The 115,343-nt window shown below is 36.4% G+C and carries 93 protein-coding genes and 1 pseudogene (2 of these 94 running past the window's edge); 37 read left to right on the top strand and 57 right to left on the bottom strand.

What is annotated here, in order from left to right; genetic code table 11:
- Both C1631_RS14160 and C1631_RS14155 read left to right on the top strand, forming a co-directional pair.
- Window positions 1-693 carry the 3' portion of a protein-glutamine glutaminase gene (locus tag C1631_RS14160; RefSeq protein ID WP_123966687.1) on the top strand. The gene continues 270 nt to the left of window position 1, outside the view, so the window shows 693 of its 963 coding nt (coding positions 271-963); the start codon falls outside the window, past its left edge; its stop codon occupies window positions 691-693.
- A 68-nt stretch (window positions 694-761) separates the two neighbouring features.
- On the top strand, window positions 762-1,073 hold the full coding sequence (locus C1631_RS14155) for a hypothetical protein (RefSeq protein WP_103249135.1): 312 nt from the start codon (window positions 762-764) through the stop codon (window positions 1,071-1,073).
- A gap of 3 nt (window positions 1,074-1,076) precedes the next feature.
- Here the strand turns inward: C1631_RS14155 and C1631_RS14150 are convergent, their stop codons facing one another.
- Window positions 1,077-1,829: an SDR family oxidoreductase gene (locus tag C1631_RS14150; protein ID WP_103249136.1), complete on the bottom strand. Its 753-nt coding sequence runs from the start codon at window positions 1,827-1,829 to the stop codon at window positions 1,077-1,079.
- 265 nt (window positions 1,830-2,094) lie between these two features.
- On the opposite strand from C1631_RS14150, the gene C1631_RS14145 reads away from it, so the two are divergent.
- The 4 genes from C1631_RS14145 to C1631_RS14130 all read left to right on the top strand — a co-directional run bounded on the left by C1631_RS14145 (window position 2,095) and on the right by C1631_RS14130 (window position 4,248).
- Window positions 2,095-2,727, top strand: coding sequence for an NAD(P)H-dependent oxidoreductase (locus C1631_RS14145; protein ID WP_109712871.1), 633 nt, complete (start codon window positions 2,095-2,097; stop codon window positions 2,725-2,727).
- Between the two features lie 30 nt (window positions 2,728-2,757).
- Window positions 2,758-3,192 (top strand): MarR family winged helix-turn-helix transcriptional regulator, encoded by a 435-nt coding sequence (locus C1631_RS14140; RefSeq protein ID WP_109712869.1) that lies wholly within the window; start codon window positions 2,758-2,760, stop codon window positions 3,190-3,192.
- A complete protein-coding gene (locus C1631_RS14135; RefSeq protein ID WP_103249139.1) occupies window positions 3,192-3,617 on the top strand; it encodes an organic hydroperoxide resistance protein in 426 nt (141 codons plus the stop codon). The genes C1631_RS14140 and C1631_RS14135 overlap by 1 nt, the downstream gene beginning before the upstream one ends.
- Before the next feature lie 169 nt (window positions 3,618-3,786).
- Entirely contained in the window at window positions 3,787-4,248 is a 462-nt protein-coding gene (locus C1631_RS14130; RefSeq protein WP_109712867.1) for a hypothetical protein, read from the top strand.
- A 14-nt stretch (window positions 4,249-4,262) separates the two neighbouring features.
- Here the strand turns inward: C1631_RS14130 and C1631_RS14125 are convergent, their stop codons facing one another.
- From C1631_RS14125 to C1631_RS14085, 9 genes are all read right to left on the bottom strand, one after another.
- Window positions 4,263-4,898, bottom strand: coding sequence for a peptide deformylase (locus C1631_RS14125; protein WP_109712865.1), 636 nt, complete (start codon window positions 4,896-4,898; stop codon window positions 4,263-4,265).
- Window positions 4,899-5,058: 160 nt separating this feature from the next.
- On the bottom strand, window positions 5,059-5,931 hold the full coding sequence (locus C1631_RS14120) for a ChaN family lipoprotein (RefSeq protein ID WP_109712863.1): 873 nt from the start codon (window positions 5,929-5,931) through the stop codon (window positions 5,059-5,061).
- 118 nt (window positions 5,932-6,049) lie between these two features.
- Window positions 6,050-7,078, bottom strand: a complete 1,029-nt coding sequence (locus C1631_RS14115) for a hemin-degrading factor (RefSeq protein ID WP_103248852.1) — start codon at window positions 7,076-7,078, stop codon at window positions 6,050-6,052.
- 3 nt (window positions 7,079-7,081) lie between these two features.
- A complete protein-coding gene (locus C1631_RS14110; RefSeq protein WP_103248851.1) occupies window positions 7,082-7,732 on the bottom strand; it encodes a class I SAM-dependent methyltransferase in 651 nt (216 codons plus the stop codon).
- Between the two features lie 2 nt (window positions 7,733-7,734).
- Window positions 7,735-8,508: a heme ABC transporter ATP-binding protein gene (locus C1631_RS14105; protein WP_103248850.1), complete on the bottom strand. Its 774-nt coding sequence runs from the start codon at window positions 8,506-8,508 to the stop codon at window positions 7,735-7,737.
- On the bottom strand, window positions 8,508-9,548 hold the full coding sequence (locus C1631_RS14100) for a FecCD family ABC transporter permease (RefSeq protein WP_109712862.1): 1,041 nt from the start codon (window positions 9,546-9,548) through the stop codon (window positions 8,508-8,510). The genes C1631_RS14105 and C1631_RS14100 overlap by 1 nt, the downstream gene beginning before the upstream one ends.
- Window positions 9,532-10,410, bottom strand: coding sequence for a heme/hemin ABC transporter substrate-binding protein (locus C1631_RS14095; protein WP_109712860.1), 879 nt, complete (start codon window positions 10,408-10,410; stop codon window positions 9,532-9,534). The genes C1631_RS14100 and C1631_RS14095 overlap by 17 nt, the downstream gene beginning before the upstream one ends.
- Before the next feature lie 27 nt (window positions 10,411-10,437).
- Window positions 10,438-11,559, bottom strand: a complete 1,122-nt coding sequence (locus C1631_RS14090) for an HmuY family protein (RefSeq protein ID WP_103249241.1) — start codon at window positions 11,557-11,559, stop codon at window positions 10,438-10,440.
- Between the two features lie 15 nt (window positions 11,560-11,574).
- Entirely contained in the window at window positions 11,575-13,677 is a 2,103-nt protein-coding gene (locus C1631_RS14085) for a TonB-dependent receptor plug domain-containing protein (protein WP_109712858.1), read from the bottom strand.
- 95 nt (window positions 13,678-13,772) lie between these two features.
- Here C1631_RS14085 and C1631_RS14080 point away from each other — a divergent pair, with 95 nt between their 5' ends.
- The 5 genes from C1631_RS14080 (at window position 13,773) to C1631_RS14060 (ending at window position 23,864) form a co-directional block, all read left to right on the top strand.
- The gene (locus tag C1631_RS14080) at window positions 13,773-14,585 is read left to right on the top strand and encodes a T9SS-dependent choice-of-anchor J family protein (RefSeq protein WP_103249243.1); all 813 of its coding nucleotides are present in this window, start codon (window positions 13,773-13,775) and stop codon (window positions 14,583-14,585) included.
- Window positions 14,586-14,771: 186 nt separating this feature from the next.
- Window positions 14,772-15,239 (top strand): T9SS type A sorting domain-containing protein, encoded by a 468-nt coding sequence (locus tag C1631_RS14075; RefSeq protein ID WP_109712856.1) that lies wholly within the window; start codon window positions 14,772-14,774, stop codon window positions 15,237-15,239.
- A gap of 88 nt (window positions 15,240-15,327) precedes the next feature.
- Window positions 15,328-22,002 (top strand): RHS repeat-associated core domain-containing protein, encoded by a 6,675-nt coding sequence (locus tag C1631_RS14070; RefSeq protein WP_109712854.1) that lies wholly within the window; start codon window positions 15,328-15,330, stop codon window positions 22,000-22,002.
- Window positions 22,003-22,020: 18 nt separating this feature from the next.
- Window positions 22,021-22,365, top strand: a complete 345-nt coding sequence (locus C1631_RS14065; protein ID WP_109712852.1) for a hypothetical protein — start codon at window positions 22,021-22,023, stop codon at window positions 22,363-22,365.
- Window positions 22,366-22,565: 200 nt separating this feature from the next.
- The gene (locus C1631_RS14060) at window positions 22,566-23,864 is read left to right on the top strand and encodes a T9SS type A sorting domain-containing protein (RefSeq protein WP_109712850.1); all 1,299 of its coding nucleotides are present in this window, start codon (window positions 22,566-22,568) and stop codon (window positions 23,862-23,864) included.
- Between the two features lie 81 nt (window positions 23,865-23,945).
- Here C1631_RS14060 and C1631_RS14055 read toward each other — a convergent pair whose 3' ends face one another.
- From C1631_RS14055 to C1631_RS14045, 3 genes are all read right to left on the bottom strand, one after another.
- Window positions 23,946-24,236: a putative quinol monooxygenase gene (locus C1631_RS14055; RefSeq protein ID WP_027373116.1), complete on the bottom strand. Its 291-nt coding sequence runs from the start codon at window positions 24,234-24,236 to the stop codon at window positions 23,946-23,948.
- Between the two features lie 89 nt (window positions 24,237-24,325).
- The gene (locus C1631_RS14050; RefSeq protein ID WP_103248650.1) at window positions 24,326-25,213 is read right to left on the bottom strand and encodes a sulfite exporter TauE/SafE family protein; all 888 of its coding nucleotides are present in this window, start codon (window positions 25,211-25,213) and stop codon (window positions 24,326-24,328) included.
- Window positions 25,214-25,318: 105 nt separating this feature from the next.
- Window positions 25,319-25,726: an RrF2 family transcriptional regulator gene (locus tag C1631_RS14045; protein WP_109712849.1), complete on the bottom strand. Its 408-nt coding sequence runs from the start codon at window positions 25,724-25,726 to the stop codon at window positions 25,319-25,321.
- 205 nt (window positions 25,727-25,931) lie between these two features.
- Between C1631_RS14045 and C1631_RS14040 the strand changes: the two genes are divergently transcribed.
- From C1631_RS14040 to C1631_RS14020, 5 genes are all read left to right on the top strand, one after another.
- The gene (locus tag C1631_RS14040; protein WP_103248645.1) at window positions 25,932-26,360 is read left to right on the top strand and encodes a DUF4268 domain-containing protein; all 429 of its coding nucleotides are present in this window, start codon (window positions 25,932-25,934) and stop codon (window positions 26,358-26,360) included.
- Window positions 26,361-26,470: 110 nt separating this feature from the next.
- On the top strand, window positions 26,471-27,109 hold the full coding sequence (locus tag C1631_RS14035; protein ID WP_109712847.1) for a hypothetical protein: 639 nt from the start codon (window positions 26,471-26,473) through the stop codon (window positions 27,107-27,109).
- Between the two features lie 35 nt (window positions 27,110-27,144).
- Complete coding sequence (locus tag C1631_RS14030; RefSeq protein ID WP_103248647.1) at window positions 27,145-27,963, top strand: DUF2314 domain-containing protein; 819 nt, start codon at window positions 27,145-27,147, stop codon at window positions 27,961-27,963.
- 197 nt (window positions 27,964-28,160) lie between these two features.
- Complete coding sequence (locus C1631_RS14025) at window positions 28,161-28,526, top strand: helix-turn-helix domain-containing protein (RefSeq protein ID WP_103248648.1); 366 nt, start codon at window positions 28,161-28,163, stop codon at window positions 28,524-28,526.
- 94 nt (window positions 28,527-28,620) lie between these two features.
- Window positions 28,621-30,009, top strand: a complete 1,389-nt coding sequence (locus tag C1631_RS14020; protein WP_109712845.1) for an RNA-binding domain-containing protein — start codon at window positions 28,621-28,623, stop codon at window positions 30,007-30,009.
- Window positions 30,010-30,175: 166 nt separating this feature from the next.
- On the opposite strand, the gene gldG is transcribed toward C1631_RS14020, so the two are convergent.
- The 4 genes from gldG to kbl all read right to left on the bottom strand — a co-directional run bounded on the left by gldG (window position 30,176) and on the right by kbl (window position 34,555).
- Window positions 30,176-31,846, bottom strand: coding sequence for a gliding motility-associated ABC transporter substrate-binding protein GldG (gene gldG, locus C1631_RS14015; protein WP_109712843.1), 1,671 nt, complete (start codon window positions 31,844-31,846; stop codon window positions 30,176-30,178).
- Window positions 31,847-31,850: 4 nt separating this feature from the next.
- A complete protein-coding gene (locus tag C1631_RS14010; protein WP_109712841.1) occupies window positions 31,851-32,579 on the bottom strand; it encodes an ABC transporter permease in 729 nt (242 codons plus the stop codon).
- 57 nt (window positions 32,580-32,636) lie between these two features.
- A complete protein-coding gene (locus C1631_RS14005; protein WP_103248305.1) occupies window positions 32,637-33,188 on the bottom strand; it encodes a CopD family protein in 552 nt (183 codons plus the stop codon).
- 170 nt (window positions 33,189-33,358) lie between these two features.
- Window positions 33,359-34,555, bottom strand: coding sequence for a glycine C-acetyltransferase (gene kbl, locus C1631_RS14000; RefSeq protein WP_109712839.1), 1,197 nt, complete (start codon window positions 34,553-34,555; stop codon window positions 33,359-33,361).
- A gap of 158 nt (window positions 34,556-34,713) precedes the next feature.
- Between kbl and C1631_RS13995 the strand changes: the two genes are divergently transcribed.
- Window positions 34,714-35,592 (top strand): cupin-like domain-containing protein, encoded by an 879-nt coding sequence (locus C1631_RS13995; protein ID WP_109712837.1) that lies wholly within the window; start codon window positions 34,714-34,716, stop codon window positions 35,590-35,592.
- 21 nt (window positions 35,593-35,613) lie between these two features.
- Here C1631_RS13995 and C1631_RS13990 read toward each other — a convergent pair whose 3' ends face one another.
- The 3 genes from C1631_RS13990 to priA form a co-directional block, all read right to left on the bottom strand.
- Complete coding sequence (locus tag C1631_RS13990) at window positions 35,614-37,539, bottom strand: M1 family metallopeptidase (RefSeq protein ID WP_109712835.1); 1,926 nt, start codon at window positions 37,537-37,539, stop codon at window positions 35,614-35,616.
- 84 nt (window positions 37,540-37,623) lie between these two features.
- Window positions 37,624-39,093, bottom strand: a complete 1,470-nt coding sequence (gene dacB / locus C1631_RS13985) for a D-alanyl-D-alanine carboxypeptidase/D-alanyl-D-alanine endopeptidase (RefSeq protein WP_109712833.1) — start codon at window positions 39,091-39,093, stop codon at window positions 37,624-37,626.
- Between the two features lie 159 nt (window positions 39,094-39,252).
- The gene (priA, locus tag C1631_RS13980) at window positions 39,253-41,700 is read right to left on the bottom strand and encodes a replication restart helicase PriA (RefSeq protein ID WP_109712831.1); all 2,448 of its coding nucleotides are present in this window, start codon (window positions 41,698-41,700) and stop codon (window positions 39,253-39,255) included.
- A 102-nt stretch (window positions 41,701-41,802) separates the two neighbouring features.
- On the opposite strand from priA, the gene C1631_RS13975 reads away from it, so the two are divergent.
- Window positions 41,803-42,552: a sulfite exporter TauE/SafE family protein gene (locus C1631_RS13975; protein ID WP_109712829.1), complete on the top strand. Its 750-nt coding sequence runs from the start codon at window positions 41,803-41,805 to the stop codon at window positions 42,550-42,552.
- An 11-nt stretch (window positions 42,553-42,563) separates the two neighbouring features.
- Here C1631_RS13975 and C1631_RS13970 read toward each other — a convergent pair whose 3' ends face one another.
- On the bottom strand, window positions 42,564-43,472 hold the full coding sequence (locus tag C1631_RS13970) for an AEC family transporter (RefSeq protein WP_109712827.1): 909 nt from the start codon (window positions 43,470-43,472) through the stop codon (window positions 42,564-42,566).
- A 352-nt stretch (window positions 43,473-43,824) separates the two neighbouring features.
- On the opposite strand from C1631_RS13970, the gene C1631_RS13965 reads away from it, so the two are divergent.
- Both C1631_RS13965 and C1631_RS13960 read left to right on the top strand, forming a co-directional pair.
- Window positions 43,825-44,934 (top strand): alkene reductase, encoded by a 1,110-nt coding sequence (locus tag C1631_RS13965; RefSeq protein WP_103249783.1) that lies wholly within the window; start codon window positions 43,825-43,827, stop codon window positions 44,932-44,934.
- A gap of 155 nt (window positions 44,935-45,089) precedes the next feature.
- A pseudogene (locus tag C1631_RS13960) lies at window positions 45,090-45,263 on the top strand (DJ-1/PfpI family protein); the annotation flags it as partial.
- 85 nt (window positions 45,264-45,348) lie between these two features.
- On the opposite strand, the gene C1631_RS13955 reads toward C1631_RS13960, so the two are convergent.
- The 4 genes from C1631_RS13955 to C1631_RS13940 form a co-directional block, all read right to left on the bottom strand.
- Window positions 45,349-47,820 (bottom strand): beta-mannosidase, encoded by a 2,472-nt coding sequence (locus C1631_RS13955; RefSeq protein WP_109712825.1) that lies wholly within the window; start codon window positions 47,818-47,820, stop codon window positions 45,349-45,351.
- A gap of 324 nt (window positions 47,821-48,144) precedes the next feature.
- Entirely contained in the window at window positions 48,145-48,807 is a 663-nt protein-coding gene (locus tag C1631_RS13950) for a copper homeostasis protein CutC (protein ID WP_109712823.1), read from the bottom strand.
- A gap of 16 nt (window positions 48,808-48,823) precedes the next feature.
- Window positions 48,824-49,387, bottom strand: coding sequence for a hypothetical protein (locus C1631_RS13945; protein ID WP_103249632.1), 564 nt, complete (start codon window positions 49,385-49,387; stop codon window positions 48,824-48,826).
- Between the two features lie 103 nt (window positions 49,388-49,490).
- Window positions 49,491-50,486, bottom strand: a complete 996-nt coding sequence (locus C1631_RS13940; RefSeq protein WP_103249633.1) for an isoaspartyl peptidase/L-asparaginase family protein — start codon at window positions 50,484-50,486, stop codon at window positions 49,491-49,493.
- Between the two features lie 107 nt (window positions 50,487-50,593).
- Between C1631_RS13940 and C1631_RS13935 the strand changes: the two genes are divergently transcribed.
- The 4 genes from C1631_RS13935 to C1631_RS13920 all read left to right on the top strand — a co-directional run bounded on the left by C1631_RS13935 (window position 50,594) and on the right by C1631_RS13920 (window position 54,334).
- Window positions 50,594-51,199, top strand: coding sequence for a Crp/Fnr family transcriptional regulator (locus C1631_RS13935; protein WP_185144670.1), 606 nt, complete (start codon window positions 50,594-50,596; stop codon window positions 51,197-51,199).
- A gap of 294 nt (window positions 51,200-51,493) precedes the next feature.
- The gene (locus C1631_RS13930) at window positions 51,494-51,769 is read left to right on the top strand and encodes a DUF3302 domain-containing protein (RefSeq protein ID WP_228441240.1); all 276 of its coding nucleotides are present in this window, start codon (window positions 51,494-51,496) and stop codon (window positions 51,767-51,769) included.
- Between the two features lie 5 nt (window positions 51,770-51,774).
- Window positions 51,775-52,932 (top strand): HlyD family secretion protein, encoded by a 1,158-nt coding sequence (locus tag C1631_RS13925; protein WP_109712819.1) that lies wholly within the window; start codon window positions 51,775-51,777, stop codon window positions 52,930-52,932.
- Between the two features lies 1 nt (window position 52,933).
- A complete protein-coding gene (locus C1631_RS13920) occupies window positions 52,934-54,334 on the top strand; it encodes a TolC family protein (protein WP_109712817.1) in 1,401 nt (466 codons plus the stop codon).
- Window positions 54,335-54,391: 57 nt separating this feature from the next.
- Here C1631_RS13920 and C1631_RS13915 read toward each other — a convergent pair whose 3' ends face one another.
- Both C1631_RS13915 and C1631_RS13910 read right to left on the bottom strand, forming a co-directional pair.
- Entirely contained in the window at window positions 54,392-54,880 is a 489-nt protein-coding gene (locus tag C1631_RS13915; protein WP_103249768.1) for a DUF6691 family protein, read from the bottom strand.
- A 25-nt stretch (window positions 54,881-54,905) separates the two neighbouring features.
- Window positions 54,906-55,469: a YeeE/YedE family protein gene (locus C1631_RS13910; RefSeq protein ID WP_109712815.1), complete on the bottom strand. Its 564-nt coding sequence runs from the start codon at window positions 55,467-55,469 to the stop codon at window positions 54,906-54,908.
- A 325-nt stretch (window positions 55,470-55,794) separates the two neighbouring features.
- Here C1631_RS13910 and C1631_RS13905 point away from each other — a divergent pair, with 325 nt between their 5' ends.
- Window positions 55,795-56,817, top strand: a complete 1,023-nt coding sequence (locus tag C1631_RS13905; RefSeq protein WP_103248689.1) for a serine hydrolase domain-containing protein — start codon at window positions 55,795-55,797, stop codon at window positions 56,815-56,817.
- A gap of 86 nt (window positions 56,818-56,903) precedes the next feature.
- On the opposite strand, the gene C1631_RS13900 is transcribed toward C1631_RS13905, so the two are convergent.
- Together C1631_RS13900 and C1631_RS13895 are read right to left on the bottom strand one after the other, a co-directional pair.
- Window positions 56,904-57,545, bottom strand: coding sequence for a Crp/Fnr family transcriptional regulator (locus C1631_RS13900; RefSeq protein WP_109712814.1), 642 nt, complete (start codon window positions 57,543-57,545; stop codon window positions 56,904-56,906).
- Between the two features lie 17 nt (window positions 57,546-57,562).
- Window positions 57,563-59,812 (bottom strand): glycoside hydrolase family 20 protein, encoded by a 2,250-nt coding sequence (locus C1631_RS13895; RefSeq protein WP_103248687.1) that lies wholly within the window; start codon window positions 59,810-59,812, stop codon window positions 57,563-57,565.
- A 179-nt stretch (window positions 59,813-59,991) separates the two neighbouring features.
- Here C1631_RS13895 and C1631_RS13890 point away from each other — a divergent pair, with 179 nt between their 5' ends.
- A complete protein-coding gene (locus C1631_RS13890; RefSeq protein ID WP_109712812.1) occupies window positions 59,992-60,819 on the top strand; it encodes a DUF4197 domain-containing protein in 828 nt (275 codons plus the stop codon).
- Window positions 60,820-60,981: 162 nt separating this feature from the next.
- Here the strand turns inward: C1631_RS13890 and C1631_RS13885 are convergent, their stop codons facing one another.
- Complete coding sequence (locus C1631_RS13885; RefSeq protein WP_109712810.1) at window positions 60,982-61,635, bottom strand: CoA transferase subunit B; 654 nt, start codon at window positions 61,633-61,635, stop codon at window positions 60,982-60,984.
- Between the two features lie 121 nt (window positions 61,636-61,756).
- Between C1631_RS13885 and C1631_RS13880 the strand changes: the two genes are divergently transcribed.
- A complete protein-coding gene (locus tag C1631_RS13880) occupies window positions 61,757-63,559 on the top strand; it encodes an ABC transporter ATP-binding protein (protein ID WP_109712808.1) in 1,803 nt (600 codons plus the stop codon).
- A 59-nt stretch (window positions 63,560-63,618) separates the two neighbouring features.
- Here C1631_RS13880 and C1631_RS13875 read toward each other — a convergent pair whose 3' ends face one another.
- The gene (locus C1631_RS13875) at window positions 63,619-64,320 is read right to left on the bottom strand and encodes a CoA transferase subunit A (RefSeq protein ID WP_109712807.1); all 702 of its coding nucleotides are present in this window, start codon (window positions 64,318-64,320) and stop codon (window positions 63,619-63,621) included.
- 379 nt (window positions 64,321-64,699) lie between these two features.
- Here C1631_RS13875 and C1631_RS13870 point away from each other — a divergent pair, with 379 nt between their 5' ends.
- Window positions 64,700-66,232, top strand: a complete 1,533-nt coding sequence (locus C1631_RS13870) for a toxin-antitoxin system YwqK family antitoxin (RefSeq protein ID WP_109712805.1) — start codon at window positions 64,700-64,702, stop codon at window positions 66,230-66,232.
- A 184-nt stretch (window positions 66,233-66,416) separates the two neighbouring features.
- Here C1631_RS13870 and C1631_RS13865 read toward each other — a convergent pair whose 3' ends face one another.
- Window positions 66,417-69,155 (bottom strand): fibronectin type III domain-containing protein, encoded by a 2,739-nt coding sequence (locus C1631_RS13865; protein WP_109712803.1) that lies wholly within the window; start codon window positions 69,153-69,155, stop codon window positions 66,417-66,419.
- A 298-nt stretch (window positions 69,156-69,453) separates the two neighbouring features.
- Here C1631_RS13865 and rplS point away from each other — a divergent pair, with 298 nt between their 5' ends.
- Window positions 69,454-69,810, top strand: coding sequence for a 50S ribosomal protein L19 (gene rplS / locus C1631_RS13860; RefSeq protein WP_068942389.1), 357 nt, complete (start codon window positions 69,454-69,456; stop codon window positions 69,808-69,810).
- Window positions 69,811-70,126: 316 nt separating this feature from the next.
- Here the strand turns inward: rplS and C1631_RS13855 are convergent, their stop codons facing one another.
- Both C1631_RS13855 and C1631_RS13850 read right to left on the bottom strand, forming a co-directional pair.
- Complete coding sequence (locus C1631_RS13855; RefSeq protein WP_103249659.1) at window positions 70,127-70,570, bottom strand: SRPBCC family protein; 444 nt, start codon at window positions 70,568-70,570, stop codon at window positions 70,127-70,129.
- 191 nt (window positions 70,571-70,761) lie between these two features.
- Complete coding sequence (locus C1631_RS13850) at window positions 70,762-71,544, bottom strand: AraC family transcriptional regulator (RefSeq protein ID WP_109712801.1); 783 nt, start codon at window positions 71,542-71,544, stop codon at window positions 70,762-70,764.
- Window positions 71,545-71,620: 76 nt separating this feature from the next.
- Here C1631_RS13850 and C1631_RS13845 point away from each other — a divergent pair, with 76 nt between their 5' ends.
- Complete coding sequence (locus C1631_RS13845; protein WP_103247796.1) at window positions 71,621-72,760, top strand: MFS transporter; 1,140 nt, start codon at window positions 71,621-71,623, stop codon at window positions 72,758-72,760.
- A gap of 64 nt (window positions 72,761-72,824) precedes the next feature.
- On the opposite strand, the gene C1631_RS13840 is transcribed toward C1631_RS13845, so the two are convergent.
- From C1631_RS13840 to rpsA, 5 genes are all read right to left on the bottom strand, one after another.
- Window positions 72,825-73,820: an alpha/beta fold hydrolase gene (locus tag C1631_RS13840; protein ID WP_109713319.1), complete on the bottom strand. Its 996-nt coding sequence runs from the start codon at window positions 73,818-73,820 to the stop codon at window positions 72,825-72,827.
- A gap of 89 nt (window positions 73,821-73,909) precedes the next feature.
- A complete protein-coding gene (locus C1631_RS13835) occupies window positions 73,910-74,896 on the bottom strand; it encodes an EamA family transporter (protein ID WP_103247797.1) in 987 nt (328 codons plus the stop codon).
- Window positions 74,897-75,018: 122 nt separating this feature from the next.
- Entirely contained in the window at window positions 75,019-77,652 is a 2,634-nt protein-coding gene (locus C1631_RS13830) for a T9SS-dependent M36 family metallopeptidase (protein WP_228441238.1), read from the bottom strand.
- Between the two features lie 259 nt (window positions 77,653-77,911).
- Window positions 77,912-79,342, bottom strand: coding sequence for a T9SS type A sorting domain-containing protein (locus C1631_RS13825; protein ID WP_165828305.1), 1,431 nt, complete (start codon window positions 79,340-79,342; stop codon window positions 77,912-77,914).
- Window positions 79,343-79,502: 160 nt separating this feature from the next.
- Window positions 79,503-81,293, bottom strand: coding sequence for a 30S ribosomal protein S1 (rpsA, locus tag C1631_RS13820; protein ID WP_103247799.1), 1,791 nt, complete (start codon window positions 81,291-81,293; stop codon window positions 79,503-79,505).
- A 561-nt stretch (window positions 81,294-81,854) separates the two neighbouring features.
- On the opposite strand from rpsA, the gene C1631_RS13815 reads away from it, so the two are divergent.
- Window positions 81,855-83,162: a DEAD/DEAH box helicase gene (locus C1631_RS13815; RefSeq protein ID WP_103247800.1), complete on the top strand. Its 1,308-nt coding sequence runs from the start codon at window positions 81,855-81,857 to the stop codon at window positions 83,160-83,162.
- 124 nt (window positions 83,163-83,286) lie between these two features.
- Here the strand turns inward: C1631_RS13815 and C1631_RS13810 are convergent, their stop codons facing one another.
- Entirely contained in the window at window positions 83,287-84,180 is an 894-nt protein-coding gene (locus tag C1631_RS13810) for an SMP-30/gluconolactonase/LRE family protein (protein WP_103247801.1), read from the bottom strand.
- A 280-nt stretch (window positions 84,181-84,460) separates the two neighbouring features.
- Between C1631_RS13810 and ccoG the strand changes: the two genes are divergently transcribed.
- On the top strand, window positions 84,461-85,882 hold the full coding sequence (ccoG, locus tag C1631_RS13805) for a cytochrome c oxidase accessory protein CcoG (protein WP_228441236.1): 1,422 nt from the start codon (window positions 84,461-84,463) through the stop codon (window positions 85,880-85,882).
- Window positions 85,883-85,951: 69 nt separating this feature from the next.
- Here the strand turns inward: ccoG and C1631_RS13800 are convergent, their stop codons facing one another.
- From C1631_RS13800 to C1631_RS13790, 3 genes are all read right to left on the bottom strand, one after another.
- On the bottom strand, window positions 85,952-86,833 hold the full coding sequence (locus C1631_RS13800) for an AraC family transcriptional regulator (protein ID WP_109712797.1): 882 nt from the start codon (window positions 86,831-86,833) through the stop codon (window positions 85,952-85,954).
- A 128-nt stretch (window positions 86,834-86,961) separates the two neighbouring features.
- Window positions 86,962-89,634, bottom strand: a complete 2,673-nt coding sequence (locus C1631_RS13795) for a reprolysin-like metallopeptidase (protein ID WP_109712795.1) — start codon at window positions 89,632-89,634, stop codon at window positions 86,962-86,964.
- A gap of 308 nt (window positions 89,635-89,942) precedes the next feature.
- Window positions 89,943-92,615, bottom strand: a complete 2,673-nt coding sequence (locus C1631_RS13790) for a zinc-dependent metalloprotease (protein ID WP_165828304.1) — start codon at window positions 92,613-92,615, stop codon at window positions 89,943-89,945.
- Between the two features lie 182 nt (window positions 92,616-92,797).
- Here C1631_RS13790 and C1631_RS13785 point away from each other — a divergent pair, with 182 nt between their 5' ends.
- Together C1631_RS13785 and C1631_RS13780 are read left to right on the top strand one after the other, a co-directional pair.
- On the top strand, window positions 92,798-93,142 hold the full coding sequence (locus C1631_RS13785) for a MerR family transcriptional regulator (protein ID WP_103250026.1): 345 nt from the start codon (window positions 92,798-92,800) through the stop codon (window positions 93,140-93,142).
- A gap of 175 nt (window positions 93,143-93,317) precedes the next feature.
- The gene (locus C1631_RS13780; RefSeq protein WP_109712791.1) at window positions 93,318-94,604 is read left to right on the top strand and encodes a ComEA family DNA-binding protein; all 1,287 of its coding nucleotides are present in this window, start codon (window positions 93,318-93,320) and stop codon (window positions 94,602-94,604) included.
- Between the two features lie 157 nt (window positions 94,605-94,761).
- Here the strand turns inward: C1631_RS13780 and C1631_RS13775 are convergent, their stop codons facing one another.
- The 6 genes from C1631_RS13775 to C1631_RS13750 all read right to left on the bottom strand — a co-directional run bounded on the left by C1631_RS13775 (window position 94,762) and on the right by C1631_RS13750 (window position 99,773).
- On the bottom strand, window positions 94,762-95,985 hold the full coding sequence (locus tag C1631_RS13775) for a YncE family protein (protein ID WP_109712789.1): 1,224 nt from the start codon (window positions 95,983-95,985) through the stop codon (window positions 94,762-94,764).
- A 204-nt stretch (window positions 95,986-96,189) separates the two neighbouring features.
- Window positions 96,190-96,912 carry a 23S rRNA pseudouridine(2604) synthase RluF gene (gene rluF / locus C1631_RS13770; protein WP_109712787.1) on the bottom strand — a complete coding sequence of 241 codons (723 nt, stop codon included), beginning with the start codon at window positions 96,910-96,912 and terminating at the stop codon, window positions 96,190-96,192.
- Window positions 96,913-96,939: 27 nt separating this feature from the next.
- Window positions 96,940-97,638 (bottom strand): tRNA pseudouridine(55) synthase TruB, encoded by a 699-nt coding sequence (gene truB / locus C1631_RS13765; RefSeq protein ID WP_109712785.1) that lies wholly within the window; start codon window positions 97,636-97,638, stop codon window positions 96,940-96,942.
- A gap of 24 nt (window positions 97,639-97,662) precedes the next feature.
- Entirely contained in the window at window positions 97,663-98,481 is an 819-nt protein-coding gene (locus tag C1631_RS13760) for an undecaprenyl-diphosphate phosphatase (protein ID WP_109712783.1), read from the bottom strand.
- A 93-nt stretch (window positions 98,482-98,574) separates the two neighbouring features.
- Complete coding sequence (locus C1631_RS13755; protein WP_109712781.1) at window positions 98,575-98,871, bottom strand: DUF3098 domain-containing protein; 297 nt, start codon at window positions 98,869-98,871, stop codon at window positions 98,575-98,577.
- A gap of 2 nt (window positions 98,872-98,873) precedes the next feature.
- Window positions 98,874-99,773 carry a cell division protein FtsX gene (locus tag C1631_RS13750; protein ID WP_109712779.1) on the bottom strand — a complete coding sequence of 300 codons (900 nt, stop codon included), beginning with the start codon at window positions 99,771-99,773 and terminating at the stop codon, window positions 98,874-98,876.
- Window positions 99,774-99,864: 91 nt separating this feature from the next.
- Between C1631_RS13750 and rsmA the strand changes: the two genes are divergently transcribed.
- Window positions 99,865-100,635 (top strand): 16S rRNA (adenine(1518)-N(6)/adenine(1519)-N(6))-dimethyltransferase RsmA, encoded by a 771-nt coding sequence (gene rsmA / locus C1631_RS13745; RefSeq protein ID WP_103249285.1) that lies wholly within the window; start codon window positions 99,865-99,867, stop codon window positions 100,633-100,635.
- A 90-nt stretch (window positions 100,636-100,725) separates the two neighbouring features.
- On the opposite strand, the gene C1631_RS13740 is transcribed toward rsmA, so the two are convergent.
- The 8 genes from C1631_RS13740 to C1631_RS13705 form a co-directional block, all read right to left on the bottom strand.
- Complete coding sequence (locus C1631_RS13740) at window positions 100,726-103,086, bottom strand: choice-of-anchor L domain-containing protein (protein WP_109712777.1); 2,361 nt, start codon at window positions 103,084-103,086, stop codon at window positions 100,726-100,728.
- An 816-nt stretch (window positions 103,087-103,902) separates the two neighbouring features.
- On the bottom strand, window positions 103,903-107,493 hold the full coding sequence (locus C1631_RS13735) for a choice-of-anchor L domain-containing protein (RefSeq protein WP_109712774.1): 3,591 nt from the start codon (window positions 107,491-107,493) through the stop codon (window positions 103,903-103,905).
- Between the two features lie 169 nt (window positions 107,494-107,662).
- A complete protein-coding gene (locus C1631_RS13730) occupies window positions 107,663-110,026 on the bottom strand; it encodes a choice-of-anchor L domain-containing protein (RefSeq protein WP_109712773.1) in 2,364 nt (787 codons plus the stop codon).
- Between the two features lie 217 nt (window positions 110,027-110,243).
- Window positions 110,244-110,801 (bottom strand): DUF1003 domain-containing protein, encoded by a 558-nt coding sequence (locus C1631_RS13725; protein ID WP_109712771.1) that lies wholly within the window; start codon window positions 110,799-110,801, stop codon window positions 110,244-110,246.
- A gap of 12 nt (window positions 110,802-110,813) precedes the next feature.
- Complete coding sequence (locus C1631_RS13720; RefSeq protein WP_438502075.1) at window positions 110,814-111,584, bottom strand: TIGR02757 family protein; 771 nt, start codon at window positions 111,582-111,584, stop codon at window positions 110,814-110,816.
- Between the two features lie 5 nt (window positions 111,585-111,589).
- On the bottom strand, window positions 111,590-112,504 hold the full coding sequence (locus C1631_RS13715) for a ribonuclease Z (protein WP_109712769.1): 915 nt from the start codon (window positions 112,502-112,504) through the stop codon (window positions 111,590-111,592).
- Between the two features lie 122 nt (window positions 112,505-112,626).
- Entirely contained in the window at window positions 112,627-113,214 is a 588-nt protein-coding gene (gene rdgB / locus C1631_RS13710; RefSeq protein ID WP_438502074.1) for an RdgB/HAM1 family non-canonical purine NTP pyrophosphatase, read from the bottom strand.
- 31 nt (window positions 113,215-113,245) lie between these two features.
- Complete coding sequence (locus C1631_RS13705; protein WP_103248509.1) at window positions 113,246-114,076, bottom strand: CPBP family intramembrane glutamic endopeptidase; 831 nt, start codon at window positions 114,074-114,076, stop codon at window positions 113,246-113,248.
- A 94-nt stretch (window positions 114,077-114,170) separates the two neighbouring features.
- On the opposite strand from C1631_RS13705, the gene C1631_RS13700 reads away from it, so the two are divergent.
- Both C1631_RS13700 and C1631_RS13695 read left to right on the top strand, forming a co-directional pair.
- A complete protein-coding gene (locus tag C1631_RS13700) occupies window positions 114,171-114,875 on the top strand; it encodes a hypothetical protein (protein ID WP_103248507.1) in 705 nt (234 codons plus the stop codon).
- 12 nt (window positions 114,876-114,887) lie between these two features.
- Window positions 114,888-115,343: the 5' portion of a hypothetical protein gene (locus tag C1631_RS13695; protein ID WP_103248506.1), read on the top strand. The gene runs 246 nt beyond the window's last position; 456 of the gene's 702 nt are visible here — the first part of the coding sequence; it begins with the start codon at window positions 114,888-114,890; its stop codon lies beyond the right edge, outside the window.

Below are 115,343 nucleotides of genomic sequence, written 5' to 3'. Positions count from 1 at the left end.
AATGAATCCCCCATTCATGTTTTCACTAAAGCTAACACCAACGAAATTGCCAAAGTAGAGAAAGCAACTGAAGAAGATGCTCGTTATTTTAAATCTGTTTTAACAAAAGAAGTAAAATCGGACGCAACAGCGGCCAGATTAGCTAGTGTCATTCCTAACCTGGCTACTTTAAACAGTTTATTTGCTCAAATTAAAAGCCAATCTTGCGGAACTTCTACTGCTTCTTCTCCTTGTATCACGTTCAGATATCCTGTAGACGGATGCTATGCAAGAGCTCACAAAATGAGACAAATTCTAAACAATGCCGGATATGAATGTGAAAAGCAATTCGTATATGGTAACCTTAGAGCCTCTACCGGTACATGTTGTGTATCATGGGTATATCACGTTGCTGTTCTTGTAAGCTTCAAAAATGCTTCTGGAGTAGTTGAAAAAAGAATCATAGATCCATCTCTAAACTCAACAGGTCCTATCACGGATACTGCATGGAGAGCTGCATGTACAAATTCTACCTGCGGATCAACTTCTGTATCTTCTTTTGCCAATACTGCAGGAAATGTGTATTACAGAAGCCCTTCAGGATCTTTACTGTATGATAACAATCTGGTAAATACCAATTGTACATTAACAGCATTCTCTGCTCTTTCCGGCTGTACAACTCCAACACCGAGTACAGCACATTGCGGATTCTAACTAACTTTTTATATAGCTCCTGCATAGATTGAAATATTGCAGGAGCTTTTACTCAATAATTTACTATTATGAAAGCCTGGACTTATTTATTATTAGCATTTGCCATGATTACCTCCTGTTCTTCTAATTCCGAATCCCAGAAATTAACCTGGTATAATAATGCTACCATCAACAATATCCTTGAAGACCCGGATAAACCTGAAGAAGTTGTACGTGTGGCCATTGGAATAAGTGCACAGGTCTTTTACCTCTCAAAGAAATCTTCCGATTATAAAACATTGATGGAAAAAGTTAATCTGAGTTTTAAAAAAGGTAAAACCTACAATATAGGGGTTGAAAGCAAAACCAATATGATCAAACAGATCAATGAGGTGAAGTAATCGTTATCTTATCACAGAAATCCCCGCATCTACTCTTATTTCTGTACCATGAATATATGAGGCTTCTTCTGAGGCAAGAAACAGAACTACATTCGCAATTTCTTCCGGCTCTCCTTGTCTTTTAAAAGGTATAGTAGGAATAATATCCTGAACAGCACTCTCTATCTGTTCTGTAGTCAAACCTGTATTATTAAAAATATTGGTTTTGATATGTCCGGGACTGATTCCATTAACCCTTATTCCACGTCCGGTAAGTTCCACAGCAAATGTTTTAATAAATGATTGTGTAGCAGACTTTGCTGCTGAATAGATTGAAAAATTATGCATGGAAATTTCAGTAGCCACAGAAGTATTAAAAATAACGGAACTCCCTCTTTTCATCAATGGCAGTATTTGCTGCACCGTGAAAAAAGTTCCTTTTACCAGTACATTGAATAACTCATCAAAATGGTTTTCATCTACATATTCTATCGGAGCAAATTTTCCATATCCTGCATTGGGAAAAAGCAAATCGATCTGATTGGTATATTTTTTAACTTCATTCTGTAAAGTCATCAGATCTTCCATTTTTCCCGCATCGGATACTATTCCGAAGGCGTTCTCCCCCAGCTTTTCCAAAGCTTTATCAACAGTGTCTTTACTTCTTCCGGTAATAATCACAGTTCCTCCTTCTTCAATAAATTTCTGAGCGGTAGCCAATCCCATTCCGTTGGTACCTCCGGTAATTAATGCGGTTTTGTTTTTAAATTTTTGCATTGTTTTAAGTTTAAAATTCTATTGCAAAGATTGAAATAGCTGTAATAATAAAAAATCCGAATCATGTGGAAAATTGTGAAACGATCAGACTATTTGCAAATCTATCTTCACTTTACTTTTATAAATAATTGTCATCAATAAAATTTATCAAAATTAAATTGCACACAATTTAATTGGTTGTATATTTGCATAGTTATTTCATCACCGATTAAAATCCGGGAGTAAATAATCATCAAGTAGTTTAATTAAAAAAAACAAAAAGAAAATGTCATTAATAGAAGATCTTAACTGGAGACACGCCGTAAAAGCATATGATCCGACTAAAAAGGTTTCGGAAAAAGACTTACATACCATCTTAGAATCAACAAGACTGGCACCTACTTCATCAGGATTACAACCTTTCCGCATTATCGTCGTAGAAAACCAGGAACTGAAAGAACAGATGGTAGCAGGAGCTTTAAACCCTGAAGTCATGAGAGATTCTTCTCATGTGTTAGTTTTTGCAGCATGGGACAGTTATTCTAATGAGAAAATTGACAAAGTATATGACTACCATACGGATGTAAGAGATCTTCCGAAAGGTCGTTTTGGAAGTTATACCGATAAAATTAAAGAAATGTACGGAGCTCAAACTCCTGAACAACATTTTGCCCATACTGCCCGTCAGACGTATATTGCCTTAGGAATTGCCCTTGCGCAGGCAGCAGAGCTTAAAATAGACAGCACCCCGGCAGAAGGATTCAGTAATGAGGTTGTAGATGAAGTACTGGGGCTTAGAGAATTAGGATTAAAAAGTGTAAGTCTATTATACCTTGGATATCGTGACGAAGCCAATGACTGGCTATCCAGCATGAAAAAAGTCCGTATTCCAATGGATGAATTTATCATAAAAAAGTAATACCTTCATCGAATCTTTCGTACCTAAATTATGGAAACTCCGAAAACACTTAAATTAGAAAACCAGATCTGCTTTCCTTTATATGTGATTGCCAAAGAGATTACCGGACTTTACCGTCCTTTTCTTGATGAACTTGATATCACCTATCCTCAATATCTTGTCATGATGATATTATGGGAAAGTGATGGTCTTACAGTAAGCCATATCGGAGAAAAATTATTCCTGGACAGTGGTACCTTAACTCCCCTCCTCAAAAGGCTGGAAGCTAAAGGATTTATCAGTAGAAAAAGAAAAAAAGAAGACGAAAGAGTAGTTGAAGTATTTTTAGCAGAATCCGGAAGGCAATTGCAAAAAAAAGCGTGTGAAATCCCGGGAAAAATCCAGGAGAAACTCGATATACAGCCGGAGGAATTGCTGCACCTTAAAGACACAGTCTTAAAAATATTAAACAAAATAGAAAAATAATGAAAACTTTATATACCACAAAAGTAACCGCAACAGGCGGCAGAAACGGTCATGTAAAAAGTGAAAATGGTGTTCTTGATTTAGAAGTAAAAATGCCTAAAGCTCTTGGTGGAGCTAATGACAACTTTGCCAATCCCGAAATGCTTTTCGCAGCTGGATACTCAGCTTGTTTTGATAGTGCCTTGAACCGCGTTATCAGCTTATCAAAAATAAAAACAGGTGAAACTACCGTTACAGCACAGATCAGCATTGGTCAAATTGAAAACGGAGGTTTTGGATTGGCTGCAGAACTGGATGTTAATATTCCCGGAGTTTCTATTGAGGAAGCGCAATCATTAACTGAAAAAGCACACCAGATCTGCCCATATTCTAATGCCACAAGAAACAATATGGAGGTGAAACTTTCAGTAACCAACAACGATTAATCCAATTTTTTTAAGCATAGTTATAACGAAAGGAGCTATTTTCATGATGAAAACAGCTCCTTTTTATTTTTTATTTTCCCACAGATCTCACAGATGGGTACAGATGATTCGTTTATTTTAAAAGACTGATTCGGATATTACTCTCTTAAAAATAGAGTAATTTTGTATCATGGACATTATTGTAGATATTATTTGTCAGGTATATGCAGGACAAAAGTCAGTAAAGACAATCGATTTGGTATTGAATACATTTCTTTCCGGCTACGACAAATTAAATCTGGATTATGCCCATCCAGGACACGACAAAAATTATATTTTCAAAACAGAAGATGAAATGATCCGTTATTTCATTGAAACGCCGTCCATTACACAGACTTTTTACTGGAATAAATACTATGGTAATCCTGAAAAAATCATGGTAGGTGCAAACATTACTGATGATGGCAAACTTATCATGAGCTTGACCCTAAACGGCGATAAAGAAACTGAAAAAAGGTATTTCGATCAGCTCAAAAGTATTTTACAATCAGATATTGGAGTGGTTACATACGTTGAACCGGTAGATTATGAAGATGGAGAGGATTTTATTGTAAGATATGGGATAAACAAGAATTATAACACACTGCTATAATTTATAGCTCATTATTACCTTCTGTCTTTCATTAAATCACTCTTCTGGTAAGCATCTACTTTTTTATAAGAATCATTTTTCTCTTTTTCTTTTTTATCGGAGATGAGTATTCCGAAAAGATGGTCGATTTCATGCTGAAAGATAACTGCTGTAAAACCTTCTACAATTTCTGAATATTTCTGACCTTTTAAGTCTACATATTCAAGCTGAATCACTTTACTTCGGTAAAACTGATCTCTGAACTCAGGAATTGAGAGATCTCCTTCAGGACCCAGATTCTGTACATCAGATTTCCATACAATCACTGGATTAATGAAATATTCTAATGGGGTTCCCTCTTTGTCAAATCGTTGTACCCAGATTATTTTTCTGTTGATGCCTACCTGCGGAGCTGCAATACCTACTCCCCCATCTGTTGACAGCAATGATTCCTTCATTCTTTTAACCAAAACAACAGTATTTGCATCAATAGGATTGATTTCTGAAGAAAAACTCAGAAGGGTTTTATGCTGGTTGGCATCCGTTGTCTGGTAAATAGGTAACGCTGAATTTATATCTCCCTCATTGATAATGGAAAGTTCTTTGGGAGTGAGGTTTTGGGCATTGAGCAGCCCCATACAAAAGATCAATAGAAGAGATATTTTTTTCATATTTTTTGAATGTTATACAAAGATAAATAATGGTCAGAATGTTTTGGATAAAGCCATCGGATTTTTTTACCATAAAAAAACGGGCTAAAGCCCGTTTCTATTCAATCAGAGCAATTGATTGTAATCCTCTGCTCAATCAACATAATTTGCGAGAGTATCATTAAAAAGTTTTGGTCATATCATTCGGAATAATCAGATTAAAGTCCGTTGGGATATAATCTTTTGCAGGAACTTTCAACTCAGGATCTTCAGATTCAAAAACCGAGATTACAGCCATTTTTAAGTCAGGATTTTTCTGTTTAATATACCAGTAAATTCCTCCAAATTCTTTACTGTGATAGTTTCCGTTATAATGAATAAAGGTTTTACCTGCCTGCCAGTTTTTGAGGATAGATTCTGCCATGGTAGCATCTTTTGTGGCCTGTGCAGAAATAAAGTTCATCACTTTTGTTCCTTCCGCATGATCTCCCATCATCGCTTTCATTTCAGGATAACCTGGTGTATCCAGAGTCACCTTAATAGGCAACTGAGCAATATAAGTTTTCTCTTTATCACTTAGTTTGTTCAATGATTCCAGGCCTTCTTTAGCTGTTTGCGAAGCATATTTTCTTGGAATATTGGTAGCGATAAAGTTGATTTTCTTATTTTTAGCAAAGTCAACCAAAGGTTTATAGTCTGTTGCGTAATTATTCCATAAACGGGCTGAATCTTTCAATGTTTTGGCATTAAACTTTCCGCTTAAGTATTGATTCAGCTGAGACTGGTTATCTCTTTCAAACATTTCTGCACCCAGGATAAGCTGTCCGTTTTTCTTTTCAAATAAAGCTTCCGTAATTTTCAACTGGAGCCAATGATTGACCGAACTGTTGTGATTTTCACCAAAGAAAACAACGTCATAATCGGCCAATTCTTTAACGATTTTATCCGTGTTGATCTCCTTCCCTTTTTTATCATAAAACTGATAGGCTTTAAAATTCTGCGCATTGATTAAGCAAAAACCCGCCAGCAAAATCGCTATGAGAATATTCTTCATTTTATTTACTATTTAAATTAACCACAAATTACACAAATATATTTGGCTTGCTTTTCAGAATAAAAAAGACCGCTTTGAATTTTATAAACAAAACGGTCTTATTCAAATCATCTAATTATTATTTTTCCAGAGTTGCTACAAGATCCTTCCACTCCTGAAGTTCTGGAATTCCAGGTTTTCTCTTTCCAAAGAACTGAACGATAAAGTCTCCTTCTTTATTGAATACTTCAATTGCCGTTACCTCTCCGTCTTCAGTAGGCTTTTTAACGATCCAGGCTTCTGCAATCTTCGTTACATCCAAATGCAGGTTAAAATCAGGATCCATTACATTGAACCATTGCTGGTGCCAAAGTGTTTTCTTCACGTTTCCTGTATGGATCTGAATAATCCCTCTGTTTCCTACGAACGCCATGATAGGGGTATTTTTTTCAGAAGCTTCTTCCAAAACATTGACCACTTTAGCATTATCGATTTTCTGAGTAAACCCTTCAGGAGCTAATCGTAAAGCCTGAGTTCTGCTTACTCCGAATTTTCTGGTCATCATGAAGAAATCATGAGTATCTTTTAATTCTGTCCATGCTTTTTTGAATCCTTCAACATCGATTTCAGCATCTGGTTTTTCTGCCTGTTTAGGAGCAACTGCTTCAAAAGTTAAAACCTGATTCTGATCTTCTGCCTTGAATTGATCAACAATAGCATCAAATGCTTCCTCATTGCTGCTTTTTGTCAGGTATATTTTGTGAAGAGCCAACCCGTCTTTACCAAAAAACTGTAAACTTTTCTTATCTCCTTCTACTACTGCAAAAGCAAATTTCCAATGGTTAAGGAAAATTCTAAGATCAATATCTTCCCCTACGAAAAGTTGTGCATGAGGACTGCTAAAGTCACCATTCAGGTAAGTACCTTTTCTTTCATGAACACACTCGTCATTGCGGGTAAGGGCCATTACTTTTCCTAATTGCTCTGCTTCGGTAAGGATTGCCGGAAAATCCGGGTTTAGAATCGTTACTCCTTCTCCTATGCTTGTAGCCAATAATTCAGCTTCGCTTACCTGAAGTTGTGCTGCTGCATTTCTTATTCTTATATGCGGATTTTCTGCTTTCAGAGCTTCCCATTTTTCTTTTAGGTCATTAACTAATATGCTCATTATTTACTTTTTAATGGTTAAAACTGTATAAATTCTATGTATTGTTTCTTTTCCTGTTTTACTTATAATATCTTCCTCTTTTTCAGATATTTTCATCCTTTTAAAATAGCTTTTGGAGATCAGCTGCTCCATTTCTTTATTATTATATAACGTAAAGTCATACTCTGTAAACGGGAGCTTTTCCATAAACTCCTTTTGTCCGAATGTAAGAACAAATGTTCCGTCATCCTTTAAAACTCTGTATATTTCATTTAAAAACTCTACAGGGTTTTTCCAGAAGTAAACGGTATTTACGGTAAAAATTTTATCAAAGGTTTCTTTTTCAAAAGGGAGCTTTGTTCCTTCATACAATACAAAGTTTGCCTGATTATTGAACTCTTCATTCAATTTTTTGGCTTCATTGTGCATTGTTTCGGAAATATCAATTCCTGTATACTTCAGGTTTTTAGCCAAAGCAAAAACACTTTTCAGATGCCCTGCATTTCCGTGTCCGATTTCCAGAATGTGTTCGTCATCATCGATCAGAAGGGTTCTTATACTTTCTAACGTCATGCTGATGTTGGTGGTGTGCATCATCTCACCGATTTCTCTACCTTTTTCTCCCTGAGGATTGGCAAGGTTTTGAGCAAGGATTTTTAATTCTTCTTTTTCCATGGTTATCCAAAAATGATCATTGGGTTAGTAGTAATAGGGTGTTCGCATATGGTACAAGGAAAATTGTAAGCAGCACTGATTTTTTCTGCTGTAAATACATCTCCTGGTGTTCCATACGCAGAAACTTTTCCGGATTTCATCAATAAAATCTTATCTGCAAATTGTGCTGCAAGATTCAGGTCATGCAAAACAACAATCGCGCTGTTTGCTTTTTTAGTGAAGTTTTTAATAATTTCCAGTGCTTTGTACTGGTGTTTGATATCTAAATTGTTCAATGGTTCATCCAGAAAAACCAATTTATGAGTAATTTCATTTTGCAATTGTGCCATAACTCTTGAAAGATGAACTCTTTGTTTTTCCCCACCTGACAATGTATTATATTCTCTCTCTTTCAAATGAAAAATATCGGTTTCATACATCATATTGTTCATGGCCTCCAAATCTTCCTTACCGGGTTGTGCATCAAAATAAGGATATCTTCCCATCATCACCACATCTTTTACTTCAAGAGGGATGTCATTGCTATTGTGCTGAGAAAATTTTGCTTTATGTTTTGAAAGTTCTTTGACATTCCATTCCCGAATGGGTTTATTTTTAAACAGAACTTTCTGATTTCCTGATTTCACCTCGTCAGCCAATACACTGAGAAGACTGGATTTTCCTGCTCCATTAGGTCCTACAATGGCTAAAAATTCCCCATATTCTAACGTCACATCTACTCCATCGAGAATGTGGAACTCTTTATGTTTGTAGCTAATCTGATGTGCTTTGATCATTACAATGATTTTTTAAATTTAACCAAAATCGCAATAAAAATCGGACCTCCCATTAAAGCAGTCAATATCCCGATTGGTAATTCTGAAGGTGCTACAATACTTCTGCTGAAAGTATCTGCTGTCAATAACAAAATACTACCACAAACAGCCGATAATGGCAGAATAAAAACATAATTGGATTTAAACAGAAGTCTCAGAATATAAGGGACAATGAGCCCAACAAAACCAATAGTTCCTGAAAATGCCACACAACTTCCTACCATCAGAGCAACAATAATAATTATTTGTTTCTTTAATCTCTCCACATTGATTCCCAGATGCTGAGCATCTTTCTCTCCCAACATCATAGCATTCAAGGCCTTTCCTTTGGGTAGCAAAATGATATAAGCGATGATTAAAACAATTCCCAGAATAATATTCTTTGTCCAGGTAGCTGCTGCCAGGCTTCCCAGATTCCAGAATGTCAAATCCCTCAGCTGCTCATCTTTAGATACATAAATCAAAAATCCTGTAATAGAGAATCCGATAGCGGTAATAGCAACCCCCGTAAGAAGCATCATCACCACATTCGTTGTGCCACCACTTGTTGAAATCCTGTATACCAGCATCATTGATAAAAAAGATCCTATAAAGGCAGAGATCCCAACCAGTGAAAATTGTACCGTCTCAGGAAGATATTCTTTAAAATGCCCTCCTAAAACAATCGCGATTGCCGCCAGTAAAGTAGCTCCTGATGTAAGCCCTATTAAATCGCCTGTTGCTAAAGGGTTTTTGAAAAGCCCCTGAAGACTTGTTCCTGAAACCGACAACATACTTCCTATGAAGATGGCCATAATGATTCTGGCTGCCCGAACATCCCAAACTACGTATTTATCACTTAATGCTAAACCCGGATCTCCTTGTATTACTTTTCCTAACACTTCAAACGCGGATTTACCACCAAAATCATAAACCCCTGTATTAAGAGACCATACTGCAAGGATAGCAAGCAGTATGGTACTTATTGTCATGTAAAAGTATAATTTACTTTGTGTTTTCAATTAAAAGTTTGTTTAATCCAACTGCTGCTTCTCCTAGTCTCGGTCCGAAACCTGACACTAACCCTCCATCCATTGCGATGATCTTTTTATTTTTCCCGGCATTGGTTTGAGAAACGCCCGGCATTTTAAGAGCGCCTTCATTTCCTCCTGCTCCCTGAAGTCCTGTTTCAAAGAAGAACAGCACATCAGGATTAGCTTTTACCACTGCTTCCGGTGTTAAGGGTTTGAAATCTTCGAAATCATTAACTGCATTTTCCCCGCCTGCAAGCTCAATAAGAGAAGCCATTGGCGTATTTTTACCGGAAACCATCAGCATATTTCCTCTGGCATAGATGAATAATACTTTAGGCTTTTTAGCGATCGGTTGTACTTGTTTTAAATCAGCATCAATTTTATCGTTGAGTTTCTGATAATCTGTGTTCCCTATAGCTTTTGCTATATCAGCAATAAGCTTTTTAGTACCATCAACAGTATATTCTTGTTTGAAAACTTCAGTTTTAATGCCTGAAGATTTAATCTTACCCATTAATTCAGGGTTGATATCTTTATCAGAAGCAAGAATCAAAGTAGGACTTACCGCCATAATCGGCTCAATTGTCATTGATCTTACATGTCCTAAATCTTTAGCCGTAGTCTTTAATGATGCAGGATATGTACTGGTAACATCTGTTCCTACGATTTCTTTTTCGTGACCCAAAGCACTTACAATCTCTGTAATACCACCATTTAGTGTTACGATTTTATTATTGCTTTTAGGAGCTTCGGAAGTTGCTTCCGTTGTATTTTCTTTTGTTGAGCCTTCTGCTTTTTTGCAAGAATATACTGCTACAAGAACAGAGGCTGCAAGGATAAATTTTTTCATGATACTATTATTTGATTATTGTCATAATTATAAAGGCTCGAATTCAAAATTAGGATGACCACGTTCCCCGTCCTGATTTTTCATTTTATTAAACCTGAGCTTAAAGTAAAATCCCTCAGCATCTTTCAATACAAAGAAACGATCTGCATAGACAAATGCACCGGGTACATCGCTTGTTCCTGTGGTTGTTCTCCACTTATCGCCAATAGCTCTCTGATCATTAGAAATAAGTTTGGTTTGATCTACATCGCTTAGCTTAAATGCTTTATAAGCCTGATCCAGATTACTTGCATTCACCTGGTAAGCAGCTACTCCGTTTGCTGTATTGGTAATGATAAAATCTGCATAGAAATAACTTCCCGCACTGCTTGTCCCCATAAAAACTTCATTGGTGAAAGCTGTAAAAGCAATATCCCACTTTTTTTTCTTTGGCTGGATATTCACTGTATTTCCGGAGGTAAAACTGAAAAACTGGAATGTATAGTCCGTATCTTTTGAAACAATATATTCTTTATAATCTGTTGCATTTAAATCAGCATACCTGATTTTATATCCGTTGGGAGCTCTTAAAATCTGAATTTTTTTCCATCCTCTTGCATCCCCTGTTAAAGAGACAGATCCCGGCGGAATATTAGCTTCTGATCCTATTTTCTTTCCCAGGTTCAATAAGTACACAGGATTATCTGCATCATTTTCCTTTATTGTCTCTATCCCTGTTGTCTGGGTCAGAAAGTTACCTGTAGGGCTATCAACATACTGCAATACTGATGTTCCGAAAGGTCCTACCTGTGCCTGGTTCATAAGGGTTTTCACATCTGATTCTTTAACAGCATTGATGTTGGTTGCATTGGGAATTTTAGCTACAGCCATTGCAATCGAGCCGTTAAGAACTACACGATATTCCGTACCTGAATAAAATCCCAGTTCCCAATCTGTTCTTTTATTTATGGATTGATTAACTTTTTTGGTGTCCGGATTGATATCACTTAAGTCAATCCAAACCTGATTGGGTTGCGTAGCTCCCATTATATCAGGATCAGCAACAGATCCAGTAAATGGAGCTACTGATACCGGATCTTCATCGGCCGAAAGACATGACTGTACAGCGGTAATTATGAATAGAAATGAAAATATCTTTAAATACTTCATGATATATTTATTGTTTTAGAATTGATACATTAGTCTTGCAAAATAGCTTCTTCCGTAATAAAGGTTAAGTCGGTCAGAACCTGCTGTATGGGCGTTCCCAACATTGGCAGTACTATTAAGTGAAGTAACATCAAAAATGTTTTTAACTCCTACAGAAAGCTCCAGAGCGTCTTTCCAGAAGGGCTGGCTTACTACAAAATCCATCATATGGAAACCATCTGTTCTCCCGAGTCGGAACGATTCATTGGCCAATACATATAATCTTGAAGGACCGGTGTATTTGTAATAAAGATTAAAGGCTGTGTTGATGTTATTCAGTTTATAAGAAACATTGGCACCCGCCTGGAAATTGTATTGAAAATCTTTCGGAGAACTAACATCCATATCCTGTTTTGAAACAGAGATCCCATTTAACGAGGTTCTTACTCCAAATCGAAACTGATCCTTAACAATGTTGGCATTGGCTGCAAACAGAAGACTTCTGTACTGATCAATATTCATAAACTTGTAAGTAGATGGCCTTTTAACCATTACCATTTCAATTTTATCTTTTAAATCTACGTACAAAGCCTCCAGGCTATAATTAAGCTTCCACCCGTTTCCAGCTGAGAATCCCTGATCCCAGAACAACCCCAGTGAATAACCATTTTCAGGTTTCAAATCAGGATTTCCCTGAATATCATGATTGAGATTGATAAATGAAGTATATAATTCATCATAAGTAGGATAACGGTTGGCGGTTCCGAAAACTCCTCTTAAATTTGAATTCTCCGAAGTTTTCAACCTTGAAGAAAGGGAATAATTAAACTGGTTATCAAAATTTTCACTCACGGATAATCTGGCGCCAGGTCTCAATGAAAATTTGTCAGAAATATTCCATTCTGCAGACAGGAACGTACCATAAGTAAAGATTTTTCTCTTGACACTTTCTTCAAAGAAATCTCCGGCAATCAAAGAAGCATACCCATTGGTATAGTCTAATTCATATCCTAACTGAAAATCAAATTTTTTACTATCTAAAAAGTTACTGAACATCCCTCTGGAATAGATCACATCAGTTTTGTAATATGAATTTTCTGGTTTTTCACTTATTTTAGTTCTGTTAGGAACATCATAAGTATAATCAAAAAACTTTCTATCCTGTTTCTGGTATGAAAAGTCGCCCATATAACGGATATGCCCCAGATTCGTTTGAATATTAAATTGATGAAGCCATCTGTTGGTATTATATTCCCTGTCTGTTGCCAGGTAAGTTGCTCCTCCGTGCCCGTCATTAAGCGGTTCACGGGTTGAAACCGGATTATAAAAATTGAACTTCTCGTTCAGATAAGAAATCTTATAGAAAAACGAAGTCTTATTCTTAGTATATCGTATCAAAGCATTGGCTTCATACTGATCTTTAGGATTCCATTCGTATCCCCTTATCGGCCGGTCACCAAAATATTTATATCCGGCTTTTTCTCCTTCATATCCCATAAACTGGTTATGATTGAAGCTGATATTAGTAAACCAGTTATTATCAATGTTATATCCGATGTTTACGTTCTGGATGTGTCGGCCTTTTCCTCTCTTTCTAAGGTTGTAACCGTCTCTTACACTCTCCTCCTGCAAAACAGCTCTGACACTTACTTTCCTGGTACTGCTTTTTTTAGTGATGATATTAATCACACCTGCGAGTGCACCGTTTCCATATTCAACCCCCATACTTCCTTTCACCACCTCAATTCGTTCAATATTAGCCAGGCTGATTTTAGTAAGGTCTATATTGCTTCCTAATCCCGTATCTCCAACAACAGGAATATTATCAATCAAAATTTTAACGTAGTCACCACCAAGTCCCATGATATTTGCTGTAGAATTCCCGGAATTGGTATCAGGAGTAATTTGTATATTAAGAGTCTGATTAAGGACGTCAGCAGCATTGGTAGCTGCCATATTCTTTATTTGCTCAGCATCAATAACTTCAACTTTATAGATAGACTTATTGATAGATTGCTGCATATATTGTCCGGTAATAACAACTTCTTCAATTTTCTTTTGATTAAGAGAATCCTTTTCTTGAGCATTCATCCAGAAAACCATGGATAACGACAGAATGGAAAGCACTTTCTTCTTCATAAGGGTACAAATTTTCGACAAATATAAAACTTTATTTAGAATCATTAAAAATAAATACATATTTTTGTGGAATAATTCTAAATAAAAATAATGTTATGAAATTAAAACTACTTTTAACATCTCTAGTATTTACAGCTTTCACAGCCAATGCTCAGGTGTCTAGTATCAATGAGAATTTTGATAACTTCACTTCAGGAAATACAACTTTCCCTCAGGGTGGATGGTCTGCAGTTGTTGCCCCGATGGTTATGGGTAACGCTCCATTTCCTGTTCCTCCAAGAATGATTGTAACAACTGATTCAAACAAAGCCGTTCAATCGTATTCAGGAACTAATGATACAGGTGTATCTTACTTGATTTCTCCACAAATCCAGACTCCGACAGGAAATAAAACACTAACCTTCAAAACAACTTTAGTGGCTCCTTCTCCCGGACCTGGAACAATTCAGATTGGGGTGGCCAGCAGTACTTCGGATATGTCTACTTTTGTTGCCGTAGGAAATCCTATTAATGTAACAACGATAGGTACAGTTCAAAATGTAAGTGTTCCTATTCCAGCTTCAGCCGGTTCGTATCTTGTATTCAAATTCACACCTTCGACACAACATGTAGCAGTTCAGGTTGATGATGTTGTTTATGACACCTCTTCATCATTGGGACTTAACGAAAAGGCAACAGCGAATAATGAATTCAAATTTGCGATCAACAGAGACAATACTGCATTAACGTTTGTTACTAAAAAAAATCCTAAAACAATTGTAGTGTATTCTGCAACAGGACAAAAAGTTAGCGAAGGAAAGTTAAACGGTCAACATTTCGATATCAGCTCACTACAGACAGGAGTTTACTTTCTGAATATTGAAACAGCAGATGGAAAAACCGTTCAATCAAAATTTATCAAAAAATAAATTATCAGACTGTTATATATCTTTATAAGGCCGGTAGAAAATATTCTACCGGCTTTTTTATTGTTTTTTCATGTATAAACATTAATCAGACAAAACAAAAATAATATTTTTATTTAGAATCATTAAAAATAAATATTTAGTTTTGTAGAATCGTTCTAAATAAAAAAACGAGTAAACAAAACAACTATGAAAACAAAATTACTTACCGTATTTTCATTACTGGTAGGCTTTCTGGGATTTTCGCAAACAGAAGTCTATTTTAAATACGATGAGGCAGGAAACCAGAGGTACCGAGGGCCCAATTCTGCCGCCAAACAAGTGTCTGAAAAAAAAACAGAACTTTCCAAACCTCCAGCCCTTGCCAGAGAGTTACCTTTAATGGATGAAATAACGTTCTGGAAGCAAATAAGATTGTACCCTGTCCCGGTAAATGATTTTCTTACGGTTGACTGGACTGAGGAAGTCAACGGTCTTATAGAATCGGTTTCAATTTACCAGCACAGTACGATCCACTGGAAATTTCAGCAACAAAATACTCCGGATTTAAACCGTCAGATCAAAATCAATATGACAGGATATGAATGGGGTGTATACGTGCTGCATTTTACTTTAAAGGACGGAAGAGTCTTTAGCAGAAACATTACAAAAAGATAGAAACTATGGATATCGTAAAAGTAATGATAATCTTTTTACGGCCTTTCTTCTATCAACATTATCTAATAATCATGCAAACATTAAACAAATGAAAGTTATTTCATCATTGATACTTTCCTTATGTTCTGTATTGTCTTTTTCTCAGACAATCCCGGATCAGAAAGGAAAGGCGACGGGAACCGTTCGGAGTTCCCAGTCTGCATCACCTGGAAAAGTGACTTCTTTAAAAACTTCAGAAGTCCACCATTTTTCCGGTAAACAAGCTCCAAAAGGAATCCTGACTGATTCGAATGCAGGAGCTGATAACCCATCCGGAACAACAGCCCCGGATGGACAAAGTTACCACGATACAAAAGGTAAAATAGAGGTTACCGGTACCGGACAACTCCAGTTTACCTTACCAATCTCACTTCCTCCCGGAGTGAAGAACATCGCTCCACAGGTCAATCTGATATATACAAATGGTGCCGGAAACGGAATCGCCGGGTATGGATGGAATCTTTCCGGAATTACTTCTATTTCAAGAACGGGAAGAAACATCGAAAAAGATGGGGCAGTAAAAGGGATTAAACTTGATTATACAGATTATTACAGTTTTAACGGGCAAAGATTAATCTTAAAATCAGGAGAATACGGGAAAGACGGTGCAGAATACGTTACAGAGAAATTTTCCAATATCAAAATCAAATCTATAGGTGCCATCACCGGTCAACCATGGCAGGGTCCTGAATATTGGGAAGTAACCTTTGAAGATGGTTCGCAAGCCTGGTACGGATCTGCAACCTCGGCCAGAACTCCGATGGAATATAATATTGTAAAGTGGAAAGACCCTCACGGCAACTACATTGTCTATAATTATTCCCAAGGCTCTGCCAATAATGTTGCTGTTCTTGCCAATGTAGAATGGGGAGGTAATGAAACAATTGGCAAAGCTCACTTTAACAAGATTGAATTTAATTACGGAACCCGTGATATCAAGGAATCTTCATACGTCAACGGTGTCCATTTCCTTCAGGATAAATTACTTAATAACCTTATCATTTATACCGATGGAAAACTGTTTAAATCCTATGAAATTACTTATAAAAAATCAGGATCAAATTATCAGTTTGTAGATCGTATAAAAGAGAAAAATTCTGCAGGAGAATCTGCTAACCCTGTTATATTTTCTTATGAAAATACAGCAATAGCCTCCAATAAAGAATATAAAGCTGAACGTTTTGATGACCTGTATGAGAACAAAAATGATATCATAGGTGCGGATTTTAACGGAGATCAGAAAATAGACTTTGTATATAAGGACATTCTGGTTTCTGACCGATACAACAATCAGGTAAAGTATCCGTTGGCCAATATTCTCGGGAGAAAATCTTCCGCAGGAAAAGCCATTCACAACGGTGAACTTTTGGGATATAGTGTTTTAAACACTCTTGAGATCGTGGGAGATTTCAGCCCGCAAAATTATGCTGTAAAATTCAGACAATACGATCTGTCTAACCAAACGGCCAACTTAATTAAGGACAAATCAATGCCACTGGTTCAGATCAGCCAGATTCTGGAAATGGGTGATCCTGAGGTCGAAATATATTGGGGGCAGCCTTTTGCAGCAATCACTAAAGATGTGCATGATACCGACTTTATAGGAGACGGTACCTCCCAGATGTTGTTCAAATACAGTTTAAGCCAAAAATCGCCTTATCTTCCCGGAAACCGTTATGTAGAAGTACTTAACTCTTACTTTTATTACAATCCGGAAACCAACCAGTGGAAAAGTCTTTATAAAAAAATATTGAGACATTCCACCGTTAAAGTGGGAGATTTTGACGGGGATGGAAAATCTGAAATTTTTGAATACAGAACAGATGGGAGCTATCATATCTGGAAATTTGAAAATGATCAGTTCTCTGTTGTACAATCCGGAAATAATGTAAAGTTAACTGACTCAACTATTATTGGGGATTTCAACGGAGATAAGAAAATTGATTTTTTGACTCCTGACGGATCAGAAAGTACAGGATGGAATCTATATGTGTCTAATGGCAAAGGATTCCAGGGACATTATTATCCTGATCTGATCCTATTTGAGCCATGGAGAGTAGGTGCACCCAGAAAGAAAAGACAAACCAGCAAAAGCTATCTGGGACTAGATACTAATAACGATGGCAAAACCGACATTCTGGTATTTGAATCTCAGCTATGGTCAAGAGACGGTGTCTTTGACTGGAACAACCCTGATTCCAGTTTTGGAATTTCAAGGTTGATCAGTGATGGTAGTAATCCTGACGGAAGAATTAATTTCAGGTATGTAACAGACTACACTCCTGTAGAGTTAAATCAGAATATTGAGACCTTAAACTTCTCTATGTACGGGGAGCATTATCTGCCCATATTAGGAAACAATATTCTTCAGAATAAAATCTACATCACCCATAAAACAAAATTGATCAGTATCAATTTTGAAGATGTTACCAAAGCATCCCTTATTAACAAGGTATCTCAGGACGGAATAGACACCAATATCGTGTATAATCAGCTAGACGAAGCTTTACAGCAGTCTTCTGCCAGCCAGTACCTGTATCCTTACTTCAGACTTAAAGTAAATCCTAATTACTATCTTGTCAGCAAGCTTATTCAGGGGAATAGAAAAATGGATTACAAATACCGTGATTTTGTTATCCATCTGAAAGGCAAAGGAATGTCTGGTTTTAAACAATCAGCCAGATCCTCATGGTATACTGACAACCTTGTCAATACCAAAATATGGAGCGGAGTGGAAACAGATCCTTTCAACGATGCAGTACCTGTTAAAGAATGGAGCATTAAAACCAATGCGGAAAATGCTATTTTCCCGGCTGATATTTCAGAAAACAACAATCAGTTGTTATCATTCAAGTCCAGTCTGTATAGCTTTGATAAATTGCTTAACGGTGCGCTTGTAGATATCAATACCGTTTCATCAGCTGATAAACCTAAAATAATCAGTGCAACGATTCCTGTACAGACAGTTACAAAAGATTTTCTGAAGGATATTCGTACTCAGATTGATATTGTTTATAACAAGACCTATTATCTTCCTGGCAAAACAACTACGAATATTAACAATGGTTTTTCTGTTTCAACCAGTGAACTTAATTATTTCAATAATGAATCTGGCATCGGAAAAGATTATTATGTAGGAAGACCAAAGCTTCAGATTGAAAGAGCAAAGGTATACAATGACGAGAAAATAAGCTTAACAGAATTTACGTATCAAAACAACCTTTTAAAAAGTAGCGGTACTATCCTGGGCAATAATTTTGATGATAACTTTTTACAAGAATACATCTATGATGGTTTTGGAAATGCAATAGAAAAGAAGGTGACTACTTCTATTGATATGAAGTCAAAAACTGAAAAGACTCTCTACGATCCAAAAGGAAGATTTATTGTAAAAAAGACGGACCATCTAGGACTTGAAACTACTATTGAATATAATGATGAGGGACAGGTTACAAAACATACCAATCCGCTTGGAGTTGTTCTTACCAAAGAATATGATGCATGGGGAAAACTTCTGAAATTTAAAAATAACCTTACCGGGGTATCTACCTATACCTATGAAAAAATTGCCAATACCGGGCATCTGAAAATAACAGAGTATCAACCAACCGGAGATGTAGGAATAACTTTCATCAATAATTGGGGACAAAGTTATTTATCCACCACTAAAAAAGTGGATCAGGGCGAGTATGTTTCTATAAAAACAATGTTTGATGAACTGGGAAGAAAGACGGGTGAGTCAGAGCCTCATTCCGGTGGTCCCTTCCCTATGCGATGGAACACGATGGAGCTTGATGATTATTCAAGAACGATAAAAACCATTTCATTTACAGGAAAAGTCGTTGAAATAGCATACAATCAAAGAACGGTTACTACGACGGAGCTTGGAACAGGAAACGGAGCTTCCGGAGGTAACAACCGCTTTAAAAAGCAAATTAAAGATCCTCTTGAAAATGTTATTTCTTCAGAGGATCAGGGAGGAGTTATAACGTATAAGTATAATGCAGCCGGTAATAATACCGAGGCAAATTATCAGGGAAATATTGTTAAAACCGCTTACGATATCTATGGAAATAAGACTCGTTTCGAAGATCCTTCAAATGGGGTGTACGAATATGAGTACTATGGATTTATGGGGGCTGTTTCTAAAATTAAAAGCCCTAAGGGAGAGAAAACTTTTGAATACAATACCAAAGGACAGCTCATTAAACAAACAGAGAAGACGGCTTCCGGAAATGATACAGATAAAAGCATCACTTTTACCTATAATGACAAAGGACTTATTACTCAAAAGACAGGTACATCCAAAGGAAATCCTTATTCTTCCAACATTGTATATGACCCTCAGGGAAGGATTGTCTCTTCTTCAGAAAGCAGCAACGGCCGCAACTTCGCAAGCCTGAATACAATTTATGATGATAAAGGAAGAGTAACGTCTTATGAAAAACAACTGCAATCTGCCGGAATAACCACCAAGATTACTATAGAAAATGTATATAGTCCATGGAACGGAGAGTTATACCAGATAAAAGATAAGAATTCCGGTAAAGTACTATGGGAATTGGAGAGCACAACGGATAAAGGACAGATTGTGAAAGCTAAATTAGGGGCTACCACGATTACCAACGGTTATGATTATAATAACTTCCTGGCATCCATCAACCACTCTTCAGCAGCTAAACCATCTATTCTACAGGTATCTTATACATTTGATGCTATCAAAAATGAGCTTAAAAACAGAACCACAGGAGGAGATTTCAATATTGTTGAGCAATTCGATTATGAGGATCATAACAGACTCGTTAACTGGACGAATCCGGTTACAGGAATTAAACCTTCAGCGACCAGAAATATTTATGATGTAAAAGGCAGGATTACTCAAAATGATCAGGTAGGAACCATTAAGTTCCAGAATACAGCCAAAATGTACCAGCCTACTGGTATGACGCTAAACGGGGAAGGAACTCAAAATTATAACAATGATCTTATTCAGACCATTACCTATAATGAAAACAATGACCCTGTTTTCATCGATGGAGAGAAAGGAGATGCTGCGTTCCAGTATGGATTGACAGCTATGAGACAAAGAGTAACCTATGGTGGTAATTTTGGATCCGATGCAGAGGGTAAATTCACTAAATTTTATAGTGAAGACGGAAACTTCGAGGTATTGAAAGACAATACAACAGGTAAAGAAAAACATATTCTTTACGTTGAAGGAAGTCCTTATGAAAGTGATATTATATTCCTGAAAGATTACAATGAAAACACAGGGTCGTATAAATTCCTGCACAAAGACTATATAGGAAGCATATTAGCGATCAGTGATGAAGCAGGAAACAAACTTGAGCAAAGGCATTTTGATGCTTGGGGTAACTTCACCCATCTTCAAATAGGAAATGGAGCTATTATTACAGACAAGCAACAACTATTAGCTGCTAACCTTCTTATCGACAGAGGGTATACCGGACATGAGCACTTTACGGAAATAGGAATTATTCATATGAACGGGCGATTGTATGATCCGTTACTCAGAAGATTCCTCAATGCAGATGAAAATATTCAGGATCCATACAATACTCAGAACTATAACAAATACGGGTATGTTCTGAACAATCCATTGATGTATAACGACCCTAGTGGTGAAATTGTATGGTGGGTGGCAGCAGGTATTTTTGCTGTTGTATCACACGCGGCACAAAGTTATATTATGAATCAGCCTATGACCCTCCAGGGGTTGGCTCATTCATTGATCATGTCTTATACGAGCAGTGTCATTTCCATGGGGATCGATCAGGTCTTCCAGGTGGCAAGCACCGCGCTCAATTTTGGAAGTCTTGGTGCCAAAGCAATGTCTGTCCTTGCTAATGGGGTAAGTGGTTCTATCAGCTCTCTTATGGGAGGTGGCGGAAATCTTGGAAATGCATTTATTACAAGCATCATAACAAGTTCTCTTAGCAAAGGTATTGAATTCCTGGCCGCTTCAGGAGGCTCTTCTTCTTCCGGAGCAGGGGCAGGGGTAAATACAGGAATCAGTGGTAGCACCGGAAGCAGTACTGCTTCTCAGGGAGCCTCGGAATCTTACACCATAGATAATACTATTACTGTTACTCTTCCGGAGGTTATTCTTAAGAACAAAGCAACGTGGCAGAGAGATCTGGCGAACCATATTACCTCCAGTGTTGCTAATTACTGGGCAGATTATAACCTGCAGCAAAGCAGAATAAGACTTGGGAATGCGATTGCCAATTCCAGAATAGCTCAGGAAATAGGAGCTTTTGAAAAGTTTTTATTTTTAGATTTGCCGTTGTCCTTCGCCGGAGGTGAACTTGCGGTGATCGGATGGAGAACATTGGGAGTAGGCCGATTTTTAACCGGTTCTCTAAGTAAACTGACTACTACAGAAGGGTTTCTTGGAGGCTCAATAGGTGTAAAACTACCTTTTAATTTACGGGTCGGATTATATGCGTCCGACAAGACAATAACTTATGGATCATTTAGATATAGCACCCTTGCACCAAGAGCATTAACAAGATATCAATGGTTTGGAAGAAATATGCTTCAGATCACAACAGATTTCCAGCCTACATTAGGAACATGGTCATCCCAGATCATTCCCAAGGGAACTACTCTGAGAATAGGTTTGATAGGCCAACAACCTGGAAACGGATTTGGAACATGGCTTCAATTGTATGCAACTGACAGTATAAAGTTTATACCTTAATAATAAAAAAGTTAAAGAATGGAAAATATAACATTTGAAAATGAATATCAAATTATCAATATGGGAGGTCCCTGGATAGGAGACCTTATCATTAAGCAAAAGAAAATTGAAGACTATATCATTATTGATAATTTTTTAGAGAAGGAAGACTTCTACTACTTCATCAGGTATTTTGAGGTCTCCAAAAAACAGAAAGACAATTACTTCTCTGTTCTCAGAGTGAACAAAGAGTCTTTGGAAATTCGGACTTCTCACGAAAGATTCGATAAAATTTATATTGAAAATATTGAAGACAAAACGTTGTATTTCTGCAAAGGCTTTCATAATCAATTGCCTGTTGACAATATTCAATTGACCTTTTAATTCAGATTCAATCGGCTTACGCTGATTACTATTTTATGATACACCGACAGGCCTTTTCCTGTCGGTTTTTTGTTGTGCCTTACCATCTGAAATCACAGGAAAAATAAAACACGATAAAAATCATGTTTTTATTTAGAATGATTAAAAATAATTATCTATTTTTGTGGAATCATTCTAAATAAGGATTTAAAAAATAAGTTATGAAAACAAAACTATTATTGGCTTCTGTACTGGCTTTATCTGTTCAACAGACGGTTTTAGCACAAACGGACGCATTAGGATATACCCAGGTAAATATGACAATGGGAAGCAATTATCAAAACAGGGTATTTGTGAACCTGGCAGACGGGAATATGACTTCACAACCTGCCAACACCTGGGATGTAGCTTTTTATAGAAATTCAAACTTTGGTTTTGGCTCAAGGGTGAATGACGCTCTTGATATTGAAGTATATACTGCTTCAACGAATATGAACGACTGGGATACGATCAACCCTAACAATATAGGATCATGGGGATCTCCACTTTACAATCCGGATCAAACTACAGACCTAAGCCAGGGGGCATTTGAACAGGGGCCTATTACGACACCCTCTTCTCCAAATTATTCTCCAACAGGTTGGGGAGAATACAATTTTTCCACTCACCGTATTGAAGGAAGAGTAATTTTTGTTTTAAAATATACAAAAACAGGATCTTACGTTAAATTTGCCATTGATGAAGGGTTTGCAGGATATACATTCAGATATTCCAAATGGAACGGAAGTGCCTGGGGTACTACTGAAACCAGAACCATCAACAATGGAAGTGATGACTCCTTCTTCAATTATTTTTCTTTTACTACAGGAGCGAAAGTCAATAATCTGGAACCTTCCAGAAGTGCCTGGGATCTTGTATTTACTAAATACTACACTTTCTATAATAATATCATGATGTATCCTCTTTCCGGAGCGATTCAAAGTCCTAATATTAAGGTAGCTATGGTACAACCGGAAACACAGGCTTCATCAACGTATTCGATACCGGCCAATACAAGCTTTTCTTCCAATATTACAACGGTAGGTCACTCCTGGAAAGGAATCAATACAGTGAAGAATGACGTCGTATACTATATTAAGAAAGGAAGTGAGTATTACAGAATGTACTTTGTTACCAACGGAGGAGCTACTACCGGCGACATGTATTTTAAGTATAAAAACATTACTCAAACATTAGGCATTAAAGAAGTTGGTAAAAAAGCAAGCTTTGGAATTTACCCCAACCCTACAACTGCTGATAAAAAGGTTACTGTTCTTTATGACATTAAAGAAAAATCCGGTAACAAAGGTAATGTAGAAGTATTTGATCTTACAGGAAAAAAAGTATACGCTGAAGAACTTACCAACCAGGCAGGTTTCTACAAACAAGACATGAATCTATCCCATCTTCCATCAGGAAACTATATGGTAAAAATTACATACGGAGGCCAATCGGAAACGAAAAAGCTTATCGTAAAATAAAACTTTTATTTTAATACTTTCTATTTTTTCTAATAAAAAGGCGGTTTCAATTGATTGAAACCGCCTTTTGTACTCTGTTATTTAGTATATTTTAAACCCTTTGTACACTTCTGTGGAACTTTCCATCATTTTCGAAGCATCTCTGCGGAAATCCAGCAGGTGATCCTGACCGATATGCCTATTGTGATGTTCTACACTTTCCCATAACTCAATCAGGAAAAAAGTACCCTTGTTATCCTTATCTTCAATAAGATCATACTGCAGGCAACCTTCCTCCTTTCTTGTTTCTTTCACAAGATTCTGGAACAGCTCTACAGCATCCATCAGATAATTTTCATTAAACTTAAAAAGTGCAATGATATGTAAATTCATTTTCTATTATTTAGTGATGTAAAAGTAAAATATTTTCGAATTTGAATATATTTTTTTCACACTTTTATTTTCACTAATCAGAATATTTTTTAATTGAATATTGATTTATAAATAGTTATAGAACTCATGGTAATAACCAATATCCCTATAACAAAAAACATTTTCTTCACGGGAAGCTTTGCGGTAAGCATTGCAGAAAACGGAGCTGTGATAATCCCGCCAATTAAAAGTCCTAAAATAATGTTCCAGTGCTGGATTCCCAGCGTAAAGAAAAAAGTGACAGCTGCTGTAATGGTCAGAATAAACTTCGCAACCGTAGAACTTCCAACAGCAAACCTTGGGGTAAAAGCATTTTTAATTAATGTTCCGGTCACTAATGGCCCCCATCCTCCCCCGGCAAAAGAGTCAATGAAACCTCCTATCACTCCCAATCTGGTCAGATTTGTCTTCCTTTTAAGGGCTTTACTTTGTTTCTTTTTGAAAGCACCTGATAGAATCTGGAAACCGAGATATAAGGTATAAAAAGCAATGATTGTTTTGGTAACCTTTGCATAATATTCACCAAGATAGGTAAGACAAACTGCACCAATGATAGCTCCGATCACCGCCGGAACAGCGAGCTTTTTAACGAGGGTTATGCTCACATTTTTCAATTGAATATGACTTACACTTCCAGCCGCAGTAGTAAAGCTTTCTGCAGAATGAATACTTGCACTCACAATATGAGGAGGAATATTCAGAAACATCAGTGTTGTGGTACAAATTACACCATACCCCATTCCCATAGATCCGGCAACAATCTCAGCAAATACTCCGACAAGGAGCATCCAATAAAAAATATGATTATCTTTCGCTAAAATAGTGAAAAGCTCATCCAGATATCCCAGCTCATACATAGAAAATCCTACAATACCCAGGACTGCCAAAGTCACAAAAAATACATTAAGCCTTATCTGAATCTTTCTTGAAATTACCATATATCTTGTTTCGGTGTATATGCTTCCTCTGAAGCATTGCAAATATCCGATAAAATAATTATCCTACCAAACAGGTAGACTAATAATTCAAAAAAAAGGATCAGGTCAGTCGACCAGATCCATTAAAGTTTTCTTTTCCAAAATATTCAATGAGGCATCCCGAACCTCGATCAGTACATCATGAAGTCCACAGTGATCTTCGTTGCAGTCTTCACATTTTTCATAAAAATTAAGACTTACACAAGGGAGCATTGCGATAGGACCATTTACAAGGCGAATAATCTTAGCTAATTTTACATTTTCAGGATTTTCTCTGAGAAAGTATCCCCCCCCTTTTCCTTTTTTACTGTCAAGGATTTCCGCTTTTTTCAGTTCAAGCAGAATATTTTCTAAAAACTTTAAAGGAATCTTTTTGTGTTCCGCAATTTCGGAAATAAGAACCGGGCCTTCATTTCTTTTTTCTACAAGATATGAAAGCGCCTTAAACGCATATTGAGATTTTTTTGAAAGCATTACGACAAAAATAAGAAAATTGTTTTAATGTGGAAACGAAAAGACCGGGAAAGCTAAAGAGGCTAAATTGAAGAGAGAAATTATAATCTCAAGCCTACCACAATTTCATCTATTTTATAAAGATATGCCAGGTATTCATTATCATTTCGGCCTTCTTTGTCTTCGTCAGCTTGCCTTTTTACTATTAAATCGTTATGTTTGTCATATGTTCAGTAAACAAGAAGCCCAGCAATTAAAAAAAGAATTTTGGACAGCGTTTGGAAAATCTTTTCCAAGAAAATGGATCCTGTACGATACGAAGATCAAGGATATGGCATTTAAGTTTAATGCTGATAATAAAAAAGCAGAAGTATCTCTGGATATTGAAATGAAAGATGAAATCTTCCGCAATGCCTACTATGACAAGATCTGGTCCCTTGAAGATATGTTAAAGGAGGAAATTGGTGAATTCTATAAAGACGAATATTTCACTCTGGAAAATGGGAAAGTGATCAGCAGAATTTGGGTAGAAAAAAGTGGGGTATCAATTTTCAATAAAAATTCATGGCAAGAAATTTTTGAATTTTTTGTTGACAAAATGAATGGATTCGAACGTTTCTACTACGAGTATGAGGATTTTATAAAGGACATATGAAATAATTACGAAATAAATACTGTTTTTAATGTCTCACTAAGATAAAAAAGAAACTTATATTTGCCTTACCCACTTAAACTAATAGATGAAACTAAATAACATGACTAAAAATGAAAAAAGTGTACAAAAACATTTTTGGAGAAGTTATCTCCAAAAGTAATGCTGTGAAGCTAGACGAGTATCATCTGCATTATTATGAGGAAGGCTCCAACTTCCTGAAAGAAATTGAGTTCATCAATGAGGACAGTGTGTACAACATTAACTATTTCCTTAGTGACGGCGAAAACGAAGATGAAGTTTTACCTTATTTAAAAGAAAAAACGGATTTCTTCGACATTGAAAAAAGAGAAACTGTTGATGGGTTTATTATTTCTACAAACAAGCTTTATTCTTTATCTGTTGACGATCTTCCCCTCATTTCAAAGACCGTTTTTACAACTGATGATCCCGAAAATTTCATCTGTTCCCAGGTTATTGATAATGAAACAGGAGAACCTCAGCTCGAGAAAACGGTAAAGTGCTGGTATACCACCGATAAAAATGGGGAGAAATATGCAGCCATAGAATGCAGTTATGAGGAAAACGGAAAACTGGAACTTGCTGTTGACAAAACATCTGATCCTGAAAATGAAGAAAACTGGTTGCATTACGATTACGATACTTTCCAGGATCTTCAAAACCATTTTGAGGCAGATATCAGCTACTACAAAACAGCAATCTTATTGCCTAAAGAAGCTTATCAGGCATAAATATCTTAAAACACTAACTAAATCAAAACTATTACATGGAAGAGAATCCCATCTTTTGGGCTGATGGAAGTGATCCGAAAATGATTGAAGCCTATCAGAAAGCCCAGGAAACCTTTAAGTATTTCTGGCGTGAACAGTCCTGGGAATACAGAAGAATTATTCCGGGGCTCAATGTATCCTGTGTTAAAGTTGCTTTTGAAGAAAAAGATATTGAAACAGGAGAAGTTGATACTGAACACATGTGGATCAATGAGGTATTTTTTGACGGAGATTTTGTAAAAGGTTACCTTATCAATGAACCCAATACCCTCAGAAATATACAGGTCGGTGATTATGTAGAAATTCCCCTCAATGAAATCAGTGACTGGCTCTTTGCCATCACTCCCAGCGTAGAGAAACCTAAGGGACTTTCAAAACTATTTTCATCTTCTTCCGAGGTTCTTCCAAAAGCATATGGAGGATTTACCATCCAGAAAATGCGCGCTGATATGTCGAAGGCTGAAAGAAAAGATCATGATGAAGCATGGCAACTTGATTTCGGTGACAGTAATGACATTCTGGTTGTTAATAAACAAAAAGAAGAGCCGGAAAACCTTGTTGAACATCCGATGAGCAGGAATATGAAGGAAGATTTTGCTGCGTTTCTGCAACAATATCCTGAGGAAGTTACCCTTATTGATGAACACGGACTCAACCTTATTCACAGAGAAACAATTGCAGGAAACCTAACGACGGTACAGGCTGCATTGGAAGCCGGAGCAGACAAAAACATCAAGTCTAAAAATGGAAAGACTGCTTTGGATTATGCAAAACAATTAAAATGGAATCATATTATTCCGATTTTAGAAAACTAGTTTTATACATTATAACAAAAAATTGAAAAAGAGAAACGGTATGTTTCTCTTTTTTATTTGCCCCCCTCATCACAAACTATTGGTCAAATATTGTAACTCTTAACAATAGAAAAGCATCAGAATCATTTTAAGATATAGGTTTAAAATTCTGCCTCATTTTGCCTATATTTGTATAAAGGCACAAGTAAAAAGTCGTTATGGAAAAACTGAAAAATATAAGAAAACAAAGAGGCTACACCCAGGAATATATGTCTAAAATTATCTCAACTGATGTTTCTAACTACTGTAGAAAAGAAAGTGGAGAGGTAAAAATTTATGATGATGAATGGGAAAAACTAGCCAAAGCGCTTGATATTCCTGTTGAAGAAATTAAAGAGGAAAGAGAAACACGTGTTGTTAATAACGATAATTTAACATTTAATGATCAATCTGCAAACAACAATTTTAATCAATATTATAATATTCCAAACTCTATTGTAGAGAATCTTCAGGATTATATAAAGTTGCTAAAAGAACAAGTAGAAGCATTGAAAGAAGAGAATAAGAGATTTAAATCAAAATAACTATAGAGGACTATTAAAATGAATTATAAAAAGGGGAAACCGTAAGTTTCTGCTTTTATAATTTTATATATTCGAAAAGATAAAAAACAAAATCATGAATACAAGGAACCCATCTATCGGAGAAAAGTCCAAACTTTTAACAATTGAAGAAGATCATTTTCAAGATACCAAAGGTAAAGCCATAACTCCTTCAAAATTGCAAGAAACATTTGTTGCTTTCGCAAATTCTGATGGTGGTGAGATATGGTTAGGGGTGGAAGATAAAAATTTTAAAGGAGAAAGAATTGCAGGCTTCTCAAAAAAGGAAGACGCTAACAATATACTACACACACTACTCGAGCTAACAAGTCCTACTGTTGAAAATGTTGAAATTGAATTTATCAATTTTGACACAAAGGGATTTGTATTACGTATTGATATTCCTAAAAGCCCAAAAGTTCATTATTGCTCAAATGGAGACTGTTTTATCAGAATCAATGCAAGGAAAGAAAAAATCAAAGGAGAAAGAATAACTCAACTGGGATATGCAAAAGGAGCTTTTGTTTATGAAAAGCAACCTGTAGAAATAGCTGAGTTATCTGATTATGTAGGCTCTGATTTACTAAAAAGTTATATGAAAAGAGTCGGGTCAAATCTTCAAGAAGAACTTTTTTTAAGAAAACAAAGACTACTTACTAAAAAGGATACTGAATTGAACCCAAATGTTGCCTGTGTTTTAATGTTCGATGATGAGCCTCAAGCTACTTTAGACACTCGTTGCGCTATTAAAGTTTATCGTCTACTGACAAATGAAGCCGAATATAAGAGAGAACAACTTAAGACTGATCCTAAAACAATTAACGGTCCAATTGAAAATCAGATAGTAAATGCAATTAAAGAAGTTCATGATTTATTAAAGGATTCCACGGTAACTATTGATGGAGAACTTGAAAAATTAAATTACCCAAGTAAAGCAATTCATGAAATCTTAGTTAATGCGGTGGTCCATAGGGACTATAGTCTTAATGATGATATTCATGTAAAGATATTTGATAATAGAATAGAGATAATAAGTCCTGGAAAGCTACCCGGTTATATTACCACAGAGAATATTTATGAGGAACGTTTTTCAAGAAACCCCAACTTGGTTAGGCTTCTTCACAATTTACCAAATCCTCTGAATCATGATATTGGAGAAGGATTAGATACTGCTAGAAATGAAATGAAAAAGTATGGTCTTATCGAGCCTATAATTGAAGAAGTTGGTAACACAGTTAGAATAACAATTAAACATAAGAAGATAGCCTCGCTTGAAGATATTATTCTTCAACATTTAGGTTCTGACCCCTCTAAAACCATAACAAATAGAATAGTACGGGAAATTAGTGGAGAAGATGATGTAAATAAAGTAAAAAAAGCGTTTCAAAAATTGAGACATCTTGAAAAAATAGAAGCAGTAGATCCAAAAGCTTCAGCTTTTGATTTTTCCTATAAATTAAAATAGAAGCTCATCATAGCAATAGTCATCAGAGATTCAATTGGTTTTATACATCTATTTAAATTTACTAATTATTATCACCTTAGTTATCCCAAGCTCTCGTAAAAATTTGTAAGACTATTAACAATTAAATACAAAATAAAAGAGAGGCTTATCAGCCTCTCTTTTATTTTTATCCAAACTTCTTTTTCCTCAGCCAGAAGAACAATCCTCCGATAAGGCCGATAATAGCCAGTGGAGGCAATAAGTTCAGCCATTGCCAGTTGGTTTTCTCTTCGGTGATTCGGTGTCTGTCCAGAAGCCTTTCTTCGATGTTTCTGTTTCTTAATTCCATCAGATTGCTGTCATCCAACAGATAATCTAATGCATTTCTCAGGAACTGTTCGTTTCCGAACTGTTCATTGGTCAGTAAATCTACTCCCAGAGGAAGCGGTTTACCTTTGATCACTTTATTTCTTCCCACATCTCCGTCTGCAATTACAATCATTTTATTTTCCGGGCTTGATGCTTTGAATCCCGGGTAAGATTTTCGTTCAATTCTTGATGCATAGGCAGAGTTAAATTTCCCTTCCAGTGCTACAGCGAAGATCTTTGGAGTACTTGGCTTTTCCATTTGTCCAAGACTGTCTACGGTAGCAATTTCTTTTAAATCCACATAGTTGGGAACCTGCTTCAACAGCGTTCTTTCACTGGATTCGAAAAGAACTTTTGTTTTGATATTTTTTCTTCCTCCCAGGGTATCAATCGAAGTCGGGAATTCAAATTTTACAGGATTGATATTTTTGGTAACCGGATTGTTATTTTCAGCAATTCCGAGTGGATAATAAGGCCAAGGCAAGCTTGTATACTGAGGATTTCCACTCACCTCCCCTGTTACCAGCCTCAATAAAGCAAATTTTTTAAGATCCTTTACCAATGCAGGATTGATTCTCACTCCATAATTGAAAAAGAAATCTGTCATATTGATATCAACCGGGAAAGGCATTACTTTCTTAGACCTTGTCAAGGTATCCATTTCAGCATTTACCGCATCAATCATCCAAAGCGTCTTTCCGCCATTCATAATATATTGGTCAAGAATTACTTTTTCGTTATCTGTAAAAGCTTTTCTTGGTTTTGCAATAACCAATGCACTCATTTGCTTTAACAAAGGAACATCAGCTACACTCAGCTCGGTTTGATTTTTGGGAATAATAGGACCTGCATCATAGTTTTCCATGGCAAGATGCATGAACCCCTGAAATTCATCAGGACTCAGCTCATCATGATTCACCAGAATGCCTATTTTCTTTTTCTTATCTGTTGCAATATTTTTAATATTTGAAACGAGGCTATATTCCAATCCTTCGATCGATCTGGTCAGCTGCTGATCTGCATCAATACCTGCCTGCTGCACAACCAGAGGAATAGAAACCCCGTCATTTGCATATTTTATAACCGCATAAGGGAAAAGCGTAATTTGTGAGATTTTACCGTCTTTCACATCCGGAAGAATGGAAGGCTGCATCCCCATCGCCATCAAAGTATCCTGAGACATTTTGGTTTTAATAGGGTCTATAAATTTAAAATCAATCTTCGGATTAATCTTTCTGAACTCCTCCAGCATAAACTTCGTTTCGCTCTGAAGCTGCTTAAAGCTTGCCGGAAAGTCTCCTTCAAGGTAAACTTCAACGGTCAGTGGTTTTTTGACAGATTCCAATACTTTAACAGTATTATCGGAAAGGGTATATCTTTTTTCTTTTGTTAAGTCTAATCTAATTCCTGAATACACAAGAATAATAACCAAAGGAATAATGACAAATAAGAAAATTCCCAGTGGAGATTTAGCATTGATCTTCTTCATATTTCTACTTCTTTTTGTTAATAAAATGATTGGATAATACTAATGAAGCACCGATAACCAGAATAAAATAAGCAATATCTTTAGAATCGATAAGACCTCTTGTAAAGCCTAAGAAATGCTGATAGAACCCTATATTCTGAAGAATGAAATCTGCTCCCCCCAACAATTTGTAACTCGCCAGTTGCTCGATTCCAAAATACATGATAAAACACATGAAAACTCCCAGCAAATAAGCCATGATCTGATTTTGCGAAAGTGATGATGCTAAAATCCCAACACCTGCAAATGCAGCAATTAAAATAATAAGCCCGATATAACTTCCGAAAGTCATTCCAAGGTCAATATTTCCTGCCGGCACCCCCAGCACATAAACCGTGTAAAGGTAAATCAGTGATGGTATAAGGCACAACACACCCACAATCCATACCGAAAGAAATTTTCCTGTCACAAGATCTGAAATCTTCAGTGGTTGTGAGAAAAGCCAGTTTAATGTTCCTGTCTGTTGCTCTTCTGCAAAAGTTTTCATTGAAAGTGCCGGAATAATAAACATTAAGAGCCATGGAACCAATACAAAATAGCTTTGCAGAGATGCCATTCCGATCTCAAAAATATTAGAATCGTTGTCGAAAAAGAACAGGAATAGAGTTGTGATCAAACTGAAAGCGGCAATGATTATCCATGCGCTCCAGTTTCCAAAGTAACTCCAAAGTTCTTTCTTTAAAATTGCAATCATAGTTTTTTGTACAACGTAAAAAGGATGAATAGCTGAGGATATTCTCCTAATTCACAATTATTTGTTTTTTTTGTTTTTATTAACAAGTTTAACGGTCATCATAATCAGAAATACAAGAACGAAAAATCCTGCGATTAATTGCCACCAGTATTCAATTACCATTGATTTTAAAATCACCGTAAACACAACCAGAAACAAAATGAAAGTAGCAATCTCGTTTGCCTGTCTCAATTTGATATTGGCAATCGGTAAGATATTTCCATGTAAGTCCTTTAATTGAAGAACCTTCTTCCAGCACCAGTAATGGTAGGCAGCAAGTCCAATCAGGAATGTAAGTTTCAGATGGAACCAGCCCATTTTCATCAATCCGGGATTCAAAAAGATCATGACAATTCCGCATACAGCCATGATAACTCCTGCCGGAACGGTAATGATATTCCACAGCCTTCGTGCCATGAAGGTATATTGTTCTCTCAGAATTTTCTTCTTTTCTTCCGGAAATTCATCGGTATCTTTATAGTACACAAAAATTCTGACGAGATAAAAAATTCCCGCAAAGTAGCTTACCATAAAAATAATGTGCAGCGCTTTGATTATTGTATAAAGCATTCAGAAAAATTAACAGCAAAGATAAGCTTATTATGTAATTGTTAAAAATAATTTTCTTTTGATCAGGAAAACACAAGTAAAAATAGATTTATATACAAAAGATTTCGGCTCGGGGCAGCAAAGCTGCCCGAGCCGAAATCTATATTTTCATGATACTGACCACTTCAATATTAAGAGATCACGCCAAGCTCTTTTCCTACTTTTTCAAAAGCAGCTATTGCTTTGTCTAAATGTTCTTTTGTATGAGCAGCAGACAACTGCACTCTGATTCTTGCTTTTCCTTTAGGTACTACAGGATAGAAGAATCCAATGACATAAATTCCTTCATCCATTAGTTTTTCAGCCATTTTCTGAGAAAGCGGAGCATCATACAACATGACCGGAACAATCGCAGCATCTCCATCAGGGATATCAAAGCCTTTCGCTTTCATTTCTGTTCTGAAATAGTCTGCATTTTCCATTACTTTATCACGAAGTGAGGTATCGTCAGAGATCATATCCAATACCTTCAATGCAGCCCCAACAATTCCGGGAGCTAATGAATTGGAGAATAAATAAGGACGTGAACGTTGTCTCAACAGATCAATGATCTCTTTTTTACCGGAAGTAAATCCTCCCAAAGCACCACCCAAAGCTTTTCCTAATGTAGAAGTGATGATATCCACTCTACCCATTACTTCATTGGCCTCGTGTGTTCCACGACCTGTTTTCCCGATGAATCCTGTTGCGTGTGAATCATCCACCATCACCAAAGCATCATATTTATCAGCAAGGTCGCAAACGCCTTTCAGATCGGCGACGATACCGTCCATTGAAAAAACTCCGTCTGTTACAATAATTTTGAAACGGTGATTCTTTTCAGAAGCTGCAATCAACTGAGCTTCAAGATCTGCCATATTATTGTTTTTGTAACGATACCTTGCAGCCTTACAAAGACGTACTCCATCAATGATAGAAGCATGGTTCAATTCATCAGAAATAATTGCATCCTCTTCCGTAAATAAAGGTTCAAAAACTCCTCCGTTGGCATCAAAAGCTGCTGCATAGAGAATTGTGTCTTCAAGACCTAAGAAATCTGCAATTTTTTTCTCTAATTCCTTGTGAATATCCTGTGTTCCGCAGATAAAACGTACAGATGACATTCCGTATCCGTGCGATGCAATCATATCCTGAGAAGCTTTCATTACTTCCGGATTATTGGATAATCCAAGATAATTATTCGCACAAAAGTTTAAAAGCTTTCTTCCGTTCGCTTCAATTTCTGCACTCTGCTGAGAAGTGATGATTCTTTCTCTTTTGTAAAGTCCATCATTCTCAATATTTTGAAGTTCATTCTGTAAATGTTGCAGGTATTTTTCAGAGATCATTTTTAGTAATTTTTTAGATGTGCTAATTTACTAAAAAGGCAGTAAAATAAAACCTTTTATAGGCTTAATTCTAAAAATTTGATCTTCCGTTCAGTTTTAACATTATTAGTCTACAAATTTAGTAGGATAATATTTATATTTGTTTAAAATTTGAGAGCATGAGATTAGAGCCGGTACAAAAAGCAAAGGGAATGAGTTCAAAAACTTTCATCCACAATTATATGAAACCCAGGTTACCTGTTATTATTGAAGATTTTGTCAGCTCAGAAAGTCCTGCTTTTGAAAAATGGAATTATCAATACTTTAAAAAAATCGCAGGAGATGAAGTGGTTAACATTTACGGAAGTGAACTGGAATCAATAGACAGAGTGGCAAGTGATCCCATAGCCCAAACAACTTTTTCAAGCTATTTGGATGAAATCAGTTCCGCACCAACAGAGCACAGACTTTTTTTATTCAATTTACTTAACATTAAACCTGAACTAAAAAAAGATATCTCTTATAATGATCTTACCAACGGTAAAATTTTAAGATGGCTCCCTTTCATGTTTTTTGGCGGTGAGGGTTCAATCACCAGAAATCATATTGATATAGATATGTCACATGTTTTTATGACCCAGTTTCAGGGCATCAAAAGAGTTTGGCTTTTCCCATGGGAACAGTCTGATCTCATGTACAAACTCCCCTACAATTTCCATAGCTTACCCAATATAAAGAATCCTGATTATCGCGAATTCCCAGGCCTTCTTTATTTAAACGGCTACGAAGCGATATTACATCCCGGAGAAACCCTTTATATTCCCTCCGGATGGTGGCACTATATACAATATGAGACTGAAGGATACTCGGTTTCTGTACGCGCTCTCCCGACTGCTCTCATTGAAAAATGGCGAGGTTTTAAAAACCTGATCATTACAAAGAATTTTGATACGATGATGCGTCACCTGTTTAAGGAAAAATGGTTCCTATATAAAATAAAAATAGCCAAATCCCGGGGGACAAAAGCCGCCAAAAAGCAAAGAAGCTTTCAAATCTGAAAGCTTCCTTGTGTCTATATTTTATTTTTTGATAAATTTTATACTTTTCTCTTGAACTGTAAAGACATACGCTCCCGGTACAAGCTCTGAAATACCTATTGCCTTACCTGGCTGATAGATTTCTTGTCTTACCAGCTTCCCATCAATTGAATGAATGGAAAACGCTGCTGGTTTGCTTATTCCTTTAAGATACAATTCAGTTTTAGCAGGGTTAGGATACAACGCGAACTCATTTTTCTCTACAGAAGAAACACTTAATGTATTATCCTGTGTAACAGTAGAGTTTTTTTCCAGCATTTGATATTCATAGTTGAACTGAACACTGGCAATCGGGAAAGATACTGCTTCCACAAAGTTTTGATTGTTTGAATTGTTGTTTAAAACCAAATAGGCTGTTTGCCCTCCTGTTCCATTAACCTTTATAGGTAAAGGCATTTCAAAAAAGCTCACAGATGAATGACTTTGTGTTTGCGTAACATTCAATAGAATCTGATTTCCGGTTTGTTTCCATTTTATTTTATAAGTAGGCTGTCCCTGGCCGTAAATCCAGTCATTAAAAAATTCTGTAAAATCTTTTCCTGTAGACTGAAGTAATGAAGCGTTAAAATCAGATGTACGCACATAATTATATGCTAACGCAGGTCTTGCATGATAATCTTTGATAGCCTGATAGAAAATATCATCTCCTAAAATCCACTTCAGCATTCTTAGCACATATCCACCTTTCGCATAAGATAATCTACTGTCAAAAATTCTGTTCACACTGGTAAGACTGGCATCAGGAACATACGTACTTCCTCCTGTACTGCTAGTAATATAATCGATCTGACCTGATAAATAACTCATAAATTCAGGATTGCTCATGATCAGTTTTTCATAGGCTACATGTTCTCCAAAAGTGGCAAAACCTTCGTTCAGCCATATATCATTCCATGCCCCACAAGTAACCTTATCTCCAAACCATTGATGGGCAAGTTCGTGAGCTATAAGGGTCTTACTCCAACCTGCCATTGATGACATAGTCTGGTGTTCCATTCCACCCCCATTGATATATTCCATATGCCCATACTTTTCATTACGGAAAGGATAAGCTCCAAAATAATTTTCAAAAGTATTCATAATCTGCTTTGTCCATTGAATATTGGTTAAGCTCGCGTTATTATTGTTGGTCGATGGAAAAATATAGTTTACAAAAGGAAATGGAGGGTTTCCGATGGTATCGTTCAGCTTAACAAAATTGGTTATAGAAAGAGCTATCAGGTAGGCAGGTGTAGGATACATAGTTCTCCAAAATGTAAGTTTCTGTCCGTTTTGAATACTTTCAGACATCAACTTTCCGTTCGCAGCCACGCTATATTGCTGAGGTGTGGTGATTTTAAAATCAAATTTTTCAATTTTGTCATTCAGGCTTTGTTTTGTAGGAAACCAGTCTTGTGCCCCATAAGGCTCGTTCAAAGTAGAAATGATAGGTGTTCCTCCCTGGCTCCCCGCCAAAAAAGCACTATAGGTAGGAGATGGTACCCCTGAATACTTAATTGTTAATGAATCTAAGGTATTGGCCGGAATAGATGCCGGAAAATCAATCTTGATTTCTTTTGTAGCAAGCTGCTGAAAAGTAAGATTAGCTCCGTGGTATTGCACCTGTGACACCGTCAAAGTATTATTCATATCAAAATAAATACTTCCTATAGCCTGGTTGGGTTTAAAATGGGAAGTAACAGCTCCGGAAATACTATTGACTGCAGGATCTAAGGTGACATCCATTCTCTGATACTGCAAATCGTAATTGAGCGTATTGGCATTGATATTTCCGGCAGCCATTTTAGTGGCAAAGGATTTCATTTCCTTGTCTTTCAGCCCTTTCCTATCAATATTCAGTTCTGTTTTTTGTCCGTAAAACTGTTGGGAGATTAGGAATCCCAACATCAGAAGATAAAGTTTTTTCATACTAAAAAATTGTGATTCAAATATAAAAAAAAACCTTTTAATCGTTAATTAAAAGGCTCAAATAATATATAAAATAAAATTATTTTAAAGATTTAATGCAGGTTCAAGAATTTTTTCCATTCTTTTCTTTACCATATCTACTGATCCGGCATAATTATTTACCATTAAAGAAAAAACCAAAGTTTTTCCTGAATTGGTTTTAAGATAACCCGCTAATGTTTTTACTTTGTTTAAAGTTCCTGTTTTAGCAAAAACCTGTCCGTTTCCTTCTCCGTTAAACATTCTTTTCAACGTTCCAGATTGTCCGCCAACCGGAAGAGAGGTCAGATAAGACTTGTAGTATTTCTGATCCATTAAAGAAGTTAAAAACTTTACCTGAGAAATCGGAGTTACATTATTGCTTCTTGACAGGCCACTTCCATCCATATAATTCAAACCACTCATATCAAATCCCGCTTCTCTCAGGTGACCAGTTACCACTACCCTTCCTGATTCCGAAGTCATATCCCCCATTTTCTGAAACCCTACCGTTTTCAACAGGGCTTCTGCTAATGAGTTGTCACTATGCTGGTTGGTATAGTAGATAATATCACCTAGTGTCGGAGATTTATACGCTGAAATCATTTTTCTGCTCTCTGGTGAAGCGTCTGTCATTTTTGGACTTACTTTACCAGTAACCGAAATTCCGCTTTTCACCAATGTAGTTCTGAAAGAATTGGCCAGATAAGCAGGAGCATCAGGTAATTTTGTTGTTAAAACCCCTTCTCCTTCATACTTTTCTGCATATACCATCTGATGGGCATAAGGCGAAACATAGAAGAACTTTTTTTCCGGAGAGAAACTTGCTTTTTTTACAATCAGCTTTTCATTAGCCGGATTAATTCCCTGAGTTGTTCCGGCAGGCAGATAGTAATTATTGTTTTCCAGCCACACAACATTTTCCGGAAGCATTGTAATATTGCCTTTGAAAAGCGCTGTCTGAATGATAATATCACCATTTACCTTTCTGATTCCCTCACGTGAAAGACCACCAATGAAATCTGAAATAATATCTCTGTAAGACCATGCACCTGCTTTATTCGTTCCTAAAGACGGGTCGCCACTTCCTACAATATAAAGATTTCCATTTAAAGTTCCGTTTTCATCCACCGTTCCTGAATATTCCAGCTGGGTCATCCAACGGTAGTTTTCCCCCAGCAAATTCATCGCTGTTTCTGTAGTAAGCAACTTCGTAGTGGAAGCTGGTACCAATGGGGTACTTTCATTATACGAAGAGATTACTTTCTTCGTTTTCGGATCATACACTACGAATCCCCACGTTGCATTTTTCAGCACGGGATCCGCCATCATTGTGTTTACGTTAATGTCTACAAGTTCTTTAGCCGACAAAACAGCTCTCTCCGCTACTGCACTCACAGGAGAAGGGAGGTTTAAACTGTTTTTCTGATTGTCATAGTTTTGAGAATAAAGAACGGTAGAAACGGTAGATTGAGCCAGGAAAAGCCCTGAAGCCAACACCGCCGCACTTGAAATATATTTTCTGAATTTTACCATCTATCCTTTTTTAGTCTATGGTTTGACCTTATAAAAAATGATAAGTTAAATCATTCAGTACAACGGCCAAACACTTAATCAACGTCCAAAAGTAGAAATTATTGTGAGAAAACGGGTTATAGGTCTCTTATAAAAGAGTTTAAAATTTGTTAAACTTTGTTAAAAATCAACAAAAACATCCTTTTTAATGCTTTGATAAGCAGTGATTTCGTCAAATTCTTTCAAACTTATTAAAACCATATCCTTGAACTTCTCATAGTTCTTCCCACGAGGTAATTTAAGCATAATCTGAAACTGATATAAATTATTTAACCTTGCAATCTGAGCTCTTTCCGGTCCTAAAACACAATCTTCGGGCAGGTATTTTCTTAAGATAGAACCTAGGAATTGGGAAGCACGATCTACTTTATCCTCTTTTCTATGTTTCAACTCAATCATAATGAGCTTTGTAAAAGGTGGATAATGGAATTTCTGACGCTCTGTAAGGATATATTTATAAATTTTTGCGGGGTTATTCAACTTGATGAGTTGAAATACGGAATGCTCAGGATTATAGGTCTGAATGAGAATCCTTCCTTTTCCGGAAACCCTTCCGGCTCTACCGGAAACCTGTGTGATCAACTGGTAAGCTCTTTCTTCAGCTCTGAAATCCTGTACATATAATAAGGAATCAGCTTTTGGAATAGCCACCAGCTCAATATGATCAAAATCCAGTCCTTTAGAAATCATCTGTGTTCCTACTACAATGTCCGTTTCCCCTTCTTCAATCTTTTCGTACAGCTTTTCATAGGCAAATTTCTTACGCATAGAATCTACATCCATTCTGTCCACTTCATTTTCCGGAAATAATTTGGATACTTCCTCATGAATTTGCTCTACTCCCACCCCTCTTTCATTCAGGTTTTCAGAGTAACATTTCGGACATGTTTTTGGCTTCGAAGCCCTTTGTCCACAGTAGTGGCATTTCATTTCATTGGCAGCTTTGTGGTAGGTCATTACCACATCGCAATTGGAACAGTAATTGACATAGCCACAACTTTCACATTCTATTACATTGGAATACCCACGACGGTTGTGAAGAACAATGGCCTGATTTTTTTCGTCTACTGTTTTCTTAATCTCTTCTATGAGCCTTAGAGAAAAATTTCCTGAAACTTTTTTAGAATCCTGAGCTTCTTTAAAATTAATCAGTTCATATTCCGGCAAATTGACATCTCCGAATCTTTCGTTCAGGAAGACATACTTCATTTTATCCTTTCTGGCTCTGTAATAACTTTCCACAGAAGGCGTCGCAGATCCTAAAATCACACCTGCTTCATAAAAGCCCCCAAGGACCAAAGCGGCATCTTTAGCGTTAAAGTAAGGAGTCACCTCTTTTGGTCTGTATGCAGAATCATGTTCTTCATCTACTACAATTAATCCTAAGTTCTGATATGGTAAAAACAATGCATTTCTCGTTCCGATAAGGATCCGGATATCGTTTTGCTTTATTCTTCTCCATACTTCTACCCGTTCAAAGTCGGTCAGTTTTTGATGATAGAAACCGAGCTGTCTGCCATATTTTTTTTCTAATCGTTGGGTAATCTGTTTGGTGAGAGAAATCTCAGGAAGTAAAAACAGAACATTCTTTCCTCCTTTAATACATTCTTCAATTTTTTCTAAATAAATATGAGTTTTCCCGGAGGAAGTTACCCCGTGGAGTAAGACATTTTTCCCTTCTTTAAAAGCTTCATCAATCTCAGATTTGGCTATCTTTTGTTGCCCGGAAAGCTCTTCGAGCTCTTCTATTTCTCCTTCATAACTTTCAATCCTGTCTTTTTGCATATAATATTCCTCAGCAAGACCTTTATCTGCCAATGCTTTGAAATGAGAACTTCCGAAATAACCGTCTTCAAACAGGTCAGATTTTTTAATATGACCTTCGGGATCTTCAGTTTGCTTCTCCAGGATAAAAAGAAACAGATCCTTTTGTTTCGGAGCTTTATTAAGTTTTAACAGGATTTCGGTAAGATTTTGATTTCCCAGAACATCACTGTTGATTCTGACATATGCTACTTCTTTAGCTTTGTATTTTTCAGCAATTTTCTCATCAATTTCAATATACTGAAGATCTATCAGTGAATTGATTGTTTTGATGATATCTTTTTTAGGAATAAAGGCTTCAATATCGGTCAGATTAATTAATTGTCGCACTTCCAGAGCCTGAATAAGATACATTTCATTCACATCCAGGTTTTCAAAATCAACCGTTACTCCCGGCTTTAATTTTAAATACGTTTCACTTTCCAGTTTTAAAGAGGATGGAAACGCAAAACGGTAAATCTCTCCCAGACTCCCTAAATAATATCCTGAAAGCCAATTCCAGAAACTGATCTGTTCTTCAGGAAGAATCGGATTCTCGTCCAAAAGGCTGATTACCTCCTTGGCTACAAAATTTTCAGGTGCATTATCATGAAGTTCAAAAACGATTCCTGTATAAATCTTTTTGCCACCAAAAGGAACTAAAACACGCATACCTACTTGTATTTCGGGTATCAGCTCTTCGGGAACTTTATAGGTGAAAGATCCTTTTAAATTCAGTGGTAAAACAATTTGGGCGTACTGCAAGGGAAATATTTAAAGTGTAAAATTAAATGTTTCTTTAGAAAACTCCAATTTTTTATTAATGATTACGCTCTTTTTGCTCTATCTTTATTATCTATTTTATTCATGGAAAATTACATATTATTATTTCTGATAGGACTTATTGCCGGAGCGCTTAATGCAGCAGCAGGTGGAGGATCATTCATTACTTTTCCCGCTTTTATTTATGTGGGAATTCCCCCGATTCAGGCTAATGCTTCAAGTACCGTAGCATTGTTTCCCGGAAGTTTGGCCAGTGCCTGGAAATTCAAAGAATATATACAACCATTTCCTACTATTTCAATAATTGCAATGCTCATCCTTACCCTATTAGGTGGATGTACAGGAGGTTTATTGCTTTTATATACTCCATCAGCTGGTTTCAGCCTCGTCGTTCCATGGTTACTGTTAGTAGGCTCACTGGCATTTGCATTCGGAAAGCAAACCGGTAGCTGGCTGAGAAAAAAAATCCGGATTGGCCCGGGAATCGTTCTGGGAGCACAGTTCCTTCTAGGGGTATATGGCGGATACTTTGGGGGAGCTGTAGGAATTATGATGATGGCCGTGTGGTCGCTATTCGGACTATCAGATATTAAAGTCATCAATGCCAATAAAACGCTTTTTACAGGGATAGCTAATGCTGCTGCAGTTATTTTATTTATTTCAGCAGGTAAAGTATACTGGCCGGAAACCACTACCATGATGGCAGCCACAATTTTGGGAGGATATTTTGGTGCTCATTTTACAAAAAAAATAGATCCGGTACAATTACGAACCGGAATTATATTTTTTAATTTTCTGATCACCACTGTTTTTTTTATCAAAACATATTTTTAGCTTCATCCTTATCAGAAAATTATATCTAATATTTCATACCAAAGAGCAGTCGTCAAAAAACCGATAATAATACTGACTCCAATGATTAGGTTTGTTAGTTTTGTATTCAATCTGAACTGCTCTGCAATAATACTGGAGGTCACCAAAGTAGGCATTGCCGCTTCAAAGATGGTAATCTTAGCAATATCACCTTTTATTCCAGATAATAACGCTAACCCCAAAACGATTGCCGGAGCCAGAATCAATTTATAAAACATCGAAGCGGACATTTGTGGGATCAGTTTTTTCCAGCCGTTAAACTTCAATTGTAACCCTACTGAAAATAACGCTAAAGGACTTACGGTTGCCGCTAACTTATCGAAAAATGGTTCTGCAGCCGTAAAATCTATGAATTGTGATAATATCAAAGCAGAAACACAACCAATCAGTGGAGGAAATGTAACCAATCGCTTTAAAATAAATAGAGCGCTTACTTTCCCTGACTTGCTTCCTCCTTTTACCGCAGCAATAATTCCTAATGTTGAGAGGGCAAAAAACATGGTCTGGTCACAGATAATCGCAATACTCAAAAGGCCTTCTCCGTAGAAAGCACTGATTAAAGGAAAACCGATAAAAGAAGTATTGCTGTATCCGCTTGCCAATTCCAAAGTACTCCTTGATCTCCTTGAATATCCTTTAGTTTTACTGTAAAACATCACATAAAAGAAACAAAAGACTGAGACCAGAAAAGTAGCTACGATCGGAAAGAGCATTTCTGTTGTCCAATGTACTTTTGGCAGATACTTAAATGATACTGCGGGTAGAGCAAGGTAAAGAATCCAGGTATTGATCCCTTTATGGGCATCGGGATGGATAGATTTTGTTGCTTTGAATACCATTCCTGCAATAATGCATACCACAATCAAAACAAAATTCACCATAATTGTAACGAAATATGATGCAAATTTACGGCTGATTTTTGAGTTGGAAGGGTAAAATTTATCTTTTTTTGAGTTTAATTTCTATATGCCTCTTCATGATTTGATTCTAATTTCTCAGCTCATTGAACTAATAAGATTTAAAATTTATTCACATCCATTTCTATTATTTCAAATTTCACAACTATCATTTTTATGATAATAAACTATATTTTAAATAATTTTTATAATATAAATATATAACAGAAATTTGTATCATTAATTAATAGCAACAGATCATTTAAAATAAAATACATCTGTAAAATTATAGAACAACATCAATTACATTATTTTTTTAATACATAAATTTCAAACTATGAATATTAATATTTTTAAAGAAGCCAACATAGGTCCACTGAACCTTAAAAACAGAATCGCAATGGCTCCTATGACCAGAGCAAGAAATGAAGACGGAATTCCAAAAGCTTTTAATGCTGAGTATTATGCTCAACGTTCTGATACAGGACTTATTATTACAGAAGGAACCGCCATTTCCTCAACCTCAAAAGGGGTACTTCACATTCCCGGTTTATATACCGATGAGCAGGTAGAAGGATGGAAACTGGTTACAGAAGCCGTTCACCAGAAAGGAAGTAAGATTTTCACTCAATTATGGCACGTAGGACGAGTTTCTCACGTTACCAATCAGCCGGGTGGGAAGGCTCCCGTATCGTCTTCAGACATTCAGGCAGGAGAAACCCACGCCTGGGGATATGATGAAAATGGAAAAGAAGGTTTTGTCATCAACTCTAAACCAAGAGCATTAGAAACTGAAGAAGTAAAAAAAATTGTTCAGGATTTTACCTTAGCAGCTGTAAATGCCATCAAGGCTGGTTTTGACGGAATTGAGCTTCACGGAGCGAATGGTTATCTTATTGAACAATTCCTGAACCCATTTGTTAATAACCGTTTGGACGAATACGGCGGAAGCATCGAAAACCGTTCCCGTTTTTTACTGGAAATTGTGGATTCTGTTATTGCAGCGATCGGTGCCGATAAAGTGGCTATCCGTTTAACACCATACGGAGGCTTGTATGAGATGCCTTATTATGAAGAGATAGAAGACACTTATGAATATCTGGCAAAGGAACTTTCCAAAAGAAATATTGTCTACGTCCACATTATGGATCAGAAATCAAGAGGAAGTTTTGCATTGCCTGAAGACTTTATGAAACGATTCCGTACCTGGTACAACGGTGTCATCATTCTTGCCGGCGGAATGGACAGAGAAAAATCTGAAAAAATGATCAATGAAGGGATCATTGATATTGCCGCTTTTGGTGAAGCATTTATCTCAAACCCGGATCTGGTCAGTCGTTTAGAGAACAACTGGCCTCTAACACCCCCAAGAAGAGAACTTCATTACGGACTAACGATGGAAGGGTATCTTGACTGGGAAACTTATCGTGTAACACAATCCAATTAACATTCAAATAATTAAAAAATGGAAACAAATATAAATGCTTAACAAGGAGCAAATTCACAAACAGCAGCTAATCATTTAGAAATATTAAATCAAATATCATCTAAAACGGCTGTCGGAAGTTTTCCTCTTGCTCAGTTTTTGAACGCACCGGGAAACGAAAAGGTAAAAAACTTACCGGATACTGGAATATTCAGATTGATCTGAGAAATGTGGGAGGTATTGTATCCGATGTACCGGTTGTGGTAGATGGAAACCTTATTACAAGCAGACACCCGATTGATCTGGCTGATTTTTCAAAAGCCGTAGAAAACTGGCTGATTGAAAACTAAGATATGAAAACAATTGTTTAAATTTTCTCCTTACTATCGAAGAAAGCTACCTGTGAAGGTAGCTTTTTTTTATTATGAATGATCTCTAGTTCTCCAGTACATCCCAAAGACTCATTCCCTCAACTTTTTCCAATGGTTGGGAAAGAGTGATTCTTTTCGATGTTTTAGGGAGCATATCAAAAAAATTATCACTAAAATTCGTATCTCCTTTAAGATAAACATCTTTTGCCAGAACATCCGTTGAGACCTCAATTTCAGTTGGAGATATTTTCTTTATGTAGAGGGTTGGTTTCGAAAGTTTTAAATCTTTTGGTTTCTTAAAAAAGTAGAGCTTTTCAGTTTTAAATGTATCATTTCCAACATAAATTTTCAAAGCAGTCGAAGATAAATCAAACGAAGAAAAGTTTTCTTTCTTTATTTCGAGATGTTTCTCAGCTGAATTAGCTGATAAATGATCGGTTGCACCCGCTGCCCAAAGAACTTTTCCTTTAAAATCAATCAGTTCTACTTTTGAAGTAATTTTTGCATCCTGAAGTAAATCATTGATAAAGTAAATATCATATGAATCTTTATTTTCAGAAACAGAAATTAACATCGGTTCAAAACTTCTTTTTGTCTGATAATGGAATGCTTTCCAATTGCCAAGATAATCTATGGATGACCACGAAACTACCGGCCAGCAATCATTCAGCTGCCAATACAAAGTTCCCATGTTATAAGGTCTTGCACGACGGTGAGCTTCAATAGCGATCTCCATTCCTCTTGCCTGTAGCAGCTGAGAAACATAATTATACTTCACAAAATCAGTCGGTACTTTATAATCGCGTTTCATATATTCATTGATAATTTCCCATCCCCGGCCATGCTTTTCGTGAGCTTTAATGACAGGGTTCTGCAAACTCAAATCCGGAATCGCAGAAAACATTGATTTTGTAGTTTCTAATGAAGGCATTCCCTGGAAACCATACTCAGACATGAAACGACCTACCTTTTCATTGTAAATTTCAAAAGGCTGTTCACCCCACCAGACCCCCCAGTAATGAGAATCTCCTTCTGTAAGGCTTTCTTTATGCCCCCAACCGATGGATGGCGAACTTGGCCAGTAGATATTTTTATCAACAGTCAGGTTTTCTTTTAAAGCATTGGGAATAACTTCATGGAAAAGTTTTTTATAGTCTTTCCACACTTGTATTGAATCATTTTTCGAATATTTAAATTGCTTCTGATATCCCCAGTTGACAATCGCTTCATCTATTTCGTTATTTCCACACCACAATGCTATTGAGGGATGATTCTGAAGTCTGCTGACCTGATCCTTTACTTCTTCTTTTACATTAGCAAGAAATTCTTCGTCTGCCGGATAAAAACTTCCTGCAAACATAAAATCCTGCCAAACAAGAATTCCATTTTCATCACAAGCCTTGTAGAATTCATCATTCTCATAGATACCACCACCCCAGATACGAATCATGTTCATATGCGCTTCCTTCGAATCTTTAATTAACTTCTGATATTTTTCTTTGGTGATTCTGGGTGAAAAACTATCTGCCGGAATCCAGTTTGTTCCTTTGATATATAATGGATTTCCGTTGACTTTAAAATAAAAAGATTTTCCTCTTTCATCTTTATCCTGAACCAATTCTATCGTTCTCAACCCAATTTTCATCGTTTCGTCAGAAAGACTTGTAGATTTTTGCTTGAGGGAAACTTTTATATCATACAAATAGGCTTCTCCCCAACCGTTGGGTTGCCAACGTTTTGGATTTTGAATATGAAAAGGAATATTGATCAGATTCTGTCCCTTTTTCAATGGAACAACATCAACAGTGTTATTCACCGCTATTGTGTATTTCCCTTTCTTATCCGCAAATATGGAAGCATGGACCGCCAATTCAGCATTTTTATCCGATAATTTTTTCTGCTCGATTTTTATATTTTCAATTCTGGCATTGTTCCAGAATTCAAGTTTTATATCTTTCCAGATACCGGCAGTTACCAGTCTTGGTCCCCAATCCCATCCGAACTGATATTGTGCTTTTCTCACAAAACTTCTTGGGGATTCCGGCATCGTGAAAGGAACTTTTTTAGCCAGTTCTTTTCCTGTATTAAAAGCTGACTTAAATTTAATTTGTAATAAATTCTCTCCTGATTTCAGATCCTGTTTCACCGGAATCTGCCATTTCCTGAACATATTATCCGTTTTCTTCAGCAATTTTCCATTAAGAAAAATCTCTGAAAACGTATCCAATCCATTAAATACCAGATCAATATTATCATTCATTACTTCTTTTGAAGAGATATTAAAGGTCGTCTGGTAGTCCCAGTCTTCATTTTCTATCCATTGTACCTTTTTTTCATTTTCATCTTTGAAAGGATCCTGAATAATCTTATTATTCATCAGGTCCTGATGAACTGTCCCAGGGACCTGTGCGGGCAGCCAGTTTTTATCTTTTGAATTTTTGAATTGCCACTTTTCAGAAGATAAGCTCCTCTCTGAAAGTTGTGCAAAAATGAAGCTTTGAATGAAAAGGCAAATAAAAAGGATAGGTTTATTCATCAATAAGTTTGTTTATAATTCTATGTATTCCATGTTTGATAAGCTCGTTATTAAAATTAATAAGCAGGCTTAATTTTTTATAAACGCAAAGTTCTTATTTTGTTTGTGTATTATTTATAAGGAGCTAAGAGTTAATCAGTTTTCAATTGATTGGATGAAGCGTAGGTATTATTCAATCACTTCATCAGCGGCTTGTCGCTTCCTTTGCTCACTTTACTGTTATGAATTCTATTATTAAAAACTTTGCGTTTAAAATTATTATAACATATCATTAGCAACACCTGTTTCATTTCTTTCGTCCCCCGGAATGACAAGCTGATTATTTTATTTATTCTTCAATGCAACAACTTCATCCGCATTGGCAAAAGCTCCTCCATCGGTAATCGCCGAGGAATGAAAATAACCGGCTTTTGTCAGTTCTCTGATTTCTGTAATATTAGAAGAACGCAGTCCACCTCCTACTAAGATCTCAATTCTCCCATTGGATAGCTCAACCAGTTTTTTCAGATTTTCCTTACCTTCAGAGACATTAGGTTTTTGTCCGGAAGTAAGAATCGTTTTAAAACCGCATTCAATTACCTTTTCTAAAGTATTTTCAAGACCTGATGCGCGGTCAAAAGCGCGATGAAATGTACATGGAAGCGGCCTTGCCAGCTCTACCAATATTTGGTTCTGTTCTCTGTTCACCTCATCATTTTCATCTAAAATTCCAAAGACAAAACCATCAACGTTTAACGATTTCAAACGATTCAATTCTTCTTTCATTTGTTCAAATTCTGCATCTGAATAGGTGAAATTTCCTCCTCGTGGACGAATCATTACAAAAATCGGAATGTTGATTTTATCACGAAGTTCTTTGGTAATTTCAAAATCAGGAGTTGTTCCTCCTTCACTTAACCCGTCGCATAATTCTATTCTGTCTGCTCCGTTTTCGAAAGCAATCAAGGCTGATTTCGGATTAAAGCATGCTATTTCTATTTTTGACATCTTCTATACCAATTATTTAATTCAACTTAGGTTCTTTTTGCCATACATCTGCAATCAGAAAGGCATTGTGATCTTTTATAACACTTACTGTAATCGGGTATTCGGCATTCAGTTTCTTATCTGAGAGGACTACATCAAATAAAAAATCATGCTGACCCTCTGCCAATATTTTGCAGCTTGAAATTTTAATATCATCCCAATCCTGCCCGGTTATTAAAAATCCATACCCTACTCCTGCTTTCTGAACATCAAATTTCTTTCGCCATTTATCCTGAAATTCTTTCGTGGTAAGACTACCATCAATATCCATATCAACATTTGTGGCATCAGTTTTATAATCGAAATAATCCAGGGTTGTCATTTTTTGCATGATTTTCTCCTGGGCAACAAGATCTGCTTTAAAATAATCTTCGATGTTTTTCTGTAACCATTTTTTGGCATCTTCAGCCTCACTGGTGTGACGTTTTGTTTCCTGAATCACTTCTTCTTTTACCTGAAGTTCATTTTGTGCCACAGCCTCTTTTTTTTCTTGCTTGCATGCAATAATTAAAAACAAGGAAACGATAATCGTTCTTTTCATATTTTATTTGAAGTAAATTTTGACTGAAACCAAATTGGTGATATAAATTCAATCGCTAAAGCCAGTTTCTATTGAATCCTAATATTTTTACTAAAAGCAAAAATTATTTCAAAGCAAACTCAGGCGTTTCAAGACGGTTCCCTTTTTGGTCATACACCGCATAATTAAACCCATCCTGAATACAGTAGGAACCATATTCACCTTTTTTGTTAATAGCAATAAAGCCTACCTGAATATCTTTAAGGTTTTTATTTCTTCTCTGATTAATTTTTACGATTCTTTCTACTGCTTCTTTACAAGCTTCCTGAGGGTTTCTGCCTTGCCTCATCAATTCTACCACCAGATGGGTACCTACGGTTCTGATCACTTCTTCACCATGTCCGGTTGCGGTTGCAGCACCTACTTCATTATCAACAAAAAGACCTGCACCAATAATCGGGGAATCTCCCACCCTACCATGCATTTTGAACGCCATACCACTTGTTGTACATGCACCGGACAGATTTCCCTGGGCATCCAAAGCAATCATTCCTATGGTATCATGATTTTCTATATTGGCAATGGGTTTATATTGACTTGTTTTCAACCATTCTTTCCATTCTTTTTCTGATTCGGAAGTAAGAAGGTTCTCTTTTTTAAAACCTTGTGAAAGGGCAAACTGCAGAGCACCATCTCCTACAAGCATTACATGAGGTGTTTTTTCCATGACAGCTCTTGCCACAGAGATTGGATTTTTAACATGTTCAAGGCAAGCTACGGAACCAATATTATAATTATCATCCATGATACAGGCATCCAGGGTAACTCTTCCATCTCTGTCCGGACGGCCACCATACCCAACACTTCTTTCTTTGGGATCTAATTCTACAAGTCGAACTCCCTTTTCAACGGCATCTAATGCTTTACCTCCTTTTCCGAGAATAGTCCAGGCTTCCTCATTGGCTTTGAGCCCGAAGTTCCATGTAGACAGAACAATCGGTTTGTTTATGGCTTTATGATTTTCAGGTAATTCTTTAGCCATTAAGTCTAAAGGATTTACTGCCAGTGCTGCTGTTGCGATCCCCAGCTTTTTGATAAAACTTCTTCGGTTATTGTTCATTGTATCTTGAGATTATATAATACCTAGCAAATATCTAAAAAAATAATGAAATCCTCAATACTCCTCCACTAAGGCTTATTTAATTTTTTATTTATCTTTACGGTGTAATGGATACGTTTAAAATTTTCAGGAACATTGCTTTCTTTCAGGAATTATCTGATGAAGAAATTAATAGGCTTGTCAATATCAGTACCCCAAGACTTCTTTGCAAAAAAGAAAAACTGGCAGAACCCGGTCAGTCTTTTAATCATTTATTCATTATGTCGAATGGATTACTGAGATTTTTCTTTGATGATGAAAACGGAACCGAAACGAATCTTTTTTTGCCTTCAGAAAAAGAATCCGCTATTATGGAAAGCCCGGAATCATACTCCGGTGAAACGGAAAGAAAGTACACTATAGAAGCAGTTATTGAAAGCCAGATATTTCTGTTCAACAAAAATGAATTTGAGGACCTGGCGTTCCAGTACAGGAACATTTATAATGTATACCTCAAGTCTTTGAAAATGATTATTACTATAGCAAAGACACGCATAGAACAGTTTTGCTCGACCTCTCCGCATTCCCGGTACGAAGAGTTTCTGGAAACAAGACCATTCACTTCGCAAAACGCCAACAGAAAATACATCGCTAATTTTCTGGGTATTACTCCCAACTCCCTTTCCCGGATGACTGCACGCATTCATAAAAAAAGGAACGAAAGAAAAAAATAACTTAGGAATACTTTTTCTCACTTTGTTCAGCTTAATTTTGCTTAATCAAAATACTGTTATCCAAACAAGTAAGCAAAATGAAAAAAAATATCACCCATAAAAAATATCTTATTGAATAATCTTTAATCTTACCTGAGATTCAAAGTGACCGGCCGGATATGCATTAATGGTAGGGTTACAACCTTGTTTTACACCTAAGTTCATTATAACCTTATACAATTATTTATGCAAAGAATATCCTTACTTCTTTGCCTGTTATTATCATGCAATTTTGTGCAGGCATCAACAGGCAACATGGAAGACAATATAGCGAATGCCGCTTCATGGCTGATTCTGATTATTTTACCCATTGCGGGAATTTACCTTTTCTGGAAAGTTCATATTTATCCTGAAAAAGTAGCTGAAAAGAAGAATCACCCTCAATTGAAAGCCATAAAAAGTATGTGCCTCCTTTCCCTTGTTTTCGGAGGACTTCTATGGCCGGTTGCTTTAATCTGGGCCAACTACGATTATGAAGATCAAAAAAATAAAAAAGACCTTACTGAAAAAGAACCCGAAATAGAAAATTAACACATATGCTGGAATTACTTATCGCAATATATGCCGGAATTTGCTGGCTTCTTATCAAAAAATTAAAACTTATTCCCTGGACATTTACTACTCAGATCGTTGTTTATTCTCTCCCTATCTTTGGTTCTATCGCATTAATACTAAGCCTGAATTACTATTGCCCTATTACTTCCGATGTTAAAGTTGGGAATAGAAGCGTAGATATTACGACTCAGGTTTTGGGAAAGGTAAAAAAAGTATACGTAAGCACCAATCAGGAGATAAAAAAAGGAGACACTCTGTTTGTACTAGACCGGGAGCCTTATCAACAGGAAATTAAATCTTTGGAAGCTAAACTCAGCAATATGAAATCTACTGTGAATTCTTATCATACAGATATCTCTGCTTCCCAAAAAAACATTGCAGGGTTACAGTCACAGCTGGATTTGGCCAATAAAAGAGTTATCCAATATCAGGAATTGGTTGAAGCCGGAGCGGCCAACAAATTTGATCTGGAACAAGCTGTAACGAATGTACGTGATCTTCAATCCCGCATTAGTGCTGCTCAATCACAACAACAGTCTTTAGAAACCAAGTCTAATTCCTCCTATGGTGGGGAAAATGCTTCGGTATCTGAGATACAGGCAAAACTGGACCAGGCAAAGTGGAACCTTTCCCAAACTGTTGTTTTAGCTCCTACAGACGGAATTATCCCTAATGTTCAGCTGAATGAAGGTGCTATTATGGCTCCTTTCAAATCTGCCTTTGTTTTGATTCAAAAACAACAATCTGTTATTGGATTTTTTGCTCAGAACGAATTGGAAACAGTAAAAAGAGGAGATGAAGTGGAGCTCGCTCTTAAAACAGAACCCGGAAAAGTGGTTAAAGCCAGATTAGAATATGTTATTGATGCTACCAGTCAGGGAATTATGAATAATGCAGGAGGAATGTTGGGTGGAAACGGATCTGTAGCCGGGCTTCCCGATACTGCAAGACAATTACCGGAGACTGATGGAAAGCTTATTGCCAAGTTTGTACTGGAAGATCACCAGAGGCAACTTACTGTAGGAGCAAGAGGAACGGCTGTCATTTACTCGGATCATATTAAGCCTCTACATCTTATCCGAAAAGTAATGGTTCGTATCAACAGTAAAATCAACTTCCTGATCCCTAAACTTCACTAAGATGTATAAAACATTAATAACACTGGCAGTACTTTCCATAAGTGTAAGTTCCTGTATTGGGTATAAAGAACCTACGAAAGAGAATCTGCAAGAATTAAAAGCGAGCAGTACAGTATCTTCGCATGTTACCATCCCGGATGAATGGATATTTGACAGAAATGCAAATGCCAGATCATTGTCTTATGACTGGGTTACGGATCTTAAAACACCTCAATTAGACTCATTGATTCATGAGGGAATGGTATACAATTCAGATATCATTATAGCAAGAGAAAAGCTTAGCCAGATTGAATTAGCGATGGAAATTGCGGGAAGTAATCTTTATCCGAGCATCAGCGCTGTTGCTAGTACATCTAATAATCTGGTGAGTGACAGCCAAATCCGGCGTCTTGCTTTAAAAGCCAATTGGGAAATAGATCTCTTGGGCAAAAACAAGTCAGGACAAATGGCTGCTACCAGCGATTATTTTTCGACTCAACACCAAAACACTCTGCTTCATCAGTCTATTGCCGCCATGATTGCAAAAGCATATTACCTGAATATTGCCGGGAATATTCAGGAGAAGAAAATTGAAAACTATATTCAGAAAACAAAAGATCTGGAAAAACTATATATCATCCAGAAAAAAGTTGGAACCGCAAGCGCCATAGATGTATCTAATATTTCTGCAGAGATTATTTCTCTGGAAGGATATCTGGAAAAGATTAAAAATGCCAATATTCAATCCAGGAGGTCTCTTGAACTGCTTGTTGGGAAGTATCCTGAAGGAAAATTAGCTACCCAGAATTTTTTCAATGATATTAAAAATGATATTCCTCAGTCTTTCCCATTACAGCTTTTAGAAAGCAGATCAGACATACAAGCGTATCATTTCCAAATAGAAAAGGCGTTTTATGAGGTACAACAGGCCAATGCCGCAAGACTTCCTTCGCTGAGCATCAGCTCTTCTCTGGGAACAGCCCACAGTAACGTGGAGGCTATCAACTCTATATTTTCCAATCCCATGCTTCGAATAGGTGGCGGACTGGTTTCTCCTTTATTCAATAACGGAAAATTAAAAAAAAATGTAGAAATAAAAAATTCACAGCAAAAACAGATTATTGAAGAATACTCAAAAGCTGTTCTTAATGCATTGAATGAAGTAGAATCATCATCTGCTAATTTACACTCTGTTGAGCGACAACTTATTTATAATCATAAAGCTACAGATGAGCTCAAAAATACTATCAACCTTACTCAAAAACAAGTCAAAGTAGGTACGAGTAACAGTTTTATTTTAATTCGAAAGCAGAGAGATCTTCTTAAACACGAAATGAACCTCATCAACCTGGAACTTCAGGACAGAATGGAACGTATCAATCTTTATATGGCTTTAGGAGCACAAAACTTCATTTTTTCATAATTTTATACAAAAGACTGCAGATCATTTCTACAGTCTTTTATCATAATATCTGAATCTTTAATGAGGTAATTGGTTCCGAAAGTATCCATATACCCATGTTCCGGCAACAGCGCTCAAAAGACTAACAGATACTGCCAGAGCACCTGTACCAATCTGTGCAAAAAGGGGCCCGGGGCAAGCCCCTGTCATGGCCCAGCCAAAGCCAAAAATCAATCCGCCATAGATTTGACCTTTATTAAATTTTTTAGAATTCAGAGTGACAGGGTCACCATTCATGGTTTTGATCTTAAATTTTTTAATCAGAAATACGGAGATCATACCTACCAACACAGCACTTCCGATGATTCCGTACATATGAAAAGACTGTAAACGAAACATTTCCTGTATTCTGAACCAGCTGATGACCTCTGCTTTCACGAATATCATTCCGAATATAACCCCTAGCGCGAGATACTTCAGGTTATGATACCATTTACTCTGCATCTTATGGTTAGTTGTTACAACCTCGTTCTGATGGCTGGGATTTTTTCTCTTTTCTTTTATCATTAATTTACTTCTGCTAAAATTATACTTACAGAGAAAGAATAACAGGTAAAACAAAGTTGGCCATTAAAAATCCTCCTATCATAAAACAAATAGTAGCTACCAGAGACTGCCATTGCCAGTTGGAAAGTCCCATAATGGCATGCCCGCTGGTACATCCTCCCGCATACCGTGTTCCAAAACCCACCAAAAATCCACCTACAACCATTATAATAAATCCTCTCAAACCCAACAAACTTTCAAAACTCATCAACTGCACTGGAACCTGATTGGTATACTCTGTAATTCCATATCCTGCCAATTCAGTTTTTAAATGGGGATTAACAGTAATTTCAGAAGGGTTTACCATAAAATTGGCTGTAATTATTCCACCGATTAAAATTCCTAAGACAAAAAATAAATTCCAGGATTCTTTTTTCCAGTTATATTTAAAAAAATCAATATTGGCAGGCAGACAGGCAGCGCAGGCATGCCTTAAGGTCGAACTTATTCCAAAGGGTTTATTTCCCATGAGCAGCAAAGCAGGAACTGTAAGTCCGATTAACGGACCTGCAATATACCAGGGCCAGGGCTCTTTTATACTCTCTAACATATTCAATTATTCATAGGTTAATCTGAAACAAAATTAATGATACTTTATACTCTTTCTTGTTTTTTGAGATCAGGTATTATCTTTAAATCCCTTGTATACATCTGTCTTATTTTCATTGTCCTTATTTTTGATTCTATTCTTTATGACAAATTTGATACTTTTCCTCAACTGCTACTGCTACTTTTGTTACACAAGGTCTGTAGATTATTTTTTATTTGAAAATGACAACATCTTTCATATCGTTAGAAATATTTTAGTTTAATTTAATTTCCTCTGTAACGTCCAGATCTATCTATCTGACATATTGAACATTGAACTTACTATTATGAATAAAATATTATTTATTTTCAGCGGTGTTCTGTTAACTTTATTTTCGTGCGATAGAAAGTCAGAAAAAGATGTTGTACTTAATTTTTATAAAAAGGGAAAATTTAATGGCACTGTTCTTATTGTTAAAGAGGGAAAAGTAATGTGTGATACTGCATTAGGATATAAAAACCTGGAGGAAAAAATTCCGTTAACAAAAGAAACACCCTTCTGCATTGCTTCAATTACCAAACCTTTTACTGCTGTAGGAATTATGTTGCTGCAACAGGAAAATCTGTTGTCATATGATGATAAAGCAAGCCACTATATCTCCGACCTTCCCGCGTATGCCCAAAATGTAAGTATCCGGCAACTCCTTAATCATACTTCCGGACTGGCGGATTACGAGAAGGTATTAACTACGAATCATAAGATTACCAATGAAGATGTCCTGGATTTTCTGAAAAAACAATCCGGGTTAAGATTTCCTTCAGGAAGTCAATTCGAATATAGCAACAGTGGATATATTGTATTAGGACAAATTATTGAAACGTTATCGGGACAATCATATAGTCAATTTATGCAAAGCAGAATATTTATTCCTTTAAAAATGCAACATTCATTTGTATATGATGCAAACATAATTCCACCTTCAGACAGAGCTAAAGCATATGATGCAAAGAAAAGACCTGATGATTATAACCTGCTGACCACAGGAGATGGCAGCATCTATTCTACCCCAGGGGATTTGTATACTTTCGATCAGGCTTTAAGAAAACATCGTGTTTTAAATGAGCAAAACTCCAGAATTATGTACGAATTACCCATTCTTAAAAATGGAAAGTCCGGTGAATATGGCTTTGGATGGTTTGTTTCTGGTAATACGGCGATGCATACAGGTGGAGTGAATGGTTTCAGATGCCTGATCTGGCGGGATCTGAAAAGTAATACCAACATTATTGCATTAACCAATCAAGGGGATGCTTTTCCTGTGTATGAATTTCTGAATGCTGAGCAAAAAGTGTTGCGGGGAGGGAATTGAGAACTGTTTTGACCACCCCGTCAAATCTTCGATTTGACACCCCTCCGGAAGAGGGGAATCTGAGTATCTTTTATTAATTGAGGGTGTTAGTATTGTTTACTTGCTTTGTGAAGGGTTATCTTATTTCTGCCCAGTTTCAGTTTTCCTTCTTCTTCCAATTGTTTGAGGAGCCTGGAAACCACTACCCTAGACGTTCCCAACTCGTTGGCAAGTTGTTCATGAGTCGTGTGTATGATATCCGAGGCTGTGAGTTCAGATTTTTTATGAAGCAGCTTCAGTAAACGTTCATCTATTTTTTTAAAAGCTATAGCATTGATGATATCCAGAAGTTCTTCAAATCTTTTATGATAAAGTCTGAAAATATAATCCAGCCATTCCGGATATTCTTTAATGAATAATGAAACCTTATCTACAGGAAGAAAAAGCAATTCAGAATCTTCTTCTACTTCGGCTTTTACAATACTTTTTTCATTGTGCATTCCACCAAGGAAAGACATAATACAACTTTCTCCGGCTTTAATGTAATACAGCAGGATTTCTCTTCCGTCTTCTTCTGTCCTGATCACTTTGATCATTCCTTTCATCACAATCGGAATAGAGCGAATGGAGGCATTTTCATCTAAAATGAGATCTCCTTCATTGTAATTTTTTGTTATTCCGAACTGGTATAGCTTCTTAATAAGATCCGGTGAAGAAGAGAATTCTGAACATAATATACTATCCTGCATTTAAAAAAGTCTATCTGCTAATTTACACCTATTTCATCTACAAAAAGCCATGCTTTAGAATCAGCTCCCGGATTTCCGGCAGGGATTATTCCTGCATTTTCGATCATTATTTTAAAGTATCTTGAGCTTTGTTGTCCTGCATTCAACTGTATTTTCCCTTTGGCATTTTGAATTTCTTCTTTCCCAACTTCTTTGATCAGTTTAAAGTTCTTATTATCATCAGAGATGAAAATTTTTGCGGATTTTGCCAGATGAATCCAGCTTCCTTTATTTTCAAGAGTATTAAAATATACTTGTGAAAAGGTTGTTTTTTGCCCAAAATCTATTGTAGCAACAACATCTTTACCATTAAAGCCCAACCATGTTTTACCTAATTGTCTTGAATTTCCAATGATTCCGTCAACTAAAGTTGCCGCACCACCAAATGAATAGTTTTCGCTGGGTTGATTTTCAAGTGTAATTTTCTTTCCTGTAGTTTTTGAAATCGTAAATTGCTGTGAAGAGATTGAACTTTTCAACTGACCGTTTTCAAAGTAAGCGGATTTTACAGTCATAGACTTAGGAATTGAAATAGCTCCCTGATAGGTTGTTGAGTTTATAGAAGGATCTGTTCCGTCAATAGTATATCTGATGCCATCTGAATTCTGTGAAGTTGACAATTCATAGGTAATTCCTTTGTTGCCTGGAACTACCTTTCCGGAAATATTATAGATACTTTTGGCATAGTTCACCCCCATTTTATCCAAAACTTTGAACTGGCTGATTACCCGGTTTTCAAAATCTTTATAGTTTTTAGGGTCCGATGTACCCCATCCTACCTCTGACAGTGCCATTAACCTTGGAAATATCATATACTGAACCTGTTTAAAATTATCAATATATTCTGTCCATAAGTTCGCTTGTACTCCCATGATATATTTTGCCTGTTCCGGGGTTAATTCGGAAGGAATAGGATTATAGGAATATACTTTATCCAGCGGGGTAAATCCTCCAAAAGCATTAGGTTCTGATTGTGGATCTCCCTGATAGTGGTCAAAATAACAATACGCTCCTGGCGTCATTACAGCAAAATGGTTTGATTTTGCAGCTTCAATTCCTCCGTTCACTCCTGTCCAGCTCATGACAGCAGCATTAGGTGCTAATCCACCTTCTAAAATTTCATCCCAACCGATAATTTTTCGCCCTTTACTGTTCACGTATTTTTCAATTCTTTGGATAAAGTAACTTTGTAAACCGTGTTCATCCTTCAGATTGTTTTTCTTTATTAACTCCTGGCAGTGAGCACATTCTTTCCATCGTGTTTTCGGACACTCATCACCGCCAATATGAATGTATTGTGAAGGAAACAGCTGAATAACCTCACTTAAAACATTTTCTAAAAATGTAAATGTTTCATCTTTAGGACAAAATACATCATCAAAAACACCCCATTTTGTAGCCACTTCAAAAGGGCCTTTGGTACATGCCAATTCCGGATAAGCAGATAATGCTGCCAAAGCATGTCCTGGCATCTCTATTTCCGGAACAATGGTTATGTGTCTGTCCTGAGCATATTTTACAACATCTTTGATCTGATCCTGAGTATAAAAATAAGGTCCATACGGTTTTCCGTCAAAGGTATTATCAGCATAAGCTCCGATCATAGATTCTTTACGCTTAGATCCGATCTGCGTCAGTTTCGGATACTTTTTGATTTCAATTCTCCATCCCTGGTCATCTGTTAAATGCCAATGAAAAGTATTCAGTTTATACATGGCCAGATAATCAATATATTGTTTGACCTCTTCCACTGTAAAAAAGTGGCGGCATACATCCAGATGCATTCCTCTCCATGCAAATTTGGGTTGATCTTCAATCTTTAAGACCGGAATTTTCCGATCTGCCTTATGTTTTTCAAATAGCTGAATCAAGGTCTGAAGAGCCAAAAAATATCCCTGTTGAGTATACGACTGGATCTGTATCTGGTTGGGCGAAATATCAAGACTATAAAACTCTTCTTTCCCAACCGGAGCTTTTGATAACTTCACATACACTAATTGTGCTTCCGATTTCCCTGAATCCTGAAATTTTACCATTGGGCTCACTCTCTTTTTGAAATATTCAGTTTCATTTTTTGGCAAATCTTTATTTAATTTTAATACCTCCGGAATAGTAAACTTTCCTTCATTTATTTGGATATTGTGAGGATAAGGGATCAAATTTTGCTTATTTTGAGAAAAAGCTACATTTGAAAGCAATATAAAAAGGGTTAAAACTGTTCGTACCATGGGGTTTAGTTAAGGTTTTAGCTAAGATAATTAAATTTTAAAACTCTTCCCTATTTTTTTAACAACTGTATTTCAGCTTACTTACATGTTATAAAAAAGGCATCTGTTTTTTATGGTTTGCTTTTTGCTAAGTGTAAGCGAATAAAAAATAAAACAATTAAATTTGTAAAAAAAATACGATGAAAAAAAGCATTTTATTAGCAGCCGGATTATTATTTTCAGTTTCTACCCAGGCACAGATTTTTGATATTATAAAATCTACCGTTAAAAATAAGACAGGCGTTGATCTTGATGCTCCTGTCAAGGCCAAGGGGACAACCACTACTACTCCCCCCACTCAAACGTCAACAAACACCAGTTCCAACTCCAGTAGTTCTCCTGTCAACCTTGGAAACCTCACTTCACCCCAGATTTCATCAGGGTTAAAAGAAGCGTTAACCCTTGGGGTAACCGATGGAGTAAAAAAACTGGCTTTAACGGACGGGTTTTTCAAAAATGAAGCGGTAAAAATCTTAATGCCTGAAAAATTAAGAAAAATAGATACTACATTACGTTCTCTGGGAATGGGAAGTCTTGCAGACGAAGGGGTAAAACTTTTAAACAGAGCTGCTGAAGATGCCGTTACGGAATCTGCTCCCATTTTTACCAATGCGATTACTTCCATGACCATTACTGATGCCAAAAATATCTTATTGGGAACAGATAATGCTGCTACCAATTATTTGCAAGGCAAAACACAAAGCCAGCTGTTTACTGCTTTTCAGCCAAAAGTAAAAGCATCGTTAGGAAAAGTGGGTGCCGACACTGTCTGGAAAAACCTGATCTCAAAGTACAATACATTTACAGGACAGGCGGTAACTACAGACCTTAATGAATATGTAACTACGGAAACAATCAACGGAGTTTTCAAAATGGTAGCCCAGAAAGAAAGTGGAATCAGAAATACACCCGCCATGAGAACAACAAGTATTCTGCAGAAGGTTTTTGGAGCGCAGGATAACAAATAAGATCGCTCATGTTTTAAAATATTAATGACTGTTTCATTTGTTTCATTGACGGAATAGTCCTTTTTTGCCACTCATTCACAAATAAAAAAGGATTTGTGCATGAGTGACCCCATTAAAAACAACGGCGGGCCCACAAGTGGGCCCGCTGTTGTTTTATTGTATTTAGAATTGCATTTCAGGAATTTCTCCTTCAATGATTAAGTCTGCTTCTGTAGCATTAACAATATGTTCTACTGAAACGCCAGGTGCTCTCTCCACCAGTCTGAAACCTTCCGGTGTTACATCCAAAACGGCTAATTCGGTAACGACTCTTTTTACACAATTTACTCCTGTAAGCGGAAGAGTACATTTTTTAAGAATTTTACTTTCTCCTGCCTTATTAACGTGCATCATTGCAACGATAATATTTTCTGCAGAAGCTACCAGATCCATAGCACCTCCCATTCCTTTTACCATTTTTCCCGGAATCTTCCAGTTGGCAATGTCTCCATTCTCAGAAACTTCCATTGCTCCAAGGATCGTAAGATCTACTTTCTGGCCACGGATCATCCCGAAACTGAAGGCAGAATCGAAGAATGAGCCTCCGTCTAAAATAGTAATAGTCTGTTTTCCTGCATTGATAATATCAGCATCTTCTTCCCCTTCGAAAGGGAAAGGTCCCATTCCCAAAACTCCGTTTTCACTCTGGAATTCTACGGAAATACCTTCCGGAACATAGTTGGCAACCAAAGTGGGAATTCCGATTCCCAGGTTTACATAATAGCGATCTCTCAGTTCTTTTGAAATTCTTTTGGCAATTTGTTCTTTTGTAAGCATAATAAAAACTTAGACTGCAATTTAATTAATTTCAGCTGAATACAAAAGGCTTTATCGGTCTTAATAATTAACACTGTTAGTTAAAATAATATCTGTAATTTTGCTCTATTATTTTAACAGAATGAAAATACTTTTTAAATATCTTAAACCTTATCAGTGGTTGATTCTCATTTCTTTATTTTTAGCCACGATTAACCAGGTTTTTTCTTTATTTGCCCCGGCTATCACAGGAAATATTCTGGATCAGCTGGTTACTCACCCTAATTTTTTTGATAAAGAAAAATTATTACCCAGAAATCTGAATGAATATCTATATGGAAGCCCCGTATACCATGGTGCTTTTTATTTTTTAGGTTTGCTTATCGGGACGGCTATGGTAAGCAGGATTGCCAAAGCTTTTCAGGACTATGTGGTCAGCGTGATTACCCAAAAGTTTGGAGCTAAAATATTTACGGATGGTTTAAAACATTCTATGGCCCTGCCATATCAGGAATTTGAGGATCAGAGAAGTGGTGAAACCTTGTCAATTTTAACAAAAGTAAGAGAGGATACGGTGAAATTCATTACTAATTTCATCAATATTTTCTTTGGTATTCTGGTGAGCATTATTTTCGTTTCAGTGTATGCTATTCGCTTACACTGGTCGATTATGCCGGTTTATATTTGTGGAATTTTCTTTATTGCCATTGTCACCAATTTGTTGAGTAAGAGAATAAAAGTTATTCAAAAAAATATTGTTACTGAAACAACAGCTTTAGCCGGAAGTACTACAGAAAGTTTAAGAAATATTGAGATTGTTAAAAGTTTAGGATTAACCAATCAGGAAGTCATCCGTTTAAATAACAATACCTATAAGATTCTTGGTCTTGAGCTGAGAAAAGTGAAAAGTATCCGTTCTTTAAGTTTTATTCAGGGAACGATGGTCAATTTTCTTCAGCAGATGATTACTCTTACTTTATTGTATTTAATTTTTAAAAATATTGTTACTCCCGGACAGTATCTGTCTTTAATGTTTTATGGTTTCTTTATTTTCGGTCCCATGCAGGAAATTGGAAACATTATTATTTCTTATCGTGAAGCAGAAGCGTCTCTTCAGAATTTTGACCGTTTGATGAAAAAAGAGGTAGAAGAAAAACCTCTTCACCCAAAGCAAATTGGTGCTATTGAGGAACTTGAATTTAAGCATGTTTCTTTCAAGCATCAGTCTGCCCAATATAAGGCTTTAAATAATATTTCTTTTGATCTCAAAAATGGGGAGACTATTGCTTTTGTAGGACCAAGCGGTTCCGGAAAGAGTACACTGGTAAAATTACTGGTGGGATTGTACAGGCCTCAGGAAGGGAATATTTTTTACAATGGTATCAACGGAAAGGAATTTGATTTTGATGAGCTGAGAAATCAGATTGGTTTTGTAACGCAGGACACCCAGTTATTTGCGGGAACTATAAAAGAAAACCTGCTTTTCGTTAATCCTGCAGCAACTGAAGAGGAACTTGCAATTGCTTTACAGAAATCAAGCTGTACTGCATTACTGGAGAGAGCAGAGAAAGGGATAGAAACCGTTATTGGTGAGGGTGGCTTGAAACTAAGTGGCGGGGAAAAACAAAGAATAGCAATTGCAAGGGCTCTTTTAAGAAAACCTCATTTGTTAATTTTTGATGAAGCTACATCAGCACTGGATAGTATTACGGAAGAAGAGATAACAACAACCATTAAAGACATTTCAAAAGAAAGAGAACAGATTACCGTTCTTATTGCCCACCGATTAAGTACTATTATGCATGCCGACAAAATTTATGTCCTTGAACGGGGACAAGTCATAGAAACCGGATCTCACAATAATCTAATTGCCGAAAAAGGATTATATTATGCCATGTGGCGACAACAGATCGGGGAAAGAAAAACCCTTACTCCACAAGCATAAAAAAAGCGCTGAAATTATTTCAGCGCTTTTTTTATTGTATCAATATTCTCAACAGGAATTTATTCCTTAGTTCTCACCGTTCTTTGTTCGATTCTTTTTTCAAATTTTTCTCCCTGGAAAATTCTTTGAACCATAATTCCCGGAATGTGAATCTCATTAGGATCCAGTTCTCCCGGTTCTACCAACTCTTCTACCTCAGCAATTGTAATTTTTCCAGCTCCTGCCATCGGATGGTTGAAATTTCTTGCAGATCCTTTGAAAATAAGGTTTCCGGCATGATCTCCTTTCCAGGCTTTAACAATTGAAAAATCTGCGTCAAAAGCGTGTTCTAAAATATGAGGTTTTCCTTTGAATTCTTTTACTTCTTTACCTTCAGCAATTTCAGTTCCGTACCCTGCCGGTGTATAGAAAGCAGGAATTCCCGCCTGAGCAGCTCTGCATTTTTCGGCTAAAGTCCCTTGTGGAGTCAGTTCAACATCCAGTTCACCTGAAAGCATTTGTCTTTCAAATTCAGCATTCTCACCTACATAGGAAGAGATCATTTTCTTAATTTGTCTTTTGTGAAGCAGTAGTCCCAACCCGAAATCATCTACCCCTGCATTGTTGGAAATACAAGTCAGATCTTTCACATCACTTTCTACCAAAGCATTAATTGAGTTTTCAGGAATACCGCAAAGTCCAAATCCTCCAAGCATCAATGTCATTCCATCCTGAATACCTTCGATGGCCTCCTTTGCATTTTTTACTCTTTTATCTATCATGAAATATTAGATTTTTCTGTTGGCTAAATTTAATAAATTTTCCTGTATATCCGACCAATGGAAATAATCCTAAATATAATCCTTTTTGGATCATATTTTTTTTACATTTAACCCTATTATAATCAAATATTTACCACAAAAAGTGAACAAGTCTGTTCGTTTTATAGCAAACATCTCGTCAAATTGATTTATATTTGGGGCTCCAAATTTTAAAATACTGTCTGTTTTACAGTTTTTATATAAATTATTTAAACACAATTTCAATGTAAAATTATTTCACAACACACCAATTCACTGTCAATTATATTTTTTTGACCTTCACAGTCAATTATTACCAATCACATTAATCATAAACTCACAATCAAAACCTAAATAAAACATGAAAAAATTATTTACATCTGCCCTACTTGCTTTGGTACTCAGCATCAATGTATATGCGCAGGAAAAAACGTATTTCGATGAAAATTGGGAAAAAACCACCCAGGATAAAATGGAATATTATCGCGAGACCACTCCAAAAGGTAAACTTACTCTCATTAAAGATTTTTATAAAAACGGAACGCTTCAGATGGAAGGTCTGGCTTCAGACACCACGCCAAACAATGAAGTATTTGATGGTAAGGTAACATGGTATACTCCGGAAGGAAAAATAATGAACACCTCAACCTATTCGAAAGGTAAACAGATAGGGCTGTCTCAAATTTATGATGTTACCGGTAGAGTGATAGAAGATGTGGTTTACAAAGCTGATGGTACATTCAATGGAAAATCTTATGGATATAAAGATCCGGAAAACGAAATCTTTTATAACAGTATTTCAGTATATGAGAATTCTACTCCATCCCAAACGATTATCTATGATGAAGATATTAAGGGAATCAGAAGTGAATCTGTGTTGAAAGGGGGAAGCTATGAAAACAGATATTACGATGAAAAAGGTAAATATATTGGTAGCAGCACTTCTGAATCCGGTAAAGAAAGCACACAGGTCGATTATTACTATAATCCAATGAGGGTTTCCAAAATTGACAAATATAAGAGTGATGGAACCATCAAAGAAAGTGTTATTTATTCCCAAGCCGGGAAAATTATACAGGAACAGAAACTAGGTAAAAAAGACGGTTATAAAACCACTTATGACGAATCCGGAAAAAAAATAGCCCATCTTACCTATCAATATGATAAAGAAAGTGAAGCATTAAAGCCTTTTGATGGTGAAGATTATCAGTTCAGCTATGATAATACAGCTATTTCTTCCATAGATGTTTATAAAAACGGAGAAGCCATTGTGAATAAAATATTTGACGAAAATGGAAAAATGTCAAGTGAAGTGTTTTTAAAGGAAGGTTCTACACAGGAAATTAAGTATTATTCTCCGGAAGGAAAATTAAAATCTACCTTAACCTATAAAGATGATCTTCCTTATAATGGTATTGCCTACGACGGGCTAAGTGAGAGGCATTTTAAAGACGGGGTTTTAGTCCATTTAAAAGCATATTCCGAAGAGAAAAAACTAAGATCAGAGAAAAAATTAAATGCTAAACAGGATGCTTACGACGGAACCATCTATGATCAGAAAGGAGGTATTCTGTACACCTTTAATCAACTTCTGAGTGAAGATGGTGATGATTATAACTTTACAGGTCAGGTGGTACAGTATCTAAAAGGAAAACCGGGCAATAAAGCTTCTGTAAAAGGAGGCATTATTCAAAGTGGAAAAATCAAGCTGAAAACAGCGGATGGATCAAAAGAACTGGAGCGCAGCGGAAAATGGATTCTGTTGAAGATATATAATGAAGAAGGAAAACTGGTTCAGGACACCAAGGTTCTGGCGGAAACAAGAGATGATTATTTTTCTGTTATGAACCAGGCTATTATCCTGGAAGATGATTTACACAATAGTTTTGATTAATTACAATTTATTCATAGAAAGCAGTTTCAATTTTTGGAACTGCTTTTTTTTCACTGTTTGCATAGATTTTGACTCTTGAGTAGAACAAATCTGGCGGAAAATTAAAAGTGATAGTATATCATAAATAAAAACAGGCTGTCATTTCTGTCAGCCTGTTTTATGAGAATTATTTTCAGTTTACTTCTTACTGGATAATCAGTTTTAAAGTAAATAATTTTCTTGCATGCACTTTTACAAAGTACACTCCTTTCGGAAGGTTTTCATTCACCAATGAGAATCTTTGGTTATTGATATTTTTTGATTCATACAACAAGTCTCCTGTTGCTGATACCAATTCAATTTTCTCAATCGGATAATCACTTTTAATAAAAGTAGGTTCACCAGGTTTTGTAGGATTAGGATATAAAACTACATTTTTCTCTGTACTCTTTGTTTCATCAGTTCCCAGCGTCGATGTTACCTGAAACTGTACCCTGTTTGAAACTTCTGTATATGAATCATTGGTAAACATCACCATATAATAGTTCCCTGGCGTAGTAGGTATTGCCGTTCCCTGAATCGTTTTTGTTCCTTGTGTTACCCCATCAAAATACGTATAAGAGACAAAGTTATCATCCGGAACCGGCACACTCTGCGGGTAAATTCCCAGCCAGTCTTTTATTATTCCCGGAGAATCCGTCCATGAAGCAGTAATACTTTCACCTAATGCATAAATCGGTTTATTCGTCCATAATTCAGTGACAATATCTCCCACTTTGAAAAATACTTTATTTCCAATTCCGTTGTACCCATCTTCCAATAAATACTGAGCATAATAATATCCTTTTGGAAGTCCGGTGAAATTCAGTGATCCTGCTGCTGTTGTTACATAGCTCCATTTGATGGAATTAGTGGTTCCCGGAGTTTGCCCCATCTTATAAATTCCGATCCAGTCTTTCTGAAGATTGGGTCCGTCAGTAAAGTTAATGGTTACGGTTCCTCCTACAGGATACGTATCTGCGGTAGCCTGTAGCTTTACATTTGGTCCTACGTAGAAATTTTTTCTTGGTGTGATTTCCGTATACCCGTTATTGGCAAAGAATCCGGCAAAGTACTGCCCTTTATTGGCTAATCCATTGTTGAAAGTTGCTGTACCTGCTGTTTGTCCGTTGGTATACACATAACCTTGAGAAGTAACAGATGCACCTGGGATCTGTCCTTTTTTATAAATTCCTACCCAATCCTGTTGATTACCAGGTCCACCAGTAAAGGTCGCTTTTATCTGCTCATTTTGAGCATATTCTGCTTTATCCAAAGCAAAAGTAGGATTGGAAACAACACTCCCTGTAATTTCAAACTGCTTCACATCGCTCCAGTCACTCCATTCAAGATTTCTGTCTCTGTAACGTACCTTTACATAATATACCCCATTAGGAATTGAATTTCCCGGTAAAGTAACTTTGGTAATATCTACACCAGCATTTAAATTCTTGGCTACATCCGGGTTTCCGTTTCCGTCTTTTCCGAACCAGTTTTCAAAATCACGGTACACTTCCTTTTCAATAACAGAAAAATCCTGTGCCTTACTGATCAGAAACTGGGTGGTATTTAAAAGTTCGTTATTTGATGAGGAAAATACACTCCCGTTCAATGTTAAAGGCAGCGTTGTTGTACCTGAAAATGTATTGGTGATAGATGGTTTTGCCGGTTTTGGTTGATTTTTATATCTGTGGAAAGAATCAATTAATACATTATCTTTCTTGGTATATTTTCCACCGATAGAATAACATTCGATGTCTACTTTACCAGTTGGAATATCTACCTCAACAATCTGATAGGTCCAATCTGTCAGTGTTTTCTGAACATCATCAAAGTCCTGCTCATTAGACATTCCCCAATATTGATCCCAGGCAGTTCCTCCTGAAATAATCTGATAATTCGGAGAATCTTTCAATTGTCCCCTGTGATACAAGTGATGGTGAGCTCCTACATGCATCAGATATTTGTTCGAAGTTACCAAAAGAGGTACTGCATTGTTTCTTACCCATGTAGAAATATCTCCTACATACTGTTCTGCCTGGTAGGGTCTGTGGCTTAAAGAAATGATCCAATCTACTGTTGAATCATTATTTGCGGCATCCAATACCTGCTGAAGCCATGTCTGTTGTGCTGTTCCGGTATGCTCAGAACTTAAACTGATAAATAGTACATTTCCTGCCTGCTGAGCATAATAATTTTCATTTCCTGAGCTGATATTCTTATATTTAATCTCATCAATATAAAAATGAGCGTAATAAGAATTCATTCCCAGAGTTCCATATGTTTCGTGATTTCCTACCGTAGTCTGGATGGGAAGGTATGGAGATAATTTGATGTTCTTTTTAAAATGAACATTTTCATAATGATCCAATGTTCCCACATCTACCTGATCTCCTACCATAAATGTCAATGCAATGTTATCTGAAGGATCCGTGCTGGCTCCATATTTTTCTTTTAACTTTTTATAAGCATTCAACGTAAGACTGTCGTAGCGTGGCTCGGCTTTGATCTGATTATCTCCCATGATCAAAAAACGAATTTTTCCATTAGCGGTAACCGCTTGTCCTGGCTGTGGAAGTGTCCTGAAATTATACACCGCAGATTCACTCGTTCCCGTTTTTATTTTATAATAGTATTTTGTGTTGGGCTGTAAGTTGGTAATCTTGGCAGTATGGTAATAATAATTATTGTTGTAGCCGGTATCCGAAAAGATATTGGTGGTTCCGGTTACAGTCACATTCAGATTTGCTGGAGAGTCTCCATAAATTACCGTAGTTTCATTATTGGAAGCTGTCTTCCAATTGACGATCATAGAATTGGGGGTCGGATTTTGTAAATAAGGAAACAAAACCTGTCCAAATGTCATCTGGATCGCGAAACAAAAAAAGAAGAAATAATGTTTCATATATAATTAATTTTTAAGTAGTTAAATATAAAGTGAAAAAGAAATAATTCAATAAAAAGTGAAAAAAATTTATTGAATTTTTACTTCGGGCAAAAGTATAACACCAGTATAAACTCAATTTGATGAAAACGTAAAGGATATATTAAGTTTTAAATAAAAACTATTTTAAAAAATTATAGTTTTTAACACATTAATTATTTGGCATATTCAAAAACTATTTTGTACATTTGCAACCTGTTATTCAACCTCTGACGAAAAGCGTGTAAGTTGCTTAGCTTTAACATTTTATTTATTAATAATGGATTTATTAAAGTACGTACAAGACAAGTACATTGCTAAAAAAGAATTCCCTGAATTCAAAGCAGGTGATACAATTACTGTGTATTACGAAATTAAAGAAGGACAAAAGACAAGAACTCAGTTCTTCAAAGGAACAGTTATTCAATTAAGAGGTACTGGTTCTACAAAAACTTTCACTATCAGAAAAATGAGTGGTGATGTAGGTGTAGAAAGAGTATTCCCTATCAACTTACCAGCGCTTCAAAAAATCGAAGTTGACAGAAGAGGTAGAGTGAGAAGAGCTAGAATTTACTACTTCAGAGACCTTAGAGGTAAAAAAGCAAGAATCAAAGACGCTGCTTACAAGAAGAAATAATTCAGACAACAATAAATACAAAAAGAGGCTGTTTACTAGATGTAGACAGCTTCTTTTTTTTGTAAGCAATTAGTAATAAACATATCGTCAGGAGCTATTCCCGCTATCCACTCATACTCCTCGCGCCTTTGCTCTCCTATCCATGCTGCGGGGTAACCGTTACTATCGGGGCTAGAAATCTGATCCTGAAAATAAATATAGTTGATATTTATCCAAAGATAGGTTAAGAAAAATGCACAAACCCAACAGGTCTGATGCCAGAATGCAGAATTTACTTTTTAACTCCTTCAATTTAGTAAAAACATCGATATATATATTATCCTTTATAAGGAGATCCTTTTCCCGTTTCCAACAACTGTTTCAGGCTGCCCAGAAATTGTATCCAGCCATTAGAGCAAATTTCATAACATTCAACCGCAGGATGCAAGCCAATATGTGTCATTTTTATTAATGCATTATTTTGTTTCTGCTCTATTTCCCAGACGACTGTTGTTCCGATCCACTCTGTCTGATTTTTCAATTCAGCAAGAGCAATCAGTGAATCTTCCACATACCAGATAATTTTTGACTCGGGAGTTGCCTCTTGTATTCTGAATGTTTTATAAATGTTTTCTCCAAAGCTTATCGTGAATGCATCTCCAATGTCTGATGAAGATCCACTAAACAGTTCTGACCACCAGAGAGGAATTTTATGGGTTAATGCATCATATATATGATCTGCTGTAGCTCTCACTTCCATTGTATTTGTATAATTATTCATAGTATTTGTTTTTATTTGGTCATACAATGTTATGTAAATAATTACTCAGAAAGCTTTGCATAGGACAAGAAATAGACTGAGGTATAATGCTATAATAACCATCTCATCAAAAATTCTCTGAATTTTTGACACCCCTCCGAAAGATGAGATTCTTCAGTTTTCGGTTGTGATGTTGGTGATAGCTCTATATTTCATTCATTCTTTATGAGGTATTGCAGTGGTGTAGATCCGGTATGTTTTTTAAAAAATTCAATAAAGGCACTATCTGAGGAGAAATCTAAGATATGAGCAACCTCTCCTATTGAATTCCCTTCTACCAACAACTCAATGGATCTCTGAATCCGCCATTGCTGTCTCCACTCCTGGTAAGATAGACCCGTTTCTTTCTTAAAAATACGGGTGATTGTTTTTTCAACTGCCCCGGTGTCCTCAGCTAATTTTTTCAGCATAGGAGGCATTGATAATCGTTTTGTCCATTCTTCGATAACTTTTTTAAAACGTCTGTCCTCAGGCATCTTAAGCACCAATTTTTCTTCACGAGCATGACTTATTTCGTTCCAGAATACTTTAATAATATTTTCCTGATTATCATCCGGGGTAGCCCATTCCCAGAAACAGATTCTTTCAATAATCTCTTTCATCAAAGGGTTTACATGCAATACTTTCAAGCTTGAATTCATAAACCCGGCTGCATATTCCATATCAAAGTAAACAGACCTGTAAGCTACCATATTACGAAAGCTCACTCGATGAACTTCATTGGCGGGAATCCATAACATCCTGAATGGCGGCAACACAAATTGCCTGTCGGAAGTTGTAACTGTCATACAACCTGAAGGAGCATACAAAAGCTGCGCTTTAATGGTATGAAAATGAAAACCGGAATCATGCATTACCATATCAGAAGCAATCCCGATCACTTTTTCTGTCAGGGAATCTGCATTAAATTCTTCATGTTGTTTAAGAATAGCCATGTCCTATTTTTAATATTTTTTGTTTTTATACCATTATAAATATACGTTCAATTTTTAGAAACTTTGCAGAAAAAAAATGAAAAAGACAAACCCACTCTGGTTATTGACCTTGCTGGTAATGCTTCCACAGTTTGTAGAAACCATTTACAGCCCTGTTCTGCCGATGATACAGAAGCATTTCGGATTGAAAGAAGAATCCGTAACACTGACCATAAGCTTATATTTTATTGCATTTGCTTTGGGAGTGGCTTTTTGGGGAATACAATGTGACAGAATAGGAAGAAAAAAATCGTTACAATATGGATTGATTACCTATGGAATAGGAACAATTGCAGCTGTTTGGGCCCCCAATTTTGCAATACTGCTTAGTGCCAGAATTATTTCTGCGTTCGGAATTGCTGTAGGCTCCATTGTTACTCAAACTATTTTACGGGATACTTATGACAAAGACAATATCAGCAAAGTATTTTCCTGGATCGGGATAGGCTTATCCATCAGTCCAATTATCGGTATGCTTACAGGTTCTCTTCTGGCCAACTCTGTAGGATATCAAGGTGTTTTCATCACATTATGCCTGTTGGCCATCCTATTTTATATACTGTCTGAAAAAAAAATATCAGATCCTTTTTATACTCAAAAAGAAATAAATAGTACAACTTTGATCAGGTTGTTGAAACGAATGCTCAAAGATTATGAAATTATCAGATGTTGTTTACTGATCATGAGTTTTAATGTACTGCTGTTTTCTTATTATTCGCTCGCTCCATTTATTTTTAAAGAACAAGAATATTCGTCTTACGCTTTTGGATATAGTAGCATTATATTGGCGACAGGGACTTTTGCCGGGGCAAAACTCAACAGATATCTGTTATTAAAAAATATTCTTCCTTCAACTTTAGTAAGGATGAGTACACTGGGGGCATGTATAGCTTCTGTTTTCGTGTGGATTTTAACAGGAAAGGGAGTCTATTTTGTTATTCCTTACTTTTTTATTGTCATGGCATTCAGTATGGCTATTCCTAATATTCTAAGTACGGCATTAATACAATATAAAGATGAGACAGGAAGTACCGGAGCATTGCTAGGATTGATCTATTACGTAATGATTGGATCTGGATTAATAAGCATTGGGCTTATTCAACATCTTGGAATAGCCTGCACACTTTTTTCCGGCATAGGAGTGCTCACCACTTTATTATTAAAAAGGAAGGATTAAAAAAATGATATAAAAAGACTACTTCCTGAGAAATAGTCTTTTTATAAATCAGTAAACAGATAACCTACTGTATAAAATTATATAAAGCTTCGAAAAACTGAGGGTAAACTTCAATATGTGGTAAATGTCCTACATTGTCAATTTCTACCAATTGAGAACCTGTTATTTGTTGTTGGGTTTTCTTTCCCAATTCCTGATACTGTCCCATCATGGATTGAAGTTCTTTAGGTGCTCTATCTTTACCTATTGCTGTTCTGTCTCTGGTTCCAATAATAAGTAAAGTAGGTACTTTTATATTTTTAAATTCATAACATACCGGTTGATTATAAATCATATCAGAGGTCAAAGCGGCATTCCATGCAACCTGAGGGTAATCTTTGTGAAGGGTCCATCCGGCAATAAGGTCCAGCCAGGGTTGATATTCATCTTTCCATTTATTGTCATAATAAAATTTCAGTTGATAATTTTTATAGGTTTCCGCTGTATTTTTAAGCTCTGATTGATACGCCTGATCAATAGTCTGATAGGATGCAAAAGTTTTGTAGTCTTCCAAACCAATCGGATTCTCCAGAATCAGTTTTTGTACCTTCTCCGGATACAACAATGTAAAACGTGTTGCCACCATTCCTCCCATAGAATGACCCAGTACAATAGTTTTATCAATTTTCAGTTCATCCAGAATAGCCTTTGTATTTTCTGCTAATTGAGAAAAAGAAAACTGATAACTATGCGGTTTTGAAGATTTTCCAAATCCGATCTGATCAGGAATGACAACTCTGAAACCTTTAGCCGATAAATCCTTTGCGGTTCTTTCCCAATAAGCACCATTAAAATTCTTCCCGTGGAGTAGCAAAATTGTCTTGCCATTGCTTTTTTGAGGCCTTACGTCCATATAGGCCATTTTCAGATCATTGTCCTGAGATTTTAAATGGATATAATGAACCTCATAAGGATATTTATAATCTGAAAGTACGGCATCCAAGGGTTTTACCTGTGCAGATATAAAGCTGCCCCCTATAACAAACATCACGCCCGCCACTGCATTTCTGAAATATTTCATGAACATTTATTTTAATGATTAAAATTAAAAAAACCGCTCCAAAAGGGACGGTTTTCAACTGTTATTTTTAATTTAAATATTATTTTTTACTAAGATAGCTCCGCTATTGGGACTTCTTTTTCTTTCCTGGATGGTAAGTTCATTAAGACAATTGCAAAAAGAATCAGAACAATTCCCACCCATTGTATTAAAAATACTTTTTCACCTAATAAAACAAAAGCCATGGTTACAGAAACCGGAAGCTCCAGAGAAGAAACAATACTTCCCAATCCTAATCCTGCATTCGGAAAACCTATATTGAACAGAATCGGTGGAATAATCGTTCCAAACAAAGCTAAGATCGCTCCGTACGTCCAAAATATCGAATAATTGAAAGGATGGATGTGTTCTGTATTTTCTGTAAAGTTTAAGTAAAGCGACTTCAATCCATCAAAATACATCGGCCCAATCTGAGCAAAGAATAAAAATGCAAAAACTACCACAGATCCTCCGGCAAGCATAATAATACTCTTTCTGAAAACAGGAAGATGAGTAGCCAGAGTGTTTGAAGTAAACATGGTCAGCGTATAAGAAGCTGCGGCCATCAACCCCCAGAAGACTCCATGCCAGTCTAATTCTATTTCCATATTAATAAGGTTCGTTGCTAACACTGTACCGAGCAATACAATCACTACAGAGATTACCTTTCTTGCATTAGGAAGCTTTCTGGCCAGAATACTTTCCACAACCACACTGAACCATACCGATTGCATCAACAGGACAATAGCAATGGACACATTGATGTACTGCACAGCGATATAATAAAATAAACTTGTTCCCCCTAATGAAGTTCCTGCGAGCATCAACATTCTGACTTCCCTGGAACTTGGTAATGATAATTTCTGTTTTGCGGTAATAGTTTGGATAAAATTCAGGATCAATAGCCCTGCCAAACCAAGCACAAACTGGGATGTAGTAACTTCCGAAGTTGTAAAACCGTCATGGTAAGCCATTTTCACAAAAGTGGCCAACATACCGTATATACTAGCTCCAATCCCAACAAATAAAACGCCTTTTAGTATATTCTGCTTCTTCATAATTTTTTTTACAGCCTGCAAAGTTACAACTTATAAATTAAAGTGATTTGTATGGTTATTATGATAAATAAAATCGCCACAAGCTTTGCTTGTGGCGATTTTTAAGGTGTATTATCTATTTATTACTTTTTAACCATCACTTTTGAAGTACTTTCAAAGCCCAGCCCTTTTACTTTCACCATATAAGTACCGCTCACTAAGCTACTTGTTGAGATAGCCTTTTTAGCATCCGGTGAAATTTTATCTTCTGAAGAAACTAATTTACCTGACATATCATATAATTCTACGCTCACTTTTCCAAGAGTATTGCTTGGGAAGTTAATATAAAACTCGTCCTTAGCAGGATTTGGATAGATAGAAATCTTTTCTTTAGCGGATTTAACCTCGCTCGTTGCCAATGCAGCACATTCTGTAGGCACGGTAAAGTCTTGTACCTGATCATTAATATTTGTTTTTGATCCTGCAGAAGCATTTACCCCTAACCCTCTTTTCGCAAAAACACTCCAAATCATACATTTGTCCTGTCCTTGTGTAGTTGCCAGTTCTGCTGCTAATATTCCATTTCTTCCATCAATAAATGTCGGGTTGCAACCTTGTAGTTTCAATGCATCAGTTACCAGCTGCAATACTCTGCTACTTCCATTGGTTGTATTTGCCAATACATCTGCAGAATATCCATATTTCTCAACATATTTCCAATGAAGATCCCATAGCATGGTTGCCCAAACAAATCCTATAGAGTGAACATCCAAAGAAAGTCCTCCACTGGCGTTAGTATATACCATTCCGTTGGTACTTCCATAAGTATAACTGTTAATGCCAAAATCAGGAGAATATTTAGCCGGTCTGATTCCTCCGCCTGTGATAGCCTGCCCACTTGCATAAGTCCCCATTCCTCTAGGTACTGAAGCATTATCTCCAGCCTTATTTGTTAACATCAACGCGAAGAAATCTGACCATCCTTCTCCCATCTGCTCATTACTTGCGTTTGCACTCAAACAACCTGCACCTGTACCCGTCATTCGGTTTGATATACCATGACCATATTCATGGACTACAATACCATTATCAAAGCTTCCATCGGGAGTGACGCTCGTCGCAGGATTGTTTTTCAGGGTAACATTTACTGTCGTATTGGCAGTAATCAAACCTTTCATATAATCTCCCTCTGATTTTGTAATGAGCACAGTAGGAATTGTAACCGTAGGATCAGTTCCTGTCATATTATTTAATGTATTGCCATTTACCGCATTATTATAAATAATAGTGGCAATAGCACCGGCATCCTGAAGATTTTTCGTTTTAATGACAAATGAACATGTTCCTCTTTCAACCAATCCGATTTTCTCTGCAAGTGAACCTGCAGGTAATGGTGTACATCCATCAGGAACGGATGCCAAGGCTACATTTCCGGTAACTCCTGTTGCACTTAACGGACTACCAAAATCAGCAGTTCCTACTGCAGGAGTTCTTGGAATAGCAGCAGTAGGTGCGTTATAGAAGAACTTTTGATTTACTGAGCTCCATAAATACATTTGCATTCTCGGATTGTATCCATCTTGTGGTGAGGAAAAATTAGCGTTATCCAAACCTCCGCCATCTTGTGCTTCAGCGTATACAGAATCATCATTTTCACCTCCTTTTCCAAAGTTATTTTGTTGGAAATTTCTGGCCGATTCCGTGAACCCAAACTGATAGAATACATCATGAATTTTATTATTCAGATAAAACAAATTCGTAACAGCAGCATTTTTGTTGCTTGGTGGCGTTCCATTAATGCTAAACGGAAAATCAAAATTTCTTGTTGCTCCGCCATCTACCGGAGGCCCTGGCAGATAATCAGGGGCTGTTAAAGCTGTTCCGGCAACATCATCATAAGCAAACACATTATTTCCTCTCGTTACCGTGTAATGATCTACCCCATCAGAATGCCACCCCTCAGGAGAAGCAGTAGAATTCCAAGGATTGCTGATAATTGATCTGGATCCGAAAGTTGGAGCTTCTATTGGCAAAGGAAACACATTATATGAGGCATTATCAGGTAAGAATAATGAAAAATTATTGTGTGTCTCATTATTACGGGGTCCGATTAATGCATTTGCCAAATGATCCGCATGATTATGACCGGCATCTGAAGCATAAGCGTTAGGATGGAAACTACAGGATAATGTCAGATTATTTTTCTCCAAAATTTTGCCATTTCCTGCATCTATCAGAATGCTCCAATAGTTAGGAGACTTAGGTTCCATTAATGTATATTCATAAGCCAGACGTAAGTTGCCATTCTGATCATTTGCATAGACCAACCTTTGGTTCGCCGTGGCCTTTCCCTTAGCTTTTTCAAGATGTTCCAGAATAGTAAAATTAGCAATATCAGAATTATTCAATTCTTCAGCTACTTTTTGAAGAGCAGCGCTTTTACTGATTGTAGCTGTTCCCGGTGTAGATGAAACATAATCTTTTACAAAATTATCTGTATAGTATACAATCTTATTATCTTTAATAAGTACAGTACCTACAGAACTATAGATTGGTAATCCGTTATAGGTCTGTAGAAATTTCACAACATTTCCGTTCAATGATTTTGAAGGATCTACATTATCAACAATAAAGTTATTAAGATCTGACTTTTTATATTCTCTTATTTTATTTTGAGAAATATAATCTTTAATCAATCTTTCATTGTCTTGTCCAAACAAAAAAGCAGGAATTGCCGAAAATACAGCAAACAAAAGGGGTAGAGTTTTATTTTTCATATCCATTATTAAAGTTGCTAATCTACAAATAATTCACAAATAAAAGTTGATATTATTAACACAAACTCAAAAACATAAAAATATTAATCTAAAAAAAACTAAAATGCACATTTTTATTTCTCAATCCGGTGAATGCACTCTTAGTTTTAACCTTCAGATAGCTTATTATAACAGTAAACCATCTTATTCCTGATTATTTTTTTGCAGGAAAAACAATTTATAAAAAAAACTGTCCTTTCGAACAGTTTCTAATTTTTACTTATTTTTTAATAATTTTCTCCGTAAAAATTTCATTTTTATCTGATGTTATCTTTACAATATACACCCCTTGCTTTTGATTTTTTATATCTGCATCAAAAACCTTTCCTTTAACTGTTTTCGTAAATAGTATGTTGCTATTCAGATCCATCACGTCCAATTTTCCTGATTCAATTTCCTTATGTATTATTACTTTAAATGCCCCGTCAGTAGGATTTGGACTAATCTTAAGATTTGACACTCCTGTAGAACCGGACATAGCTCTTGTACAGAGACCCGATAAATCCAGATCATAAGGAAAAAAAGGATAATTATTCCAACTCATAACTTCTGCTGTTCCGCCACCTGGTATAGTATGCTGCAATGTCATTATGAATCTGTACTTCGATGTAGATCCGGGAGGAATATTAATATCTGAAGGATAAAAATGATAAATAACCTGATTTCCGGTAACAGTTGGAGTCGTAGAAATTCCATAATCTACCCCTGTACTGACATTTCGGAGAACCAATTTATTATTGACCACCACTGATCCTGCAGGCAGAGAGAATTGACCGGTGATATTAAAGTCAGTAGGTTTCGCACAAGCATTAAATTCATAGAAAAACCTGAGACTTCCCTCATAAGGCATAGGGCCACTGCATATGTTATTAACCAGCTCATCAAATTTAGGCATTTCAGAAACCGAATCGAATATAAAAGAATAAGTTCTTGGATAATACAATCTTGGTAATATACCATAATCAGGATCTGCAGTATTGCTTTCTACGGTACCGTTATAGGATCCACCTGCACTGGCAATGGAAGCTCCTGCAGCTGTAGATTGAGCATTGGGGCTCATATGTATCATAGCAAATTTAGCATTTCTGGCTACTTTAAAATCGGTTACATTTTTAAAAGCTCCCGGACTATTCAGCTGGGTATCAGAATAATTGACCAAATATGATCCGGTTGATAAATCTCCATTGTTTCTGGATCCGTCTGTAAGTACCACCACTACAAATTTAGATGCTCCATTTCTATGTAAAGAAGTCTGAGGGCTTATGATTTCCGTACTGGAGACTCCATCCAATGCATTCCCTATCAATCCCAGTGCCTCATGAAAATGCTGACCGTAATTCATTCTTCTCGTAAGATAAGGATCGGGATAAGTAGAAGTGGTAAAATCACTCTCTATGTATATTCTGGGAATAAGCCCAAGACTTGGGCCATTATTCAGGCCTGCTCCATAGTGAACAACAGCATATCTGTTTTTAGAATTACAGGACATAATACGCTCTATAAGTTTAGCGGCTGTAAGTTTTATTTCATTAAAACGCGTGTTGCTGATGGTTGCCCCATTATCAAGACAAATAATATAGTCCGTCTGGGCTTTTATTGAATTCCAGGAAGTAATCAATAGAAAAAGGGAAAGTAGAAATGCTTTTTTCATGGTTATTATTTTAAATTTAGATTTGTTTAAAAATAACATTAAAAACAAATGAAAAATAAATATTTTAAACCATTAACCTTTCATTAACTCAAAAACAATAATAATAAAACAAAAAAAGCCGCTCAAATGAGCGGCTCCTTATGTATCAATGGTTCAAGGATTATTTACCTTCTTCCATTTTTCTTTTCAACTCTGCTAATGCATCGATGTCTCCAAGAGTAGATCTTTCTTCGTTGTTTGAAGAAGAAGATACGTTTCTAGAAGAAGATTCTTTAACGTTTTTCTTTTCTTCGTCTCTGAAGATACCTGTGTGAGATACTACTACTCTCTTGAATTCTTTGTTGAATTCGATTACTTTGAATTGAGCATCTTCACCTTTTTTGATTTTAGATCCATCTTCTTTCTCTAATAATCTTGAAGGGCAGAAAGCTTCAACCTCAGCATCTTCGAATTGAACAGAAGCTCCTTTATCGTGAACTTCTACAGCTTTACCAGCGTGGATAGTTCCTTCAGCATATTTAGTTTCGAATTTATCCCATGGGTTTTCAGTCAATTGCTTGTGACCTAGAGATAATCTTCTAGCCTGAATATCTAATTCAAGAACTACAACGTCTAATTTATCACCTACTGCGCAGAACTCAGATGGGTGCTTGATTTTCTTAGTCCAAGAAAGATCAGAGATGTAGATTAATCCGTCGATACCTTCTTCCAACTCTACGAATACACCAAAGTTAGTGAAGTTTCTTACAGTTCCTACATGCTTAGATCCTAGTGGATACTTAGCTTCGATGTTTTCCCATGGATCTTTAGACAATTGCTTGATACCAAGAGAGATTTTTCTGTCTTCTCTATCTAAAGTTAATACTTCAGCTTCTACTTCATCACCTACTTTCACAAAGTCACCAGCAGATCTTAAGTGAGTAGACCAAGACATTTCAGAAACGTGGATTAATCCTTCTACACCTGGAGCGATCTCTACGAATGCACCATAGTCAGCAAGAACTACTACTTTTCCTTTTACTTTGTCACCTACTTTCATGTCAGCAGAAAGAGCATCCCAAGGATGAGCTTCTAATTGCTTCATACCTAACTGGATTCTTGTTTTCTCATCATCGAAATCAAGGATTACAACTTTTACAGTTTGTCCGTCCTCAAGGATTTCAGATGGGTGGTTCACTCTAGACCAAGAAAGGTCTGTAATGTGGATCAATCCATCAACACCTCCTAAGTCAATGAATACACCGTAAGAAGTGATATTCTTAACAGTACCTTCAAGAACTTGTCCTTTTTCAAGCTGAGCGATGATTTCTTTTTTCTGACCTTCGATATCTGCTTCGATCAATGCTTTGTGAGATACAACTACATTTTTGAACTCAGGGTTGATTTTCACAACTTTGAACTCCATAGTTTTTCCTACGAACTGATCGTAATCTTTAATTGGCTTAACGTCAATTTGAGAACCAGGTAAGAATGCTTCGATTCCGTGAACGTCAACGATCATACCCCCTTTAGTTCTAGATTTAACAAAACCGTTAACGATTTCTCCAGTTTCGTGAAGTTCGTTTACTTTATCCCAAGCTTTAAGCGTTCTCGCTTTTCTGTGAGATAATTGTAATTGACCAGTTTTGTCCTCTCTCTTGTCAACCATTACTTCTACCTCATCACCTACACTTAGGCCCTGGTTGTAACGGAATTCGTTAAGAGAAATAACACCTTCAGATTTGAAGTTGATGTCTACGATAGCTTCTTTGTCAGTTAATCTTACTACTCTACCCACTAAAACGTCATTATCGTTTAGGCTGTTAAGAGATCCGTTGTAGATTTCTTCTAAATCGCTTTTTTCTTTTCTCGCATCTGCATCAAGACCTGATTCGAATGAATCCCAATCAAATTGTTCTGGTGCTACGTTTTGGTTTAATAAAACCTCTGCTGAATTTGTCTCTTTTGACATTTTCTAATAAAAATTTGTATTCCTTCTTTTTTAACGGTTTGAATAAATGTGGATTAAAAAATACGGAAGTAATTAATTGTAAGTAATTTACCCATCAAACCTTTTCGCCACAAAAGTGGGTGCAAAGATATGAATTTTATTTGAGATAAACAATATTTTCATCCGTAGAAAAATAGCATGTAAATAACTGACAGTCATCTGTAAATGATTACAAAATTGAAAGATTAGAGGATTCAAAAATTGGAATGCCGTACACAAGTTCAAACATCCGTCATGTAACTTTCTTTCTTTTTTAGAAGCTCTTTCCCGCTATCCACTTATACTCCTCGCCCCAGATTTCTCCCACTGCTTGCTGCGGGGTAACCGCTTCTATCGGGGCTAATGTTGTGTTACTGTTTCATTTCTATGTTTATGATGCTGAATGCAATGAGATTGCTTCGTAGACACGCCCTTCGCTATGACAGCACTTATCTAGCAACCTAATTTTCAAACTCTCCACTCTTCACTCTCAATTTTCAATTTTCAACTCCCACCTGCCACCTAATTCACTACCTTTGCAGCATGGAACTACAATCAATTTATCAAAAACTGCAGATTCAGGATATGAATCAGATGCAGAAATCAGCTTATAAAGCGTCTGAAAACAATACCGATATTGTTTTGCTCTCTCCTACCGGCTCAGGAAAAACCTTAGCCTTTTTATTTCCGGTTCTCAGAAATCTGAAAAAGAATGTACAGGGAGTTCAGGCATTGATTTTAGTTCCTGCCAGAGAATTGGCGTTACAAATTGAACAGGTATTCAAGGCAATGGGAACAGATTTTAAGGTTTCCGTTTGCTATGGTGGACATGATAAAAAGATTGAGGTTAATAATTTAATCGAAGCTCCTGCTGTTTTAATTGGAACTCCGGGAAGAGTTACGTATCATGTAAGAAACAATAATTTTGATCCGAAAACCATCAAAACAGTAGTCCTTGATGAATTTGACAAAGCTCTGGAACTTGGCTTCCATGATGATATGGAATTTATTTCCAATTCTTTGAAAGGACTTTCTCAAAGAATGTTAACCTCTGCAACTGCTATGGATCAGATTCCTTCTTTTACAGGATTAAAAGATGAAAAAGTGATCAGCTTCCTTAAAGAAAATGATGTAAAACCTGATCTTCAACTGAGAAAAGTAATGACCATTCCTGAGGAAAAACTAGATACCCTTTTCAATCTGGTATGTAAAATCGGAAACAAGAGAACTTTAATTTTCTGCAACCACCGTGAAGCAGTAGACAGAATCTCTGAGCTTCTTCATCAGATGGGAATCGACAGAGAAACCTTCCATGGCGGAATGGAACAGGATGAAAGAGAACGTGCTTTACTGAAATTCAGAAATGATTCTGCAAGGATTCTTATCACCACTGATTTAGCTGCCCGTGGACTTGATATTCCAGAAGTGGAATCTATCGTACATTATCAATTGCCTCCAAAAGAAGATGCTTTCATCCACAGAAACGGACGTACCGCAAGAATGAATGCCAAAGGTTTTGTTTATCTTATTATGAATGAGGATGATAATTTCCCTTTCATCAAAAATGATACTCCTGAAGAAAATGTTACCGGATTTACTAAGGTTCCGCAAAAAACACCTTTCCAGACAATTTACATTAGTGCAGGAAAAAAAGACAAGGTGAATAAAGTGGATATTGTAGGTTATTTACTTAAAAAAGGAGAATTACAAAAAGAAGATGTGGGAGTTATTGAAGTAAAAGACACTACTTCTTATGTTGCTGTTTCCAGAAATAAAGTGAACGCTGTTTTAAGAAAGCTTCAGAATGAAAAGCTGAAGGGGAAAAAAGTGAAAATGGAAGTAGCTTATTAAGGCTTAAATTCAATAATAAATAGTCATTGTAAACCGAAGGTAAAGCAATCTCCATATTGATAACAGTTTTTGTAAAACTTATAGAGATTGCTTCGTCGCTACGCTCCTCGCAATGACACAAAAATTATTGTATTCCTCTTACTCTCATCGGAAAAGTATATACCGACTGGGAAGCAGTAATGAAAAGTACATCATTATTTTTTCCACCGAAAGTTACATTGGATGTCCATTTTTCAGGAATTGAAATATGATAGATTTTCTTGCCCTTCCGATTAAAAATATGTACCCCGTCACCTGTTAAATACAGGTTCCCATGCTTATCTAAAGTCATTCCGTCTGATCCCATTTCACAAAACAATTTTTTGTCAGACAATTTCCCATCTCCCAATATATCATAAACATATGTTTTTCCGGCATCAATGTCTGATATATATAATTTTTTAAGTCTTTCACTGCCTACAATTCCGTTGGGTTGTGTAAATGTTTCAAGCCTGGTTATATTTCCTTTATTATCCCTGTAATATATACTTTTATGTGGCAACTCCTGTTTAAAGTCAACCCAATAATCTCTTATGTATAAAGGGTCTGTGAAATACATTCCTCCAGAGGCATCATTCCAGACATCATTAGGTCCGTTGAATCTTTTCCCTTCAAAATTTCTGAACAAAATCTCTATTTTTTTATCTTTTGAAATCTTCCACATTTCCCCCTGATCATCTGAACATGTAATCAGGAAACCATCTTTATCAAAATGAGTTCCGTTTGCTCTTCCCGTCTTATTCAGAAATTCTATCACCTGATTACTCTTCCAGTCCCAATAATAAATTTTATCATTAGGTTGGTCGGTAAAATAAACATTTCCGAGTTCATCCGTTGACGGGCCTTCTGTAAAACTAAACTGATCCGAAACTTTTTCCGGCTGTACACCTTCATAAAACATATTACTACTTTTTACTGATTGGCAGTTTATTAATGCGAAAACCAAACCAATCAAACCAATTTTACAGATATTCTTCATACTTCATTTTTAGACCTGCAATTTACAATATGCCCAACAGGATTCAAAAATATTTTCTCATTTTGATCTAATATAACATCTTATATAAAATGTCCTAATTATCCTATTATATAAGTAGATCATATTAGGAGGCTTTCAATATAATGCAGAGCTTTGTAGCACTGGGATTGATACTATTTGTACTATAAAAAACAGGACAAAAATCAAAAAAGTGATCCCGTGTAAAAATACTACCATAATACTTTTATAGCATACAATAATGAGTGCAGAGTCCAATAATATGAAATCCTTGGAAATTGAAAATGAAGATTTCAGAAATTCAGTGGGAACCATGGATGAAACCGGGAAAAGAAAATGGATATTCCCGAGAAAACCCAAAGGAAAATATACCAATTACAGGAATTATACCAGCTATGTTTTACTTACTCTTTTCTTTGGTCTTCCCTTTATAAAGATTAATAATAACCCGGTTTTGCTCATTAATGTCATTGACGGAAGATTCTTTATTCTAGGTCAACCTTTCTATCTTCAAGACTTTTTTATTCTTGCCTTAGGCGCCGTAACTTCTGTAATTTTTGTCATGTTGTTCACGGTCGTTTTCGGAAGAATATTCTGTGGGTGGCTTTGTCCGCAAACCTTATTTATGGAAATGGTTTTCCGAAAAATTGAATATTGGATAGAAGGTGACAGAAACAAGCAAATGAAGCTGGACAGACAGGAATGGGATGCAGAGAAGATAAGAAAAAGACTTACTAAATGGTCTGTCTTTATTTTTATTTCCCTGCTCATTTCCACTTTTATGTTTATGTATATCGTAGGTTATGAAAAGGTTTTTCAAATTATGCTGGAGGGCCCGTCTGAGCACCCTCTAAAGTTTGTCACCATGATCTTTTTTACCATGACTTTCTACTTTGTTTTTGCATGGCTTCGTGAGCAGGTATGTACATTGGTATGCCCCTACGGAAGACTTCAGGGTGTATTGATTGATAAACAAACCATCAATGTTTACTATGATTTTAAAAGAGGTGAAGGTCGTTCAAAGTGGAGAAATAACGAAGATAGAAAAGCAGCAGGAAAAGGAGATTGTATCGACTGTAACCAGTGTGTTGTAGTCTGTCCTACAGGAATTGATATCAGACATGGGCAGCAATTGGAATGTGTAAACTGTACCGCCTGCATTGATGCCTGTGATGAAGTGATGGACAAAGTTGGTCTGCCAAAAGGACTCATCCGCTATGCTACAGAATCTGAAATTGAGAATCAGGATGCATTCAAATTTACTCCGAGAATGAAGGCTACTACGGTAGTTCTTGCTCTTCTTATCGGCTTTTTAGGATTCTTAATGTATGACCGCGGCTCTATGGAAGCGAAATTTATCAAACCGGCAGGTTCCACTTTCTTTATTAAAAATGGTAAAATCACCAACACCTTCATTTATACGCTGTTAAATAAATCGAACGAAAAGAAAACATTAACCATTAAAGTCCTCACTCCTGACCATGCAGAAATCACATATTTTGGGAATGAAAAAATAATTCTGAAAGGTGATGAAATTTTGAAAGGAAACATTAATATTACCTTCCCTGAGGATGACATCAGATTCTCAAAACAAAATATGGTCATTGGTGTTTTTGATGAAAAGGGAAAACTGGTAGATTCATTTGAAACCACTTTTGAAGGACCATTTAAATTGGCGTTGTAAGCAAGTCAGGAGGATCTGATCTTTGAAGAAAAAATTTTCAACTCTCTCTATTTTCACGTATCAATTCAATTAAGCCTTATATTTCCTCATAAACTGCGTAGGGGTCATTCCGGAACTTTTCCGGAAGACTCTTACAAAGTAGGAATATTCTTCATAACCTAATCTGAAAGCTATTTCTACAAGACCTTCATCAAGATACATTAACATCCTTTTAGCTTCCAGTACTACTCTTTCTGTAAGAACATCTGTAGCGGTTTTCTGTACAACAGTCTGTACTATCCGGTTAAGATGCTTTGATGAAATCCCTAAAAGTGAAGCGTAATAGGCAATAGATTTTTGTTTTGTAAAATGCTCCTCAATAAGAGTTTCAAAATCCTGATAATGTTTAAAATAAGAAGGACCTGTCGAAGATTCCAGGATTTCAATATCTCTGGAAAATGACCTGGTGGCGTTAATGAATACCTGAGACATTAATGAAAGAATTAATCCTTCCTTCATGATACTTTTAGTCTGATTTTCGTTGCCTAATTCTTCAAATAAAATGATATTTTTCTGTAGTTCTTCATTATTTAGCTGAAGCTTTCTTGGAAATGTCACAGAACCAAAGAAGGGGAAACTTCTCAGCTTTTGATTTACATAATGCATTTCATAGAATTCCTGTGAACAAAAGAAGATATACCCGTCTATATCTTCTGAAAGTTCCCAACTGTGAATCTGCCCTGGTGAAAGAAAAAAAAGGCTTCCTTCTGAAACCTCATACTTCTGAAAATCAATTTCATGAGTTCCTTTTCCCCGGGTAAATAGCACTGCAGCGTAGAAATCGTGTCTGTGTGGCTTTTCTATATGTTTATGCCCTACTACCAGATGTTTTTTCATGGTATTAAAATAGAAATCAGAAGAACTTCTACCTGCCTGGAAAAGATCAATATGAAGAACAGAGATAGATTTCATCTTATAATTTAATGAGAAAACAGATTAATAAATGGTTTATAAAAGTACTATAAATACAGACAATCTACAAACTTCAAAATAAAAAAGGATCGACAAATGCCGATCCTTTTTATATGATTTAATGGTGATTATTTGATAACCAGTTTACTGTTGTATACACCTTTTGAAGAATTGATGCTTATAACATACACTCCTTTAGGTACATTTACATTAAACTCTTTAGTATGATCTCCTCCACTCTGATAAGCTGAAGAATAAATCAATCTTCCGCTTGAATCAAACATTGTTACTTTCACTTCTCCTTTTAAGTTTCTGGACTTCACAAAGAAATGCCCATCACTAGGATTAGGATAAATCTTAATATCATCACCTAACGGAGAAGTTAGTTCTTTAGTTCCTAAATTTTGGGTTTCCTGAGTACACACCTGAAGAGACCAGCCCGTGATGGTTCCGGTGATCCCTTTGGTATTATCGGATGCATACAATTTCCATTGTCCCTGAGCATTATGACCTTTGAAAACACTTAAAGATTCTTTTGATTTGACTTCTCCCTGAATAGGTGAACTACAAGTTACTGCACTTCCCGTATCACTGAATGTCCCGGTGATTCCTGAACTATTGTTACAGGCTCTGTTCCAGATAAGAGCAGAAGTTCCTACCGGACTTTCTATTCCAACAGCTATATGTCTTACGTTGGCATGAGTAATTGCAGGAGTCACTTTAATTTTAGTAATTGTGCCGGTATTGTTGACCATTAATGGAGCTGTCACTTTAGGTGCCGAAATATCTGATCCTCCGGGACCATCTGTAATTGCAACCGGAGAGCCACTATATGTATATGTTGTACAGGTTTCCCCGGTCACAGTATAATCAATTACAAAACTAGGGCTTACGGCATAATAAATATTTCCTACCGCTTCAACCATGATAAAGGCATTTGCAGATGTGGACCCTGCGGGAATCGTAATTTCCTGTGTTCCATCATTAGGTGTATTAGCTGCGATAACAGTAAATGTCTGCCCTCCGTCAGTGGACAATTTTATATTAACATTGGCTGTATTAATCGGAGCCTGATTCGTATTGGCTACATCCCATGTTACAATCATTGCATTTCCTGAAGTGGATGATTGTCCAAACGTAGGAGCTGTTATCTGGAAAGGACCTGCCCCGGCATTCACGGTTACCATCATTTCATCTTTGCTGGTTTGTGGGGCAATGGGATTATTACTTCTGGCAGTGAATGTAAAATTCATATTTTTTGAAACACTTGAAACAGATTCCCAGCGTGTTGTCAGCACTCCTGCCAATACTTTATTAAAGTCAGGAAAATATCTTACAGGAGAACTGACCGGAGATACAGATCTGAAATTAGGTCCCGCCGGTTTGGTCGGATATGCAATAGAGTTTGTATCTGTCTGAGCATTTCCGGCAGGGTCCATTTGTTCCCATGTATAGGTATACGAAGAAGTATTGGCATCTGTAGTAGTTCCTTTTAGCAGATAAGGAGTTGATTTTGGAATAATATAGTCTGCTCCGGCACTGATCGTAGGAGCAGGATTTGAAAAAGGAGTTGTGGTACCACAGCTAATACTGTTGATCGTATTTTTAATTTCTGTTACATTAAAGGTATGGAAATAGTCATTTGAATTATACTGAATATCATCATCTCCTCCCATAATACCTGTATAGGCCATAATGGTACTTCCGCCTCCCGGTTCCACTTCTGATGTACCTGATCCGTCAAGATAAAGAGAAAATGTGTGATTTGCTCCCATTTGATGACCCATTTCATGGGCTACATAATCAATATCAAATTTATCTCCTTCCGGGAAATTATGGGCTGTCCATCCCCTTCCGGCCTGAGCTCCACATAATGCATCCAGATAGGCGGCACCATTAGCATTTTTTTTATCCAACAAGTGTCCCATATCAAAATCCGCCGCATTAATTTCACTTTTTATTCCAGGGTCTGCTTCATCCGGTCCGGCACTTGTTGAATAAGGGTCTGTTGCTTTATTTAGAAATATAATGGCCTCATTATTGGCAATTAAATTAAAATGTAAAGATAAATCTCTTTCAAAAACACCGTTAAGCCTGGTTAAAGTAGCATTCATTGCCGCCAGAATTACAGCTTTTTTCTGCACATCAGTTGCAGTACTCGGAGTTCCTGCCGCCGCTAAGTGATATTCAGCATATTCACCTGTACAGGATAATGCCATTCTGAATACATTAAAGCCGGCAGTCCTTTTATTCGCAACACCGTTTTTTTTTTCCACAGAGTGTTTCTTGATATCCTCTACGGTGGAACATTCAAAAGGTTCTTTATCCTGTCCTCTTTTTGCCTTGGAATCAAATACAGCATATACTGTTCTATCTTCGGTGTAAGGTTCAATAAATTCTGATATTCCGGATCGGGTAATCATAGAGGAGAAACCTACCGGAGAAAGACTGAATCTCAGATATACGGAAGGGTCTTCTATTCCCGTTCCTACATAGGATTTAATATCCGGAAACTTTGCCTGTAATTCGGGAGCCATATTGGAAAATTCCCAAACCTGAAATTTTTCTAATTTTCCACTAGCAACAGGAAGTGAAATAACAATTCCTTTTTCATTTGAGAAACGGCCAGGCGCTTTTTGTAACATTTGTTTAAGCTGAGCAGTATCTAACAGATAAAGAGCTGCAAACTCTAATTTTTCCTGAGATTTTTTTACTTTCTGAGATCTAAGCTCGGTTCTTGACCACTGCGAAAATCCTAAAAAGGGAATCAACAGGGAGAAAATAAAGAAATAATGTTTCATATTAATGTGATTTTTTTGGTTTCACCAAATTAGCAAAATAATTTTAAAACAAGGATAAAAAGCCACACAAATTAGCTAATTAAACAATTAAAAATCAATAAATTAAACACAAACAAAAATAAATCCTTGCATCAGATGTTTATTAATATGGAAAAACAGTTCCGTTAAAAAACGATCATTTTGATGAAGACCTTATTCCTAATCCCAAATGTAAGCTTAGTATTGTATATGTACTTTTTCAATGATAACTTCAGACAAAAAAGGATCGGTACTTACCGATCCTTATATATCTTGAAAATTAATATCTGTTATTTAATAACAAGTTTGCTATTGTATATTCCTTTTGAAGAATCTATGCTTATTATATAAACTCCTTTAGGCACATTCACATTAAGTTCTTTTGTATTATTGCCTTCAGATTTATAAGTAGAAGAATAAATCAGTCTTCCGCTGGCATCAAGCATCGTTACTTTAACATTTCCTTTTATGTTTCTGGATTTGATAAAGAAATTACCATCACTTGGATTAGGATAGATTTTAATATCATCTGCTATTGGTGAAGCAATTTCTTTGGTACCGAGAGTTTGTGTCTGTTGGGTACATACTTCAAGAGCCCAGCCTGTAATACTTCCTGCAGTTCCGGTTTTATTATCTGATGCAAATAATTTCCATTCTCCCTGTGCTGTATGTCCTTTAAATATTCCCAGGGATTCATCAGGTTTTGCATCTCCTTGTATCGGAGAGGCACATGCAGCGACAGCACTTGCATCACTGAATGAAGCAGTAATACCTGAGGCATTAGCACATCTACGATTCCATAGAATAGCTGAAGAGCCTACCGGGCTTTCAATACCCACAGTCAAATGACTAATGTTAGCATGGGCTATAGAAGGAGTGACTTTAATTTTAGTGATTGTTCCGGTATTATTAACCAATAAAGGAACCGTTACTTTTGGTGCTGATATACTTCCTCCTTCACGTGCGTCAGTAATAGCAACAGGTGCCCCATTGTACGTATATGTTGTACAATTTTCACCGGTAACATTATAATCAATGACAAAACTCGGACTTACTGCATAATAAACATTTCCAACAGCTTCTATCAGGATATAGGCATTGGAAGATGTAGAAGCAGCCGGTATATTCACTTGCTCACTCCCATCATTAGGTGTATTTGCTGCGATTGTAGTAAAAGTTTGCCCACCATCGGTAGATAGTTTAATATTTACATTCGCTGTATTGACCGGGGCTTGATTAGTATTGGCAACATTCCAGGTTACATTAAATGTACCTGCCGAACTTAAGGATTGTCCAAACGCAGGAGACGTTACCTGAAAAGGACCTGCTCCGGCATTAACACTGATAACCGTTGCATCTGTATTGGTTTGTGGCTGTATGGGATCATTATTTCTTACGGTAACTTTAAAATTAAGATTTCTTGTTATACTGGAAACAGACTCCCATCGGGTTGACAAAACACCTCCAAGCACTTTATTAAAATCAGGGAAATATCTTACAGGCGAAGTTCTAGGCGCTACCGATCTGAACATGGGCCCCGTTGGTTTCGCAGGATAGCAGGCAGAAATATCTCCGGATCCAAGCTGAGCATTGGCAGCCAGATCAGCTTGTTCCCAATTATAAGTGTAGGACGCGCTTGCCGCATCTGTGGTAGCTGCTTTTAATACAAACGGAGTGGAAACAGGAATGGTGTAATCTGCTCCCGCGTTAATGGTAGGAGCCGGGTTTGCAAAAGGGGTATTAACTCCACAAACAATACCGTTTATTACATTTTTTATCTGTGTAATACTATTTGTATGATAATAGTCATTAACATTAAACTGAACATCATTCGCCCCACCGGTTATCCCTGCATAAGACATAATAGTAGAACCACTACCAGGTTCTACGGTCTGATCGGCCTGACTGCTATACATGGTATAAGTATGACCGGCACCTAACTGATGCCCCATTTCATGGGCTACATAATCTACATCATAGGTATCACCTTCAGGGAAATTAGAAGCTGTCCAACCACGGGCTTTATAACCGGGATAGCATATAACCCCTACCCCTGCTGCTCCATTTCCTCCTCTTTGATCCACCAGATGTCCCATGTCATAATCCTCACTTGAAATAACTGCTGATATATTTGTATTAGCCTGACTCGGCCCCCAGCTTGTATATGGATCCGTATCCTTATCCAGATATATAATAGATTCGTTAGCTGCAATCAGATTGAAGTGTAATGACAAATCTTTTTCAAAAACGCTGTTCAATCTGGTTAAAGTAGTATTCATAGCGGCTAATACCACAGCTTTCTTCTGGGCATCTGTTGCCGTAGCAGGCGTACCCGCAGCGGTTAAATGATATTGAGCGTATTCTCCCGTACAGGAAAGTGCCAATCTGAAAACATTAAAACCTGCTGCTTTTTTATTGACAGCATTGTTTTTTTCAGAAACTTTTTCTCCCAGATCTTTTGGGGTAAGACATTCAAAAGGTTCTTTATCTTGTCCTCTTCTGGCGTTGGAGTCAAAAACGGCATAAACCAGCCTGTCTTCAGTATAAGGTTCAATAAATTCTGATACACCGGAACGGGTAATCATGGAAGAAAATCCTACCGGAGATACACTGAATCTAAGATATACCGTTGGATCTTCTAATGCTGTTCCTACATAGGATTTAATATCAGGATATTTTGCCTGTAATTCAGGGGCCATATTGGAGTACTCCCAAACCTGAAATCTTTCCTGCTTTCCTTGTGCTGTCGGAAGTGAAATAACAGTTCCTTTCTCACTTGAAAAACGTGCAGGAGTACTTTTTAACATCTGCTTAAACTGATCCACATTAAGTGAATAAAGCCCTGAAAATTCTAATTTCTCCTGTGATTTTTTAATTTTTTGAGACCGAATTTCGGTTCTTGTCCACTGTGAAAGCCCAAGAAATGGGATCAACAGTGAGAAAATAAAGAAATAATGCTTCATAATCATTGTAATTTTTTGTGTTTCACTAAATTATAAAAAAAAGCGTTTGTTTTTTATTTTTTTCACAATATCATGATGTTTTTTTTCCCTTTACTACAAATTCGAGTTATTAAAGCAGTTTTAAAGATATATTTGGATGCATCTTCAAAAAATTTTTATCTTTGAAGTTTAGGATTTGTAAAATGAAAATAAATTTGCCTGATAAACTGTATTATTCTATAGGAGAAGTGGCTAAAGCTTTTGATGTAAATACTTCACTAATACGCTATTGGGAACAGGAATTCCCTATCATCAAGCCTAAAAAGAATAGAAAAGGCAACCGATATTTCACTCCGGAAGATATCAAAAATCTTCAGATGATCTATCATTTGGTAAAGGAAAAAGGATACACTCTGGATGGAGCTCGTGTTGCTTTAACAACAAACAGCAGAATTTCAGAAACCATCACGATTATTGACCGCCTTGAATTTGTAAAAGCAGAGCTTCTCAAGTTAAAAGAATCTTTAGGAGAACGGGATGAAGAATAGTGTAATCAGGCTTTGCATAAAAACATGATCCTCCAAAAAAAACTGGGGGATTTTATTTTATACCCAATATCATTTTCATTTATTTTTTCAACACAGACAAAGAATCTATATTCTAAACTCAAGGACTTTCTATTTTCTCATTGCCATGCTTTAGTTTTATTGGTAAGTTTATGTTATGATGAGAAAAAACAACTACCAGAAGTTAGCATTTATGATTATGCTATTAACGATCTTATTGGTCTACCAGAAGCATACCAGTAAAGAGAAAGAGCCTTTTCCAGAAATAAAATTCATAATAGATTCTTCAGTTCCTGCTGTCATAAGAGATTTTAATCCTAATAGTTTAAATCATAAACAATGGCAAGAACTTGGCTTTTCTGAAAAGCAGGCATCCACAATTCTTAAATATAAAGACATCGTTGGCGGCAAATTTATCTCAAAAGAACAATTAAAGAAATGCTATGCCATTTCTGAGGAAAAATTCAAAGAAATAGAATCATTCATTTTGCTACCGGAAAATCATAAAAAATCTCTATTCAAACCCTTTAAAAGCTTTGAAAAAAATAAATTGATTATTACCGGAAAATTTAATCCTGATCACTACTCTACAGCTGATTGGATCAAAATGGGTTTTAGTGAGAAGCAGGCAGATGCCATTTTAAAGTATAAAAGTTATTTGGGCGGAAGTTTCATCAGTAAAGAAAAGTTTAAAGAATGCTTTATGATCTCATCAGATCATTACACCCAACTTGCCCCCTATTTGATACTACCATCAGAAACACCTGATAATCTCAAAAAAATTATTAAAAACCACTATTCTGAAAAAAGCACCATGCAACACCAGCCATTTGATCCTAACAATCTCGGACTACAGGAATGGCAATCACTCGGATTCTCAGAAAAACAGGCACAAATTATCGTAAATTACCGGGATAGAAATCTACATGGTCGCTTTGAAAGTTTGGAAGATTTCCAGAAGTGTTTTGTCATATCGGCAGAAAAATTTAAAGAATTACGACCTTATATTACACTTACCGCGTCTCTTGCAAAAAAAGAGAATATACAACAGCAAAAAACTGATTTTTCAAAAATAGATCTTAATGAAATCACTTTCAAACAGCTTTTAGAATTCGGCTTGGATGAAAAAAGTGCGGGATCAATTATCGGGTTCAGAAAGAAGTTGGGAGGTTTTGTGACGAAGCAACAAATTTCAGACACCTATAACATCGACAAAGAAATAGTTCAAAAACTACTGGATATTGCCCCATTAGATCCTTCAGCCATTACGAGATATAGCTTAAATGATGCTCCTGAAGAATGGCTTAAAAATCATCCTTACTTCAAGTATTCTGCAGACAAAATTATCTTCTATAGAATTACCAATCCTGATGATAAGAAGATATGGAAGTTTCTGAAATTAAAGCCGGAATATGAGGAAAGAATGAAATTATACTTAAAATAACAAGAACTCAAGGCCGGAAACAGAATTTAAAAAGATTATTTTCAATAATTTCTAAATGTTATATAAGAAAGGTCAATCTATCTGTATACAGACTATCCCAAAACAATAACTAATATTTTGGGATAATTTGTGACGTTGAAATGTACTGGTTTAAATTTTAATGGTGCATATAATTACTAGGACCATTGGTGCCTTCAATTGATTCGGGCAATATTCCGTACTGTGTACGCAGATTGACTGTACCAAGAGTTTTCCCTGTCTCGATCTCAATGACATTAATGGTCCCTGAATTTAAATTAGGAATATTCAGGAGATTATTTTGTACAGCTACAACTTCTTTTCCTGACTTGGTTTTAAAGAAGGCCATATGATGTGCCCCTTTATCTGCATTTAAAGTTTTTAAAAGTTTTAGTTGAGGAAGATCACTCAAGTCAAAGACAAGCACTTTTCCCGGATCTGCAAAACTCACATAGAGTTTGTTTGTATTATCAATATACATTTCGAGTGCCCAACCTAATCCTTGTGTACTTCCTTCAAACACCTTAGTAAAAGCATCATATTTTTTGGTTGTGGCATTATACGGGGCCATCCAGATATCTCCTCCAAGCATCGTTGTAGCCAGAGCATATTGTGGAAAATTTCCGCGCAGTAATAAAACCTCAACCGGAGCAGACATGTCCGTCTGTGAATCTGCCACACGATAGGTCTCCTTTATTTCATAGGTATTGAGATCTAATAAGGTAACTGTATTCCCTGAACCAGTGGTAAGATCCGGATGAATCGTTGAGCTTACCATCATGATTCCTTTTTCCTCATTAACGGAAATACCATGCGGATACATTATAAATTGGTTTGGATTATCCTGAATGGGGGCTTTAATGGTTTTGATAAGCTGATTATTATTAGCATTAAAAACACCTATACTCCCATCTTTTGGCCCTCCTGCCCCTCCCATAAAGGTCATAAAATATCTTCCGTCATTGGTGAAAAATAAATTTTCTCCCACCGTATTCTCACCTGTATTGATAGGTGTTGCACTTACTAATTTGGGTTGTCCATTTTGGTCTTTCTCAGTCTTTATCTCATATAGATAGCTTCCTCCCAATGCTGTTGTAAATAATTTTTTCGCATTGTTATTATAATAAATATGATGAGGTAAGACTCCAACGCCCAATTCAAGTTTATGACTTATATTTCCAAAATTGAGAGATTCAGGATCGAGTTCTATAATGGCTATTCCGTCTGGTGCTCCATGCAAACTTCTGTAGTCAATATAAAACAAAGAGTCATGTGGATGGTCTGAATTATGATTATCATCGTGACAATTGATGAAAATTATCAAAACAATAAACAAAACAACCTTGTTTAAATTTAATTTCATGATTTTTAGATTATGGATGCAATAAATATAACATATTTTACAATAAAAATAAAATATATTACACCAATATGTGAAAAATAATGAAATAACGGTAAACCTAACCTTCTTTTTTAGCAGTTCTGTAGGCGATTATAAACGTATAAATGCTACAAAACTTTATAAATATGGTCAGGAAAAAAGAGGATGAAACCTCTCAGATATATTTTAGTCAGTTGTTTTACTAGAATCAGATAGCAAAAGGTTCAGATTATTAAGTTCATCATCCGTAAGGTCTCTCCACTTTCCGACTGGAAGGTCAAGCTTTATATTCATAATACGGATTCTTTTCAACTTTTTTACCTCATATCCGAGATATTCGCACATTCTACGGATCTGTCTGTTTAAGCCTTGTGTAAGGATGATTCTGAAATTCATTTCATCAATCTTTTCTACCTCACATTTTTTTGTTACGGTATCCAAAATGGGAACACCATTTCTCATTTTCTCTAAAAATCTCGGTGTAACCGGCTTATCTACGCGTACGAGATATTCTTTTTCGTGATTGTTTCTGGCACGAAGGATTTTATTAACAATATCCCCATCACTAGTAAGAAGGATCAATCCTTCACTAGGTTTATCCAATCTTCCGATCGGAAAAATTCTTTTAGGATGATTAATGTAGTCAACAATATTATTTTTCTCGCGCTTAGTATCTGTTGTGCACACAATTCCTACAGGCTTGTTGAAAGCAATGTACACAGGTTTTTCCTGTGGTTCTCTGATGGGCTTTCCATCTACTTCCACAAGATCTTCATCAGATACTTTTGTCCCAAGTTCCGGAATCTTTCCGTTTATTTTTATTCTTCCTTCTTCTAAAAGCTTATCTGCTGCTCTTCTGGAGCAATAGCCGACTTCTGATAAATATTTATTGATACGTGTCTTTTCCATTATTTTATGCCATAGGAAAGTTTATTTTCATAACCCTTCAAATCTGTAATCATTATTTAAAAACTGGTCTGTAGCATCTTCAATTGTGTAGTCACCTATTTTGGTACGCCTCAATTGTGTTAAATAAGCTCCAACTTCCAATTCCTGTCCTATATCATGAGCAAGACTTCTGATATAAGTTCCTTTTGAACATCCCACTGTAAAACTTATCAAAGGAAAATCTATTTTCACCTCTTTGATATAGTGAATTGTTGTTTTTCTGGATTTCATTTCTACTTCCTCTCCTGCTCTGGCAAGATTATAAGCTCTTTCTCCATCTATCTTTATAGCAGAATACACCGGGGGTTTCTGTTCAATCTCTCCTACAAATTTCTCTAAAGCATCTTGTACCTGCGCTTCCGAGATATGAGAAATATCCTGATGAAGAATTTCCGGTTTTTCTGTATCGTAAGATTCTGTCTGAACTCCTATTTTAATCTCTGTCCAATATTCTTTGGGAGCATCCTGAATTTCAGGAATCTTCTTTGTGAATTTACCACAGCATACAATAAGCAGCCCTGTAGCTCTCGGATCCAACGTTCCGGCATGACCTATTTTAAATTTTTTAGGAAGATCAAATTCCCTTTTAAGTTTATATTTCATTTTATTGACAGCCTGAAAGGACGTCCAGTCCAGAGGTTTGTCTAATAAAAAAATGTATCCTGATTTCAGTTCTTCAGCCGTCATGAATGGGGTATAAATGAAGATTTCTTATTTAAAGAAATAAAAGTAAATTAGTAAAGCTATTCCCACAAAAATACGGTACCATCCCCAAGGTTTGAAACCATATTTGTTAAGTACACCGATAAATGCCTTAATTGCGATCAATGCAACAATAAACGCGACCACATTTCCAATCACAAAAATCATAATATGATCCTGTGAAGATAGAATCATTTCATATCCTTTCTGTGGGTTTGGAGTTTCTTTTCCCCAGGTTTTGACGAAAACAGAATATACGGTAACTGCTAACATCGTAGGCACTGCAAGGAAAAATGAAAATTCTGCTGCAGCTTTTCTTGTAAGCCCCTGAGCCATTCCTCCGATAATAGAAGCAGCACTTCGGCTCGTTCCCGGCATCATCGCAAGACATTGCCAGAACCCAATGGTTATAGCATTTTTTATAGTAATACCTTTTTCGTCATCAATTTTAGGATTTTTAAACCATTTATCTGCAAAAAGCAATATAACGCCTCCCAACACCAGCACCGAAGAAATAGCAATCTGATTCCCCAGAACCGCCTCAATTTTATCATCAAACAAATATCCTAACACTAATGCAGGAACTACTGCAAAAGCCAGTTTAAAGTAAAACTGAATATTATTCAAATCAAAAAACTTTTTCCAGTACGCGACTACAACCGAGAGAATTGCTCCGAACTGAATAGAAACCTGGAACATTTTTAAAAATTCTGTTTCTTCCAATCCCATAAGGTTAGCCGTAAACCCCATATGAGCTGTAGAAGAAATAGGAAGATATTCAGTAAGCCCTTCTACGATTGCAATAATAATTGCTTTAATTAAATCCATATTCGTTAAAATGTAAAAGATTAAGAGACCCTGAAATTTAGAATACAAAGTTCCAAATTTCCTAATCTCTTAATCTCTTACTGTAAGTTTTATTTATTTTCTTTTTAATATCGCATACACCTCTATCACAAAACCAATGACAACAAATAAAGGTGCTATTCTGATTCGTCGGATAGAAAAGATATCATCATTCCATGAATTAGGATCAAATTTACCATCTACCGTATTTGCATCAGATCCCATCATTAAAAGAAATCCTACTACTATAAATGCCAATCCTATCAGCATCCATTTGAAGTTTTCTTTTCCAAAATAGAAGGTGTTTTCTTGGGGTACTTCTGCTTCATTTCCAAAATTTGAAGCGGAAAAATTATTTGTTTTTTTGCTCATTGTTAAGAGTAATATAAATCGTCAACGTTTGATTTTAAGAATCTCCATGTTGCAATAATGGTACTTAGAACGGTAATAAAAATACCTACTCCTAAAACCAACAGCACCAACCAAACATATTGCTGGTTATCCTGTACAAATGCAGATCCGATCTGATTTGTAAAGTAATACCAAACACCGAATAATGCCAAAAGGCCTATCAGTGAACCAATAGCACCTAAAACTACAGCCTCAATAATAAAAGGCTTAAGAATAAATCTTCTTTTTGCTCCTACCAGCTGCATTGTTTTGATAATAAATCTCTTGGAGAATATTTTAAGACGAATTGAGTTATTGATTAATACAACAGCCAATACGAGAAATAAAATGGAAAATCCAAAGATCCATTTCAAGATTCTGCTTAGGTTATTATACACATCTACCATCAGTGTACTATCATTCTTCACATCAATAATTCCCGGAACCGATTTGATCACCTTGATCGCTTCATCAATTTTTGCAGGATCTACATACTCAGGTTTTAAAGCAACTTCAATAGATGAAGGAAAGATATTTTCTTCAAATAAAGCGTCACTATCAATTCCCATACTTTTCTTGGCTTCCTTTGCAGCCATACTTCTTGAAATGTAGGTTGCTTTTTTTACAGGAGCTAACGTCTGGATCTTTTTAAAAGTTTCCTCCTCAAGTTTTGCAATTTTTACAGAATCTTTAGCGTCATAATTTTCATCAAAGTAGGCGTTCACCACCAACTGTTCTTTGATATAGTCAGAATACTTTTGGGCATTGATTAAGATAAGCCCCATTAATCCCAACAAAAATAACACTAAGGCAATACTTATCACTACTGTAATATTGCTGGACCGAAGCCTTTTCTTATTAAATTCATCTACAGATTTAGCCATTAATATTAAAATTTTTGGCTAAAATAGAAAAAATCTTCCGAAATTTGGGACGAAATAAAGAAAATCATTGTTAATAAAATCATAAAAAACCTTGAGTGTAAAAGCAAAAAAACATCTGGGCCAGCACTTTCTGACAGATGAAAACATCGCAAGAAAAATTGTAGAAGGGCTTAGTTTTGAGAACTATAATAACATTATGGAAGTAGGTCCCGGAATGGGAGTTCTTACCAAATATCTTCTTGAAAAAGATCAGAACATTTACCTTGCCGAAATTGACACAGAATCCATCGAATATCTTAAAAATAATTATTCAAAGGTTACGGAAAATACTTTTGTAGGAGATTTTCTGAAACAGGATTTTAGTTTTATCGGAAAAGAACAGATTGCTATTATTGGTAATTTCCCTTATAATATTTCCTCGCAGATCTTGTTTCAGATTGTTGATCATTATGAAATCATCCCGGAAATGGTTGGTATGTTTCAGAAAGAAGTCGCTGAAAGAACAGCTGGAGTACCGAGAACTAAAGATTATGGCATCCTTTCCGTTCTGATTCAGGCGTATTATGATGTTTCTTATATGTTCACCGTTCATGAAAACGTTTTCAACCCGCCGCCAAAAGTAAAATCTGGTGTAATCAGACTGACAAGAAATCCGAAAGAAGGCCTGGCAGGCAATGAAGTGCTTTTTAAACAGATCGTTAAAGCAGGATTCAACCAAAGAAGAAAAAAACTATCGAATGCCCTGAAAGTTTTAAATATTCCTGAGGCATTAAAAGGGCATGAATTTTTAGATAAAAGAGCTGAAGAACTTAGTGTTTTAAATTTCATACATTTTGCCAATCTGTGGAAAGAACATCAATAAGATATAAGCAGAAGCTTCTTTATCAGAATTTTAATTAAAAAAACAAAGCCTTTCAAATCAATTGAAAGGCTTTGTTTTTATTATGATTATTTATTCTCTGTTCTTAAGCATAATCCATCCGGACCAATTCATCTGCGTTTTGGATTTTGGATATTCAAAATTAAACTTGTACCAGTAAGTTGCTGTAGGTAATCTTTTCCCCCCTACACTTCCATCCCAAATCGGATTATCTTTTGAGAATCTGTAGATCTCTACGCCATATCTATCATAAACAGAACCTGTAAAGTTTTTAAACTGTCCCAGAGCTGTAAGGTCCAGTACGTCGTTGATCCCATCATTATTTGGTGTAATAATATTAGTAATCTGTAATGTAAAGAAATCAAAAGTTCCTACACAGTGCGTTCCCACTCTTCTTATTAATATTGTATAATTTGTATTATCTAAAAGATTGGAAAATATGTTTGACTGTTGCCACGTAATTCCATTATCAATAGAATATTCCAAACTACTTGGCGTATTATTCATTGGAGGGTTTTCTGCAATAATCGTTAATGTTTTTTTAGAACTTTCATAATCTACTGCTGTCACAAAAGGTTTTGCAGCTCCCATTACTTTAACAGGGAAAACTTTTTTACAGATTCCATTATCAATTTCTACCGAGTAAATCCCCCACTGGTCTACATTTATCTTTTGAGTGGTCGCTCCGGTACTCCATAAATATTTATAACCAGGTCCGGCTCCCGCATCCAGTGTAACGATATCACCTATACACATTTCAACATCTGTTAAAGGTGAAGTAATTTCAGGTGTAACTTCTATTCTTATAACAGCAGGATTCAAAGATTTACAACCTTTAGTTCCAATAGCATATACGGTAAATGTAGTCGTTTGATATAACGTCACCGTTTGCATATTTCCTGTCCCGGAAAAATTACTCCACAAATAGGTATCACCACCTTCTGCCGTCAATGTAACTGCTTCACCCGGACATATTTTTATTTTTGAGCTTTTCAATTTTGCAGTTGGTGTTGCTTCTTTTAATAATTTTAGTTCTATCGTTTTACTACAGAACCCACCATTGGAAACGACAACATATAAGATCTGCCCATCATTACCATTATATTGTAATAAATTCTGGATATAATTATTATTTTGAGCTATAGCATCAGCCTGATTTTCATAGAATTTGAACACAGCACCGGGAGTCGTACTGATGGATGGCTTTACCGCCTGTAAATCAAAAGTCGTTATATCAGGAGTTGTACAAAGAAGCAAAGTGGCATCGTTAGCCTGAGGAGTAAATCCTCCATGAATTTCTATAGACGCCTTACCCGGGCACGGGTTCCCCGGAACACTTACTTCAATAGTGTATGTTCCCGGCTGGGTCGCCGTAATTGTATTTGTTGTAGCACCAGGAACAAGAGTACCATTATGAAACCATTGATACACTAAATTTGGATCACTTACAGAAGCAGTAATTACCTGAGGTACATTGTCACAAACATTTATGTCTGACGGTAATTGTGCACCGCTAGGATCTAAAAGCTCTACTCCGATATTAAAAGATCCACCTTCCAAAAATACAGCAGAATCGTAACTATGGTCACTATAATCAGCAATTACCATTTTAAAATGATATTGCTGTCCTGCCGTAACAGTTGCCGTAGCAGTAAGCGGAATTGTTCTTCCGTTAAAATTAGTTTCTACATTCGCCGTATTATATCCTGCAAAATATTGTTCATTAACAGCTCCGCAAACACCTGGTATTGCCGGGTGAATATTGGTGATACTTACCGGGCCGGCTGAGTTGGGAAGTACAGCCATATTAACATATGGTCCGCCCGAAGTAGGTCTTAACAAAATTGCAAATGCATCAGCAAAGTTACAGGGAAATGACCCGGTATATTCTTCAGATGCTATTAAATAGTTAAATTTAATCTGAGTCGTTGTAGGTACAAAGTCAAATTCCAATAATACGGCATCATTTAACCGGCTTTCCTGCACCCCGATAACCTGTGCCAAATCCGCATCTGTTCCTCCCCCATTAACGTCACTCAATGTAAAATTTTCGTAGCTGTTTCCAGCTTTTCTTGCAAATCCGGTTGAAAGAATAATACCATCTTTGAAAGGAAAGTTCGTTGCGGCTTTATTAAAATATCCCCATGCTCTGTCTGCATCACCCACCGCATGATTCGGAGTAATCTTTACATTACTCACATTAGGTGTAACACAAGTATTCGTTCCTGATGAAATCAGGACATCTTTTACTAATTTTTCTATATTATACGTAGTTTCTGTATATGCGGGAGCATTTACATCTATGAAAGCTCCTGCTCTTGCGGACAACGAGGATTTATTTTCCCTTACAGGTTTTCTAGATTGTGGAGTTTGTGAAAATAAGAAGGTCGAGACGACTAAAAAAAATAGACAAAGCGGTAGGTTTCTTATCATAATATTTTTGTTTCAACAAATTTAATTTTTTTTTGAATATACCATATACATATTTCATTTTTTTCTACCAAAACAACAAAAAATAAAGTACTAATGAGAAAAACTCATGATTTAATACATCTTCAAAAATTGGATAATTCAGGCGCAATTCTTAAAGTTTTTTCTCAAAAAAGCATCTACACTAACGAATTCTTCAATTGTTTTGAAGGGCTTGCTATCGTATAATATGTCTTATCTAATCTCTGTTTTTCAGCATTAGTTATCCGGGCAAATTAATCAGCGTTTTTGATTTAGGATATTCAAAATTAAATTTAGACAAGTTGGTCGATGTTGGTAATTTTTTCTACCTATTCAATTTCAAATTTCCCTTAGAAAATTTAAATATTTCAACACCATATCGGTCCTAAATAACTCAGCAAAACTTTTAAAAATGTAAAGAATTCTACAATTCCCATACTATGTGTTACTGCTCGTCGTATTAGAGTATCATTGTTTTATCGGGAAAGGTTCACAAAAATATTAGATATTTAGTCCGTTGTACCATTATCAATAGAATAACTCCAGGTTGCTTCATTTTATTGTTCATCGGAGGGTTGATGACTTCCACAACCAATCCCTTTTTAGCTCCTTCATGGCTTAATAAAATAAGATGGGGCTGCATCCATCACTTTTGCCTTATTTTTTTTTCACAAAAATCATTATCAACTTCTATGGTACAGATCCCCCATTATACCATAGCCCATTCTTTAACACGAAAAACAACAAAATCTTTCATTTATGAAAGATTTTGTTGTTTTTTTATATTTCAATGTTTATTTAATTTCTATTTTTCAGAAGTATCCAACCTGAGCGCTGCTCCAACTTGCTGCTTGCCGGGTTTTCCCACTGCACTCTGTACCAATACGTACCGGTAGGCAGATTTGATCCTTTTAAAGATCCTTTCCATATAACATCCCCTTTTGTGGCTTTAAATACCTCCGCCCCATATCTGTCGAAAATAGAAGCTGCGAAGTTTTTATATCCACTGACTCCTGTAAAATCTATTGTATCATTGATACCATCCATATTAGGGGTAATGGCATTGCTGATAATGAATGTAAAGTAATCCAGCGAAGTTCCACATTTTGCATCTTTAACTCTTACCATTAAACGGTAATTTGTATTATTCAGAACTCCTGTAAATATATTGGATCCCTGCCATATTATTCCTCCATCAATAGAATACTCCAAAGTTCCTCCTGTAGGATTACTTGCTGTAAGGGTAAGAATATGGTTTTCATAAACAACATTGGTAAACTGTGGCAGATCCGGGTTGATCAGTTGGGCAGTGAAGACTTTTGAACACACCCCGTTACTGATAGTTACAGAATAAGTCCCTGCCGTATTTACTGTAATGGTCTGAGTTGTTGCGCCGGTACTCCACAGATAGGTATAATTAGTCCCTGCTCCGGCATCTAAAACCGCTTTATCTCCGGCACAGGCATACACATCTTTCAATGTAGAAACAATGGCAGGAACGACTTCAATTTTAATTGTAGCAGGAACTGTGGAACTACATCCATTTCCTCCCAACGCATATACCGAATAAGTAGTAGTACCTACAGGCGGAGTTACTACCTGAGTATTTCCATTTCCGGGAAGACCTACCCAATTATAGGTAATTCCTCCGGTAGCAGTCAGCGTCACTGATTCTCCTTCACAGATTTTTGTTTTAGAAGCAGCAATTCCTGCAATAGGTGGTCCTACCTGAACCGTAACCGTAGCTGGAGTTGCTGAAACACATCCATTGGCTCCTACTGCAAAAACAGTATAGGTAGTTGTATTAGTAGGTGAAACGACCTGAGTACTTCCATTTCCGGTAAGACCATTCCCCCAGTTATAGGTAACTCCTCCGGAAGCCGTCAGTGTTACGGATTCTCCCACACATATACGAGGTTGTGATGAAACAAGTGCAGCCACCGGCAACACTTTATCTTCCTGTACTGTAACTGTTGCAGTATAAGTACAACTTAAATTTCCTGGCTGCGATACGTTTGTAACGGTCAATGTATAGGTACCACCGGCATTTACGACAGGGGTAAGAGTAGTTCCTCCTGAAACAATATTTCCTCCTGTTGTTGTCCAGTTAATGGTAGATCCCGCAGGTACTACAGAAGCTGATGCATCTATAGTAATCTGAGGTGTTGTACAAGTCACTGTTTGTGGTGCAGCGATCGTTAATGTGGTTTCAGGAGTTGTCAGCAATTGCAGAGAAACAACATAACTACAACCTCCATTACTTACCAAAACATATATAGTCTGATTTGAACCCGTTGGCAAATAAGTTGTAGGATTTGCTATAGAGTTGGCATTAGCAGCATTGGCATCAGCCTGATTCACATAATAAACAAAGGTTATGGGACCAGCAGCCGTTGTAATTTGTGTTTGGGCTTCAGTTAAATTAAATGTAAGTCCCGGTTGATAACACTTGTGCAAAATTGCATTTTGTGCAGTAAAGGGTTCCGACACTTCAATAGTGATAGTACCTGGATTTTGAGACACACATCCATTGGCTCCTACTGCAACTACAGTATAAGTTGTTGTTGCGGTAGGCGAAACAGTTTGTGTATTTCCGTTTCCTGTAAGGCCATTCCCCCAGTTGTAGGTCACTCCTCCGGTAGCGGTCAATGTTACCGATTCTCCTTTACAAATCTTTATTTTGGTAGCTGTAAGCCCTGTATTAGGGGGAGCACTATCTCCTGTAACAGTCACATTGGCTACAGCTGTACAGTTAACATCGCCTGGCTGATAGGTTTTTGTTATGGTTAAAGTATAGGTACCCGGTGCATTGATCACAGGATTAAGGGTGTTTCCTCCCGAGACAATATTTCCTCCGGTAGTCGTCCAGTTAAATGTTGCTCCTGTTGGATAAACTGAAGCCGAAGCATCGAGTGTAATCTGAGAATTAGCACAAGTCAAAGCCACGGGAGGAACGATAGACACCGTCATCTGTGGAGCCTTTACGAGTTGTAGCTCTGCAACTTTAAAACAAAATCCGGTTCCAACCCTAACATACACAGTTTGCCCTCCGGGACTTTGATAAGTCGCAGGATTTGGAATTGTACTGGTATTTCCAGCGTTTGCATCTGCTAATGTGGTATAGTATGAAAATGTAGCCCCGGGAGTTGTACTTATGGAAGCTTGAGCAGACTGTAAATTAAAAGTAGCATTTCCAGCTGCATAACAAGCTGTCAGGGTAGAATTCTGCACGGTAGGAGAAGTTCCGCCTACGACAGTAACAGTTGCTTCTCCCGGACAACTATTGCCCGGAACAAACACTTTAACAGTATATACACCTGGTTGCGTTGCCGTATAACTGGCATTCACTGCTCCGTTAATCTGATTATTATTTAAGAACCATTGGTAGGTTACGTTGGGCGCCTGAACAGAAGCCGTGAAGGTCTGTGGTGTATTATCACACATATTCACAGAAGCCGGTAGTTGTACTCCGGCCGGATCCAGAATTTTAACTCCAATATCAAATGATCCAGCCTCCAGAAATACTGCAGAATCAAAATTTCGATCCTGGTAATCAGCCAATGCCATTTTGAAATGGTAAGTTTGTCCAGGTATTACAGTTGCTTTTGCCGTTAACGGAATAGTACGGCCATTAAAGTTGGTTTCAATCTGAGCTGTATTGGTACCTCCATAATAGGTTTCATTCTTAGGTCCACAATTAGGGTATTGTGGGTGGATATTCGTTACACTCACCGGTCCTGCTCCATTAGGAAGTACCGCGAGATTAGTATAGCTGGGATCTCCAACTTTTTTTAACAGAAGAGCAAAACCATCGGTGATGGTACATGGAAAATTCTGTTGATACTCTTTAGAGGCAAATAGATATCTGAATGTAATTTCAGTAGAAGCTGCAACAAAATCAAACTCTATATAAGTGGCATCTTTAAGATCTGTAGCGGGAAGTCCTAATGCTGCTGCCAAGTCATCATCTCCTCCGGTTCCCAGAGCATCACTCAGATCAGCGTAATAGGTATTTCCACCTTTATAAGCGTAGCCGGTTGAGAGTATAATCCCTTTACTAAAAGGAAAGTTTGTATTGGCTTTGTTAAAATAGCCCCAGCTTCGATTCTGATTGGTAGGTTGTAAGTTAGGGGACACCGTTACATTGCTTACATTAGAAGTAGCACACCCTCCTCCGGATATCAGAACATCTTTTACCAGCTGAGTAATACTGTAGCTGGATTCGGGATAGCTGAGTGCATTTACGTCAATAAAAGCACCTGCTTTCATAGTGGCAGCGCTAGGTTTTTTGGCAACTCCTGTTCTTTCCCTGTTCTGAGCAAGAACCAGACTTCCCACAAAAGCAAAAAATAACGCTAAAAATAAATTTCCCGTCCTCCTATTTAACATTTTATATTATTTTAAACAAAAATACTATTTTTTTTGTTTGAAATTCAACTTAATATAATTTACATTGCTACTAACGCAAATTTATTTATCGTAGAATATCAACTTAATTTTTTTCAATATAATAAAAAAAGACTAACAAAGTAGTCAGTCTTTTAATTATATCTTAAAATTATTCTATATTCTTGAGAAGGATCCATCCTGTCTTTATGGTAAGCTGCTTACTCGCAGGATCTTCAAAGGTTAACTGATACCAATAAGAAGAGGTAGGCAGGCGTTTACCCTGGAAAAAACCATCCCAGTAGGGTCTGATTTTTTCAGCCTTGAATACTTCTTTTCCGTAACGGTCAAAAATCTGACCTTTAAAATCTTTATAATTACTCACTCCTCTGAAATCAATAATATCATTAATATTATCGCCATTTGGAGTAATCACATTTCTCATAACAAATGTAAAATATTCAAGGAATCCTTCACAACTTGTGAATTTAACCTTCACCCGGATAGAAATGACTTTATTTGGAGGTACATTTGTAAATACATTAGAACCCTGCCATGTGAGCCCGTTATCTATAGAGTATTCCAGCACACCATTACTAGGATTATTCGCTGTAAGCACCATCATTCCTTTATCATTGTAATCAACTTTTATAATTTGTGGAATAACCGCCTGAATAACCTGTGCTTTAAATTCTTTGGAGCATATTCCATTGCTAATATTTACAGAGTATTCTCCAGGAGTATCAACAGTGATGGTCTGGGTTGTTTCTCCTGTACTCCACTGATAGGTATAACCTGGTCCGGAGCCGGCATCCAGAAGAATCTTATCTCCTTTACAGATATATCCACCTTTCACACCGGAAACAATAGCAGGAATTACTTCAATCGTGATACGCGCCGGCTGTAATGATTTACACCCTTGTGCTCCAATCGCATATACAGTATAGGTTGTTGTCTGAGTTGGATTTACAGTTCTGATTCCTCCTGTACTGGAAGAATCTCCCCATTGATAGGTCACACCTCCGGAAGCCGTTAAAAGTAATGACTCCCCTACACAAATCTTCAACCTCGGCGCCGTAATTTTTGCAACCGGAGTTTCTTCTTTCCTTAAAGTCAAAGTAGCAATTTTGCTACAAAAAGCACCGTTAGAAACAAGCACATATAATACTTGTCCATCTGTTCCGCTATAATTTGTCAGATTGGTAATATTGCTGTTATTTTGAGCCAGAGCATCTGCCTGATTTGCATAAAACTTAAACACCGCTCCCATCGTTGTGCTGATCAGAGGCTTTGCGTCTTCTAAATTAAAGGTTGTAAGATCCGGAGTTGAACAAAGCTTAAGCGTTGCATCATGCACAGTAGGACTTGTTCCTCCGACAATGGTAATAGAAGCTTCGCCCGGACAGTTATTTCCCGGAATCATCACTTTTACAGTATATACTCCTGGTGCTGTAGCGGTATAGGTAGCGTTGGTGGCTCCCGGAATCAGAACCCCGTTTTTATACCATTGGAAAGTCATCCCCGGAATTGTAGCTACCTGTGCTTTTAACACTTTTGGGGTATTGTCACACATATTAATACTACCCGGTAACGTAGCTCCTGCTTCGTCCACAATTTTAATCCCAATATCAAAAGAGCCTCCTTCCAGGAAGACAGCTGAATCATGCCCTGTATCTATAGCATCTGCTAAAACCATTTTAAAGTGATAGGTCTGTCCCGGGATCACATCCGCAACAGCTGTCAACGGAATAGTTCTCCCATAGTAATTGACCTGAAGGTGAGGATCGTTCATTCCAGCAAAATAAGTGGCATTAATAGGTCCACAGGAAAACAAACTTCCTCCGGGTACAATATTCGTTACACTCACCGGCCCTGCTGTTCCTGGTAATATTGCCAAATTGGTATAGGTAGGATCACCCGCCTTCTTTAGTAAAAGTGCAAAGGCATCAGAGAATCCACTGCATGGATAATCGTTTGTCGGCTCATATTCCTCAGAAGCAAATATATAGTTAAATTTAACCTGAGTTGAATTGGGAACGAAATCAAATTCCAGAGCTACAGCATCATTTAATGTAGAAGTATTACCAGTAGCCGCCACAAGATCGGCATCACTTCCGGTACCTACACTTTTACTTGCCATGCTTATAAAAGAATTTCCAGCTTCTTTCGCATGTCCTGTTGTCAATACAATTCCGTCTGTAAAAGGAAAATTAGTTGTCCCTTTATTAAAGTATCCCCAAAATCTATTGGTATTATCTGCTGCGTGATTGGGACTTACCGTAACATTGGTTACACTAGCCGTCGTACAGGTAGAGCCCCCATTGATCAGAACATCTGTAACAAGCTGTGCCGGAGAAAACCCAGAAGGGGTATAGGAAGCTACATTTACATCTATAAATGCTCCTGCTCTCAGGCTTTCCGCAGAAGGTTTTGATTTTGAAACCTTTCTGTTACGAACGCCTTGTGAAAATACAGAAGCAGAAGCCAATAAAAATATTAAAAGAAAAAAGTAGTTTTTTAATCTATAGTTTAACATTTTGTTTTCATTTGCTCAAATGTAACAAAATTATCTGTAACATTTTAAGCTAAAAGACCATTTAAGTTCATTTTTAGACAATCATCCTCAACAAAAGTTTTTTATTTTTATCTTTTTCACAAAAAAAATAGATAAAATTTTACAAATAAAAAACAGACCCATATAAAAAGATCTGTTTTTAGTACTTTGTCAAAATAATATATCTCCGTTATTTTTTTTAATTCTCGTCTTTTTTCAGCTGCTCGATCTCATCCTGTAGCTTACTGATAATATCCTTTAGAGATTTTATTTCGTTTTTATTTGAACTCACATTGCTTTTGAGTATTACGTTTTTTGCTCTTTCATTGTGGTGCTCTTCATCTTCATCGTCATTGATCTCTTCAATATCTTCCTGAATGTCTTCAATATCTTCATTGATCTCCTCAATATCCTCACTGATCTCTTCAATGTCTTCACTGATCTCTTCGATATCTTCCTGAATATCTTCAATATCTTCACTGATTTCTTCAATATCTTCCTGAATATCTTCAATTTTTTCGTGACTCTTATTGACAGACATCTGAATAAAAATGGCAAGATAAATAGCCTCCAGAGAAAGTACCGTGGTAAGGATAAGTAGCATTTTATCAAACGACACCAGATTTACCATAGGAAGTAAAAATGAAGTCAGAAAAAGCAGGGTATGTACAATCAGGGATTGAATAGAGCCTATCCATGAGGTGATACTGTCTGCTATTTTTTCCAGTACTTCTGTTTTCTCATTATATTTTTTCATCCGCTTTGCTTTTTATAATAATTCCTTCGTCACTCCTAATCCAAACAATGCAAAATCATATTTTGCCGGATCATTTTCATCAAACTTTCTAATGGACACATCCAGTTCTTCTACAGTCTTCCAGTCATTTTGCGCTCTTGAAACCAGTCCTAATTTTCGGGAAATATTTCCTGTATGTACATCTAAAGGAATTGACAGGTATTTTTGATCTATATTTTCCCAGATTCCAAAATCTACTCCTCGTTTATCTTTACGAACCATCCATCTCAGAAACATGATAATTCTTTTTGACGAGGAATTCTTGTAAGGAGAGCTTATATGCTTATGACTTCTGTGTTTTTCAGTTTCCAGAAAGTTACTTCTAAACCGTTCAATGGCATGAAAAAAATTATTTTCGGGATCGTTTACTTCAAATAAATTTTCCAGACTTTCATTTTCTTTATAAATCTTGTTGAACTGTCTTACAAAATAAGAAAAATCCTCTCCGTTAAAAGTTCTGTGAATACTTTTATCGTGTAACTTTTCCAAATCCTTTTCTGAATAATTCAAAACAAAATCATAGGGTGAGTTTCCCATAATATCAAGCATTTTATCTGCAGACTTAATGATTGACTTTCTGTTTCCCCAGGAAATTGTTGCAGCCAGAAACCCGGCGATTTCAATATCTTGTTTTAAGGAGAAACGATGAGGAATCTGTATGGGATCATTTTCAATAAAATCAGGAGCATTATATTGATCAGCCTTTTCATTCAGAAAACTTCTTAACTCTTCAAACTTCAACATAATCATTAAATTTTTACACTCTCCAAAGCCTTTGGTAAAAACGAATTTGGAAAAATATTTCTTGCTTCATCAGTAAAAACCGTAAGGTCTGCATATCGGTTGGAAAAATGTCCTAAAATTAATTTTCCTACCTGAGCTTTTTGAGCAATAGTAGCCGCTTCCAAAGCTGTGGTATGTCCTGTATAGTCTGCCATTTCTTTCAAATCATGCAAAAAAGTAGATTCGTGATATAGCACTGTGACATTTTTAATAATCGGGATTACACTTTCCAGATAGCGTGTATCACTGCAAAAAGCATAAGATACCGAAGGAGCCGGTTCAACAGTTAACACTTCATTTTTGAGAACATATCCATCACTCAATACAAAATCTTTTCCTGCTTTTATATTATGATAGTCACAGGTTTCAATTTCACTGTACTTAGCGATTTCCTTCATATTAAGGTGCCTGTCTTTTGGTTTTTCCTTAAACAGATAACCGTTACAATAAATTCTGTGATCTAAAGGAATGGTGTACACCTCCACCCTGTTGTCTTCATAAATTTTTTCAGAATAATCTTTATCCAGCTCATGATAAACCACTTCAAAACCACGGTGTGTTTCTGTAATTTGAAAAATGGTTTCCAACATTTTTTTTATTCCTTTCGGGCCATACACATGCAAAGGATTTTCTCTTCCCAGAAGTCGGAAAGAAGCAATAAGTCCTGGCAGTCCAAAACAATGATCTCCATGAAGATGGGAAATAAAAATATGGTTGATTTTTGAAAATCTGGCTTTTGCTTTTCTAAGCTGAACTTGTGTTCCTTCTCCACAATCAATAAGAAAATGTCTTTCTTCCATTTCCAACAGCTGCGCCGTAGGAGAAGTATTGATGGTCGGAATTGCCGAATTAAAACCTAATATTGTTAAATAAGTACTCAAATCAATAGTTTAGTGTAACAAATGTACAACAAATTTAATCAGAAAGAAGACTAAGCCATCGCATCAAATGAGAGCCTGATCTCTTACAAAAGGGGGAATTATTATCTATTATAGTGGATTTTTTAATCTGTTACTTTCAGAAAATCCATAAACAAATCCAGTGCCTGTTTACGGTGGCTTATCTTGTTTTTATCTTCAGGATCCATTTCCGCAAAAGTTTTATCGTGTCCTTCCGGAACAAAAATAGGATCATATCCAAAGCCTTTGAATCCTTTGTTTTCAGTCAATAAATTTCCATGAACCCTACCTTCAAAATACTGAGCTCCATTTTCATCATAATAGCATAAAACGGTAACAAAGTAAGCTTTTCTATTTTCTATACCCTGCATCTCCTCCAGGACTTTTTCAATGTTTTTAGCAAAATCATGATCTCCTGCATAACGGGCAGAAAATATCCCGGGTCTTCCGTCCAAAGATTCAACGACCAGACCACTATCGTCACCTAAACTTGGAACTCCTGTCTTTTCAAAACAATATTTTGCTTTAATCAAAGCATTGGCATGAAAAGAATCTCCATCTTCTACAATCTCTTCATGAATATTGTAATCCGTAAGGCTTTTTACAATACACTCATTTCCTAAAATTTGTTGGATTTCCTCTTTTTTATGCTCATTGTGTGTGGCTACCAATAATTCCATGTCTATATTCATTTTCAATTTTATTTTTTAGCTCAGATCGTTTTTACATTTCAGCATAATGAACTTTATATCTTTTCATAAAAAGATAATAGAACAGGGAAAAAAGCACAATACCTGTAGTAAGTACCAGCCATTCTGAAACATGAAACGCTTTTGCAAAACTATCTTGTTTACCGTAAAGAACCAATAATGACAGTACAAGATTATTAAATCCGTGCAGTAATATCGGCATCAGTAAGGATTTTGTTTTATAATATACCAGTCCCAGTACACATCCCAGCATCACAGCACTGATAAACTGCCATGGATTGCCATGTACTACGCCAAAAATTATGGAAGCATATAAAATTGCCTTCCATGGTTGTACTCCTTTATTTATTAATCCTTTTTGAATAATTCCTCTAAAGATAATTTCTTCAAAAACAGGAGCCAGAAGGGCTGTCATGACAATCATTACAACCGGATCGTCAGTCAACTGATCCATCAGTCTGGTAAAATATTCATAAAAGTCACCGAAAAAAGGGCCAGTCGTCGGAATCAGAGAAGTCACAAATTCTGAAATAAACATCATTCCGGCCATCATTGGAAAAATCAATAAGTAAGTATAGAAATTAACTGATGACAGGTTGAAGCTCAATTTTTTCCCTGTGGTACGTCTTACGATGAAATAGTCAAAAAAGGCAATAGCAGCCAGAAAGCCTGCAGAATTCGCCAGCATAAAAAACCAATCTTTAAGTTCAAGGTTTTCTCTGAAAGTAACTTTCCAAAAGAGACTGAATAAAGAAACAGCCATTGTTCCTATAAATAATCCCACCACCAAAGTAACAGCACCCCACCATGTAAAAGTAAATTTCGGGTATTTGCTATTTTCCATGCTTTTCTCTGTAAAATTTAATTGAAAACAAAGATAATTTTTTTGAATGCCACAGGCAACTAAAAAAGAAAATACTTAAATTCGCTCCTCTGCCATGAATATTACCCAGCCCAAGACAAAATTTCCATTTCCGACTGTTGAATCTACGATCCACAGGTTTTCTACTCTTGTCCTGAATCTGACATTGTTCGGACTCCTCTTTTCATTATTTATTTTTTTTGTACTGGGACCTGTTTACGGAATTTATAAAAGAGGATGGGATCAGGTATTTTATCCTGCGTTAGTCTGCTGGGGAGTTTCACTTCTGATTTTAGTTCCTGCGGTTAACTTTTACATTATGAAGAGAAAAAAAAATGCCTGCTATATCGTTGTTGATGATCGTGGACTTCTGTTTTATAATGCCAAAAATGAGATTACAGATCAAATTCTTTATACAGAACTTGAGGTCTCAAACCAAAATTTTGATGTGTTCACAGTAACACCTGTGGGAGGAAGCATTGCTCCGTTACTTGAGGTCACTGTAAAGCCGGATAAAAAGGAAAAAGCAGTAAGACGTATCGATATGAATCTCTCTCTTCGTGTCGTTAAAAATAAAGGTCCTTTATACGCTCATTTTCTACATGGAATCTCTGTTTTCCGTTCTGATTTAACAATAGATCCCATGGCTCTCAAAAGCTTCTCTATTGATCCAAATACATGGGAGGTCAATAAAAAAGGGACTTCATTGGGGGGCTGGCTTTTAATTTTAACAGCGCTTATCATTTGTACAATGATAACAGTAATTGCTTTTTTAATGTAAATTGAAATGAGAATGACAGAAAAATTCCGGATTTTAGAATCTAAGATTAATAAACCTTTTACGTACTTTATAACAGGAATAATCTGGCTGAGTATCATTTTGATCGTTGCAGTTATTGGATCTGTCTTCGATATTATTTTTAAACGCTGGAAGGACAACATTGGTATTTTTATTATTCTTTTGATTGCACAGCTCCTTTTGATATGTTGCTGTATAGCGCTGATCATGTCCTTCATATACCGGAGAAAACAAAAAATACGGAAAGTCATTATTGACGAAAAAGGAGCTGCTTTTTACAACAGCCGGAATCATATTGTCGATACCATATTATACAGTGAGCTGCAGCATTCCAACAGTTCATCAGCCGATGTGTATGTACACAGTACTCAGACTGTAAAGTATGGCAAAATAACTTTAATGGTCTTCCTGTCGGGTAAAACAGGCGAAGTTATATTGAAAAATATAGAC

It is taken from the genome of Chryseobacterium phosphatilyticum, from assembly GCF_002899825.2.
In the GTDB taxonomy this organism is placed as follows: Bacteria; Bacteroidota; Bacteroidia; order Flavobacteriales; family Weeksellaceae; genus Chryseobacterium; species Chryseobacterium phosphatilyticum.
The sequence above is the reverse complement of the archived record's forward strand: the minus strand, read 5'-3'. Positions and strand labels throughout refer to the sequence as shown.

What these genes read in the sequence shown, in the direction of transcription:
- C1631_RS14155 (WP_103249135.1), top strand. Translation starts at nt 762, where the DNA reads ATGAAAGCCTGGACTTATTTATTATTAGCATTTGCCATGATTACCTCC.
- C1631_RS14150 (WP_103249136.1), bottom strand. Translation starts at nt 1,829, where the DNA reads ATGCAAAAATTTAAAAACAAAACCGCATTAATTACCGGAGGTACCAAC.
- C1631_RS14145 (WP_109712871.1), top strand. Translation starts at nt 2,095, where the DNA reads ATGTCATTAATAGAAGATCTTAACTGGAGACACGCCGTAAAAGCATAT.
- C1631_RS14140 (WP_109712869.1), top strand. Translation starts at nt 2,758, where the DNA reads ATGGAAACTCCGAAAACACTTAAATTAGAAAACCAGATCTGCTTTCCT.
- C1631_RS14135 (WP_103249139.1), top strand. Translation starts at nt 3,192, where the DNA reads ATGAAAACTTTATATACCACAAAAGTAACCGCAACAGGCGGCAGAAAC.
- C1631_RS14130 (WP_109712867.1), top strand. Translation starts at nt 3,787, where the DNA reads ATGGACATTATTGTAGATATTATTTGTCAGGTATATGCAGGACAAAAG.
- C1631_RS14125 (WP_109712865.1), bottom strand. Translation starts at nt 4,898, where the DNA reads ATGAAAAAAATATCTCTTCTATTGATCTTTTGTATGGGGCTGCTCAAT.
- C1631_RS14120 (WP_109712863.1), bottom strand. Translation starts at nt 5,931, where the DNA reads ATGAAGAATATTCTCATAGCGATTTTGCTGGCGGGTTTTTGCTTAATC.
- C1631_RS14115 (WP_103248852.1), bottom strand. Translation starts at nt 7,078, where the DNA reads ATGAGCATATTAGTTAATGACCTAAAAGAAAAATGGGAAGCTCTGAAA.
- C1631_RS14110 (WP_103248851.1), bottom strand. Translation starts at nt 7,732, where the DNA reads ATGGAAAAAGAAGAATTAAAAATCCTTGCTCAAAACCTTGCCAATCCT.
- C1631_RS14105 (WP_103248850.1), bottom strand. Translation starts at nt 8,508, where the DNA reads ATGATCAAAGCACATCAGATTAGCTACAAACATAAAGAGTTCCACATT.
- C1631_RS14095 (WP_109712860.1), bottom strand. Translation starts at nt 10,410, where the DNA reads ATGAAAAAATTTATCCTTGCAGCCTCTGTTCTTGTAGCAGTATATTCT.
- C1631_RS14090 (WP_103249241.1), bottom strand. Translation starts at nt 11,559, where the DNA reads ATGAAGTATTTAAAGATATTTTCATTTCTATTCATAATTACCGCTGTA.
- C1631_RS14085 (WP_109712858.1), bottom strand. Translation starts at nt 13,677, where the DNA reads ATGAAGAAGAAAGTGCTTTCCATTCTGTCGTTATCCATGGTTTTCTGG.
- C1631_RS14080 (WP_103249243.1), top strand. Translation starts at nt 13,773, where the DNA reads ATGAAATTAAAACTACTTTTAACATCTCTAGTATTTACAGCTTTCACA.
- C1631_RS14075 (WP_109712856.1), top strand. Translation starts at nt 14,772, where the DNA reads ATGAAAACAAAATTACTTACCGTATTTTCATTACTGGTAGGCTTTCTG.
- C1631_RS14070 (WP_109712854.1), top strand. Translation starts at nt 15,328, where the DNA reads ATGAAAGTTATTTCATCATTGATACTTTCCTTATGTTCTGTATTGTCT.
- C1631_RS14065 (WP_109712852.1), top strand. Translation starts at nt 22,021, where the DNA reads ATGGAAAATATAACATTTGAAAATGAATATCAAATTATCAATATGGGA.
- C1631_RS14060 (WP_109712850.1), top strand. Translation starts at nt 22,566, where the DNA reads ATGAAAACAAAACTATTATTGGCTTCTGTACTGGCTTTATCTGTTCAA.
- C1631_RS14055 (WP_027373116.1), bottom strand. Translation starts at nt 24,236, where the DNA reads ATGAATTTACATATCATTGCACTTTTTAAGTTTAATGAAAATTATCTG.
- C1631_RS14050 (WP_103248650.1), bottom strand. Translation starts at nt 25,213, where the DNA reads ATGGTAATTTCAAGAAAGATTCAGATAAGGCTTAATGTATTTTTTGTG.
- C1631_RS14045 (WP_109712849.1), bottom strand. Translation starts at nt 25,726, where the DNA reads ATGCTTTCAAAAAAATCTCAATATGCGTTTAAGGCGCTTTCATATCTT.
- C1631_RS14040 (WP_103248645.1), top strand. Translation starts at nt 25,932, where the DNA reads ATGTTCAGTAAACAAGAAGCCCAGCAATTAAAAAAAGAATTTTGGACA.
- C1631_RS14035 (WP_109712847.1), top strand. Translation starts at nt 26,471, where the DNA reads ATGAAAAAAGTGTACAAAAACATTTTTGGAGAAGTTATCTCCAAAAGT.
- C1631_RS14030 (WP_103248647.1), top strand. Translation starts at nt 27,145, where the DNA reads ATGGAAGAGAATCCCATCTTTTGGGCTGATGGAAGTGATCCGAAAATG.
- C1631_RS14025 (WP_103248648.1), top strand. Translation starts at nt 28,161, where the DNA reads ATGGAAAAACTGAAAAATATAAGAAAACAAAGAGGCTACACCCAGGAA.
- C1631_RS14020 (WP_109712845.1), top strand. Translation starts at nt 28,621, where the DNA reads ATGAATACAAGGAACCCATCTATCGGAGAAAAGTCCAAACTTTTAACA.
- gldG (WP_109712843.1), bottom strand. Translation starts at nt 31,846, where the DNA reads ATGAAGAAGATCAATGCTAAATCTCCACTGGGAATTTTCTTATTTGTC.
- C1631_RS14010 (WP_109712841.1), bottom strand. Translation starts at nt 32,579, where the DNA reads ATGATTGCAATTTTAAAGAAAGAACTTTGGAGTTACTTTGGAAACTGG.
- C1631_RS14005 (WP_103248305.1), bottom strand. Translation starts at nt 33,188, where the DNA reads ATGCTTTATACAATAATCAAAGCGCTGCACATTATTTTTATGGTAAGC.
- kbl (WP_109712839.1), bottom strand. Translation starts at nt 34,555, where the DNA reads ATGATCTCTGAAAAATACCTGCAACATTTACAGAATGAACTTCAAAAT.
- C1631_RS13995 (WP_109712837.1), top strand. Translation starts at nt 34,714, where the DNA reads ATGAGATTAGAGCCGGTACAAAAAGCAAAGGGAATGAGTTCAAAAACT.
- C1631_RS13990 (WP_109712835.1), bottom strand. Translation starts at nt 37,539, where the DNA reads ATGAAAAAACTTTATCTTCTGATGTTGGGATTCCTAATCTCCCAACAG.
- dacB (WP_109712833.1), bottom strand. Translation starts at nt 39,093, where the DNA reads ATGGTAAAATTCAGAAAATATATTTCAAGTGCGGCGGTGTTGGCTTCA.
- C1631_RS13975 (WP_109712829.1), top strand. Translation starts at nt 41,803, where the DNA reads ATGGAAAATTACATATTATTATTTCTGATAGGACTTATTGCCGGAGCG.
- C1631_RS13970 (WP_109712827.1), bottom strand. Translation starts at nt 43,472, where the DNA reads ATGGTGAATTTTGTTTTGATTGTGGTATGCATTATTGCAGGAATGGTA.
- C1631_RS13965 (WP_103249783.1), top strand. Translation starts at nt 43,825, where the DNA reads ATGAATATTAATATTTTTAAAGAAGCCAACATAGGTCCACTGAACCTT.
- C1631_RS13955 (WP_109712825.1), bottom strand. Translation starts at nt 47,820, where the DNA reads ATGAATAAACCTATCCTTTTTATTTGCCTTTTCATTCAAAGCTTCATT.
- C1631_RS13950 (WP_109712823.1), bottom strand. Translation starts at nt 48,807, where the DNA reads ATGTCAAAAATAGAAATAGCATGCTTTAATCCGAAATCAGCCTTGATT.
- C1631_RS13945 (WP_103249632.1), bottom strand. Translation starts at nt 49,387, where the DNA reads ATGAAAAGAACGATTATCGTTTCCTTGTTTTTAATTATTGCATGCAAG.
- C1631_RS13940 (WP_103249633.1), bottom strand. Translation starts at nt 50,486, where the DNA reads ATGAACAATAACCGAAGAAGTTTTATCAAAAAGCTGGGGATCGCAACA.
- C1631_RS13935 (WP_185144670.1), top strand. Translation starts at nt 50,594, where the DNA reads ATGGATACGTTTAAAATTTTCAGGAACATTGCTTTCTTTCAGGAATTA.
- C1631_RS13930 (WP_228441240.1), top strand. Translation starts at nt 51,494, where the DNA reads ATGGAAGACAATATAGCGAATGCCGCTTCATGGCTGATTCTGATTATT.
- C1631_RS13925 (WP_109712819.1), top strand. Translation starts at nt 51,775, where the DNA reads ATGCTGGAATTACTTATCGCAATATATGCCGGAATTTGCTGGCTTCTT.
- C1631_RS13920 (WP_109712817.1), top strand. Translation starts at nt 52,934, where the DNA reads ATGTATAAAACATTAATAACACTGGCAGTACTTTCCATAAGTGTAAGT.
- C1631_RS13915 (WP_103249768.1), bottom strand. Translation starts at nt 54,880, where the DNA reads ATGATAAAAGAAAAGAGAAAAAATCCCAGCCATCAGAACGAGGTTGTA.
- C1631_RS13910 (WP_109712815.1), bottom strand. Translation starts at nt 55,469, where the DNA reads ATGTTAGAGAGTATAAAAGAGCCCTGGCCCTGGTATATTGCAGGTCCG.
- C1631_RS13905 (WP_103248689.1), top strand. Translation starts at nt 55,795, where the DNA reads ATGAATAAAATATTATTTATTTTCAGCGGTGTTCTGTTAACTTTATTT.
- C1631_RS13900 (WP_109712814.1), bottom strand. Translation starts at nt 57,545, where the DNA reads ATGCAGGATAGTATATTATGTTCAGAATTCTCTTCTTCACCGGATCTT.
- C1631_RS13895 (WP_103248687.1), bottom strand. Translation starts at nt 59,812, where the DNA reads ATGGTACGAACAGTTTTAACCCTTTTTATATTGCTTTCAAATGTAGCT.
- C1631_RS13890 (WP_109712812.1), top strand. Translation starts at nt 59,992, where the DNA reads ATGAAAAAAAGCATTTTATTAGCAGCCGGATTATTATTTTCAGTTTCT.
- C1631_RS13885 (WP_109712810.1), bottom strand. Translation starts at nt 61,635, where the DNA reads ATGCTTACAAAAGAACAAATTGCCAAAAGAATTTCAAAAGAACTGAGA.
- C1631_RS13880 (WP_109712808.1), top strand. Translation starts at nt 61,757, where the DNA reads ATGAAAATACTTTTTAAATATCTTAAACCTTATCAGTGGTTGATTCTC.
- C1631_RS13875 (WP_109712807.1), bottom strand. Translation starts at nt 64,320, where the DNA reads ATGATAGATAAAAGAGTAAAAAATGCAAAGGAGGCCATCGAAGGTATT.
- C1631_RS13870 (WP_109712805.1), top strand. Translation starts at nt 64,700, where the DNA reads ATGAAAAAATTATTTACATCTGCCCTACTTGCTTTGGTACTCAGCATC.
- C1631_RS13865 (WP_109712803.1), bottom strand. Translation starts at nt 69,155, where the DNA reads ATGAAACATTATTTCTTCTTTTTTTGTTTCGCGATCCAGATGACATTT.
- rplS (WP_068942389.1), top strand. Translation starts at nt 69,454, where the DNA reads ATGGATTTATTAAAGTACGTACAAGACAAGTACATTGCTAAAAAAGAA.
- C1631_RS13855 (WP_103249659.1), bottom strand. Translation starts at nt 70,570, where the DNA reads ATGAATAATTATACAAATACAATGGAAGTGAGAGCTACAGCAGATCAT.
- C1631_RS13850 (WP_109712801.1), bottom strand. Translation starts at nt 71,544, where the DNA reads ATGGCTATTCTTAAACAACATGAAGAATTTAATGCAGATTCCCTGACA.
- C1631_RS13845 (WP_103247796.1), top strand. Translation starts at nt 71,621, where the DNA reads ATGAAAAAGACAAACCCACTCTGGTTATTGACCTTGCTGGTAATGCTT.
- C1631_RS13840 (WP_109713319.1), bottom strand. Translation starts at nt 73,820, where the DNA reads ATGAAATATTTCAGAAATGCAGTGGCGGGCGTGATGTTTGTTATAGGG.
- C1631_RS13835 (WP_103247797.1), bottom strand. Translation starts at nt 74,896, where the DNA reads ATGAAGAAGCAGAATATACTAAAAGGCGTTTTATTTGTTGGGATTGGA.
- C1631_RS13830 (WP_228441238.1), bottom strand. Translation starts at nt 77,652, where the DNA reads ATGAAAAATAAAACTCTACCCCTTTTGTTTGCTGTATTTTCGGCAATT.
- C1631_RS13825 (WP_165828305.1), bottom strand. Translation starts at nt 79,342, where the DNA reads ATGAAAAAAGCATTTCTACTTTCCCTTTTTCTATTGATTACTTCCTGG.
- rpsA (WP_103247799.1), bottom strand. Translation starts at nt 81,293, where the DNA reads ATGTCAAAAGAGACAAATTCAGCAGAGGTTTTATTAAACCAAAACGTA.
- C1631_RS13815 (WP_103247800.1), top strand. Translation starts at nt 81,855, where the DNA reads ATGGAACTACAATCAATTTATCAAAAACTGCAGATTCAGGATATGAAT.
- C1631_RS13810 (WP_103247801.1), bottom strand. Translation starts at nt 84,180, where the DNA reads ATGAAGAATATCTGTAAAATTGGTTTGATTGGTTTGGTTTTCGCATTA.
- ccoG (WP_228441236.1), top strand. Translation starts at nt 84,461, where the DNA reads ATGAAATCCTTGGAAATTGAAAATGAAGATTTCAGAAATTCAGTGGGA.
- C1631_RS13800 (WP_109712797.1), bottom strand. Translation starts at nt 86,833, where the DNA reads ATGAAATCTATCTCTGTTCTTCATATTGATCTTTTCCAGGCAGGTAGA.
- C1631_RS13795 (WP_109712795.1), bottom strand. Translation starts at nt 89,634, where the DNA reads ATGAAACATTATTTCTTTATTTTCTCCCTGTTGATTCCCTTTTTAGGA.
- C1631_RS13790 (WP_165828304.1), bottom strand. Translation starts at nt 92,615, where the DNA reads ATGAAGCATTATTTCTTTATTTTCTCACTGTTGATCCCATTTCTTGGG.
- C1631_RS13785 (WP_103250026.1), top strand. Translation starts at nt 92,798, where the DNA reads ATGAAAATAAATTTGCCTGATAAACTGTATTATTCTATAGGAGAAGTG.
- C1631_RS13780 (WP_109712791.1), top strand. Translation starts at nt 93,318, where the DNA reads ATGATGAGAAAAAACAACTACCAGAAGTTAGCATTTATGATTATGCTA.
- C1631_RS13775 (WP_109712789.1), bottom strand. Translation starts at nt 95,985, where the DNA reads ATGAAATTAAATTTAAACAAGGTTGTTTTGTTTATTGTTTTGATAATT.
- rluF (WP_109712787.1), bottom strand. Translation starts at nt 96,912, where the DNA reads ATGGAAAAGACACGTATCAATAAATATTTATCAGAAGTCGGCTATTGC.
- truB (WP_109712785.1), bottom strand. Translation starts at nt 97,638, where the DNA reads ATGACGGCTGAAGAACTGAAATCAGGATACATTTTTTTATTAGACAAA.
- C1631_RS13760 (WP_109712783.1), bottom strand. Translation starts at nt 98,481, where the DNA reads ATGGATTTAATTAAAGCAATTATTATTGCAATCGTAGAAGGGCTTACT.
- C1631_RS13755 (WP_109712781.1), bottom strand. Translation starts at nt 98,871, where the DNA reads ATGAGCAAAAAAACAAATAATTTTTCCGCTTCAAATTTTGGAAATGAA.
- C1631_RS13750 (WP_109712779.1), bottom strand. Translation starts at nt 99,773, where the DNA reads ATGGCTAAATCTGTAGATGAATTTAATAAGAAAAGGCTTCGGTCCAGC.
- C1631_RS13740 (WP_109712777.1), bottom strand. Translation starts at nt 103,086, where the DNA reads ATGATAAGAAACCTACCGCTTTGTCTATTTTTTTTAGTCGTCTCGACC.
- C1631_RS13735 (WP_109712774.1), bottom strand. Translation starts at nt 107,493, where the DNA reads ATGTTAAATAGGAGGACGGGAAATTTATTTTTAGCGTTATTTTTTGCT.
- C1631_RS13730 (WP_109712773.1), bottom strand. Translation starts at nt 110,026, where the DNA reads ATGTTAAACTATAGATTAAAAAACTACTTTTTTCTTTTAATATTTTTA.
- C1631_RS13725 (WP_109712771.1), bottom strand. Translation starts at nt 110,801, where the DNA reads ATGAAAAAATATAATGAGAAAACAGAAGTACTGGAAAAAATAGCAGAC.
- C1631_RS13720 (WP_438502075.1), bottom strand. Translation starts at nt 111,584, where the DNA reads ATGTTGAAGTTTGAAGAGTTAAGAAGTTTTCTGAATGAAAAGGCTGAT.
- rdgB (WP_438502074.1), bottom strand. Translation starts at nt 113,214, where the DNA reads ATGAATATAGACATGGAATTATTGGTAGCCACACACAATGAGCATAAA.
- C1631_RS13705 (WP_103248509.1), bottom strand. Translation starts at nt 114,076, where the DNA reads ATGGAAAATAGCAAATACCCGAAATTTACTTTTACATGGTGGGGTGCT.
- C1631_RS13700 (WP_103248507.1), top strand. Translation starts at nt 114,171, where the DNA reads ATGAATATTACCCAGCCCAAGACAAAATTTCCATTTCCGACTGTTGAA.